Annotated in this window: 118 protein-coding genes, 1 other RNA gene and 2 pseudogenes (1 of these 121 running past the window's edge); 61 read left to right on the forward strand and 60 right to left on the reverse strand. The window is 60.2% G+C overall.

The annotated features are described in order from the left end of the window. Nucleotides 1–252 precede the first annotated feature (252 nt). On the reverse strand, nt 253–1,143 hold the full coding sequence (locus BUB78_RS11520) for a LysR family transcriptional regulator (protein WP_073198250.1): 891 nt from the start codon (nt 1,141–1,143) through the stop codon (nt 253–255). Between the two features lie 101 nt (nt 1,144–1,244). Here BUB78_RS11520 and BUB78_RS11525 point away from each other — a divergent pair, with 101 nt between their 5' ends. From BUB78_RS11525 to BUB78_RS21170, 5 genes are all read left to right on the forward strand, one after another. Next, a complete protein-coding gene (locus BUB78_RS11525) occupies nt 1,245–2,057 on the forward strand; it encodes a class I SAM-dependent methyltransferase (protein ID WP_084732843.1) in 813 nt (270 codons plus the stop codon). Continuing rightward, entirely contained in the window at nt 2,054–2,743 is a 690-nt protein-coding gene (locus BUB78_RS11530) for a DUF2306 domain-containing protein (RefSeq protein ID WP_073198252.1), read from the forward strand. The genes BUB78_RS11525 and BUB78_RS11530 overlap by 4 nt, the downstream gene beginning before the upstream one ends. A 970-nt stretch (nt 2,744–3,713) precedes the next feature. Further along, nucleotides 3,714–3,872, forward strand: a complete 159-nt coding sequence (locus tag BUB78_RS20925; protein WP_220084006.1) for a hypothetical protein — start codon at nt 3,714–3,716, stop codon at nt 3,870–3,872. A 19-nt stretch (nt 3,873–3,891) separates the two neighbouring features. Then, entirely contained in the window at nt 3,892–4,584 is a 693-nt protein-coding gene (locus BUB78_RS21165; RefSeq protein WP_245813454.1) for a phospholipase D family protein, read from the forward strand. A gap of 39 nt (nt 4,585–4,623) precedes the next feature. Continuing rightward, nucleotides 4,624–5,556, forward strand: a complete 933-nt coding sequence (locus tag BUB78_RS21170; protein ID WP_281248873.1) for a DEAD/DEAH box helicase family protein — start codon at nt 4,624–4,626, stop codon at nt 5,554–5,556. A gap of 56 nt (nt 5,557–5,612) precedes the next feature. Here the strand turns inward: BUB78_RS21170 and BUB78_RS11540 are convergent, their stop codons facing one another. After that, nucleotides 5,613–6,032: a hypothetical protein gene (locus tag BUB78_RS11540; protein WP_139279323.1), complete on the reverse strand. Its 420-nt coding sequence runs from the start codon at nt 6,030–6,032 to the stop codon at nt 5,613–5,615. Nucleotides 6,033–6,256: 224 nt separating this feature from the next. Here BUB78_RS11540 and BUB78_RS11545 point away from each other — a divergent pair, with 224 nt between their 5' ends. After that, nucleotides 6,257–7,039, forward strand: coding sequence for a relaxase/mobilization nuclease domain-containing protein (locus BUB78_RS11545; RefSeq protein WP_425442180.1), 783 nt, complete (start codon nt 6,257–6,259; stop codon nt 7,037–7,039). 61 nt (nt 7,040–7,100) lie between these two features. Here BUB78_RS11545 and BUB78_RS11555 read toward each other — a convergent pair whose 3' ends face one another. The 3 genes from BUB78_RS11555 to BUB78_RS11565 all read right to left on the reverse strand — a co-directional run bounded on the left by BUB78_RS11555 (nt 7,101) and on the right by BUB78_RS11565 (nt 9,019). After that, a complete protein-coding gene (locus tag BUB78_RS11555) occupies nt 7,101–7,331 on the reverse strand; it encodes a hypothetical protein (RefSeq protein ID WP_181444377.1) in 231 nt (76 codons plus the stop codon). Then, nucleotides 7,328–7,750 (reverse strand): plasmid mobilization relaxosome protein MobC, encoded by a 423-nt coding sequence (gene mobC / locus BUB78_RS11560; RefSeq protein WP_073198254.1) that lies wholly within the window; start codon nt 7,748–7,750, stop codon nt 7,328–7,330. The genes BUB78_RS11555 and mobC overlap by 4 nt, the downstream gene beginning before the upstream one ends. A 216-nt stretch (nt 7,751–7,966) precedes the next feature. After that, a complete protein-coding gene (locus BUB78_RS11565) occupies nt 7,967–9,019 on the reverse strand; it encodes a DMT family transporter (protein ID WP_073198255.1) in 1,053 nt (350 codons plus the stop codon). Between the two features lie 238 nt (nt 9,020–9,257). Here BUB78_RS11565 and BUB78_RS11570 point away from each other — a divergent pair, with 238 nt between their 5' ends. Then, a complete protein-coding gene (locus BUB78_RS11570) occupies nt 9,258–10,457 on the forward strand; it encodes a hydantoinase/carbamoylase family amidase (protein WP_073198354.1) in 1,200 nt (399 codons plus the stop codon). Between the two features lie 51 nt (nt 10,458–10,508). Here BUB78_RS11570 and BUB78_RS11575 read toward each other — a convergent pair whose 3' ends face one another. Then, the gene (locus BUB78_RS11575; protein ID WP_073198256.1) at nt 10,509–10,790 is read right to left on the reverse strand and encodes a DUF1330 domain-containing protein; all 282 of its coding nucleotides are present in this window, start codon (nt 10,788–10,790) and stop codon (nt 10,509–10,511) included. 97 nt (nt 10,791–10,887) lie between these two features. On the opposite strand from BUB78_RS11575, the gene BUB78_RS11580 reads away from it, so the two are divergent. Further along, nucleotides 10,888–11,760, forward strand: coding sequence for a LysR family transcriptional regulator (locus BUB78_RS11580; protein WP_073198257.1), 873 nt, complete (start codon nt 10,888–10,890; stop codon nt 11,758–11,760). 300 nt (nt 11,761–12,060) lie between these two features. Here BUB78_RS11580 and BUB78_RS11585 read toward each other — a convergent pair whose 3' ends face one another. Beyond that, nucleotides 12,061–14,040: a protein meaA gene (locus tag BUB78_RS11585; protein ID WP_073198258.1), complete on the reverse strand. Its 1,980-nt coding sequence runs from the start codon at nt 14,038–14,040 to the stop codon at nt 12,061–12,063. Between the two features lie 148 nt (nt 14,041–14,188). Between BUB78_RS11585 and BUB78_RS11590 the strand changes: the two genes are divergently transcribed. The 3 genes from BUB78_RS11590 to BUB78_RS11600 all read left to right on the forward strand — a co-directional run bounded on the left by BUB78_RS11590 (nt 14,189) and on the right by BUB78_RS11600 (nt 18,076). Next, nucleotides 14,189–15,562 carry a 1-acyl-sn-glycerol-3-phosphate acyltransferase gene (locus BUB78_RS11590; RefSeq protein ID WP_073198259.1) on the forward strand — a complete coding sequence of 458 codons (1,374 nt, stop codon included), beginning with the start codon at nt 14,189–14,191 and terminating at the stop codon, nt 15,560–15,562. A gap of 137 nt (nt 15,563–15,699) precedes the next feature. Beyond that, a complete protein-coding gene (gene ccrA / locus BUB78_RS11595; RefSeq protein ID WP_073198260.1) occupies nt 15,700–16,989 on the forward strand; it encodes a crotonyl-CoA carboxylase/reductase in 1,290 nt (429 codons plus the stop codon). A gap of 361 nt (nt 16,990–17,350) precedes the next feature. After that, nucleotides 17,351–18,076 carry a helix-turn-helix transcriptional regulator gene (locus BUB78_RS11600; protein WP_073198261.1) on the forward strand — a complete coding sequence of 242 codons (726 nt, stop codon included), beginning with the start codon at nt 17,351–17,353 and terminating at the stop codon, nt 18,074–18,076. 54 nt (nt 18,077–18,130) lie between these two features. On the opposite strand, the gene BUB78_RS11605 is transcribed toward BUB78_RS11600, so the two are convergent. Then, a complete protein-coding gene (locus tag BUB78_RS11605; protein ID WP_073198262.1) occupies nt 18,131–19,051 on the reverse strand; it encodes a manganese-dependent inorganic pyrophosphatase in 921 nt (306 codons plus the stop codon). A 257-nt stretch (nt 19,052–19,308) separates the two neighbouring features. Between BUB78_RS11605 and BUB78_RS11610 the strand changes: the two genes are divergently transcribed. From BUB78_RS11610 to BUB78_RS11625, 4 genes are all read left to right on the forward strand, one after another. Beyond that, on the forward strand, nt 19,309–19,596 hold the full coding sequence (locus BUB78_RS11610; protein ID WP_073198263.1) for a co-chaperone GroES: 288 nt from the start codon (nt 19,309–19,311) through the stop codon (nt 19,594–19,596). A 68-nt stretch (nt 19,597–19,664) separates the two neighbouring features. Next, nucleotides 19,665–21,308: a chaperonin GroEL gene (gene groL, locus BUB78_RS11615; protein ID WP_073198264.1), complete on the forward strand. Its 1,644-nt coding sequence runs from the start codon at nt 19,665–19,667 to the stop codon at nt 21,306–21,308. A 70-nt stretch (nt 21,309–21,378) separates the two neighbouring features. Then, a complete protein-coding gene (locus BUB78_RS11620) occupies nt 21,379–21,864 on the forward strand; it encodes a GNAT family N-acetyltransferase (protein ID WP_139279324.1) in 486 nt (161 codons plus the stop codon). Further along, nucleotides 21,864–22,727 carry a DMT family transporter gene (locus BUB78_RS11625; RefSeq protein ID WP_073198266.1) on the forward strand — a complete coding sequence of 288 codons (864 nt, stop codon included), beginning with the start codon at nt 21,864–21,866 and terminating at the stop codon, nt 22,725–22,727. The genes BUB78_RS11620 and BUB78_RS11625 overlap by 1 nt, the downstream gene beginning before the upstream one ends. Here the strand turns inward: BUB78_RS11625 and BUB78_RS11630 are convergent. Continuing rightward, complete coding sequence (locus BUB78_RS11630; RefSeq protein WP_073198267.1) at nt 22,711–23,211, reverse strand: GreA/GreB family elongation factor; 501 nt, start codon at nt 23,209–23,211, stop codon at nt 22,711–22,713. The two genes, BUB78_RS11625 and BUB78_RS11630, sit on opposite strands and share 17 nt — an antisense overlap. Before the next feature lie 4 nt (nt 23,212–23,215). Then, nucleotides 23,216–23,470 (reverse strand): NUDIX domain-containing protein, encoded by a 255-nt coding sequence (locus tag BUB78_RS21175; RefSeq protein ID WP_073198268.1) that lies wholly within the window; start codon nt 23,468–23,470, stop codon nt 23,216–23,218. Nucleotides 23,471–23,542: 72 nt separating this feature from the next. Here BUB78_RS21175 and BUB78_RS11640 point away from each other — a divergent pair, with 72 nt between their 5' ends. Together BUB78_RS11640 and BUB78_RS11645 are read left to right on the forward strand one after the other, a co-directional pair. Then, nucleotides 23,543–24,268 carry an esterase/lipase family protein gene (locus tag BUB78_RS11640; protein ID WP_073198355.1) on the forward strand — a complete coding sequence of 242 codons (726 nt, stop codon included), beginning with the start codon at nt 23,543–23,545 and terminating at the stop codon, nt 24,266–24,268. Beyond that, nucleotides 24,265–25,413, forward strand: a complete 1,149-nt coding sequence (locus BUB78_RS11645; RefSeq protein WP_073198269.1) for an alpha-D-ribose 1-methylphosphonate 5-triphosphate diphosphatase — start codon at nt 24,265–24,267, stop codon at nt 25,411–25,413. The genes BUB78_RS11640 and BUB78_RS11645 overlap by 4 nt, the downstream gene beginning before the upstream one ends. Nucleotides 25,414–25,479: 66 nt before the next feature. On the opposite strand, the gene BUB78_RS11650 is transcribed toward BUB78_RS11645, so the two are convergent. The 3 genes from BUB78_RS11650 to BUB78_RS11660 are packed head-to-tail and all read right to left on the reverse strand — an operon-like array spanning nt 25,480 to nt 27,299. Further along, nucleotides 25,480–26,547: a 5-(carboxyamino)imidazole ribonucleotide synthase gene (locus BUB78_RS11650; RefSeq protein WP_073198270.1), complete on the reverse strand. Its 1,068-nt coding sequence runs from the start codon at nt 26,545–26,547 to the stop codon at nt 25,480–25,482. Beyond that, entirely contained in the window at nt 26,540–27,028 is a 489-nt protein-coding gene (gene purE, locus BUB78_RS11655) for a 5-(carboxyamino)imidazole ribonucleotide mutase (protein ID WP_073198271.1), read from the reverse strand. Before purE ends, BUB78_RS11650 begins: the two co-directional genes overlap by 8 nt. Nucleotides 27,029–27,074: 46 nt before the next feature. Continuing rightward, the gene (locus BUB78_RS11660) at nt 27,075–27,299 is read right to left on the reverse strand and encodes a YdcH family protein (RefSeq protein WP_073198272.1); all 225 of its coding nucleotides are present in this window, start codon (nt 27,297–27,299) and stop codon (nt 27,075–27,077) included. Between the two features lie 159 nt (nt 27,300–27,458). Here BUB78_RS11660 and BUB78_RS11665 point away from each other — a divergent pair, with 159 nt between their 5' ends. From BUB78_RS11665 to BUB78_RS11675, 3 genes are read left to right on the forward strand one after another with little or no spacing between them, the layout of a single operon-like run. Beyond that, the gene (locus tag BUB78_RS11665) at nt 27,459–27,872 is read left to right on the forward strand and encodes an Hsp20 family protein (protein WP_073198273.1); all 414 of its coding nucleotides are present in this window, start codon (nt 27,459–27,461) and stop codon (nt 27,870–27,872) included. Between the two features lie 6 nt (nt 27,873–27,878). Continuing rightward, complete coding sequence (locus BUB78_RS11670) at nt 27,879–28,106, forward strand: DUF1150 family protein (RefSeq protein ID WP_073198274.1); 228 nt, start codon at nt 27,879–27,881, stop codon at nt 28,104–28,106. A 24-nt stretch (nt 28,107–28,130) separates the two neighbouring features. Then, on the forward strand, nt 28,131–29,015 hold the full coding sequence (locus BUB78_RS11675) for a PhzF family phenazine biosynthesis protein (protein WP_073198275.1): 885 nt from the start codon (nt 28,131–28,133) through the stop codon (nt 29,013–29,015). A gap of 61 nt (nt 29,016–29,076) precedes the next feature. Here the strand turns inward: BUB78_RS11675 and BUB78_RS11680 are convergent, their stop codons facing one another. Next, on the reverse strand, nt 29,077–30,789 hold the full coding sequence (locus BUB78_RS11680) for a bifunctional sulfate adenylyltransferase/adenylylsulfate kinase (protein ID WP_073198276.1): 1,713 nt from the start codon (nt 30,787–30,789) through the stop codon (nt 29,077–29,079). Between the two features lie 233 nt (nt 30,790–31,022). Then, nucleotides 31,023–31,967: a thioredoxin-disulfide reductase gene (trxB, locus tag BUB78_RS11685; RefSeq protein ID WP_073198277.1), complete on the reverse strand. Its 945-nt coding sequence runs from the start codon at nt 31,965–31,967 to the stop codon at nt 31,023–31,025. A 205-nt stretch (nt 31,968–32,172) separates the two neighbouring features. On the opposite strand from trxB, the gene BUB78_RS11690 reads away from it, so the two are divergent. Next, a complete protein-coding gene (locus tag BUB78_RS11690; protein ID WP_073198278.1) occupies nt 32,173–32,673 on the forward strand; it encodes an Lrp/AsnC family transcriptional regulator in 501 nt (166 codons plus the stop codon). On the opposite strand, the gene BUB78_RS11695 is transcribed toward BUB78_RS11690, so the two are convergent. The 5 genes from BUB78_RS11695 to lgt all read right to left on the reverse strand — a co-directional run bounded on the left by BUB78_RS11695 (nt 32,670) and on the right by lgt (nt 36,896). Continuing rightward, nucleotides 32,670–33,452 carry a Hint domain-containing protein gene (locus tag BUB78_RS11695; RefSeq protein WP_073198279.1) on the reverse strand — a complete coding sequence of 261 codons (783 nt, stop codon included), beginning with the start codon at nt 33,450–33,452 and terminating at the stop codon, nt 32,670–32,672. The genes BUB78_RS11690 and BUB78_RS11695 overlap by 4 nt on opposite strands. Nucleotides 33,453–33,777: 325 nt before the next feature. Further along, complete coding sequence (locus BUB78_RS20700; RefSeq protein WP_170865059.1) at nt 33,778–33,915, reverse strand: hypothetical protein; 138 nt, start codon at nt 33,913–33,915, stop codon at nt 33,778–33,780. A 277-nt stretch (nt 33,916–34,192) separates the two neighbouring features. Continuing rightward, entirely contained in the window at nt 34,193–34,948 is a 756-nt protein-coding gene (gene pgeF, locus BUB78_RS11705; RefSeq protein ID WP_073198281.1) for a peptidoglycan editing factor PgeF, read from the reverse strand. Beyond that, nucleotides 34,945–36,009 carry a class I SAM-dependent methyltransferase gene (locus BUB78_RS11710; protein WP_073198282.1) on the reverse strand — a complete coding sequence of 355 codons (1,065 nt, stop codon included), beginning with the start codon at nt 36,007–36,009 and terminating at the stop codon, nt 34,945–34,947. The genes pgeF and BUB78_RS11710 overlap by 4 nt, the downstream gene beginning before the upstream one ends. Beyond that, nucleotides 36,006–36,896, reverse strand: a complete 891-nt coding sequence (gene lgt / locus BUB78_RS11715; RefSeq protein WP_073198283.1) for a prolipoprotein diacylglyceryl transferase — start codon at nt 36,894–36,896, stop codon at nt 36,006–36,008. Before lgt ends, BUB78_RS11710 begins: the two co-directional genes overlap by 4 nt. Nucleotides 36,897–36,992: 96 nt before the next feature. On the opposite strand from lgt, the gene BUB78_RS11720 reads away from it, so the two are divergent. Beyond that, nucleotides 36,993–37,238, forward strand: coding sequence for an accessory factor UbiK family protein (locus BUB78_RS11720; protein WP_073198284.1), 246 nt, complete (start codon nt 36,993–36,995; stop codon nt 37,236–37,238). Between the two features lie 63 nt (nt 37,239–37,301). Here BUB78_RS11720 and BUB78_RS11725 read toward each other — a convergent pair whose 3' ends face one another. Then, complete coding sequence (locus BUB78_RS11725) at nt 37,302–38,084, reverse strand: HalD/BesD family halogenase (protein WP_073198285.1); 783 nt, start codon at nt 38,082–38,084, stop codon at nt 37,302–37,304. 309 nt (nt 38,085–38,393) lie between these two features. Between BUB78_RS11725 and BUB78_RS11730 the strand changes: the two genes are divergently transcribed. The 6 genes from BUB78_RS11730 (at nt 38,394) to BUB78_RS11755 (ending at nt 42,910) form a co-directional block, all read left to right on the forward strand. Continuing rightward, complete coding sequence (locus BUB78_RS11730) at nt 38,394–38,894, forward strand: type III secretion system chaperone family protein (protein WP_073198286.1); 501 nt, start codon at nt 38,394–38,396, stop codon at nt 38,892–38,894. Between the two features lie 41 nt (nt 38,895–38,935). Then, on the forward strand, nt 38,936–39,748 hold the full coding sequence (gene proC / locus BUB78_RS11735) for a pyrroline-5-carboxylate reductase (protein ID WP_073198287.1): 813 nt from the start codon (nt 38,936–38,938) through the stop codon (nt 39,746–39,748). After that, nucleotides 39,745–40,083, forward strand: coding sequence for a tRNA-binding protein (locus tag BUB78_RS11740; RefSeq protein ID WP_073198288.1), 339 nt, complete (start codon nt 39,745–39,747; stop codon nt 40,081–40,083). The genes proC and BUB78_RS11740 overlap by 4 nt, the downstream gene beginning before the upstream one ends. Next, complete coding sequence (locus BUB78_RS11745) at nt 40,080–41,036, forward strand: 2-hydroxyacid dehydrogenase (protein WP_073198289.1); 957 nt, start codon at nt 40,080–40,082, stop codon at nt 41,034–41,036. Before BUB78_RS11740 ends, BUB78_RS11745 begins: the two co-directional genes overlap by 4 nt. A 167-nt stretch (nt 41,037–41,203) precedes the next feature. After that, nucleotides 41,204–42,325 carry a beta-ketoacyl-ACP synthase III gene (locus BUB78_RS11750; protein WP_073198290.1) on the forward strand — a complete coding sequence of 374 codons (1,122 nt, stop codon included), beginning with the start codon at nt 41,204–41,206 and terminating at the stop codon, nt 42,323–42,325. 126 nt (nt 42,326–42,451) lie between these two features. Then, a complete protein-coding gene (locus BUB78_RS11755) occupies nt 42,452–42,910 on the forward strand; it encodes a phage regulatory CII family protein (protein WP_073198291.1) in 459 nt (152 codons plus the stop codon). 2 nt (nt 42,911–42,912) lie between these two features. Here the strand turns inward: BUB78_RS11755 and BUB78_RS11760 are convergent, their stop codons facing one another. The 5 genes from BUB78_RS11760 to BUB78_RS11780 form a co-directional block, all read right to left on the reverse strand. Continuing rightward, on the reverse strand, nt 42,913–43,242 hold the full coding sequence (locus tag BUB78_RS11760; RefSeq protein WP_073198292.1) for a DUF1294 domain-containing protein: 330 nt from the start codon (nt 43,240–43,242) through the stop codon (nt 42,913–42,915). Nucleotides 43,243–43,293: 51 nt separating this feature from the next. Further along, complete coding sequence (recR, locus tag BUB78_RS11765) at nt 43,294–43,887, reverse strand: recombination mediator RecR (protein ID WP_073198293.1); 594 nt, start codon at nt 43,885–43,887, stop codon at nt 43,294–43,296. Nucleotides 43,888–43,927: 40 nt separating this feature from the next. Beyond that, the gene (locus BUB78_RS11770) at nt 43,928–44,896 is read right to left on the reverse strand and encodes a hypothetical protein (RefSeq protein WP_073198294.1); all 969 of its coding nucleotides are present in this window, start codon (nt 44,894–44,896) and stop codon (nt 43,928–43,930) included. Nucleotides 44,897–44,902: 6 nt separating this feature from the next. Then, nucleotides 44,903–45,247 (reverse strand): YbaB/EbfC family nucleoid-associated protein, encoded by a 345-nt coding sequence (locus BUB78_RS11775; RefSeq protein ID WP_073198295.1) that lies wholly within the window; start codon nt 45,245–45,247, stop codon nt 44,903–44,905. Nucleotides 45,248–45,371: 124 nt separating this feature from the next. Further along, on the reverse strand, nt 45,372–47,141 hold the full coding sequence (locus BUB78_RS11780) for a DNA polymerase III subunit gamma/tau (RefSeq protein ID WP_073198356.1): 1,770 nt from the start codon (nt 47,139–47,141) through the stop codon (nt 45,372–45,374). A gap of 117 nt (nt 47,142–47,258) precedes the next feature. Here BUB78_RS11780 and ypfJ point away from each other — a divergent pair, with 117 nt between their 5' ends. From ypfJ to BUB78_RS11795, 3 genes are all read left to right on the forward strand, one after another. Beyond that, nucleotides 47,259–48,104, forward strand: coding sequence for a KPN_02809 family neutral zinc metallopeptidase (gene ypfJ / locus BUB78_RS11785; RefSeq protein WP_073198296.1), 846 nt, complete (start codon nt 47,259–47,261; stop codon nt 48,102–48,104). After that, entirely contained in the window at nt 48,101–48,583 is a 483-nt protein-coding gene (locus BUB78_RS11790; protein WP_073198297.1) for a protein-tyrosine phosphatase family protein, read from the forward strand. Before ypfJ ends, BUB78_RS11790 begins: the two co-directional genes overlap by 4 nt. 451 nt (nt 48,584–49,034) lie before the next feature. Beyond that, nucleotides 49,035–49,520: a GNAT family N-acetyltransferase gene (locus tag BUB78_RS11795; RefSeq protein ID WP_073198298.1), complete on the forward strand. Its 486-nt coding sequence runs from the start codon at nt 49,035–49,037 to the stop codon at nt 49,518–49,520. 181 nt (nt 49,521–49,701) lie between these two features. Here BUB78_RS11795 and BUB78_RS11800 read toward each other — a convergent pair. From BUB78_RS11800 to glsA, 4 genes and pseudogenes are all read right to left on the reverse strand, one after another. After that, nucleotides 49,702–49,878 (reverse strand): annotated as a pseudogene (locus BUB78_RS11800) (ATP-binding protein); the annotation flags it as partial. Continuing rightward, a pseudogene (locus BUB78_RS20365) lies at nt 49,871–49,993 on the reverse strand (helix-turn-helix domain-containing protein); the annotation flags it as partial. The pseudogenes BUB78_RS20365 and BUB78_RS11800, both read right to left, overlap by 8 nt. Before the next feature lie 57 nt (nt 49,994–50,050). After that, nucleotides 50,051–50,266 (reverse strand): BREX system Lon protease-like protein BrxL, encoded by a 216-nt coding sequence (locus tag BUB78_RS11810; protein WP_245813455.1) that lies wholly within the window; start codon nt 50,264–50,266, stop codon nt 50,051–50,053. A 33-nt stretch (nt 50,267–50,299) separates the two neighbouring features. After that, nucleotides 50,300–52,444: a glutaminase A gene (gene glsA / locus BUB78_RS11815; protein ID WP_139279325.1), complete on the reverse strand. Its 2,145-nt coding sequence runs from the start codon at nt 52,442–52,444 to the stop codon at nt 50,300–50,302. 548 nt (nt 52,445–52,992) lie between these two features. Here glsA and BUB78_RS11820 point away from each other — a divergent pair. Next, nucleotides 52,993–53,700, forward strand: coding sequence for a hypothetical protein (locus BUB78_RS11820; protein WP_073198300.1), 708 nt, complete (start codon nt 52,993–52,995; stop codon nt 53,698–53,700). Nucleotides 53,701–54,343: 643 nt separating this feature from the next. Here BUB78_RS11820 and ffs read toward each other — a convergent pair. Continuing rightward, nucleotides 54,344–54,440: signal recognition particle sRNA small type (gene ffs / locus BUB78_RS11825), an RNA gene on the reverse strand. Between the two features lie 17 nt (nt 54,441–54,457). Further along, on the reverse strand, nt 54,458–56,443 hold the full coding sequence (locus BUB78_RS11830) for a bifunctional 2',3'-cyclic-nucleotide 2'-phosphodiesterase/3'-nucleotidase (protein ID WP_073198301.1): 1,986 nt from the start codon (nt 56,441–56,443) through the stop codon (nt 54,458–54,460). A gap of 200 nt (nt 56,444–56,643) precedes the next feature. On the opposite strand from BUB78_RS11830, the gene nudC reads away from it, so the two are divergent. The 3 genes from nudC (at nt 56,644) to BUB78_RS20370 (ending at nt 58,697) form a co-directional block, all read left to right on the forward strand. Beyond that, nucleotides 56,644–57,615, forward strand: a complete 972-nt coding sequence (gene nudC, locus BUB78_RS11835) for an NAD(+) diphosphatase (protein WP_073198302.1) — start codon at nt 56,644–56,646, stop codon at nt 57,613–57,615. 46 nt (nt 57,616–57,661) lie between these two features. After that, nucleotides 57,662–58,129, forward strand: a complete 468-nt coding sequence (locus BUB78_RS11840) for an SRPBCC family protein (protein WP_073198303.1) — start codon at nt 57,662–57,664, stop codon at nt 58,127–58,129. Between the two features lie 292 nt (nt 58,130–58,421). Then, on the forward strand, nt 58,422–58,697 hold the full coding sequence (locus BUB78_RS20370) for a hypothetical protein (RefSeq protein WP_139279326.1): 276 nt from the start codon (nt 58,422–58,424) through the stop codon (nt 58,695–58,697). Between the two features lie 60 nt (nt 58,698–58,757). Here the strand turns inward: BUB78_RS20370 and BUB78_RS11850 are convergent, their stop codons facing one another. The 10 genes from BUB78_RS11850 to greA all read right to left on the reverse strand — a co-directional run bounded on the left by BUB78_RS11850 (nt 58,758) and on the right by greA (nt 68,902). Next, nucleotides 58,758–59,990, reverse strand: coding sequence for a hypothetical protein (locus tag BUB78_RS11850; protein WP_073198305.1), 1,233 nt, complete (start codon nt 59,988–59,990; stop codon nt 58,758–58,760). Nucleotides 59,991–60,161: 171 nt separating this feature from the next. Continuing rightward, nucleotides 60,162–62,531 carry an outer membrane beta-barrel protein gene (locus BUB78_RS11855; RefSeq protein WP_170865061.1) on the reverse strand — a complete coding sequence of 790 codons (2,370 nt, stop codon included), beginning with the start codon at nt 62,529–62,531 and terminating at the stop codon, nt 60,162–60,164. A gap of 828 nt (nt 62,532–63,359) precedes the next feature. Next, entirely contained in the window at nt 63,360–64,124 is a 765-nt protein-coding gene (locus tag BUB78_RS11860; protein WP_073198307.1) for a TIGR02186 family protein, read from the reverse strand. Then, nucleotides 64,121–65,029, reverse strand: coding sequence for a sulfite exporter TauE/SafE family protein (locus tag BUB78_RS11865; protein ID WP_073198308.1), 909 nt, complete (start codon nt 65,027–65,029; stop codon nt 64,121–64,123). Before BUB78_RS11865 ends, BUB78_RS11860 begins: the two co-directional genes overlap by 4 nt. A 118-nt stretch (nt 65,030–65,147) precedes the next feature. After that, nucleotides 65,148–65,549 carry a GNAT family N-acetyltransferase gene (locus BUB78_RS11870; protein ID WP_245813456.1) on the reverse strand — a complete coding sequence of 134 codons (402 nt, stop codon included), beginning with the start codon at nt 65,547–65,549 and terminating at the stop codon, nt 65,148–65,150. A 4-nt stretch (nt 65,550–65,553) separates the two neighbouring features. Then, a complete protein-coding gene (gene tsaB / locus BUB78_RS11875) occupies nt 65,554–66,150 on the reverse strand; it encodes a tRNA (adenosine(37)-N6)-threonylcarbamoyltransferase complex dimerization subunit type 1 TsaB (RefSeq protein WP_073198310.1) in 597 nt (198 codons plus the stop codon). Continuing rightward, nucleotides 66,140–66,703 carry a NifU family protein gene (locus BUB78_RS11880; RefSeq protein WP_073198311.1) on the reverse strand — a complete coding sequence of 188 codons (564 nt, stop codon included), beginning with the start codon at nt 66,701–66,703 and terminating at the stop codon, nt 66,140–66,142. Before BUB78_RS11880 ends, tsaB begins: the two co-directional genes overlap by 11 nt. Nucleotides 66,704–66,784: 81 nt before the next feature. Further along, nucleotides 66,785–67,240, reverse strand: coding sequence for a universal stress protein (locus BUB78_RS11885; protein ID WP_073198358.1), 456 nt, complete (start codon nt 67,238–67,240; stop codon nt 66,785–66,787). A 161-nt stretch (nt 67,241–67,401) separates the two neighbouring features. After that, on the reverse strand, nt 67,402–68,418 hold the full coding sequence (locus BUB78_RS11890) for a hypothetical protein (RefSeq protein WP_073198312.1): 1,017 nt from the start codon (nt 68,416–68,418) through the stop codon (nt 67,402–67,404). Nucleotides 68,419–68,431: 13 nt separating this feature from the next. Beyond that, nucleotides 68,432–68,902: a transcription elongation factor GreA gene (gene greA, locus BUB78_RS11895; RefSeq protein WP_073198313.1), complete on the reverse strand. Its 471-nt coding sequence runs from the start codon at nt 68,900–68,902 to the stop codon at nt 68,432–68,434. 276 nt (nt 68,903–69,178) lie between these two features. Between greA and BUB78_RS11900 the strand changes: the two genes are divergently transcribed. From BUB78_RS11900 to BUB78_RS11910, 3 genes are all read left to right on the forward strand, one after another. Continuing rightward, a complete protein-coding gene (locus BUB78_RS11900; protein WP_073198314.1) occupies nt 69,179–70,828 on the forward strand; it encodes an electron transfer flavoprotein-ubiquinone oxidoreductase in 1,650 nt (549 codons plus the stop codon). A gap of 111 nt (nt 70,829–70,939) precedes the next feature. Continuing rightward, on the forward strand, nt 70,940–72,652 hold the full coding sequence (locus tag BUB78_RS11905) for a tetratricopeptide repeat protein (protein WP_073198359.1): 1,713 nt from the start codon (nt 70,940–70,942) through the stop codon (nt 72,650–72,652). Then, complete coding sequence (locus BUB78_RS11910; RefSeq protein ID WP_073198315.1) at nt 72,639–73,472, forward strand: 4-(cytidine 5'-diphospho)-2-C-methyl-D-erythritol kinase; 834 nt, start codon at nt 72,639–72,641, stop codon at nt 73,470–73,472. Before BUB78_RS11905 ends, BUB78_RS11910 begins: the two co-directional genes overlap by 14 nt. On the opposite strand, the gene BUB78_RS11915 is transcribed toward BUB78_RS11910, so the two are convergent. After that, the gene (locus BUB78_RS11915) at nt 73,469–74,470 is read right to left on the reverse strand and encodes a polyprenyl synthetase family protein (protein WP_073198316.1); all 1,002 of its coding nucleotides are present in this window, start codon (nt 74,468–74,470) and stop codon (nt 73,469–73,471) included. The two genes, BUB78_RS11910 and BUB78_RS11915, sit on opposite strands and share 4 nt — an antisense overlap. A gap of 56 nt (nt 74,471–74,526) precedes the next feature. On the opposite strand from BUB78_RS11915, the gene BUB78_RS11920 reads away from it, so the two are divergent. From BUB78_RS11920 to BUB78_RS11930, 3 genes are all read left to right on the forward strand, one after another. Beyond that, on the forward strand, nt 74,527–74,742 hold the full coding sequence (locus BUB78_RS11920) for a putative signal transducing protein (RefSeq protein ID WP_073198317.1): 216 nt from the start codon (nt 74,527–74,529) through the stop codon (nt 74,740–74,742). Continuing rightward, on the forward strand, nt 74,720–75,505 hold the full coding sequence (locus BUB78_RS11925) for a tRNA1(Val) (adenine(37)-N6)-methyltransferase (protein WP_073198318.1): 786 nt from the start codon (nt 74,720–74,722) through the stop codon (nt 75,503–75,505). The genes BUB78_RS11920 and BUB78_RS11925 overlap by 23 nt, the downstream gene beginning before the upstream one ends. 114 nt (nt 75,506–75,619) lie before the next feature. Then, nucleotides 75,620–75,790, forward strand: a complete 171-nt coding sequence (locus tag BUB78_RS11930; RefSeq protein ID WP_073198319.1) for a YdcH family protein — start codon at nt 75,620–75,622, stop codon at nt 75,788–75,790. Nucleotides 75,791–75,953: 163 nt separating this feature from the next. Here the strand turns inward: BUB78_RS11930 and phbB are convergent, their stop codons facing one another. The 3 genes from phbB to BUB78_RS11945 all read right to left on the reverse strand — a co-directional run bounded on the left by phbB (nt 75,954) and on the right by BUB78_RS11945 (nt 79,018). Then, nucleotides 75,954–76,676, reverse strand: coding sequence for an acetoacetyl-CoA reductase (phbB, locus tag BUB78_RS11935; protein ID WP_073198320.1), 723 nt, complete (start codon nt 76,674–76,676; stop codon nt 75,954–75,956). Between the two features lie 190 nt (nt 76,677–76,866). Continuing rightward, entirely contained in the window at nt 76,867–78,042 is a 1,176-nt protein-coding gene (locus tag BUB78_RS11940; RefSeq protein ID WP_073198321.1) for an acetyl-CoA C-acetyltransferase, read from the reverse strand. A gap of 139 nt (nt 78,043–78,181) precedes the next feature. Beyond that, nucleotides 78,182–79,018: an EAL domain-containing protein gene (locus tag BUB78_RS11945; protein WP_073198360.1), complete on the reverse strand. Its 837-nt coding sequence runs from the start codon at nt 79,016–79,018 to the stop codon at nt 78,182–78,184. A gap of 114 nt (nt 79,019–79,132) precedes the next feature. On the opposite strand from BUB78_RS11945, the gene BUB78_RS11950 reads away from it, so the two are divergent. From BUB78_RS11950 to BUB78_RS11970, 5 genes are all read left to right on the forward strand, one after another. Next, nucleotides 79,133–79,714: a DNA-3-methyladenine glycosylase I gene (locus tag BUB78_RS11950; RefSeq protein ID WP_073198322.1), complete on the forward strand. Its 582-nt coding sequence runs from the start codon at nt 79,133–79,135 to the stop codon at nt 79,712–79,714. 108 nt (nt 79,715–79,822) lie between these two features. Further along, nucleotides 79,823–81,004, forward strand: a complete 1,182-nt coding sequence (rlmN, locus tag BUB78_RS11955) for a dual-specificity RNA methyltransferase RlmN (RefSeq protein ID WP_073198361.1) — start codon at nt 79,823–79,825, stop codon at nt 81,002–81,004. A gap of 78 nt (nt 81,005–81,082) precedes the next feature. Then, complete coding sequence (locus BUB78_RS11960; protein WP_073198323.1) at nt 81,083–82,042, forward strand: amidoligase family protein; 960 nt, start codon at nt 81,083–81,085, stop codon at nt 82,040–82,042. Beyond that, complete coding sequence (locus BUB78_RS11965; RefSeq protein ID WP_073198324.1) at nt 82,039–82,755, forward strand: gamma-glutamyl-gamma-aminobutyrate hydrolase family protein; 717 nt, start codon at nt 82,039–82,041, stop codon at nt 82,753–82,755. Before BUB78_RS11960 ends, BUB78_RS11965 begins: the two co-directional genes overlap by 4 nt. 103 nt (nt 82,756–82,858) lie before the next feature. Continuing rightward, on the forward strand, nt 82,859–83,047 hold the full coding sequence (locus BUB78_RS11970; protein ID WP_073198325.1) for a hypothetical protein: 189 nt from the start codon (nt 82,859–82,861) through the stop codon (nt 83,045–83,047). Between the two features lie 222 nt (nt 83,048–83,269). On the opposite strand, the gene rpsU is transcribed toward BUB78_RS11970, so the two are convergent. Beyond that, complete coding sequence (gene rpsU / locus BUB78_RS11975; RefSeq protein WP_073198326.1) at nt 83,270–83,476, reverse strand: 30S ribosomal protein S21; 207 nt, start codon at nt 83,474–83,476, stop codon at nt 83,270–83,272. 109 nt (nt 83,477–83,585) lie between these two features. Here rpsU and BUB78_RS11980 point away from each other — a divergent pair, with 109 nt between their 5' ends. From BUB78_RS11980 to BUB78_RS11995, 4 genes are read left to right on the forward strand one after another with little or no spacing between them, the layout of a single operon-like run. Then, nucleotides 83,586–84,275: a COQ9 family protein gene (locus BUB78_RS11980; protein WP_073198327.1), complete on the forward strand. Its 690-nt coding sequence runs from the start codon at nt 83,586–83,588 to the stop codon at nt 84,273–84,275. 20 nt (nt 84,276–84,295) lie between these two features. Continuing rightward, entirely contained in the window at nt 84,296–85,279 is a 984-nt protein-coding gene (locus BUB78_RS11985; protein WP_073198328.1) for an NAD(P)H-quinone oxidoreductase, read from the forward strand. Nucleotide 85,280: 1 nt separating this feature from the next. Next, nucleotides 85,281–86,396, forward strand: a complete 1,116-nt coding sequence (locus BUB78_RS11990; protein ID WP_073198329.1) for an exo-alpha-sialidase — start codon at nt 85,281–85,283, stop codon at nt 86,394–86,396. Beyond that, a complete protein-coding gene (locus BUB78_RS11995) occupies nt 86,393–86,917 on the forward strand; it encodes a hypothetical protein (RefSeq protein ID WP_073198330.1) in 525 nt (174 codons plus the stop codon). Before BUB78_RS11990 ends, BUB78_RS11995 begins: the two co-directional genes overlap by 4 nt. Nucleotides 86,918–86,985: 68 nt before the next feature. On the opposite strand, the gene BUB78_RS12000 is transcribed toward BUB78_RS11995, so the two are convergent. Further along, nucleotides 86,986–87,636 (reverse strand): ribonuclease T2 family protein, encoded by a 651-nt coding sequence (locus tag BUB78_RS12000; RefSeq protein WP_073198331.1) that lies wholly within the window; start codon nt 87,634–87,636, stop codon nt 86,986–86,988. A 116-nt stretch (nt 87,637–87,752) separates the two neighbouring features. Here BUB78_RS12000 and BUB78_RS12005 point away from each other — a divergent pair, with 116 nt between their 5' ends. From BUB78_RS12005 to BUB78_RS12015, 3 genes are all read left to right on the forward strand, one after another. Further along, nucleotides 87,753–88,511 (forward strand): DUF1013 domain-containing protein, encoded by a 759-nt coding sequence (locus BUB78_RS12005; protein ID WP_073198332.1) that lies wholly within the window; start codon nt 87,753–87,755, stop codon nt 88,509–88,511. Between the two features lie 262 nt (nt 88,512–88,773). Further along, nucleotides 88,774–89,958, forward strand: coding sequence for a type III PLP-dependent enzyme (locus tag BUB78_RS12010; protein WP_073198362.1), 1,185 nt, complete (start codon nt 88,774–88,776; stop codon nt 89,956–89,958). Between the two features lie 242 nt (nt 89,959–90,200). Continuing rightward, nucleotides 90,201–90,791, forward strand: coding sequence for a LysE family translocator (locus BUB78_RS12015; RefSeq protein ID WP_073198333.1), 591 nt, complete (start codon nt 90,201–90,203; stop codon nt 90,789–90,791). Nucleotides 90,792–90,869: 78 nt separating this feature from the next. Here the strand turns inward: BUB78_RS12015 and BUB78_RS12020 are convergent, their stop codons facing one another. Further along, the gene (locus tag BUB78_RS12020) at nt 90,870–92,267 is read right to left on the reverse strand and encodes an aminotransferase family protein (RefSeq protein ID WP_073198334.1); all 1,398 of its coding nucleotides are present in this window, start codon (nt 92,265–92,267) and stop codon (nt 90,870–90,872) included. A gap of 429 nt (nt 92,268–92,696) precedes the next feature. Between BUB78_RS12020 and BUB78_RS12025 the strand changes: the two genes are divergently transcribed. The 3 genes from BUB78_RS12025 (at nt 92,697) to BUB78_RS12035 (ending at nt 95,853) form a co-directional block, all read left to right on the forward strand. Beyond that, entirely contained in the window at nt 92,697–93,695 is a 999-nt protein-coding gene (locus BUB78_RS12025; RefSeq protein WP_073198363.1) for a taurine ABC transporter substrate-binding protein, read from the forward strand. A gap of 86 nt (nt 93,696–93,781) precedes the next feature. Then, nucleotides 93,782–94,591, forward strand: a complete 810-nt coding sequence (locus tag BUB78_RS12030; protein ID WP_073198335.1) for a taurine ABC transporter ATP-binding protein — start codon at nt 93,782–93,784, stop codon at nt 94,589–94,591. Further along, a complete protein-coding gene (locus BUB78_RS12035) occupies nt 94,588–95,853 on the forward strand; it encodes an ABC transporter permease (protein WP_073198336.1) in 1,266 nt (421 codons plus the stop codon). The genes BUB78_RS12030 and BUB78_RS12035 overlap by 4 nt, the downstream gene beginning before the upstream one ends. Before the next feature lie 125 nt (nt 95,854–95,978). On the opposite strand, the gene dapA is transcribed toward BUB78_RS12035, so the two are convergent. Beyond that, nucleotides 95,979–96,854, reverse strand: a complete 876-nt coding sequence (gene dapA, locus BUB78_RS12040; protein WP_073198337.1) for a 4-hydroxy-tetrahydrodipicolinate synthase — start codon at nt 96,852–96,854, stop codon at nt 95,979–95,981. A gap of 154 nt (nt 96,855–97,008) precedes the next feature. On the opposite strand from dapA, the gene BUB78_RS12045 reads away from it, so the two are divergent. Then, nucleotides 97,009–98,961: a lytic transglycosylase domain-containing protein gene (locus BUB78_RS12045; protein WP_073198338.1), complete on the forward strand. Its 1,953-nt coding sequence runs from the start codon at nt 97,009–97,011 to the stop codon at nt 98,959–98,961. Between the two features lie 18 nt (nt 98,962–98,979). On the opposite strand, the gene BUB78_RS12050 is transcribed toward BUB78_RS12045, so the two are convergent. The 5 genes from BUB78_RS12050 to mnmC2 form a co-directional block, all read right to left on the reverse strand. Then, a complete protein-coding gene (locus BUB78_RS12050; protein WP_170865062.1) occupies nt 98,980–100,119 on the reverse strand; it encodes a transporter in 1,140 nt (379 codons plus the stop codon). A 75-nt stretch (nt 100,120–100,194) separates the two neighbouring features. Next, the gene (locus BUB78_RS12055; protein WP_073198340.1) at nt 100,195–100,596 is read right to left on the reverse strand and encodes a hypothetical protein; all 402 of its coding nucleotides are present in this window, start codon (nt 100,594–100,596) and stop codon (nt 100,195–100,197) included. Between the two features lie 409 nt (nt 100,597–101,005). Then, nucleotides 101,006–101,443, reverse strand: coding sequence for a hypothetical protein (locus tag BUB78_RS12060; protein ID WP_139279327.1), 438 nt, complete (start codon nt 101,441–101,443; stop codon nt 101,006–101,008). A gap of 114 nt (nt 101,444–101,557) precedes the next feature. Continuing rightward, nucleotides 101,558–102,424 carry a DMT family transporter gene (locus tag BUB78_RS12065; protein WP_073198342.1) on the reverse strand — a complete coding sequence of 289 codons (867 nt, stop codon included), beginning with the start codon at nt 102,422–102,424 and terminating at the stop codon, nt 101,558–101,560. Then, complete coding sequence (gene mnmC2 / locus BUB78_RS12070; protein WP_073198343.1) at nt 102,421–103,098, reverse strand: tRNA (5-methylaminomethyl-2-thiouridine)(34)-methyltransferase MnmC2; 678 nt, start codon at nt 103,096–103,098, stop codon at nt 102,421–102,423. Before mnmC2 ends, BUB78_RS12065 begins: the two co-directional genes overlap by 4 nt. Nucleotides 103,099–103,161: 63 nt before the next feature. On the opposite strand from mnmC2, the gene BUB78_RS12075 reads away from it, so the two are divergent. Further along, nucleotides 103,162–104,190: an NAD(P)/FAD-dependent oxidoreductase gene (locus BUB78_RS12075; RefSeq protein WP_073198344.1), complete on the forward strand. Its 1,029-nt coding sequence runs from the start codon at nt 103,162–103,164 to the stop codon at nt 104,188–104,190. 11 nt (nt 104,191–104,201) lie between these two features. After that, on the forward strand, nt 104,202–104,606 hold the full coding sequence (locus BUB78_RS12080; protein ID WP_073198345.1) for a VOC family protein: 405 nt from the start codon (nt 104,202–104,204) through the stop codon (nt 104,604–104,606). Here the strand turns inward: BUB78_RS12080 and pqqE are convergent. The 5 genes from pqqE to pqqA are packed head-to-tail and all read right to left on the reverse strand — an operon-like array spanning nt 104,603 to nt 107,751. Then, entirely contained in the window at nt 104,603–105,697 is a 1,095-nt protein-coding gene (gene pqqE, locus BUB78_RS12085; RefSeq protein ID WP_073198364.1) for a pyrroloquinoline quinone biosynthesis protein PqqE, read from the reverse strand. The genes BUB78_RS12080 and pqqE overlap by 4 nt on opposite strands. Beyond that, a complete protein-coding gene (gene pqqD / locus BUB78_RS12090) occupies nt 105,697–105,969 on the reverse strand; it encodes a pyrroloquinoline quinone biosynthesis peptide chaperone PqqD (protein ID WP_073198346.1) in 273 nt (90 codons plus the stop codon). Before pqqD ends, pqqE begins: the two co-directional genes overlap by 1 nt. Next, entirely contained in the window at nt 105,966–106,727 is a 762-nt protein-coding gene (gene pqqC / locus BUB78_RS12095) for a pyrroloquinoline-quinone synthase PqqC (protein WP_073198347.1), read from the reverse strand. Before pqqC ends, pqqD begins: the two co-directional genes overlap by 4 nt. After that, nucleotides 106,724–107,617 carry a pyrroloquinoline quinone biosynthesis protein PqqB gene (pqqB, locus tag BUB78_RS12100; RefSeq protein ID WP_073198348.1) on the reverse strand — a complete coding sequence of 298 codons (894 nt, stop codon included), beginning with the start codon at nt 107,615–107,617 and terminating at the stop codon, nt 106,724–106,726. Before pqqB ends, pqqC begins: the two co-directional genes overlap by 4 nt. A gap of 32 nt (nt 107,618–107,649) precedes the next feature. Then, nucleotides 107,650–107,751 carry a pyrroloquinoline quinone precursor peptide PqqA gene (gene pqqA, locus BUB78_RS12105; protein ID WP_073198349.1) on the reverse strand — a complete coding sequence of 34 codons (102 nt, stop codon included), beginning with the start codon at nt 107,749–107,751 and terminating at the stop codon, nt 107,650–107,652. Nucleotides 107,752–107,954: 203 nt separating this feature from the next. Between pqqA and BUB78_RS12110 the strand changes: the two genes are divergently transcribed. Continuing rightward, nucleotides 107,955–108,158, forward strand: coding sequence for a hypothetical protein (locus BUB78_RS12110; protein ID WP_073198350.1), 204 nt, complete (start codon nt 107,955–107,957; stop codon nt 108,156–108,158). A 44-nt stretch (nt 108,159–108,202) separates the two neighbouring features. Next, nucleotides 108,203–108,713 carry the 5' portion of a hypothetical protein gene (locus BUB78_RS12115; RefSeq protein ID WP_245813458.1) on the forward strand. 146 nt of this gene lie beyond the right edge of the window, so only the first 511 of its 657 coding nucleotides appear in the window; its start codon is at nt 108,203–108,205; its stop codon lies beyond the right edge, outside the window.

The raw sequence follows: 108,713 nt of genomic DNA on the forward strand, positions 1-108,713 counted from the left end.
TGTCCGTGAAGAATATGCGGCGACGATACTTCATGATGATCACTCCATCTCTCTCAAAAGATTAAAGTGTTGCATCGACCCGTTGAAACCGCCGCCCATTCTTGACCTTCGGATCGTCCTGACACAGCATGTCGAACACATGCAGTGTGGGCGGGTTCCGGACCTTCGCTGCGCTCAGCATCAAGGTCTGCTCAGCGGGACTTTTCAGACCTTCGCTGCGTGGCGAGCGAACGGCGGCTTTCCGGCATTTAGCTACTTCGTGCTCAGACACTCTGCCAACAGGTCAAACACCAGTCGAATTCTGAGGTTTGTCTTCAATTCCCGGTGCGCGACGAGCCAAGATTCTATCTCTATAGGTTCAAAATCCGGATAGGGGTTTTCGAGCTCGGAATAGGCCGTACCAATGTCGACCGGAAGAATGCCAATGCCCAGCCCTTTACGCATCAGTTCCAATGACATGGTCACGCTTGCCGTGGAAAAGTTGAAATTAGCCACCGTCAAATTGAGACCGCGCGAGGCCATGAGCCCAAGCATACGTTCAGGATATTCAAAGCCGACAAAATGCATCTTGGAAAAATCCGAGGGATGCGAAGGGCGACCGACCGCATCAAGGTAATCTGATGATGCAAAAAGATGGCCGGTCGTGTCCCGCACGCGTCTAGCGAAAAGGTTTTCGTCCTGAGGGCGGGCGTGCCGGATCGCAATATCCGCTTCACGCCGTCGCAGGTCGCTCATTTCATTGGACGCTATGATTTCAATCTGAAGGTCTGGCGCTACCGCCTGAAGCTTTTTGAGAATGTCCGGAAGAAAAAAGGTTGCCATTCCATTCGTACAGGCAATTGCCACATGCCCAGTCACCGCTTCGGATTGCCCTGTGGCCGCGATAGAAATGCGATTTGCGGCCTCGCCCATAGTTCGGAAATGCTCCAGCAACTGTGTCCCGGCCTGGGTCAGCAACAGCGCACGTGAGGTTCTTTCGAACAATGTCACACCAAGCGTTTCTTCGAGACTTGCAACTTGTCGACTAAGTGTGGGCTGAGTGAGCCCAAGCGCGCGAGCGGCTGCTGAAAGCGATCCCTCTTCGGCGGTGGCAAGAAATGCCCGCGCCTGATTCCAGTCAAAAGCTGATCTTTTCCACTCCATGATTTGCGCATACCAGAACTTACAAAATATGCAATTTTATACTTAATCGGGGTGGGCTAGGAGGAGGCGAATACGAAACCTCCATCAAGGACTCTGGCCAAATGCACAACTATTCGCAATCGATCGCCGCTTCGATCGATCCATCAAGCCAGCAAACAATTCCTATGACCACCTACCAATTTGGCTCTTGGCGGATCGCGATCAGTCGGCAACTGAGGACCAAAGAGGACTTAACCAGCCAATACGATGCTGCTTCTCGCAGTTGGGGACGGACAGCACGGCGGTATGGGCTTGATGCAGCATACCGGCGTCTATTGGTTGCGTCCGGCGCGCAGGCCGCACTTGGATCGATCGGGTCAAAAGCAAGGGTGCTGGATTGTGGGATCGGAAGCGGAAGTCTGTCCATTGCACTGAACAGCATTCTGCCGGAGCGCCTCAATTATTGCGGCATTGATCTCTCTGGAGAGATGTTGACGATGGCTGACGCAGAGATGCGGCAGGCCGTTTTGGTGCCGGAACTGAGGCAGGCAGATATACTTTCGATACCCTATGCTGACGCGTCATTTGATTTCGTCATGGCCGCCCACGTCCTTGAACACTTGCCGGAGCCGCAGCACGCATTGAGAGAGATGGTGCGCGTTCTCAAGCCGGGCGGAATGCTCTTCGTGTGTCTAACGCGGCGATCCCATTTTGGTGCATTCATCCAAATGCGCTGGCGGACATGGGCAATCACGGAACGGCAAGGCGTCTCATGGCTGGAAGCGTGTCAGCTGAATGACATTAGCTTCCAGCCCATCCATCTGAGGTCCTGCGCGGGACAAGCCAGCACGGCATTCTGGGCGCGTCGACCCGGCGGACTGGAGCACGAGACTGAAACCACTGCTGCAACAACACATCAGGAGGTTGGCTCATGAAGGTTCTGAGCAAATCAGAATGGGCGATCCTGACCTTTATCCTTGTGTACTCGTTCATCCCGACCTTTGGAGGCTTGTTCCGCGTGCTCGAATTCGCAGGCGGACCCGCGATCGCACCCGATAACCCGCGGGCGTCAGCAACACCCTTCCCCATCGTCCTGCACATTCTGAGCAGTTTCTTGTTTTGTCTTCTCGGCGCTATTCAGTTCCTGCCAAGCATCAGGCGGCAGCATCCTGCAGCACACCGCGCGTTTGGTCGGATTGTTGCAGTGGCAGGGTGTCTTTCCGCGGGAAGTGGATTGTGGATGACTCATTTCTATAGCTTTCCGATCAGCCTCCAGGGGAACTTGCTGTATTGGGCGCGGATTATCCTTGGCTTCGCGATGATCGGCTGCATCGTTAGTTCAATTGCTGCGATCAGGTCACGAAACATCTTTCAACACAGCGCCAATATATTGCGTGCCTATGCGATCGGTCAGGGCGCGTCGACACAGACGTTCATCGGCATTGGGTGGATGATCCTTTCTGGAACAGAAGCGACGGGACCGCTACGCGACGCTATGATGGTGTCTGCTTGGGCACTCAACCTTTTGATCGCCGAGGTTTTGGTGAGGGTGCTCTTGGCACCGAAACGGACTTCGTCGCTGAAGAGTCTGAGCAATAAACCTTCAAGAGTAGGACAATGAGATGATTGGTTATGTAACGATTGGGACGAAGGATTTCGATAATACGGTGAAATTCTATGACGCCCTGTTGGTAACGATGGGGATTCACAGGCTCTGGCAGCCCGGACACATGGCGGCGTTGCCATCATCGCATTAGGTTTCGCGGTAACTGACGGTCGGTTTTTTCCCACCTATTTCGTCGCAAATCACAGAAGGTAGAATATTGGCAGCACAGGCGAGCAGTTCCGCTTAGCGGCCCTTCACCACCTGGCAGCGCGATTGCAGTTTGGGCTCTTACGTGCCGTTAGCTGCGCTCTGCACCAAGGTCCGGTAAGGGCCGGAAGCCGTAAAGGCGTTGCGAATCTCATGGAGCATAATTGCCACAGTCCATTTTCGCTTTTGTTTGCTTCCACATTGCTTCCACGGCCATCATGCAAACGCAAAAGGCCGCCTTGCGGCGGCCTTCAAGCGACTGTTTTTGTTTTGTAATATTGGTTGCGGGAGGGGGAAATGGACAAGCGCGTACCAAAAATATGATAGCAGTATCAGTCTGAACTCTGGCGATCGGACGGCCAAATCATTGTTAACAATGAGGCCCCATCATTACGAATTTTGCCGTCCATGTGTTGGACGTGACCGGTCCAAGCTGCCTAAAGCCGTACAACACATTATGATTGCTAGACTAATTCTTGTCTCGATCTTGGACGGTGTCGGACGACGCAGGAGAACGTTTGACGTACATCCCCTACTAATCCCCTACTAGTAGGGACCGCCGCGTCTAAGCATTGCCGCCTCTTCCGGGTGTTGAAAACCGGAGTCGGCTGGTCGGCACAATAGATTAGCTGTGGCTTGCCACGTTGGTTGGGGCCAGGGCCAGCAAACCCTGCAAACCGGTCAAACCCGGGCACACCCCACCCCAAGCACGGGCCGTGCTGTTGGGAGGCGTTAGGCCGCTCCCGGTCCACCCTCTCCCCCGAGCTGTCTTGCCCCCATGGGAGACGAAATCGGGGATTTGCCGCAAGGGCAGGCCGAAAAAGATTCATTGCCCAAGGCTAGAAAGACCATCCATAGTCTAAGCAACTCGCTCTACATGGTATTAGCTATTGTTTTCGCTTCCGAATTGGCTCCGTCCAAAGCCACAGAACATTGACCAGCCTAAGGCCACTCAATTGGCCGAGACCGACCTCGCGGCCGCGCCCAAGGTCGGGACCAATATCGACCGACCTGTCATTGACCTCTACCGGCCGCACATCACGTCTGGCGACTGCCTGCTCGTGACTGGCTATCAAGACTTCCTTTCTTCGCTCGCCGTCCTGATGAAAGAGGTCAAGGAGCTAAAAGACCCTGACAAAGACCCAGACATCCGCATTCGGATATCATTCGGTATCGATATGGGGAACTCTCGACGGTTGGCAAAGCCAAGACCTGTGACTGAACAAATGAAGCTCTATTGGCTGGAAAATTCCGGCCTGCAGGTCGAGGATGACGATGACCTGCTCGCTGTGCTTGCAAAGCGCGCGATCCAAACTCGCAAGATTGAGCTTCGCGTCTTTGACCCTGTGCTGGCCCAGTCCCGCCTGGGGATTAACGGGGATCGTCGGATGCATTCCAAGATTGTGAGTTCACCAATAGGCGCGGTGGCGGGCTCGGCGAACTTCTCTCGCTCAGGGCTCTACAGCAATATTGAGTATGCAGATGGGCTCGACGCTGGATCGCATGAGCTTCAGCTTGAGCGCACCAGGGCGGCTGAGCAGATTTGGGACGTTTCGACCGACTGGACTGCTGAAGCGCTCGAGATCCTCGACAAGCTGATAAAGCCCGCCACCGCTGAAGACGCCATGGCGCGCATGATCGCGGAGTAGAAGGGCTTTGAGCCCTGGCTGACCGGCGGTCGCCAAGAGATCACCGGTCACACTCTCTATGAATACCAACAGGAGCTGACTTACGAGGCCTGCTCTATCACGTACGATAACGGTATCGCCTTCGTAGAAGCGCCTACAGGCTCGGGTAAAACCGAAATCGGGTGCCATCTCGCCGAGGCCTTATCGGAAACCTTTTCTCGGGTCATTCCGCGCTCTCCTGTGCACGGAGTCGCCAGGAAGAACGCGGCTGTCATCGCGCCGCCAAAGGTCATCCCGAGCTGGGAAAAGCACTCCACGAACTCTTTGGAGGCCATACCAAACACCAGTCTTTCAAAGAAGCGCCTGCGAGGAGCTGGCGACGACAACGAGACCGGTCTGAGACTCGATCAGTTCGGCATACTCATCATCGACGAAAGCCATACGGTTACGCCCGGCTTTGAACAGGCATCCCAGATGGCTGCAGCGGTCGAGCTCGCACCACCAAGCTGGAATGTCTGCTTGTCTGCCACGCTGCTGGGCAATCGTGACGTCGACTGGCTTACCCATATGCAGGAAAAGCGCGCCTCTATCTTCATGACCCCAGACTACATCCAGGCCATGGGTGAGTTGTTCGACCGCGAAATGCAAAGTTCGCCTGATATTTTCGATCAGAAGGCACCACTTGCTGTCCTATCCGAACCGGAAACCGCTCTTTCACGACAGGCTCGCACGGAACTCTCTGAACTGATTTCGCCTTTTTTGGCGCGCCGCCAGCGCCGATGCATTGGTGAGGACGAGGATCGCTCCAAGCATGGCTACCCCAAGCTTGCCAATCACGGGCGACCAAAAACGCTGAAGCTCACGAAACCTCAGAGGGCACGCCTCGACGAAATCGTGTCACTCTGCAATGACCTCGCGCCCGGCGGGCGGGTTATGTCCCGCATAGCTGACCTAGTGAACATCGCAGCGACTGTCGGCTCCTTGCGGCCTTGAGTGAGGTCTGGACAGACGTGCGTGGTGGGTGCGGGCCGTCAGCAGGCTTCATCCTGTTAGTCTAATTTGCAATCGGTCACGGGAAATTTGTAACCAATGGCGGGAAATACCTCAGCCATTGCGTAACCATCCTCGTGTTCCTTGAAGATGGCAGAGAGCTGCCTTGTAGTGATCGTCGTCGGAGCGCCATCGCGTTGCCAGATGATGGAATAAAGTTTTGCAAAAACAGATGCGCTGCCCTCCCCGGTCACAGACAGGTCAGCTGACATGCATTCGCTTATGAGGCCGCTCCTGGTGCATTTCAGGATTTCCGGTTCGCGATGCGGCCAGTCGGACACAAAGACCAGACGTTCGGCTTGTATGGTGATACTGCCCCCACCGTTGACCTCATCGTAGGGAACCAGACACTTCCAAGTTTCAGAAAACGCAGGGCTAGCGAGCAGGGCGAGAAATGCCAGGGGCGTTATCCATTTCACGATTGGTCTCCTTGTTCGGGCGAGAGCAGATACGTGGCCCACCCCTGATGATACGGCAAAAACCTTCATATCGAAGCAGGTTTATCTCACTTGGGATAATACGTGCTGAAATGGCAGCTTCACAACTCCAGGGACACGCTCGCGGTGCAGAGCCAACCACGCTTGGCCAGACACAAGTCGCAAAATGGGGTCCAGGGCGCGCGCTAGCGTTGTGAGCTGTCCTCGTGTGGAATGCTCTACATGTTGCAGGGCGTCGCGGAAACCCGCCTGAAGGCGCTTACGTCGAAACAGAAGTGTTCGAGAAAACCGCTGACATGATCGAGAAGAAGCTCGGGCTGGAAAACCAACCGCGCGCTATCGTCTTTCACGAAAAAGATGGCAGACGCCATGCGCATGTCGTCTGGTCACGCATCGATACTGAAAAGATGCGCGCAATCAATTTGCCTCACTACAAGACGAAGTTGCGCGATGTGTCGCGAGAACTTTATTTGGAACATGATTGGGATATGCCGCGCGGGTTGCAAGATCGGCGCTTGCGCGATCCACTGAACTTCAGCCGCGAAGAATGGCAGCAAGCAAAACGTGCTGGCATCGACCCTCGCGAGATCAAGGCAGCGTTTCAGGACGCATGGAAGCACTCTGACAATCGCACCTCGTTTAAGCACGCCCTCAAAGAACGGGGCTTCTGGCTGGCCAAGGGTGATCGGCGCGATTTCGTCGCTATCGATTATCGCGGGGAGGTCTATTCACTGTCGCGCTACGCGGGGGTGAAGACGAAAGAGCTGGCAGCGCGTCTCGGAGATCACGAAAAGCTTCTGTCCGTGGTTCAGGTCAAAGAAGCAATAGCGCAAAGCATGACGCGCAAGGTCGAAGAGTTCATCAAAGAGACTGAAGCCAGCACGAAGCAACGGCTCGCCGGATCTTCCCTGAAGGGGCCGACGACAAGGGCGAGCCTTACGACAACCTCCGCTGGTCCCGCTTCAAGAACTTTGAGGCGCGCGAGATGATGCGGATCGTAGACGAGCATGTCTTCCCCTTTCTGCGCCAGATGGGTGAGGAAGGCTCTTCTTACGGCACGCACATGAAGGACGCGCGGCTCGGCTTGAGGCTCATAGAGAACAGATAGTTCTTGCAGCGTGTGCCTCTGGCGATGGCATCGGCTTCATGGAAAGCGTCCAGCAGATCGTCGCTGACAAAGCCCGAAACTTCGTGGAGCTCGACATGTTCATTGTCACGCGTTGCCAACAAGTATCGCGCAAGCTGTCCGCCATCTCCCCGTTCTTTGGCTTTCAAGATCATGGCGATGCTCCTGGCGATTTACCAAGCGCGCGCAGCAAGTCAGCCCGCAGCGCTTTGACCTCTTCACATGCCGCAACGATATCAGCCTCAGTTTCTGGCGTGACAGGCAATGAGCCCTTATTCACGGCTTTCGCCAGTTGGTTGAGGTTGTTTGACAAGCGTGAGCCGCCGAGAGCACCAAGTAATCGTCCTAACGCTTCCCCATCTTTTACGGGACTCTTGCCAGATTTCCTTCGCGGTGCCACATCATGACCAAACAGACAATCACGAATATGAGCCGATAGAGCGCTTCTCCCGCGCTCTGCATCAAGCCGTGCACGTTCCTCGAAGGTAAAGCGAATAGAGAACGGCGGCGGATACTTAGGCTTTTCAGCCTTTTGAGCCGCTATATCATTGAAATTATGATCTAAAGTGCTCATCGTCACACCTCAGACTCTTCGAGTCTAACTGTGCGAGCTGGCGTTCCCATTCCTCAAGGGAATTGAACAGTTTTATCAATTCCTCGGCCTTTAGGGAATGGAACTGGGAGTTCGAACTTTTGCCCTCCGGGCGCACCATTTTCCCCCGCTTCAAACCGTATGGATGATCTCGAATTTTTCGCGGGGCTCTGGTTCCCATTTGACACGCAGGTGCCCTCAGGCACCTTTGAAGTTGACCCGTCCTTCAAGTTCAAGAGCGTCGTCCACGTCCATCTCTTCGGCCTGCGCGGCGCGGCGTTCGGCCTTTTGGCGGCGCAGGCGGCCGAATTGCCCGATCGCGATGCCAAGCAGGATGATCGCGCCACCGGGAATAAGGCCGGGGCCGGGGTCTTCGCCCAAAAGCAGCATGGCGATCACGAGGGCGGCAACCGGGGAAAACGACGTCGCCAGCGAGATATCCCCCGAGCGCGCGTATTTCAGGCCAAGCGTCCAGGAAAACTGACCGATGATGATCACGATCACTGCGTAAACCCAGACCCATTTCCAGACGATCGAGGCGAAAATATCCTGAAAATGCAGGGCGCCGTAAAGGTACATCGCCAGAAAATAGTAGATGATTGTGCCTACCACTGTTCGGTAGATCGAGAATATACCAAGCGGAATACCGGTCAGGCCAACCCGGCTTACGATGGTTGAGGCAATAAAAGACAGGGTGGCAAAGACGGTCGCGATCTCGCCGCGGCCAAACTCGAACGACATGCCCTCACTGTTCAGCACCAGCATGACCAGCGCGCCACAGAGCGCGATCAGACCTGCACCAAAGGCCCATGGGTCAAGCTTTTCTCCAAGGATGAAAAACGCTGTGAGCAAAAACAGCGGCGGCTCTATCCGCCCGATCAGCACCACGTTGGTCACGGTCGTATAATCCAGCGCGACAAAGAAAAGCGCCGGTGTTACCGCCGAGGATAACAACGCCGACAGGGACAACACGCCCCAATCCTTGCGCGTCAGCTTGCGCAGGTTTTCCAGCGTCCAATCCTTGTAGAACATGAAACCCATCGGAATCAGCGACAGCAGCGAGCCGAGAAACAGCAGGTTGCAGAGCGTGATGGCATTGCGCCCCATGATCGGGTGCTCGCGTCCGATATCGGCCAGAAGCGAGACGATGGAATTCGCCGAGGCATAGACGATCACCGCCAGCCAGACGAGCGCCGCCCCCATGACGGCCTTTGACATGTCTCTGGTCGGCTCGGTGCTGGCTTGGCTCATGATCTCTGTCCTGATCGGGAAAAGGGTTTAGGGGTAAATTGACTTTGGGCGCGTCACAGACAAGCCAGGGGGGTCACACAATGGGTCACGATCACGTCGGCGATCTGAAACCTTTTGTCCATTGCTATGGCATAAACGGAAATTCTCCAAACGGATCATGGGGCATGATAGTTGGGAGAAGTGCTTGGCCCCGACCGGCCGCCCTTGTAGCCTTGTGCCTGGCAACAGGAGGATGCCGATGCTCAACGTCAACCCAGATAGATTTCTGGCCGACCTGCACCGCTTGCGCGAATTTGGCGCGGCGGGGGTGGGCAAGGGCGTGGTGCGCCCGGCGTTTAGCGCGCCCGATATTGCCGCGCGCGAATGGCTGGCCGAACGGATGCAGGACGCCGGGTTGGTGCCGCGGTTTGATCCGGTGGGCAACCTCTTCGGGCTTGCGGCGGGGCCATCCTTGTTGATCGGCTCGCATAGCGACAGCCAGCCCGAGGGCGGTTGGCTTGACGGCGCACTAGGCGTGATTGCCGGGCTTGAAATTGCCCGCGCCGCGCAAGAGGCGGGCGGGCCTGCGATCTCGGTGGTGTCCTTTCAGGATGAAGAGGGCCGCTTTGGCGTCACCACCGGAAGCGCGATCTGGGGCGGCGCCCTTGCGCTTGAGGTGGCGGATCAACAGACCGACGGGCAGGGCATTACCTTTGCCGAAGCTCGCGCCGCCATGGCCCATCTGGCGGGTGATTTTGTTGATCCGGGTCAATTCACCGGCTTTCTTGAGATGCATATCGAGCAGGGGCCCTGGTTGTTCGAGGCGCAAGAGGCGGTTGGCGTGGTCAGTGATATCGTCGGCATCCGCGATATGCGGATCACCTTTGAGGGCGAGCAGAACCATGCCGGCACCACGCCGATGCACCGCCGTCGCGATGCGTTTCAGGCGCTTGGCCGCTTTAACGCGCTGATCAACGACCGGTTTCGCAATGTTGTCACGCCCCAGACGGTCTGGACCATCGGGCATGTGCGCCTGCACCCGGATGCGCATTCGATTGTGCCGGGACGGGCGGTGTTCTCGATGCAATGGCGCGATGGCGACAGGGATCGTTTGCGCCGGATGGAAGAGATCATCCACAGCACCGCCGCGCAGGTGGCCAAGGAAATGGAGATGACGGTTACGTTCGGCCCGATGCTTGGGCTTGAACCGGTGGCGATGGATGCGCGGCTTCAGGCGGCGCTGCGCGAAAGCGCCGAGGCCAAGGTGCCCGGTCGCTGGCGGGCGATGCCATCGGGGGCGCTGCATGATGCGACCAATGTGGCGCGGCTCATGCCTGCGGCGATGCTGTTCGTGCCCTCGATCAACGGCATCAGCCATGCCTTTGGCGAGGATACCGATGAGGCCGGCCTTGTGGCCGGCCTCAGGGTTCTGGCGGGGGCGGCGATGCGGGCGGCCTAGACGCGCCGCTTGCCAGCCGTGACCGGCTGCCGCGCAGAAAGAGGGCTTGGCCTAGCCCAAAAGGATCGCGTCAGAGCCCCCCGCGCCCCGGCGCAGCGCGTGCACATCCGCCAGCTCTGGATCGTTGATCCAGCCAAGCGCGGACTCGCGATCCGGAAAGGACAGGATCGCCGCCATGTCCGGCAGGCTTGGCGCGCCGTCAAGGGCGCTCAGGTCCTTGCTGGCCGAAACGACGCTGCCGCCATAAAGGGCAAGCGCCGCGCCGGCCTTTTCGCGGTAGGCGGCAAGTGACTCGGGGTTGGTGATGGTCAAAGCAGCATAGGCATAAATCATTTTCGGGTCTCCGTGAGTGGTGTGAGCGCTAGATAAACGCGAATGCAGCATGCGAAAACGCGTGTATTTGCATACCACACATGCGATAATGCATGGCATGGAGCTTGACTGGGACGACATCAAAACCATCCTCGCCGTGGTCCGGGACGGCACGCTTCGCCGCGCCGCGCAAACGCTTGGCGTGAATTATACCACCGTCGCGCGCCGGATCACGCGGGCCGAAACCGCGCTTGGCCAAAAGCTGTTCGAGCGTCTGACCGAAGGCTACCGCCCGACCGAGCTTGGGCTTTTGGCGGCGCGCCACGGCGAACAGATGGAACAGCATCAGAACGCCCTGCTGCGCCAGCTACAGGGCCGGGATGAGACCCTGCGCGGCCCGCTGGTGATCACCGCGCCGCAGATTTTGCTGAACCTGCATCTGGTGCATGTCATCGACCAATTCTGCAGCCTGCACCCCGAGGTCGAGCTGTCGGTAAATGCCGCCAACGACCTTGTTGACCTTGGCCGTGGCCGCGCCGATCTTGCGGTGCGGGTCAGTGACAGCCCCGGCGATGCCCTGACCGGCCTGCGCCTGAGCGATCAGCACACGGCTGCCTTTGCCAGCCCCGAGGTCGCCCGCCGCATTGCAGAGGCCCCGGATGATCCCACCGGCTGGATCGTGTATAGCCAGACCAAGGGCGTGCCCGCCGCCGCCCTTGCCCGCAACCCGCGAGCCTTTGTGCGGGCGCGCTTTGACGACATGATCGCGATGATCGGCGCGGCGCAGGCCGGGCTTGGCGTGGTGCGCATGCCGATGTTCATCGGGCGCGGCACGCCCGACCTGGTGCAGGTGCCGGTGATGGAGCCAAGCCCCTATGCCCCGATCTGGGCGGTGGCGCATGCCGATGTCTGGCCCGGCGCCAAGGTCAGCGCGTTCCGCGCCCTTCTCAAGGCATATTTCCGCGAGCATGGCAGCGCATTTCGCGCCTGAAACATAGGCCGTGAAAGTAGGCAGTCTTTCACCTCGAGCTGCAATTTTGCGCTGCAGCGGCCTGTCTGAGGTGGCTGGGTTTCGTCAGGCAGGGGGCGGGGCGGCTTGTCTGACCTTGCGGTCAGCCGCGCGAGGCCCGCGCGTAAGGGCGGCAAGAGCCTTTTGCTGATCGGCAAGCGATTTTTCGACATGGTTCAGATGTGCACGCACCATCCCGCTGCTGTCTTGGCGCGACAGCCGCAACCCCGTCCCAAAAGGATCGAACGGACAACCTTTTGCCGGCGCAGGCCTAAGGTGGGGTTATTGCGCCGCCACCGCCTTGGGGTCGGCGAGCGTCACGATATCCATCATGATGGTGTTGAGCTCGAAATCCTTGGGGGTATAGACCCGCGCCACGCCCATTTCGCGCAGGCGCTTGGCGTCATCGTCCGGGATAATGCCGCCGACGATCACCGGCACGTGGCCAAGCCCCGCCTCGCGCATCCGCGCCATGAGGTCTTCGACAAGCGGCATGTGGCTGCCTGACAGGATCGAGAGGCCGACAACATGGGCCTCGTCCTCAAGTGCTGTGCGCACGATTTCCTCTGGCGTCAGGCGGATACCGGCATAGCCGATGTCCATACCGCAATCGCGGGCGCGAAAGGCGATCTGTTCGGCGCCGTTGGAATGGCCATCAAGCCCCGGCTTGCCGACCAGAAACTTGAGCCGCCGCCCAAGGCGGTCGCTCACCGTGTCGACGGCGGCGCGGATATCATCAAGGCCCTCGGTCATGTTCGAGGGGTTGGCCGAGACGCCGGTCGGGCCGCGATATTCGCCAAAGACGGCGCGCATCTGTGCGGCCCATTCGCCGGTGGTCACGCCGACACGGGCGCAGGCAATCGAAGGCTCCATCACGTTGCGACCCTCGGCGGCGGCGGCGCGCAGATTGGCGAGCGCCTCTTTCACGGCTGCCGCATCGCGGTTGTTACGCCAGTCGTTCAGGCGGTTGATCTGTTCGGCCTCGACCGCCGGATCGACCACCATGATGCCGCCATCCTCGGTCTGAAGCGGCGAAGGCTCTCCCTCTTGCCAGCGGTTGACGCCGACGACGATGGTTTCATTGCGCTCGATCCGGCCAAGGCGTTCGGCGTTGCTATCGACAAGGCGGGCCTTCATGTACTCGATCGCATCGACCGCGCCGCCCATGCTGTCGATATTGGCCAGCTCGTGACGCGCGCCGTCCTTGAGCGTCTCGACCTTGGCATCGACCGCCGGGTTGCCCTCAAAGAGGTCGTCGAACTCAAGAAGGTCGGTTTCATAGGCCAGGATTTGTTGCATGCGCATCGACCATTGCTGATCCCAGGGGCGCGGCAGCCCGAGCGCTTCGTTCCAAGCGGGCAATTGCACGGCGCGGGCGCGGGCCTTTTTGCTCAGGGTCACGGCCAGCATTTCAATCAGGATGCGATAGACGTTGTTTTCGGGCTGTTGCTCGGTCAGGCCGAGGCTGTTGACCTGCACGCCATAGCGAAACAGGCGAAACTTTGGATCGCTGACGCCATAGCGGGTTTCAAGGATTTCATCCCAGAGATCGACAAAGGCGCGCATCTTGCACATCTCGGTCACAAAGCGAATGCCGGCGTTCACAAAGAACGAGATCCGCCCCGCAAGCGCCGGGAAATCCTCGGGTGCGACGCGCGGTTTGAGTTCGTCAAGCACGGCGGTGGCGGTGGCCAGGGCAAAGGCCAGTTCCTGTTGCGGTGTCGCACCGGCCTCTTGCAGGTGATAGGAACAGACGTTCATCGGGTTCCATTTCGGCACGTGCTTATAGCAATATTCGGCCACATCCCCGATCATTTTGAGGCTGGGTTTCGGCGGACAGATATAGGTGCCCCGGCTCAGGTATTCCTTGATCAGGTCGTTTTGCACGGTGCCCTGAAGCGCGGTCACATCCGCGCCCTGTTCCTCGGCCACGGCGATATAAAGCGACAACAGCCAGGGCGCGGTGGCGTTGATCGTCATCGAAGTGTTCATCTGATCGAGCGGGATATCGGCAAACAGCGCGCGCATATCGCCAAGGTGGCTGACCGGCACGCCGACCTTGCCAACTTCGCCGCGCGCCAGAATGTGATCGCTGTCATAGCCGGTCTGCGTCGGCAGATCGAAAGCCACCGAAAGCCCGGTTTGCCCCTTGGCAAGGTTGGCGCGGTAAAGCGCGTTCGAGGCCGAAGCGGTGGAATGGCCCGCATAGGTCCGGATAAGCCAGGGACGATCCTTGGTCTGGTCTTTCTGCGTCTGCGACATGATGGGGCCTCTGAATCGGTTTGGGTAATTTTGTTACGTTCGGCTTCGGTTATATGCAATAAAATGCCGCTGTCAATTCGCTGCATCGCGGCATGGCTTCATTTACACAGGCATTTACGCGGGGTGCAAACCCTGCTTTGCTGCGCGGATGGGGAAAGTGGTGGAAATGCCCATTTGGGCGCTGATCTTGCTTGTTGCTTTTGCAGCAGTGACATTCGCGTCGCATTTCCTGTTTCCCTCGGTGCGCTGGTTTTTCCGTCGGCGGATGGAGCGGGTGGTGGCCAAGCTCAACACCCGGCTTGAGCGACCGATTGAGCCGTTCAAGCTTGCGCGGCGCTATGACATGATTCAGCGGCTGATCTATGATCCCGAGGTGAGCCGCGCAATTGTCGCCCATGCCAAGGCACAAGGCATCCCCGAGAACGTCGCCTTTGAACAGGCCCAGAGCTATGCCCGCGAAATCGTGCCAAGCTTTAGCGCCAGTGCCTATTTCGGCTTTGCGATCCGCGCCGCCAAATGGCTGAGCTGGTCGTTATATCGCGTCCGGTTGGGCAATTTCGATGCCGCCGCCCTGAGCGCGGTGGATAAAGAGGCGACGGTGGTCTTTGTGATGAACCACCGCAGCAACATGGATTACGTTCTGGTGACATGGCTGGCGGCGGAACGCTCGGCGCTTAGCTATGCGGTGGGCGAATGGGCGCGGGTCTGGCCGCTGAGCCGGTTGATCCGGGCGATGGGCGCCTATTTCATCCGCCGCAAATCGCGCGGTGACCTCTATCGCAGGGTTCTGGCGCGCTATGTCGGCATGGCCACCGATGGCGGCGTGACCCAGGCGATGTTCCCCGAAGGCGGGCTGAGCCTTGATGGCGCCCTCGCGCCGCCGAAACTCGGCTTGCTGAAATACCTTGTCGAAGAGCGCACGCCCGGTGTGCGGGATGTGGTGTTCGTGCCGGTCGCCCTCAATTACGACCGGGTGTTCGAGGATCGTCTTCTGGTGGCGGCAGGACAGGCCGGCGGGCGCAAGTTTCCGGCGCGCATCAGTGTGATCGGGCGGTTTATCCTCAAGCAGATCTGGCTGCGCCTGCGCGGGCGCTATCACCGGCATGGCTATGCGGCGGTCAGTTTCGGGGCGCCGCTCTCGCTCGCGGCGTTCGAACGCGATCATCCGGGGGCGGGGATCGAAGGGCTTGCAGAGCTCTTGATGGAGAGGATCGGCCAGGAGGTGCCTGTGCTGCCCGTTCCGCTTGTGGCGCGGGCGATGTTGCGGGCCAAAGCGCCTCTGAGCCTGGCCGAGCTAGAGGAAAGCGTCACCCGCATGGCGGCGGATTTGCGAAGCGCCTATCTGCACCTGCCGCGTGACGATATCGGTTATGGCGCGCGGTTTGGTCTTCAGGCGTTGACCAAGCGCGAGATGGTGCAAGAGGGCGATGGTAAGTATTCGGTGGTCGAGCATGAGCGGCCCATCGTTGAATTCTACGCGGCCTCGATCGCCCATCTTTTTCGCGACCGCAGCACGAAATAGCAGCAATTTCTGCGTTCGCTCGGTCATAAAATTACAAAAATGCGCCCTTTGGCATTGCATTGTTGCGTTCCGGCGGATATTTCAAGGGCAGAGAGGCGCGATTCTGCGTCGCGGCAATTTTGTGACAGGAGGCTATCATGGCTTTGGATACAGAACCGGGTATTGCGCCCTACGAGGCACCCGAAAAAGACCTGTACGAGGTCGGTGAAATGCCCCCCCTGGGCTATGTCCCCAAGCAGATGTACGCTTGGGCGATTCGGCGCGAGCGGCACGGCGAGCCCGACAAAAGCTTTCAGATCGAGGTGGTCGATACCCCCATTCTGGACAGCCACGAAGTGCTTGTTCTGGTGATGGCGGCAGGCGTTAACTATAACGGTGTTTGGGCCGGCCTCGGTGTTCCGATCAGCCCGTTTGACAGCCATGGTGCCGACTATCACATCGCCGGGTCCGATGCCTCGGGCATTGTCTGGGCTGTGGGGGATCGGGTCAAGAACTGGAAGGTGGGCGACGAGGTTGTCATCCACTGTAACCAGGATGATGGCGACGACGAAGAATGCAACGGCGGCGATCCGATGTTCTCGCCGAGCCAGCGGATTTGGGGCTACGAAACCCCGGATGGGTCGTTTGCCCAATTCACCAACGTTCAGGCGCAGCAATTGCTGCCGCGCCCCAGGCATCTGACATGGGAAGAAAGCGCCTGCTACACCCTGACGCTGGCCACCGCCTATCGGATGCTGTTCGGGCATCACCCGCACGAGCTTAAGCCCGGTCAAAACGTTCTGGTCTGGGGCGCCTCGGGTGGCCTTGGGTCGTTTGCCATTCAGTTGATCAATGCCGCAGGCGGCAATGCCATCGGTGTGATCTCGGACGAGGACAAGCGCGAGTTCGTGATGGATCTTGGCGCCAAGGGCGTGATCAACCGCAAGGACTTTAGCTGTTGGGGGCAATTGCCCACCGTGAACACGCCCGAATATGCCGCGTGGTTCAAGGAAGCGCGCAAGTTCGGCAAGGCGATCTGGGACATCACTGGCAAGGGCAACAACGTCGATATCGTGTTTGAACACCCCGGCGAAGCGACTTTCCCGGTGTCCAGCCTTGTGTGTAAAAAGGGCGGCATGGTGGTGATCTGCGCCGGGACCAGCGGCTTTAACTGTACGTTTGACGTGCGCTATATGTGGATGCACCAAAAGCGCCTGCAGGGCTCGCACTTTGCCCACCTCAAGCAGGCGGCATCGGCCAACAAGCTGATGATCGAGCGCCGGATTGATCCCTGCATGTCGGAAGTGTTCCCCTGGGATGAAATTCCTGCCGCGCACCTCAAGATGCTGCGCAATGAGCATAAGCCGGGCAATATGGCGGTTCTGGTTCAGGCCCCGCGCACCGGGTTGCGCACGGTCGAGGACGTGATCGAGGCCGGCCGTTCATAATCAGCCTTGGGTTTAGTGACCCGAAACCGCCCGCGAATCGCTCGATCGGTTCGCGGGCGGTCTGCGTTTGGGTGCGCTTCAATGATGTCAGATGCTTAGCAAAAGACTGCCCCGCTATTTCTGGGGAGTTGTTATTCGCGAATAACAACGATTCTTAACACGTGCTATAGTTGTGTTAACTCTTTATTAACCAGTGCTACGCGAGGCTGATAGATGCGAAACGAATGGATACTCGACGTTCTTGCCGATCTACAGACATTTGCCCATGAGAATGGGATGAGTGTTTTGGCCGAACAGCTGGATGATACACGGCTGGTGGCCGCGAGCGAGCTTGCGTTGACTGGGGAAGGACATTCCGCGAATGAACGCAACCCCGCCCGCGCGGCTGGAAACGTTATTGGAGGCTTTGGAACATGCCTCTGATCTGACGGATTTACAGAATCTGATCGAGCAATTTCGCGATCTTCTGAGCGTTGATCATATGGTGTATCACTGGGTCAGCAGTGCCGGTGAACAATATGGCTGTGGCACCTATTCCCCGATCTGGGTGCAGCGATATCTCGACCAGGACTATGTGCGCATCGATCCGGTCATTCAGGGGGGTTACAAACGGTTTCATCCGGTGGATTGGAAGCGGCTTGACTGGTCTGGCAAGGCGGCCCGCACCTTTCAGGTTGAAGCAATCGAATACGGCATCGGCAATCAGGGCTATTCAGTGCCGGTACGTGGGCCAAATGGCCAGTTTGCGCTTTTTACTGTCAGCCATAATTGCGATGATCTGACCTGGGCCACCTTCACCGAAGAGCACCGGCGCGACCTGATCCTGATCGCGCATTATTTCAACCAGAAAGCGCTTGATTTCGAGCCGGACCGAAACCCCGGCCAGGTTCAGCCCCTTTCGCCGCGCGAGGTCGACGGGCTTACCCTGTTGGCCATGGGCTATAGCCGGGCACAGGTGGCGCAGACGCTGAGCATTTCGGAGCATACCCTGCGGGTTTACGTTGAATCGGCGCGCTTCAAGCTTGGGGCGGTCAACACCATTCATGCGGTGGCCCGTGCCACCAGCCGAGGCCTGATCGTGGTCTGAGCCCACGAAAAAGGGGCGCACGCGGCGCCCCTTTTCCAAACTCTTTTATCGCCCTCAGACCTTGAGGTTGGGGATGATCTGTTTCTTGCGGCTCATGATGCCGGGCAGAACAACAGCATCGCCCGACACGGTCGCGCCAAAGGATTTCTCGGCGAGGGTTTTCACCAGATCGTTGGGCACCAAAAGCGTGGCTTCCTCGTTGAGGATGTCGACGACGAACAACAGAACCTGATCCACGCCATCTTCGGCGGCCACGGTTGTCATGGTGTTCAGCAGGCTGGCCTTGCGGTCAAGCACGGTCGCGGGGGCGGTGGTTTCAAGAACGCTGACGCGAAACTTGGTGTCACCAACAGCGTATTCTTTCGAATCCATCCGCAGCAGTTCGGCGTCGGAAAAGGCCGAGACATCGGATTTCGCGGCGAACATTTCGGCGGCATAATCGGCGATCACGATGCCAAGGTCTTTGGCAAGCGCATGCGCGATGGCCTTGTCTTCCTGCGTCGTGGTCGGCGAGCGGAATTCAAGCGTGTCACTCAGGATACAGGTCAGCATCGCGCCTTTGATAGCGGTTGGCATTTGCGCCATGTCCTTGCCGATCATCTTGTACATGATCGTCGCGGTGCAGGCCAAAGGTTCGATCCGGATGTCGATGGGGCCTTTGGTTTCGAGGCCGCCGACAAGCTTGTGATGGTCGATGATGCCACGGATATCGGCGGCGTTGATATCGGCCGGAAGCTCGGCCGGGTTGTTGGTATCCACGATCACCACCGGCGCATCGGCGGCGACGCCCTCAATGATCTGCGGCTTGTCCAGATTCCAGCGCTCCAGCATGAACAGCGCCTCTGTATTGGGTTCCCCCAAGAGGGCGGGGGCGGCGGGGATGCCCTGCACGTCGTTCAGGTACCAGGCCCAGATGATGGGCGAGCCGGTGGAATCGGTGTCGGGCGATTTATGGCCAAAAACAAGTGTTGTCATGTGGGGTCAATCCTGTGGGGCTGTCTGATTTGCGCGCCTTATAGGCGGGTGCGCCCGGTTTGTCACCTGTCAATGCTGCGCTGCGGCGTAATTTCCCTTTGGTGGGACAGGCGAAACCGCTGATTTTATGGATCAATGGTGTTGACTCCGTTTCGCGTGATCCCTAGCTATGCGTCGTTAGCACTCGGCGAGACTGAGTGCTAACGACCCCCTCGGAGGGGTCATAGGAAGAAACTTTGAGCCAAGGAGCCTCAGAGATGGCATTTAAACCGCTGCACGACCGTGTGCTTGTTCGCCGCGTTGAAAGCGAAGAAAAAACTGCTGGCGGACTGATCATCCCCGACAGCGCAAAAGAAAAGCCCAGCGAGGGTGAAGTTGTTTCCTGCGGCGAAGGCGCGCGCAAGGACAACGGCGAGCTGATCGAGATGGCTGTAAAAGCCGGCGACCGCATCCTGTTCGGCAAATGGTCGGGCACCGAAGTGACGGTTGATGGCGAAGAGCTGTTGATCATGAAAGAAAGCGACATTCTGGGTCTGATGGCATAAGGCCCGGTTTTCAAACCGCCTTATTGTCCCATCAACACTAGATTTTCAAAAAACGGGAGCACCTGAAAATGGCTGCAAAAGACGTACGTTTTTCTACAGACGCCCGCAATCGCATGCTCAAAGGCGTCAACACCCTGGCCGATGCGGTTAAGGTGACACTTGGCCCCAAAGGCCGCAATGTGGTTCTGGAAAAATCCTTTGGCGCACCGCGCATCACCAAAGACGGTGTATCGGTTGCCAAGGAAATCGAACTTGAAGACAAGTTCGAGAACATGGGCGCGCAGATGGTCAAAGAAGTGGCCAGCCGCACCAATGACGAAGCAGGCGACGGTACCACTACCGCCACTGTTCTGGCCCAGGCCATCGTCAAAGAAGGCATGAAATCGGTTGCCGCCGGCATGAACCCGATGGACCTCAAGCGCGGTATCGACATGGCGACCAACACAGTGGTTGCCGCGATCAAAGCCGCCTCGCGCCCTGTCAATGACAGCGCCGAAGTTGCCCAGGTCGGCACCATCTCGGCCAACGGCGAAGCGGAAATCGGTCGTCAGATCGCAGACGCGATGCAGAAAGTCGGCAACGAGGGTGTGATCACCGTCGAAGAGAACAAAGGCCTGGAAACAGAGACCGATGTTGTTGAAGGCATGCAGTTCGACCGCGGCTACCTGAGCCCCTATTTCGTCACCAACTCGGACAAGATGATTGCCGAGATGGAAGACTGCATGATCCTGCTGCACGAAAAGAAACTTTCGTCGCTGCAGGCCATGGTTCCGCTGCTCGAGCAGGTGATCCAGAGCCAGAAGCCGCTCTTGATCATTGCCGAGGACGTTGAAGGCGAAGCGCTTGCAACCCTCGTGGTCAACAAGCTGCGTGGCGGTCTGAAAATCGCTGCGGTCAAGGCCCCCGGCTTTGGCGATCGTCGCAAGGCAATGCTTCAGGATATCGCAATTCTGACCGGTGGTCAGGTGATCTCCGAGGATCTTGGCATGAAGCTTGAATCCGTCACCATGGACATGCTGGGTTCGGCCAAGAACATCACCATCACCAAAGACGAAACCACCATCGTCGACGGCCACGGTGAAAAAGCCGAGATCGAAGCACGGGTCACACAGATCCGTCAGCAGATCGAAGACACCACAAGCGACTACGATCGTGAAAAGCTGCAAGAGCGCGTGGCCAAACTGGCCGGTGGTGTTGCTGTTATCCGCGTTGGCGGCATGACCGAAATCGAAGTGAAAGAGCGTAAGGACCGCGTCGACGACGCCCTGAACGCCACGCGTGCGGCCGTGCAAGAAGGTATCGTTGTGGGCGGCGGTGTTGCCCTCGTTCAGGCGGCCAAGACCCTTCTGGGTCTGGAAGGCGCCAACAGCGACCAGAACGCCGGTATCATGATCGTTCGCAAAGCGCTTGAAGCGCCGCTGCGTCAGATCGCAGAGAACGCTGGTGTTGACGGTTCGGTTGTTGCGGGCAAAATCCGCGAGAGCGAAGACCTCAAGTTTGGCTATAACGCGCAGACCGACGAATATGGCGACATGTTCAAGTTCGGCGTGATCGATCCGGCCAAGGTTGTGCGCACCGCTCTGGAAGACGCAGCCTCGATCGCAGGCCTGCTGATCACCACCGAAGCGATGGTTGCCGACAAGCCCGCCAAAGAAGGCGCTGGCGCCGGTGGCGGCATGCCCGACATGGGCGGCATGGGCGGCATGATGTAATCTGCTGCACATCTGTGCTAACGCATTGGGGTCGCCTTCGGGCGGCCCCTTTTTATTGGCAGGTGGACAAGTGAAACACACACAATTCAGCCGCGAGATGCGGCGCGGGGAAGAACCGGCCGTGGCCGCCCTGTTAGAGCGCGCCTTTGGCGGGCAGGCCGAGGCGCGGCTTGTTGAAAAGCTACGCCGCGCGGGTGATATCGCGGGCGAAACCGTGCTGCCGTCTGACGATGGCATTGTTGGATATTACGCCCTTTCGGTGATGCGCAGCCCAAAGACCTGGCTTTGCCTTGCTCCGGTGGCGATTGATCCCGACTGGCAGGGCCAGGGGCATGGCCGTCGGATGATCGGCCTTTTGTCGGAATGGGCGCGCCTGAGCGGGTGTTATGTTGTCGTGCTGGGCGAACCCGGTTTTTACGAACGCGCGGGGTTTAGTGTCGCGCGCGCCGCCAAACTGACCTCGCCCTATCCGATCACGAACACGTTGCTGGCGGGGCCGGGGACGGATGTGCCAGAACAGAGCCTGATCTATCCCAAGGCGTTTGAGACCCTGTAATGCCCCTGTTTTTCCTCACGACATGGACCATGATCGCCTTTGCCGCCAATTCGGTGCTGAACCGTCTGGCCCTTGCCGGGGGCTGCATTGATGCCGCCAGTTTTGGCGCGATCCGGCTTGTGGCGGGGGCGGTGATGCTGGCGGGTTTATGTCTCGCGCTGCGCGGGCGGATTGACTTGCGCGGGCCGGGGCGTGTCGCCGGGGTGCTGGCGCTCTTGGTCTATATCTACGGGTTTTCCGGGGCGTATAACGCGCTTGATGCGGGGATCGGCGCGCTGATCCTGTTCGGCGTGGTTCAGATCACAATGTTCGCCGGCGGGCTTTGGGCGCGTGAGGCGATGCCGCCGCGCCGCTGGATCGGGGCGCTTGTGGCCTTTGGCGGGCTGGCCTGGCTGCTCTGGCCCGGTGCCGGCCCGGTGATCAGCCCGCTGCACGGGCTGTTGATGGCGCTGGCCGGGGTCGGCTGGGGAATTTATTCGCTGGCTGGTCGGCTCAACCGCGACGCCCTTCAGGCGACGGCGACGAATTTCATTCTGGCGGCGCCGGTCGGTGTGGTGCTTACCCTGCTTTGGCCGAGTGCGCCGGGCGGGGCCGAGATCGGGCGCGACGGCATCCTGCTGGCGATTGCCTCTGGCGCGCTGACCTCGGGGGTTGGCTATGCGATGTGGTATTCGATCCTGCCGCGGATCGGCGCAAGCGTGGCGGCGGTGGCGCAATTGACCGTGCCGGTGATCGCAATGGCCGGCGGCATGATCTTTCTCGCCGAGGCGCTGGACCTGCAATTCGTGATGGCGACGGCTCTGGTGCTGGGCGGTGTTGCGATCTCTGTTCTGCCGCTTGGGCGCGTCAGGCGCGATAGGTAACGCGGCGCACCTCAAGCTCGACCACGCCGGTGGGCTTGGGCCATTCCACGATATCGCCAACGCGGGCCTCGATCAGGGCACGCGCCAGCGGTGAAAAAGCCGAGATCAGCCGCTTTTCGGGGTCCGATTCATCCTCGCCGACAATGGTATAACTCGCCTGGCGCCCCTCTTCATCGGCGACGGTGACGGTGGCACCAAAGAGCACCTGATCGCAGGGCCCCTCTGGCGGGGGCACAAGGATCGCGGTGTTCAGCCGCGCCTCGACATAGCGCAGATCGCGCTCGGCCACGGCCAGCGGATGCAGGTCATCGAGAAATTCGCGCCCTTCGCGCAAACGGTTCACCTCGGCCTCAAGGCTGGCGTGGCGTGCCTTGAGCGCGGCCAGACCCTGCGGTGTGACATGGTTGGGATGCCCGCTTATCGGCAGGTCGGGCAGGCGCTCGGGCGTGCTGCCGTCATCCTCTTTGGTAAAGGCCTTGTTCATCGCGTCACCTTATTAGAACCTCAAGCGGATCATAGCCCATGCCCCGCGCAAAGGCGACATGCGCAAGGCTGTCGGGTTTGACGCGCAGGCCGGTTTCCTCAAAAACCTCGCGTTGCAGGTTGTCGGGAAGCGATGCGCCGACCTCTGCGCCGCCGCCGGGGGCGCACCACAGGTCGCTCTGTTGGCCCGGAAAGGCGTTGACCAGCAAAAGCCGCTGATCCTTGACGATCACGGCGCGGGTGGCAATGCGGATGCTCAAAGTGGTGTCTCCGGGTGGGAAAAGGGGCTGTTCAGCGGGGGTAAATATACCTATCTGAACCACATGAAACAGATGCTTTTCGTTCTTGGCCTTTGCGCCGGCCTGTTGGCCACGCCCGCACGCGCGGATTGCGTGGTGCTCTTGCATGGTCTGGCGCGGTCCGATACCTCGCTATTGGTGATGCAAGAGTCGCTGGAGGCGGCGGGCTATGACGTGTTCAGCCCCGATTATCCCTCGACCGAAGAGCGCATCGCGCAGCTTGCCGAAGAGACCCTGCCATTCGGGGTGCGGGTTTGTGGCGAGACCAAGGTACATTTCGTGACCCATTCGATGGGCGGCATCCTGTTGCGGTTCTGGCTAAAGGACAACCGCCCCGCAGATATGGGCCGCGTCGTCATGCTTGCGCCGCCCAATCACGGCAGCGAGCTTGTTGACGAATTGGGCGGGCTTGAGCTTTTTCAATGGATCAACGGCCCGGCCGGTGGGCAGCTTGAGACCGGGCCGGAGGGCCTTCCGGAACAGCTTCCGCCAGTTGATTTCGAGCTTGGGGTGATTGCCGGCACGCGCTCTCTCAACCCCTATTATTCAAGCGTGATCGAGGGGCCGGATGACGGCAAGGTGTCGGTCGCCTCGACGAAGGTCGAGGGCATGGCCGATCACCTGACCCTGCCGGTGACGCATACCTTCATGATGAACAACCCGCTTGTCATCGCGCAGGTTGAGAATTTCCTGCGCGACGGGGCGTTTGATCACGATCTGACGCTTGGCGATGTCCTTTGGGGCTGGGTCGAGGAATGAGCGCGCTTTCCCTGACATTGACCGGCGCAGAGGTGTTGCGCCCCCAAGGCCTATCCGATGAGCCGCTTGCGATACGCGATGGCGTGATCGCCGATGCGCCGGTGGGACGCGAGGTTGATCTGAGCGGTTTTCTGGTTCTGCCGGGGATTGTCGATGTGCATGGTGACGGGTTCGAGCGCCACCTTGCCCCGCGGCGCGGCGCGATGAAGGACCTTGGCGAGGGATTGACTGCCGCCGAGGCCGAGTTGGGCGCAAACGGCATTACCACCGCCACGCTGGCGCAGTTTTATAGCTGGGAAGGCGGCATGCGCGGCCCGGAGTTTGCCGAGCGTGTCTTTACCGGCATGGCGAGCCTGCGCGCACGCGTGGCAACCGACCTTCGTGCGCAGCTTCGCTTTGAGGTGGCCATGCTGGACGATTACGCGGCGGTGGCCGAAATGATCGCGCGCCATGATATCGGCTATGTGGTGTTCAACGATCACCTGCCGCATGAGGCGCTCGACAAGGGCAAGCGCCCGCCGCGTCTGCACGGTCAGGCGCTTCGGATCGGGCGCAACCCCGAGAAGCATCTTGAATTCATTCAAGGCCTGCATGCCGCCATGGGGGCGGTGCCCGCCGCGCTTGACCGGCTGAGCGCTGAGCTTGTGGCGCGCGGTGTGCGCCTTGGAAGCCATGACGACCGCCGTGCCGATCAGCGTCGTGCGGCGCGCGCGCGTGGTGTCAGGATCGCCGAGTTTCCCGAAACCCTTGAGGCCGCCGAAGAGGCACGGAACGGGGGTGATGCGGTGATCATGGGCGCGCCCAACGTCGTGCGGGGGAACTCGCATAATGGCAATGCCAGCGCGATCGAACTTGTGGCGATGGGGCTCGTGGATGCGCTTGCCTCGGATTACCACTATCCCTCGCTCAAACGGGCGGCGTTTTTGCTGGCCGATGGCGGGCTGCTTGATCTGGCCGGGGCCTGGGGGCTTGTTTCGGCGGGACCTGCGCGGATCTTGGGGCTGTCTGACCGGGGCGCGCTGCGTACAGGGCTGCGGGCCGATCTCGTGGTGCTTGAGGCGCACAGCCGCAAGGTCGCCGCGACCATGGCCGCCGGGCGCATCAGCTATATGTCGGGTGAGGCGGCGGCGCGCTTTATCGGATAGCCGCGCCGCAAGGGGCCTGCGGCGCGATGTGAGTATTTTTGGAAAGATGAAAGGCCTGTTGTCGTGTCATGTGACGATGCGGTTCACATGCCCCATCTTGCGGCCCGGTTTGACCTCGGCCTTGCCGTAAAGGTGGATCGCGGCATTGGCGGTTTTCGCCAGGTCAGGGACCCGGTCCATATCATCGCCGATCAGGTTTTCCATCACCACGTCGGCGTAGCGGGTACCGTCGCCGAGCGGCCAGCCCGCAACGGCACGGATATGTTGTTCGAACTGATCAATCGCGCAGCCCTGTTGTGTCCAATGGCCGGAATTATGCACCCGTGGGGCGATTTCATTGACGATAAGGCCTTTGTCGGTGACGAAGAGTTCGACCCCCATGACGCCGACATAGCGCAGCTTGTTGAGGATCTTGGCGGCCAGCAGCACCGCATCGGTGCGCTGCGCGCCGTTCAGTCGGGCGGGCACGGTGGTGGTGCGCAGGATGCCGCCTTCGTGGACGTTTTCGCCGGGATCAAAGCAGGCCACGTCGCCGGCCTCATTGCGGGCGGCGATCACCGAGACCTCGTGTGAAAAATCGACAAAGCCTTCGAGGATGGCGGGTTGGCCCGCCATATCGGCCAGGGCCGCTTCGGCGTCATCCGGCGTCATGATCCGAGCCTGACCCTTGCCATCATAGCCAAGGCGGCGGGTCTTGAGGATCGCAGGCAGGCCGATTTCGGCAATCGCCTCGGCCAGATCCTGGGCGTCGTCGACGGCGGCGAAGGGCGCGGTTTGCAAGCCGAGTTCGCTCAGGAAAGCCTTTTCGACAAGGCGGTCCTGGCTTACCCGCAGGGCTTTGCGCCCGGGGCGGACGGGTTTGATCTTTTCCAGAATATCGAGCGCCGAGGTCGGGATGTTCTCGAACTCATAGGTGATGACATCGACGCTTTGGGCAAAGGCGCGCAGGGCGGCCTCATCCTCGTAGGCGGCGGTGGTGACGGCATGGGCCACGTCCGCCGCAGGCGGGTTGGCGCCGGGTTCAAAGACATGACAGCGCAGACCGAGGCGCGCGGCGGCCACCGAAAGCATCCGGCCCAATTGGCCGCCGCCGAGAATGCCGATGGTCGCGCCGGTAGGAAGGGGATCAGTCATCGGTTGGTTCATCCGGAATTGAGGCCGAGAGGGCAATGCGCCAGTCATCAAGCCGGGTGGCAAGGTCGGCGTCGCCATTGGCAAGGATCGCGGCGGCCATCAGGCCGGCATTGGCCGCCCCTGCGCCGCCGATGGCCATGGTGGCCACGGGAAAGCCGCGCGGCATCTGCACGATGGAATAGAGGCTATCCACACCCGAGAGGGCCTTGGTCTGAACCGGGACACCGATCACCGGAACGCGGGTCTTGCTGGCCATCATGCCGGGCAGATGCGCGGCCCCGCCGGCGCCTGCGATGATGACCTGAAGCCCGCGCGCAGCGGCGGTTTTACCATACTCCCAGAGCCGGTCCGGCGTGCGATGCGCCGAGACGATCTTGGTCTCATAGGCAACACCCAGTTCATCGAGAATTTGAGCGGCTTCGCGCATGGTGGACCAGTCTGACTGACTTCCCATGATGATGCCGACTTTGACCTCTGTCATATCACGCCCCTTGCAATGAAGCGCGCACTATACTGATCGGCGGGCGTTACGCAATGATGTCCGGATAAAGCCGGTCTTCGATGCGGGCAATGATATCGCGCAGGTAAAGTTTCTTCTTTTTCAGGCGTTGCAGGGTCAGCGGATCGGCAATGCCATTGAGGTGCAGGGCGCGAATTGCCTCGTCCAGGTCGCGGTGTTCGCGGCGAAATTCCTCAAGCTCGACCCGCAGGACGTCTTCGGATTTCATCGACAGATCGCTGTAGGCATTCATGACTGGCGATTCCCTTGCACCGTTGAAGCCATAACATACTGAATTTGCGCCGTTTCGCAAAGCCCTTGCACGCGCGCATCACAATCCCCATATTTCGGGGGCAGGTCGCCACAACGGGGCCTGCGCAACGGACGGTCGCTTAGAGTCAAGGACGTGTCAATGACAAAGCTTACACTGGGGTCGCACCCCTACATGCTTGGGTTTGAACAGCTTGAGCGGATGTTGGAACGCAGTGCGAAATCCGGCAATGAAGGCTACCCGCCTTTCAATATCGAGCAGACCTCGAACAATTCCTATCGGATCACGCTTGCCGTGGCCGGATTTGCCGAGGATGACCTGTCGATCACGGTCGAGGATCGCCAATTGGTGATCCGGGGCCGTCAGAATGACGAGGCCGAGGCCCGGCTTTACCTGCATCGCGGCATTGCCGCGCGGCAGTTCCAGCGCTCTTTCGTGCTGGCTGATGGGGTCGAGGTGGGCGAGGCGATCATGGAAAACGGTCTGTTGCATGTCGACCTGACCCGTGCCCAACCGGAACCGGTTGTGCAGCGGATCAAGATAAACAAGGGGTAAGCCAAGATGGATACCAAATACGAATTCGACGCCAATGAGGCGCCTGCGATCGTCTATGTGCGGCCGGTCGAGGTTAAGGACCTGCCTGCGGAAATGCGCGAACAGGCGGGCGGGCTGACCACGATCTATGCGGTTCATACCGTGGATGGCGAGCGTCTGGCGCTTGTGGGCGACCGCAAGCTGGCGTTTATGCTGGCGCGTCAGAACAACATGGACCCGGTCGCGGTTCACTGACTCCCACGATAGGCAGGGCCCGCGATGACCAGCTATGAGTTTGATTGGGTCGATGCCTTTACCGATCAGCCGTTCGGCGGCAACGGCTGTGCGGTGGTGCATGATGCGGGGGCCCTGAGTGGCGAGACCTGTCAGGCCTTCGTGCGTGAAACGTCCCTTGTGGAATGCACCTTTCTGGAACCCTCCGATGTGGCCGATATCAAGGTGCGCTATTTTCTGGCGAGCCGGGAAATTCCCTTTGCCGGGCATCCGACGATTGCGACGGTCGCCTCTTTGGTGCGGCGCGGTCTGACGCGCGGCGGAGAGCTTGTGCTGGAAACCGGCGCGGGGCTTGTGCCAGTGACGATTGACGCAAGCGAGGACACTCCACGCATCACCATGACGCAAGTGGCGCCCCAATTTGGGCCTGACCTGCCGCGCGACCTTGTGGCGGCCGTGGGTGGCATTGAGCCGGACGATATCATTGCCGCGCCACAGCTTGTGTCGACCGGCCTGCCGTTTTGCATCACGGTTTTGCGCGATCACGAGGTGCTGCGCCGGGTGGCGCTTGATCACGGCGCCCTGGCGCGGTTGGCGGCGCATCTGGGGTATGATGGCATTGATATGCTAGAGCCGTTCTGGGTTACCCTGAAGGGCGCAACCGCGGCGGGAGATACGTTCTCTCGCCTTCTTATTGCGCCGCCGAGCCCGCCCGAGGATGCCTTTACCGGCTCTGCCACTGGTGCGATGGCGGCTTTCCTGTGGCGACATGGGTTGATTGACAGCTGTCGCTTCGTGGCGGAGCAGGGGCATTGGATGGACCGACCCGGACAGGCCGGTGTCGAAGTGCTTGGCCCGCCAGAGGCCATTACCGGCGTGCGGGTTTCCGGCCAGGGGCGCGTTCTGATGTCGGGGCAGGTGCATTTGTGAGCCAGTCAAAAGGGCCGCCCGAATGGGGCGGCCCTTTGGCGATCGCTGTGAGGTGGGGCAATCAGCCCGCGATAAGCCCCATCTGTTCCAGCTTGAGAATCACCTGATGGGCGCAGTTGTCGACATCCGCGCCTTCGGTTTCCACGCGCAGCTCGGGCGCCTCGGGAACATCATAGGGGTCTGAAATCCCAGTGAATTCCTTGATCTTGCCTTCGCGCGCCAGCTTGTAAAGACCCTTGCGGTCGCGGCGCTCGCACTCCTCGATGGTGGTGGCGACATGCACTTCGATGAAGGCGCCGAATTGCTCGACGTCTTCGCGCACGGCCCGGCGGGTGGCCGCATAGGGCGCGATTGGCGCACAGATCGCGATACCGCCATTCTTGGTGATTTCAGAAGCAACATAGCCGATGCGCCGAATGTTGAGATCGCGGTGTTCCTTGGAAAATCCTAGCTCGGAGCTGAGGTTTTTACGCACGATATCACCATCAAGCAATGTGACCGGGCGACCGCCCATTTCCATCAACTTGACCATAAGAGCATTGGCGATGGTCGATTTGCCCGAGCCGGAAAAGCCGGTGAAGAACACGGTGAAGCCCTGTTGCGAGCGCGGCGGGCGAGTGCGGCGCAGCTCGGTCACCACTTCGGGGAAAGAGAACCATTCGGGAATCTCAAGCCCCTCTTGCAAACGGCGGCGCAATTCAGTGCCCGAGATGTTCAGGATGGTAACGTCATCCTTGTCCGTGATCTCGTCCATCGGCTCGTATTGGGCGCGTTCCTGCACATAGACCATATATTTGAAATCGACCATCTCGACGCCGATTTCATCCTGATATTCGCGGAACAGATCCTGGGCATCGTAGGGGCCATAGAAATCCTCACCTGCCGAATTCTTGCCGGGACCGGCGTGATCGCGACCGACGATGAAATGGGTACAGCCGTGATTGGCGCGGATCAGCCCGTGCCAGACCGCCTCGCGGGGGCCGGCCATACGCATGGCAAGGTTCAAAAGGCTCATCGTCGTGGTCGAGCCCGGATATTTGTCAATCACCGCCTCGTAACAGCGCACGCGGGTAAAGTGATCGACATCGCCGGGTTTGGTCATGCCCACGACCGGGTGGATCAACAGGTTGGCCTGCGCCTCTTTTGCGGCACGAAAGGTCAGCTCCTGATGCGCGCGGTGCAGCGGGTTGCGGGTCTGAAACGCCACGACGCGACGCCAGCCCAATTTGCGGAACAGCGCGCGCAATTCGTTCGGGGTGTCGCGGCTGCCGCGGAAATCGTAGTGCACCGGTTGCTGGATGCCGGTGATCGGCCCGCCAAGATAAACCGAACCGGCCGTGTGATGCAGATAGTTCACCGCCGGGTGCGCAAGATCGTCGGCCCCAAATACCTTTTCGGCCTCGCGCGCCTTGTTCGGGGTCCAGCGGTCGGTGACCGTCATCGTGGCGAGGATCACGCCCTCCTGGTCGCGCAGGGCGATATCCTGTCCAAGCTCCAGCCCTTCGGCGAATTTCTCGCTGACATCGAGGTTGATCGGAATCGGCCAGAGCGCGCCATTCTCAAGGCGCATGTTTTCAACAACGCCGTCATAATCTGCCTCGGTCAGAAAGCCCTTGAGCGGGCTGAACCCACCGTTCATCAAGAGCTCCAGATCGCAAATCTGGCGGGCGTTCAAATCCCAGCTGATGAGGTCTGCGGCCTCGAGTTTCAGCTTTTGGGCGCTTTCGTGTGAAACATAAAGCTCTGGAATCGGGGCAAGGTTTTGGTGCTGCATGGGAACCCTCGGGCAAAATACAAAGTGAACCTGGGTTGCAGTATGCAACCGTGATTGCGCGCGGCATAGACCCGCAAATGGGCAAGTTTCAAGCTAAACCAAGGTATATTGGCGAAAAGAGGCCAAAGTGACGCCTTATTGCCGCGTTGCGGGATAAAGTTTCAGGGCCTGCCCGAGCCGCAACACAGATGTTTGGCCGCCGGTATGACCGGCGGCCAGAACCGTGCCTGTGCTCAGTCGTCCTGCTCGGCTAGAAAGCGTTCGGCGTCAAGCGCGGCCATACAGCCCATGCCGGCGCTTGTGACGGCCTGACGGTAAATATGGTCGGTCAGATCGCCAGCGGCGAAAACGCCGGGCACGCTGGTGCGGGTGCTGCCCGGTTCGACCTTGACGTAGCCGCCGTTGTGAAGCTCAAGCGTATCGGTCACAAGTTCGCTTGCGGGCGCGTGGCCGATGGCGATGAACACGCCCTTGCAGGGGATTTCGGTGATCTCGCCGGTGTCGACATGGCGCACGCGCACCCCTTCGACGCCCTTGGGGTTGTCGGTGCCGGTGACCTCGTCCAGCGTGTGATGCCAGAGGGTTTCGATCTTGGGGTTCTTGAAAAGCCGGTCCTGAAGGATTTTTTCAGCGCGCAATTCGTCGCGGCGGTGGATCAGGGTCACCTTGGAGGCGAAATTGGTCAGGAAAAGCGCTTCTTCCACGGCGGTGTTGCCGCCGCCGATCACGACAATCTCCTGGCCGCGATAAAAGAACCCGTCGCAGGTGGCACAGGCCGAAACGCCAAAGCCCTTGAACGCCTCTTCACTGGGCAGACCAAGCCACTTGGCGCGCGCGCCGGTCGACAGGATCACCGCATCGGCGGTATAGACCGTGCCGCTGTCGCCGCGCGCGGTAAAGGGGCGGGACTTGATATCAAGCTCTGTGATGATATCGCCGATGATTTCGCATCCCATGGCCTTGGCGTGGGCCTCCATCCGAAGCATCAGGTCGGGGCCCTGCACCTCGGTGTCGCCGGGCCAGTTTTCAACCTCGGTCGTGGTGGTCAGCTGGCCGCCCGGCTCGATGCCCTGGACAAGGATCGGTTCCAACATCGCGCGGCTGGCATAAACGCCGGCGGTATAGCCAGCGGGGCCAGATCCGATGATAAGGCATTTGGTGTGACGGGTTTCGGACATGGGATATCTCTTTGATGTGCGGTTGCAATTCGGTTGGCCAAAGATATAGCGGCGCCTTGCCCGGCATGTAACCCCTTGCAACCCGGCTTTGCCGTTCCATGTCCATCCGGGCGTGCTGGGGAAATGATCTTGCGCAAGTGCGAAACATTATTGCGCGTGCCCGTCGGCGTGGTATAACAATCGCGAAGTCTGAGGGGGATGTAACATGGCGGTTTCCCGTCTTGATCCGATTGATCGCAAAATACTGGCAGAGTTGCAGGCGGACGGTCGCATGACCAATGTCGAGCTGGCCAAACGCGTCGGTATTTCCGCGCCACCCTGCCTGCGCCGGGTGCGCACGCTGGAAGAATCGGGATACATTCGCGGCTATCACGCCGAGGTGGACGCCCGTGAACTTGGCTTCGAGGTTCAGGTGTTTGCCATGGTCGGTCTGCAAAGTCAGGCCGAGGCCGATCTGAGCGCGTTTGAAACCCGCTGTCGCAACTGGCCGCTTGTGCGCGAATGTCACATGCTCAACGGCGAGGTGGATTTCATCCTCAAATGCGTCGCCCCCGATCTAAGCACCTTTCAGCGCTTTTTGACCGAGGAACTGACTGCCGCCGACAACGTGGCAAGCGTCAAGACATCGCTTGTCATTCGTGTCGCCAAGGATGATCCGGGCGTGCCGTTCGATATCCTCGAGGCGCGGCTGACACAGTCGGCCTAGGCGATTTCCAATCCTTCGGGCGATGACAGCGGCAGGCGCAGATGCGCCATGGTGCCAAATTGGTGCGGCTCGCGGATGTGCGGGAACAATCCCATAAACAGCCGGAGCATATTCGGCCCAAGCGTGCGCTCGAACCCCGGCGCGGGATGAAAACTTTCGGCTTCAAGCCCGTTTGCGATGATCGTGGCATGACGGCGCAGGCAGAGGTGATAGAAACTCACCGGGCGCTGTGGGCGGATCTCGATCGCTTGAACGCCATCGGCAAGGTTGCGCGCGGGCGTCAGCACATGATCACCGCCGATATTGGCCCGCATATTGCGCGGACGGGTCAGGATACGCGCGCCGGGCCCGGCCAGAAAATCCGCCATCGGGCGACCAATTCCAAAAGCATCAGCCATGATCCGTGTCAGGATTGTCGGCTCAAACCCCTGAGCGTCATGGGCCGGGGCAAGGGTCATGGAACCGATCCACATCACCGGCATCGGCCCGTGTTCTGCGGTCACAAGCCTGGTGCCGGGGGTCAGATCCTCAATCGCTACGGGGCCGCGCGTTGTGGTGATCAACGTGCCGCGCGCAAAGGCGGAAAATGCGGATTCAAACAGAGGCAGGGCGGGGCCGACCTGTTCGTCCTGCATGATCTGACCATCATCGTCCTGCCAGGATCTGCGGTACTTGCGCATCATCATGGCCTCGCGCCCGGGGGCGGCAGCACTACGATTTGGTATGCGGGAAATGGCAGGGTTTTGCGCGGGTTGCGCGGTCCAGCGGGGAATAGTCATGTTGTGTCACCATACTTGGGTCGTCACAACCGCGTCGGCCCCCACCGACAACGACAGAAGGACAAGTTCTGTTTGCGTTATGGTAAGAATATGCCGCGCGCCGCCAATTTGGGTCAAGTTTTTGGGGATATTGTTCCGGTTCTGCGGGCAATCACAGGACTGCGCGGGTTTTGTTGCGCGTTCGGTTTCAGGTTTGCCACATTCCGGGCGAATGGCCCCCGAATCGTAGGGCGCATCACAAAAGGCCACCCACTGGAAACGGGCGGCCTTTGAGTTGTAATCAGTTACTGAGCTACTGAACTGAAGTGACGCAGACCATGACGGCCTATGCGGATTTCACGGCCGCAGGCAAAGACACAAGGCGAGCGCGCTTGGTGGTCTGCCGGATGCTGCGGTGAAAGGGCAGGGTCGGGGCCTGTTGTCTGCTGTTGTCCACGACCGATTTCAACCATCGTTTTTTCATTGATCTCTCCTCGGGTAGTCTTTTGGCGCTTGGGCGCATTGTTTCGTTATCAGCAACTATGCCCCCGGTTTGGGGCCAAGTTTTGGCAGGGATAAAGAAAACCGAAAAAACCTGAGACTTTTTCAACGGACCCTCTGGGGATGGTTTGAATTTTAATTAAGATGTTGAAGAATTGTGGAAAAAATAGATTTTATGTGGTCAATACCGAGGTGTTCTTCGGATTGTTTCCGTTAAATGCGGCGAAAATCTGCGCGCCCGCGCCTAGGTGCTGCCCCAATCAGAGCCGGATCACCGAAATCAGCCGCCCATAATCGGCCTCGCCTGCATGGGTGGTGCGGCGATAGGAATAAAACCGGTCAGGATCGCCATAGGTGCAATGACGGGTCCATTCGGCCTGTCCCACCCCGGCGCTGCGCAGCCGGTGCAAGCCATAGGCGGGCAGGTCGAATTGATAATGACCATTCAGCCCATTGGCGAAAAACCGGCTGTTCTGCGGGTCTTCGATCATGAAGGTCTCAAGAAACTCCGGGCCGACCTCATAGGCGGCCTGGCTGATCGAGGGGCCGATGACGGCGCAGATATCCTCGCGGTTGGCGCCGAGCGCCTCCATCGCGTCAATCGTGGCCTCAAGCACACCATCAAGCGCCCCGCGCCATCCGGCATGGGCGGCCCCGATGACGCCCGCGTTGGCATCGCCAAACAAAACCGGCTGGCAATCGGCGGTCAGCACCGAGAGCGCAAGCCCCGGTGTCGCCGTGACCAGGGCATCGGCGCGCGGGCTCTCGGCCATTGGGCCGGTCACGGGGAACACATCGGCGGAATGGACCTGATGCACGCCAAGCATCTTGTCGGGTGCGACCTGCATCGCCTCGGCCACGCGGGCGCGGTTGATGCTGACGATCTCGGATTGGTCCGACGATCCGGCACCACAGTTCAGCCCGGCAAAAACACCCGAAGACGCGCCGCCGCGCCGGGTAAAGAACCCGTGGCGAAAATCAGACAGGCTATCGGCGGTCAGGATTTCGAGCGTCATGTTTCAAGTCCCGGTGGCGGGCTGGCGGATTTTGGGAAAAGCCCCAGCACTTTAAAGAGCGTCCCCATTTCCGTTGCATGGGTCAAGCGCCGATGTGCCGCGATGTGATTTTCCAGCGCCTCACCCTGAAGATTGCGGGCAAGCGCCTGCGCCCGCTGGGTAATGCCGAGACGTTCCAAAAACACGCCCTGAGGCGTCAGGCGGGTATGTGCGGCGGGGACGGCGGATTTGGCCAAAGCCTCGAAATCCACATGCGCGGTCAGGTCGGCATTGCCCGGATTGGCCAGCGGATCCGTGGCGGCATGGCCCTCAAGCGCCTGAAACGTATCGCCAAGCGAACGCCAGTCGCCATAATCAATGACCAGGGCTGCGCCTCCGTGGGCGTCGATGCGCGCGCCGATCACGGCGATGCTGGCCTCTGCGGGGGCGCAGGTCTCAACCACATCGCCGGGTTTCGTATCGGCCAGCCGATGCGCAAGCTGTGGCAAAGCGGCCGGCCCGCCAAGACCGACGGCAAGCTGGCCTTCTTTCAGCCCGATCAAACGCTCGCGCCAGCCGTCGCCATCGCGCTCGAACTGGCAGATCGGCAGGGCGTCGAAGAATTCGTTCGCGACAAGGTAAAGCGGCAGAGACGGCAGGGTGTCAGCGCGCTCGTGAAAGGTAATGTCGGGCCGGGCAATCGTCTTGCTCTGGATATCGCGCAGGGTCGGCGAGGTCTCGATAAGGTGAAGCTGTGCGGCGTCGTGAAACCCCGGCACGCCCTTGGTGGCGCGCAGGATATCGGCCATCAAGGTGCCGCGCCCCGGCCCGGCCTCGGCCAGGGCAATGCGCGCGGGCGCGCCCTGATCCAGCCAGCATTGCGCAAGGCAAAGGCCGATCAGCTCGCCAAACATCTGGCTGATCTCCGGTGCGGTAATGAAATCGCCGCCCGCGCCAAACGGATCGCGGGTGGCATAATAGCCATGCTCGGGATGCATCAGGCAGGTGGCCATGTAATCGGCCAGCGTGATCGGCCCGCCCTCGCTTATCCGGGCAATCAGGTGGTCACGCAGCCTGCTCATGCAGGGCGAGACCGTTTCGCCCAGGCGACCATGGCCAAGCCAAAGGCGATCATCGGCAGCGACAGCAATTGCCCCATGCTGAGACCAAAGGCGCCCATTTGCAGCGCATAGCCCATGGGGTTGTCGGGGGTGATGAACTGCGCATCGGCCTGACGGAAGAACTCAACGATAAAGCGCGACACGCCGTAGCCGGCGAAAAACAGGCCGGTGATCCGGCCGCGTTCTTTCAGGGCACCCCGGCGATAGGCCAGAAAGACAAGCACCGCGCCAAGGATAAGCCCCTCAAGCGCCGCCTCGTAGAGTTGCGAGGGATGGCGCGCGCAAATCCCGATCACATCCGGGCAATCCTGTGCCGCTGCGCCGGGAAAGGCCACGCCCCAGGGCAGGCTGGTCGGGCGACCCCACAGCTCTGCGTTGATGAAATTGGCGATCCGGCCGAGCAAAAGGCCAATCGGCGCCACCATGCAAAGCGCATCGCCCACCGAAAGCCGGGCAAGGCCCTGGCGTTGGCAATAAAGAAGACAGGCCGTCACAACCCCCAAAAGCCCGCCGTGAAACGACATGCCCCCTTGCCAGACCTGAAGAATCTGAAGCGGGTTTTGCAGGTAATAGGCAGGTTGATAGAACAGCACGAAGCCAAGCCGCCCGCCAAGGATCACGCCAAGGATCACCCAGGTCAAAAGGTCCTCGACCTGACGCGGGGTCATCGGGGCGCTGTTCTTGGGCCAAAGATGCGGGCGCTTGACGCTGGCCACCACAAGCCGCCAGCCCAGAAGGATACCGACGATATAAGACAGCGCATACCAGCGCAGCGCGAATTCCATCCCGAAGAGGGAGAGGGTGAAAATCTCGGGCGAGATATCGGGGAAGGGGATCATGGCCTGCATATGCGTCTCTGTGCCTCTGGTCGCTGGGGGAAGTCAACCTTGTGATGCGCGCGTTTTGGCCCATATAAGGGGGGAAGTGTAACGCCGGAGAGACCCATGCAAACCCGTAACAAAGTGCTCGATGATATTTCACAACTGATGACCAACGCCATGGGCGTGGCGCAGGGTGCCAGGACCGAGGCCGAAACCGCGATGAAATCCATGATCGACCGCTGGCTTGCGGATCGCGATTTTGTCACCCGCGAAGAATTCGACGCCGTCCGCGCCATGGCGCAAAAGGCCCGTGAAGAGAACGAAGTGCTCAAGGCGCGGCTTGATGCGATGGAGGCGGCGGGCAAGTAATCGCCCTGCTCTTGGATTGCTGATCGAGACGGGAAAAGGTTGCCAACCCCGGTGAGTGTGAGACTAACTCAGACGTCCATAAAAGGTCATCCGCGCGTTTTCGGATAGCTCTACGCCGACCTCGGAATTATAGGCCAAAACCGCGAGCATCCGGGTCTTGTCGCTCTCATTGGGCGTGACACGGTGCATTGAGTTGCGTCCGCGGAACAGCACCAGAGTGCCCGGCTCCATCGTCAGAACCCTAGGTTGCAGAGTGCCTTGCAGCACAGCGTCGACACCGTCGTAATTCATCTCATTCGCATCTGCATCCCGCAGGCCTTTGACATATTCGAAACGGCTTCCTGCATCGGGCTTTTGGATCAGAAGGGTGATGGCGAAGGACGAGTTGTCAAAATGCCAGCCAAGTTCCTGACCCCGGTTGGCATAGTGAATGTTGATGGAAGACAGCGGATCAGCGTAGGGGTGCAGTTCGGTCTGGCCGGTCACGCGGGCCACGAAATCTCTGAATGTCCGGTCGTCATAAAGCGTGCGAAGCGGCGATGTCGCCGCAACCACATCGTCGCAGATGCAGCCTTTGGACGAGACAACCTTGCGGTTTGCGGGGTGATCTTCGGGATAGGCCGGATCATCCGGGGTGAGATAAACCGAGTGGCTCTGGGCGCAAAAATAGGCCTCTTCCTGCTTGGCTTTGCTTTCCGCCAAAATGGCGGCGAGGGCGGCGGGGCGAATGAAATTCTCAAGGACCAGAACGCCCTCGTCATCAAGAATGGCGTCGCATCTGGTGCCAAACCCGGCTTGGGCAAGCGGATGAGTGTCGAGGTCGATAATGTCTTCGATGCGCATCATGTTTGATCCGTGTGAAATGGGCGTTGGTGTATCATGGTCGATTTTTCCGCCAGTTTGGAGAATAAAAGCCAATGTTTGTTTGGCAGGGCGATTGTGTGCAACAGGGGGGGGCGATCCTGCTCTCCGTTGTGGCCAATTCGATTTCATCCACAACTTATTGTGGTTATCCCCAACAAATGGCTTTACAGCTTGCCCGAAAGGTCGCACCATATCTTGTATTGGCGGCGGGAATAGCCCCCGTCGATAGAGCAGGCACCTAGCGCTTGGGGTGCATCGCGATCCCCGCGCTATAGCAAATGAGGTGGCGCAATGGCCCTTTCCGAGCAGTTCTTGCAGGACGACATTCACCCGATTGATATCGTCGAACATATCGCCGAGCATCACGACTGGGATTTCGACCGGATCGGTGACGATCAGATCGCAATGGCCGTCGAGGGCCAGTGGCGCACCTATTCGATCACGCTGGCCTGGTCGGGCTATGACGAGACCCTGCGCCTTGTCTGTACCTTCGAGATGGAGCCGCCAGAGCATAAACTGCCGGTGCTCTACGAGATGCTGAACGACGTCAACGATGAGTGCTGGGCCGGGGCGTTCACCTGGTGGGGCGAGCATAAGCTGATGGTCTATCGCTATGGTCTGGTGCTGGCGGGTGGGCAGGATGCCTGCCCCGAGCAGATCGACACGATGATCAACGCCGCCGTAATGAGCGCCGAGCGCTATTACCCGGCATTCCAGCTTGCGATCTGGGGCGATAAATCCCCCAAAGATGCCATGCAGGTCGCCATTGCAGAGGCCTATGGTCGCGCGTAACACTTACCCCGCAATGTGATGAACGGAGCGGGGAAGACGCGATGAATATGGATTATGTGGCCGAAAAAGGTCTGGTTTTGCTGGGTTGTGGCAAGATGGGTGGTGCCATGCTGCAAGGCTGGCTGGCGCAGGGATTGCCGCCTGCTTCGGTGTCGGTGATTGATCCCAACCCGTCGGACTGGCTGCGCGGCACCGGGGTTGGCATCAACGGTGATCTGCCCGAAAATCCCGCCATCGTTCTGATCGCTGTCAAACCGCAAATGATGGGCGAGGCTCTTCCGGCATTGGCGGCGATGGGCAATGGCACGACGCTGTTTGTGTCGGTCGCGGCCGGTACGCCGATTGCCGCCTTCGAGGCGGCGCTGGGTGCAGAGAGCCCGATTGTGCGCGCCATGCCCAACACCCCCGCCGCCGTGGGCCGGGGCATCACTGCAATTATCGGCAACGCCCATGCAAGTGCGGCGCAGGTCGATCTGGCTGAGATGCTGTTGCGCGCCGTCGGTCAGGTCGTGCGGCTAGACACCGAAGATCAGATGGATGCGGTCACCGGCGTCTCGGGCTCTGGTCCGGCCTATGTGTTTCACATGATCGAATGCCTGGCAGCGGCCGGCGAGGCGCAGGGGCTTGCCCCGGCGCTTGCCATGCAGCTTGCACAGGCGACGGTGGCCGGGGCCGGTGCCTTGGCCGAGGCCGCCGATGAAACCCCGGCGCAATTGCGGGTCAATGTCACAAGCCCCAATGGCACCACGCAGGCCGGTCTTGCGGTGCTGATGGACGAGGAAACCGGCCTGCCGCCGCTGATGCGCAAGACGGTTGCGGCGGCGGCGGATCGCTCGCGGGAGCTTGGGCAATGACCGAGATCACGTTTGACGATTTCCTCAAGGTCGATATCCGCGTTGGCCGCGTCACCCATGCCGAGGCTTTTCCCGAGGCGCGCAGGCCCGCAATCAAGCTCTGGGTCGATTTCGGGCCCGAGATTGGTGAAAAGAAAAGCAGCGCGCAGATCACCGCGCATTATGATCCGGAAACACTTGTCGGGCGTCAGGTGATGGCGGTGGTCAACTTTCCGCCGCGCCAGATCGGCAAGTTCATGTCGGAAATCCTTGTTCTCGGCCTGTCCGATAGCATTGGCGAAATCGTTCTGATAAGCCCCGATAAAGATGTGAAAATCGGAGAGAGACTGCATTGAAACGTGTCCTTTTGACCCGGCCATTGCCGGATAGCGTGGTTGAGGCCGCGCGCACCCATTTCGAAGTCGAGTTGCGCGACGATCCCGCCCCGCTCAAGCTTGGCCAGATGCGCGGCGCATTGGCGCTTTATGACGGGGTGTTGCCGACGCTTGGCGATATGTTCTCGGCGGATGTGTTCGCCGATGCAGAGAATTCGCGCTGTAAAATTCTAGCGAATTTCGGGGTTGGGTATAACCATATCGATGCGGCTGCGGCGCGGGCGGCAGGGATCAGTGTGACCAATACGCCGGGTGCCGTGACCGATGCCACCGCCGATATCGCGATGACCCTGATCCTGATGAGCGCGCGGCGCGCGGGCGAAGGCGAGCGGATGGTGCGGGCGGGCAAATGGCCCGGCTGGAACCCGACGCAGATGCTTGGGATGCATGTCTCTGGCAAGACCGTGGGCATTATCGGTATGGGCCGGATCGGTCAGGCGATTGCGCAGCGCTGTCACTTTGGCTTTGGCATGGATGTGATCTATTACAACCGCTCGCCGAAACCGATGGAGTTTCCTTCGCGTCAGGTCGAGAGCCTTGAGGCATTGGCGGCCGAGGCCGATATCGTGGTGGTGGCCGTGCCGGGCGGCGCCGAGACTCATCATATCGTCGGCAGCTCGGTGTTCGAGGCGATGAAGCCGGGCGGGCATTTCATCAATATCGCGCGTGGCGATGTGGTGGATGAGGCCGCGCTTATCGCGGCGCTGCAGGCGGGCGGCATCGCGGGTGCGGGGCTTGACGTCTATGAAAAAGAGCCGATTGTGCCCGAGGCTCTCAAGGCGATGGAGAATGTCACGCTCTTGCCGCATCTCGGCACCGCCGCGCTTGAGGTGCGAGAGGCGATGGGCCTTATGGCGGTGGAAAACCTGCGCGCGTTCTTTGCCGGTGAAACGCCGCCCAATCTTGTAAATTAGGGCAGAGCCCCGGCCATAGACCGGCACGCCCGGTGGCTGGCCGGGGATTTGAGTATTTATGCCAAGAAGAAGGGGAGTTTCGTGCCTCTTCATCGGTGTGCCGTGGTGTCATCCTTGACGTCGGGGGATGCATGGGCTGATCTGGCGGGAACGCGGAGGAGAAAATCATGTATCAACCGGCCATAACGGGATCGGGTGTCTTTACCCCGTCCGAGGTGATCACCAATGACGAATTGGTCGTGGCCTTCAATGCCTATGCCGAGGCGTTCAATGCGCAAAATGCCGAGGCCATCGCGGCCGGCGAGGTTGAGGCAAAGGCACCATCATCGAGTGAATTCATCCTTGGGGCCTCTGGGATCGAGCAGCGCTATGTGATGGATAAATCCGGCGTGCTGGACCCGGCGGTCATGCACCCCAATTTGCGCCAACGCAGCGATGACGAGCCGGGGATCATGGCGGAAATGGCGGTTGATGCCTGTGCCAAGGCCCTTGCACAGGCCGGGCGGCGTGCGGATGAGGTTGATCTGGTGATCTGTGCCGCGAGCAACCACGAGCGGGCCTATCCTGCGATTGCGATTGAAATTCAACAGCTTCTGGGCGCGGGTGGCTTTGCCTTTGACATGAATGTCGCCTGTTCCTCGGCAACCTTCGGCATTCAGGCGGCGGCGGATATGATCCGGGCGGGATCGGTGCGCCGTGCGCTTGTGGTGAACCCTGAGATCTGTTCGGGGCATCTTGAGTGGCGCGACCGGGATTGCCATTTCATTTTCGGCGATGTGTGCACGGCCGTGTTGATCGAGCGCGCAGAAGATGCGATGGGCGCGCATTTCGTGATCCGGTCAACCCGCTGCGTCACGCAGTTTTCCAACAATATCCGCAACAATAACGGGTTTTTGCGCCGCAACCGGCCGGATGGCATGGCGGATCGGCGCGACATGCAGTTCATGCAGGAGGGCCGCAAGGTCTTCAAGGAGGTGCTGCCGATGGTCTCGGCGCATATCCTCGATCATCTTGCGAGCGACGGGGTGACGGCGGATGATCTGCGGCGGCTCTGGTTGCATCAGGCCAACAAGACGATGAATGATTTTATCGGCAAAAAGGTGCTTGGCCGGGTGGCGGAGCCGGGTGAACAGCCCAATATCCTTCAGGATTACGCCAATACCTCGTCGGCGGGATCAATCATCGCGTTCTCCAAATGTTCCGACGATCTGGCGCCGGGGGACCGGGGGCTTATCTGTTCGTTCGGGGCGGGCTATTCGGTCGGGTCGGTTTTGGTCGAGCGGGCCTGAGCCAGAGGGTTTGCCAAGGCGCAGTCGGTTTTAATTTGCAAATGACTTTCCGGGACAAAGCGATTAAGGGGAAGCATCTGTTGGGTTCCCCTGATTTTCCGGGGGTCGGAGCTGAGGAAGAAGCGTATGTCGAAGATGGGAAGTTATCTCAAGAAGCACACCGAGGCCCTGGTCAAGGATGTTGGGATTGAGGCGGCGTGCAAGCTTACCGGCAAGTCGAAGGCGACGCTGGGGCGGTATTATTCCGATCACGATGAACATGCAGACCGCTTCATGCCCGTCGATGCCGTGATGGCGCTTGAAGAGGCGGCCAGCTATCCCCATGTGACCGGCGCCCTGGCCGAGTTGCAGGGGATCGGCCTTACCTTTGACGGCAAGCGCCGCAACACCAAGGAACGCGCGAATGTGAACAGCGATGTGATCGTTCTGTCGCAGCGCTTTGCGCTTTTGATGGCTGAATATCAGCAATCCATCGAGGATGGCGTGATCACGATCAACGAGGCCAAGCGGCTTTTGCGCGAAACATCGCAGCTCCAGCAGGTGTTGATCGACATGAAGCTACACCTCGAAGAAGAGGCGATCTGAGCCTAGCCCAGGATCAGATCCGCGGCCTGCTGCGCAAGCAGCATCACCGAGGCGCGGAACTCGGGTAGAACCAGAGCGGCCAGAAACCCGACGTGCAGCACGGCAATCGCATTCAGCGAGGTGCGAAACGGCTCTTTGCGGGTTTTGTGGCGAAAGATTCCCTGTCCGGTCTTGGCCCCCAGTGATCCGCCAATCAGGCAGAGCGTCAGAAGCGTGCTTTCGGGCAGCCGCCAGCGACGCTCGATCGCACACCGCTTATCCCACCAGAACAGGCCAAGCGTCAGCACATTGAGGATCACAAGATAGGTGAGAACAAGCACGAGAGGGGTCATAAGGTAATACAGGTGTCCGTCGCTGGCCGTTGGCCGGTATGTCAGGGACTATCAGAGGCTTTTGCGCGCTGAAAGGGCCGCAGATATGGTGCCATCGTCGAGATAGTCGAGTTCGCCGCCAATGGGAACGCCCTGCGCCAAAGAGGTCAGCGCAACACGCCCATCAAGCTGGTCTGCGATATAATGCGCTGTGGTCTGGCCGTCCACCGTTGCATTGAGGGCAAGGATGACTTCTGAGATGTTTTCCGCCAATACGCGATCCACAAGCTTGGGGATGCGCAGGGTTTCGGGGCCGACCTGATCCAGCGCCGAGAGGGTGCCGCCAAGCACGTGATAGCGCCCTTTAAAGGCCTGTCCGCGCTCCATCGCCCAGAGATCGGCGACATCCTCGACCACGCAGATCTGGCCGTTGGCGCGTTTTTCCGAGGCGCATATGTCGCAGGTTTCGGCGGTGCCGATATTGCCGCAGGTGATGCATTCGCGCGCGGTGGTGGCGACAGTCTGCATCAGGTCGGCAAGTGGCGCGAGCAACAGCGCGCGCTTGCGGATCATGTGCAGCACCGCGCGCCGGGCCGAGCGGGGACCAAGCCCCGGCAGCCGGGCCATCATGTCGATCAGGGAGTCGATGTCGCGGGTGCTGCTCACGTTATGCACGGCCTTTATGGTTGGGTGCGCTGGACATAGCTCAGAGCATTTTATTCAAGATATAGTCTATTATGCTGGGGAGAAAGGACAAGAAGGTCACAATCCCCGCCGCCGAGACCGACACCTGACCGCCGGGCGGCAGGGTGCGCACGGCGCTGATCATATCGCGGGCCTCGATCAGTTTGTCCAGATCGGGCAGGGGTTTGTCCGGGTGCGGGTGATCGGCGCGGCGCGGCTGGTTTGAGCGGTCGCGGATATGTGCCTCGATCAGCGGTTCAATCTGGTTCAGCGCCTCGACCTTGACGGACATGAGCCGGTTGGACAGCGGAATGACAGGCACCGCATAGGTGGCCGCCACCAGAAACAATGAAAACAGGGAAAAGAGGATGACAACCGGATCCCTGTCATAGCCCGCCAGCACCACCGACAGGATCGCAAGCGAGGCGACCACTGCTGTCACCATCACGATCTGGCTGTTGATCCGTAAAATTGCGGGCAGCGGGGAGCGCGAAAGGTTCAGGATGCGAAGATCCATCTGTGGCAAGGCCTGCAACAGGGCGTGCCAGAATCTGAGTACGGCAAAAATACCCATGCCGGTGATCACGCTGCCGCAAAAAACAAACCCGGCCAGCCAGAGCCGCAGGTCGGGGGTGTGCCAGGGGTCAAGCATCCAGGCGCCGCCGCCGATTACGGCCCCATAACACAGCCCGAAAGGCAGCATCCATTGGTTGCCGAGGATATCGTCCACCGCGCCCTGCGGATCAGTGGCGGTCGCGGGTAAATCCCGAAACATGTCGCCAAGGCCGGGCGCAATCCGGTGGCCGAACTGATACACAACGCCCGCGTTGATCGTCACCAGAATGATCAGGACAAAATCCGCAATGTCACTGCGTATCGTCCATTCGGTATAGCCATATAGCAGGGCCGGAAAGGCCGTGGCCGCGACCGCCGCCCGCCCATAGCTGCGCCACAGGCGTGGGGGGCGAGTGATATGTGCGGCCCTGTTCATTGCACCTTAGAAAGGTAACTTCATATCTTTGGGCAGGCCCATGCCTTCGGTGAGCTTGCTCATTTCTTCCTGGGCGCGCTCGGTGGCTTTGCTCTGGGCGTCCTTGATCGCGGCAAGAATCAGGTCTTCGACCACTTCCTTATCGTCCGAATTAAAGATCGACGGGTCGATATCGAGGCCCTTGAGCTCGCCCTTGGCGGTGCAGGTTGCCTTAACAAGGCCCGCACCGGATTCGCCAGTGACCATGAGATTGTGCATCTCTTCCTGAAGCGCAGCCATCTTTTGCTGCATTTCCTGAGCGGCCTTCATCATCTTGGCCATATCGCCCATCTGGCCCAGTCCCTTGAACATAGTGTGATCTCCTATCGAGGGCCCCGTTTGTACAGCAGGGGCCGAATGTCTGGTTTCCTGATTTTAAGCATATGTGGCCGGAAATGGCGACAGGCAAGCGTTCGATGGCCTTGCGGTAAACCGCTCAATCCTCTTCAAACGGGTCCCATTCGTCTTCGACCTCGGGCAGGGCCTCGGCCTCGGCGTGGCTGGCGATATCGGCGGCCGAGCGGATGGCGGTGATTTTCGATTTGGGAAAGGCGGCAAGCACGGCCTGCATCAACGGATGATCGGTTGCTTCGGCCTTGAGCGCATCCTGCGCGGCGTTGCGTGCCTCGATGATCGTGGGCGCGGTGCCGGAATTGACCAGGATGACGGCCCAGCGGTTGCCGGTCCAGCGTTGCAGGGCGTTGCCGAGATTTTGCGCCAGGTCGCCGGGGGCGTTCGGGGTGGGGGTGAACTCGATGCGCCCAGGCTGATAGGCGGCAAGGCGCAGGTTGCTTTCGACCTCGACCAGAAGTTTGACGTCGCGATTGGCACGAATGAGATCGACGACATGCTCAAACGTCGGGAAATGCGCAAGGGCGCTTTCGACCTGCGGGGCAAGCGCCGTGGTCTGGCCCGCGCTGCCCATGGGGCCAGAGCTTTGCTGTGTCGGCGCGTGATAGGCCTGCGGCGTGGCGCCGCCACCGGTGCCTGGGGCAGTGCCACCACCACCACCGCCATTCGGGCCGGGGGCCGGGGGCGGCGGGCTGTCTTGCAGGCGGCGAATAAGGTCTTCGGGCGTTGGAAGATCGGCCACATGAGTCAGGCGGATCACCGCCATCTCGGCGGCCATCATCGAATTGGGTGCTTCGGCCACCTCATCCAGCGCCTTGAGCAGCATTTGCCACATCCGCGTCAGCACCCGCATCGGCAGGGCCTCGGCCATGGTCTGACCGCGGGCGCGCTCATCGGGGCCGATGGTGGGGTCCTGGGCGGCCTCGGGGGTGATCTTGACCACCGAAATCCAATGGGTGATCTCGGCCAGATCACGCAGAACCGCCAGCGGATCGGCGCCCTCGGCATATTGCGCCGAGAGCTCGGAGAGCGCGCTTGCGGCGTCGCCCTTCATGATCATGTCAAACAGGTCAAGCACCCGGCCACGATCGGCAAGCCCGAGCATGGCTCGCACCTGATCTGCGGTGGTTTCCCCGGCGCCGTGCGAAATCGCCTGATCCAGCAGGGATGTCGCATCGCGCGCCGAGCCTTCGGCGGCGCGGGTGATCAGCGCAAGCGCGTCGTCGGTGATCTCGGAGGCCTCGGAGGTGGCGATCCGGCGCAGAAGGGCGATCATCACCTCGGGCTCGATCCGGCGCAGATCGAACCGCTGACAGCGCGACAGAACCGTCACCGGCACCTTACGGATCTCGGTGGTGGCGAAGATGAATTTCACATGCGCGGGCGGCTCTTCGAGGGTTTTCAGCAAGGCGTTGAACGCATTGACCGACAGCATGTGAACTTCGTCGATGATGTAGATCTTGTAGCGCGCCGAGGCCGCGCGATAGTTCACCGAATCGATGATCTCACGGATATCGCCGACGCCAGTGCGGCTGGCGGCATCCATTTCCATCACGTCGACATGGCGGCCTTCCATGATGGCGGCGCAGTGTTCGCAGGTGCCGCAAGGCTCGGTCGTGGGGCCACTTTCACCATCGGCGCCGATACAGTTCATGCCCTTGGCGATGATCCGCGCGGTGGTAGTTTTGCCGGTGCCGCGAATGCCGGTCATGATAAAGGCCTGCGCGATGCGGTCGGCCATAAACGCATTTTTCAGGGTGCGCACCATCGCATCCTGACCCACGAGATCGGCAAAGGTCTCGGGCCGGTATTTACGGGCGAGAACCTGATAGCCTTTTTCGGGGGTGTCGGTCATGCGTGTGCCCTTTGGATTCGTATCAAGCGCCAACCTAAAGCGGGGCGCGGGGGGCGTCTACCTTGCATTTCCCGTGACATCGGGCAAAGCTTTGTGCGGTGTGTAACGGAGGGTGTCATGCGGTTAAAGGGTATCGGGCGAAGCCGGAATGTCGAGGACAGGCGGCGCGTGGGCGGGCGCGGCGGCAAGGCTGGACTTGGCGGTGTTGGCCTGTTGGTGGTGCTGGCAATCGGATATTTCGCGGGCATAGATGTGACGCCGTTGTTGCAGGGCACGCAGGGAGGCGCCACGCAATCAAGCGCGCCGCGTCAGCTGAGCGCCGGAGAAGAGCGCGCAGCAGAGTTTTCATCGCGGGTTCTTGCCACCACCGAGGCCGTCTGGGGCAAGGTGTTCCCCGAGCAGTTGGGCCGCGAGTATCGCCCGCCGGTGATGGTGCTTTATTCCGGTGTGACCCAAAGCCCCTGTGGCGGGGCATCCGGCGCGACGGGCCCGTTTTATTGCCCGGCGGATCGCAAGGCCTATCTCGATACTGAGTTTTTCGACACGCTGGCGCGTCAGCTTGGCGCCAAGGGCGATTTCGCGGCGGCCTATGTGATCGCTCACGAAGTGGCGCATCACGTCCAGAACGAGCTTGGCATCCTGCCCGAGGTCAACCGCCGCCGTCAGGCCGTGGGCCAGGCGGAGGCCAATGCGCTGACCGTGCGGCTTGAGCTTCAGGCGGATTGCCTTGCGGGGGTCTGGGCGCGGGCGGTGGACGGGCTGCTGGAGCCCGGCGACCTCAAGGAGGCGCTGAATGCGGCGCGGATGATCGGCGATGATCACCTGCAAAAGCGCGCCGGTCAGGTGCCCCAGCCGCATACCTTTACCCATGGCACCTCGGCGCAGCGAGCAAAGTGGTTTCAGCGCGGCTATGACAGCGGCGATCTTGCGCGCTGTGACACGTTTGGCGCGGCGCGATTGTGAGCGGTTTCGTGATCCACGCTTTGCCAGTGGCGGGCGGGATTCTCGCGCTGGCGCCATTGCCCGGTGGGGCGGGCAGTTATGACGCGGACCTTGCGCATCTGCATGACTGGCGCCCGGCGCTGGTGATTTCGATGACGACGCTGGCGGAAATGACCGCGAGCGGGGCGGCGGACCTGGGCGCAGATTTGCAAGAGAACGGCACCCGCTGGGCGCATGTTCCGGTCGAGGATTATGGCGTGCCAAACCCCGAGGTTACGGACATATGGGAGGCGGCGGCGCAGGCGGCGCTTTTGGCGCTGCAGGGCGGTGGCCGGGTCCTGATCCATTGTCGCGGTGGCTGCGGGCGCTCGGGCATGGCGGCGCTTCGGTTGATGATCGAGGCCGGCGAAGACCCCGATGCAGCCCTCAAGCGCCTGCGCGCGGTGCATCCCTGCGCGGTCGAGACGGACGAGCAGATGCTCTGGGCGCGGCAGGAATAGGCGAGGGCGAGCGTGGGTTTCACCCACCCTACACGTTGAGGCGAGCCCCGTGTTTCAAGGTGCCGCCACACGCAGAGCACCAAAGCCACGCATCTTGTCGAGCGGCCTTTGGGGTCGCAGAGGTTCAGATGACTGAGCGTGGTGTAATGCCCGGCTCCCTCAAGCAGGCGCATGCGCACCTTGCCGGGCAGGCGGGCCGCGAGGGCCTGTGCCATGGCAAGCGGCACCCACCGATCAGCTGTGCCCTGCCAGATAGCGTTGCGCTGGACTCAAAGGGAGCCTGGGCGGCCACTGGAGCCGCGCAACGGGCCCGCTGCCGCATAGGCGCGTCAAGGAGCGCAAGCGCTCTCCAGGAGTCTCTCAACGGCTCTGGCGGGCATGGGGGCACATCGGCCTGTTCGCGAGGCAAGTCGGCGAAGCTCGGAAGGTGATGCCCCCGTAAGAGAAGTGAATGATCATGTTTCGAAACGCACGCCCAGCCGATGCAGAACGCTGCTTTGAAATTGAAATATCAGCTTACGAAGGCGATGAAGCGGCGACGAAGGCCAAGATATTGAAACGGATCGAGACCTACCCCGAGGAGTTCCTTATCCTTGAAGTGGACAGCGAGATTGTCGGCTTTATCAATTGCGGATGCGCCCATGAGGTCGAGATGTCGGACGAAGACTTCAAGGAACTGATCGGCCAAGACCCTAATGCGCCGAATGTTGTTATCATGTCCGTCGTCGTGGATCCCGTGCAGCAGGGCAAAAGGCATTCAAGGGCGCTGATGGACGAGTTCGTGGGGCGAATGCGACAGATGGGCAAGGCGACGATCCATCTGATGTGCAAAGAGCATCATGTGCCGCTCTATGAGAAGTTCGGGTATCAATACTTGAGACCGTCAGCCTCCGACCATGGCGGAATGACCTGGCACGAAATGAGTATGCAACTTTGAAGCACGATGTGTCGTGCTTGGTAAAGCGGACACTCTGTCAACGGCGGAGTAAAAACCGGCCACGTGGCGGCGCAAAACCAGGCCAGTGGCGGGGTGCCAAGCGCCATGGCGCGTGCGCTCCCCAGATAGCTGGCGCGTGCCATGGCGCATTGGCCCGGAGGGCCAATTCTGTAGCGTGTGATCAGGTGGCGGCTTGGGCCTTTCGGGCGCGGCTTTGGCCGAGGCGATAGCTGTCGCCGTTCATCTCGAGAATGTTAACGTGGTGTGTCAGCCTGTCGAGGAGAGCGCCGGTCAGGCGTTCGGTGCCGAAGGTTTCGGTCCATTCGTCGAAGGGCAGATTGCTGGTGATCATTGTGGACCACCTTGCGCACCGTGTTCCGTGAAACCCGCAGTTCACGGCAGATCTGCTTGATCGACTTGCCTTGGATAAAATACGCCCGTCTGATCTTCGCAATCGTCTCCACGACCAACACCCCCAACTCGCTCCCTCAATCCTTTGAGAAAGCTTTTGAACAGAATTATCAGGGGGGTCACTCTTGGACGCCGATTACCCCAATACAGGGGTCAATTTTGCATGCTGTTCCACACACATTGTGGTCGGTATTGCCAACAAAGGCGAAACTGGCCTCGGCTCCCATTGGGCTAACCCCGCGAGAAAAGGTCTTGTTCGCCATATAGTTTTTCATAATGTCGACGAGGGCCTTATTCGCGGTCTTTTCCCGCCCGGCAAATTCATCGAAGGCCACGACATCCCAATGGATAGGCGGTTACGAGATGGATTACTGAAGGCCGCGGATTTCATCATTGGCATGTTTAAGCCGGGACGCGATATTCCCGACCATGTTGCACAGCAGTTTGATCAGAATGTTCGGATGCGTCTCGGCGGCCTTAAGCATGCCCTCTACTGGGAAAACATAGCACATTGTCGATTGCGCCGCTATAACGTCGGCCGTTCTGCGGCCACCTTCAACCAATGCAAGTTCGCCAAAAGATGCCCCCGGCCCCAGTGACGCAAGCCGCTTGTTCCTACCCTCACCCATATTGATCACGACATCTGCAAGGCCATTCGCGATAATGTAGAAGGAGGCGGCATCGTCGCCTTCCGATACAATCTTTTCACCTTCGCCGTAGCTGTAAATTCTTACCAGATTTTCCAGAACCCCGTATTCCAAATCGCTAAGGCCGCGCAGCAAGTCTAGTTTCGACATTTCATATTTTGCCGTGTCGAACTCTTCGAAATGGCCTTCTAGAACCTTATTTTCGGCAGCCTCAAGTGCGTCGTCAAGGTCGGGGAACAAAAGCAAGTTGGCAAGGTCGCGTTGCTTTTCTTTTATGCATGCACTGAACGGCAGCTCTGGCCGCATCCCCGATAGGCGTATTCTGCGCCCCTGCTTTAGAAAATCATCAAAAGCGGCCATCAAAAGGTGGGCTGCCGCATCGTCTATGTTGTGAACACGCGAGAAATCCACAATGATATCGCTAAGTTCCGAAGCCCCTTCGGTCAGCCTGCGGATGACCATCTCTGCCGACGCAAAATACAACGTACCCTGCAGTTCGTTCGCCATCACCTTAGAACCATGCGCTGTTAGGAAGGCTCTCTCGCTCAGCGACCGGATACGTTTGGAACAGATTTCACCCAATGGGTAGGACCGTCGGATCACAGTGCTAGAGTGCGCTTTTTCGCCGAAAACATGCAGGCCGAACCGGCGCGAAAGTTCCTGACAAACGGCGACGCCGCGCACGCTGTTCCCATGCTCGTCAAGCCGCGGTGACCAGACTGAGATACCCGCCTGCCCCGGGATCACGGCGATAATGCCGCCCGCTACCCCGCTTTTTGCGGGAATGCCCACTTCAAAAGCCCACTGGCCGGCGTAATCATACATGCCGCAGGTGTTCATCAGGGTCAGAATGCTTTGCACGTAATTGGGCTCAATCACCTGGACCCCAGTCTTTGGATTGACACCTAAATTGGCTAGGGTTGCCCCCATCATCGCCATATCCTGGCAGGTCACATCAATTGAGCATTGTTGGAAGTAAAGCTTCAACACCTCTTCGGGATCGTTGTCGATCATACCAGTATTGAGCATCATGTAGGCGATTGCACGGTTGCGATGCCCTGTGGCGATTTTAGAACGGTACACGCTTTCGTTCAATGTCAGCGACCGCCCGGCCAGATTGCTGAACAATGAAAGCATGTCATCCTGACTGGCTGGACCGAGAAGCAAATTCGCAACCGAGATCGCGCCCGCATTGACCATTGGATTAAAAGGTCGGTTCTTTTCCTCGTCGAGAATGATCGCGTTAAACGCTTCGCCTGTCGGCTCAACACCGACACGTTTCAGAACAGCCTCTGGCCCGCGCAGCTTCAGCGCCTGCCCATAGGTGAACGGCTTGGACATCGACTGAATTGTGAATTCGGTATCACATTCACCGGATGTGTAGATTGTCCCGTCCGCCATCGTAATACAGATACCCAGCGCTTCGGGGTCGGCCTTGCCGAGCTCTGGAATATATGTGGCGACCTCACCTTGGGCGTTTTGCAACATGCGGTGTAGCAAGTCGTCGAGGTAGCTTTGAATGGGGGAAGGAACGTGGCCATCTAGAAAGTTATGGCGCCAGTTGCTGCGCGAGTCTTCATGCATCTTATCTATTCCATACCTTCCGACAAAAAGATACTGACCGATTTGCTTTGTCCACAGCTTGCCCCTGCCACAGGTCAACGTCGCTGCCATAAATGGCGATGCATGATGCACTCGCATAAGTTTTAATCGCAAGGACGGCAAATTGGGCGCCAAATGCAGGGTGTCAGAATTGTCTTGAACCACCTTCTTGAGCGACAGCGCTTTCGATCCGAAAGCAACGGACATGCCCATCAGCCACAACCGTGGCCCCTTTTGGTTTACTGGTGAAACAGGTGATTTCACCGATGACGCCTTCGTGCGCGATCACCCCGACGGTGTGACCATTTACAAGTGTTCCTAGAAGCCATTTGCCTCTAACGACGGCAATGTCGGCTTCGATGCGTGTGTTCTCTCTGGAGTTTTAGAAACCAAACCGTACGATCTTAATGTGAAGACGTCATCCAAACTGACTTTTTTGCTTCTGTCTTGTGTAGATGCTCCAGATAGAGTTCCAGCGCGGCGTGCATGTGCTTGGTGCCTGACATTGAACGAGATTGATACTCGTCGAGGCATCCAGGCAGGTCGGCGTCGATGTTTATGCAGACAGGCCGATAAGTTCTATCATAGGTCACAGGCATGGTGAGGTGTTTCCTTTCAGGTTGGCATTTTGATGCAATAAGCATCTGATATAGACATACTTATATCGAAATCTCTCGCGTGCCTCCGCCTCTCGTAGAGTAAGTGCTGAGAGTAGAAAATTTCACCGGTGACATTTTTTGGCCTGCAGCGACCGGGTGTCGTTTTGGTTTCCAAATGCTGGCGATGCGGGTTGGTCCATGTAATAAAGCCTCATGATCAAATTTCGCGACTTGCCTGACGACCATCCTGATCTTGCATATTCGCCGTTACTTCGCGCAGCGGTGCTGACGCTGCGATATGCTGAGGACAATGGCGGTATAGGTCTAACGCAAGCCAAAGCGTTCAAGCGAACGTTCGTGAAATGGGCTGCTGAACACTTCGACTGGCCGGGCATGAGCAGCGAAGAGTTGTTCCGATATAACAAGGTCCTAAACGAGTACGACTTCCCGCCCTTAGAGTTGCTACATTTCTTACTGCTCGAACTAAAACTGGGCAGGCATTACAAGGGAGAGTTTCGTGCGACCAAACTTGGAAAGACTTTGGCGCAGCAGGAAGGGCGACTGTTCGACACGGTAATCCCATTCTATGTGCTCAATATCGACCACAGCAGCTATGGCCGGTTTGACGAGAAACCCATGGGTAACTGGGATGTTTGGTTGAACGTCCTGAACGTCGAGATGGATTCAGGCGCTACAGACCATGACTTGTATCAAGTGTTTTATGGCAATGATGCAAGTTGGCGAGAAAGGGCGGCATTTGCATCATGTGTTCTGCTGCCATTGGAATGGTCAGGATTGGTATTCAGGAAAGACACCAATCGCGATGGACAGAATGAACGGCATTACTTCAAGTCACCGCTTTGGAGATCGGTGCTGAAATTGGACACGAATGAAGCCTTGAAAGGCGCAAGGCCACATTGATCACAAAGGTCGCCAGATCCTCAGCCATACATTGTGAATATCCCTGATCTAACGTCCTCTCAAAAGCACTTGGCGTAACCTGATCGATAGAATTTGGACGAGCAATCAATTGTCCGCGTCAGACCATCATTCTTCCATGCCACTTCTGGGCAAAGATACGTCTTGATCGCCTTGGTCTTTGGTAATTATTCCTGAATCCTAAATTCATCATCCACCAAGTTTTGGAACCTTGATAGGGTCTTTTGGGGGAACAATGACCAAAGAATGTGTATGGGGCATCTTCAGGAAACTGCCTCGGTTGAACTTGGTGCCGGATAGATCGATGAAGGACATGGCGACGGGATATTCCTTCCTTCGCTTTGGAAAGTGATTGTATGGAACGGTCTGGTTTAAAATGTGATGGTAGAAATTGGACTGTTATCCACGGACAGTCTCTAGAACCTAGCTTGGGTCATAGTGTTGGTATTGGTTGGTGCCATTTCGGGACTACCAGCCGGGCGTGATAGCGCCCGTTGCGATTCACCATGTTTCTAACCCTGCCCGCCATAACGCCACCGATTGTAACCAAAGTTGTAACCTTCAAACGGGCAAACGCCCTGTATTGCAAGGGTTTTATTTGGTTTCAGAGGCTTAGAGGTAAGTGGGTGAGAGGCTGGACAACGACCCAAGCGGGGCTCGTTACGGCTGCTTCCTTCCGGACCTGACCGGGTTGGCGAGGTGCCTGCCCGCGCCAACCTCTCACCCGGTTACATAAGGATCAGATCGGGGATTCGCAAGAGACTGCGTGATCCCTCTGCTGGCTTTGTTGCGGACCAAGCCATAGACCAAGCCGTGCAAAGCCATGCTTGGTATCGCCAAGATCCTCGGCGCGCAGCGTGGCAAGCTCGCCGGGATGGGCGCGCAGGCCCGGCCCGGTGTCAAACAGGACCCGCGTGTCGGGCATGTCGGCAAACCGCCAGACGGGACGTGCCTCTGGCATGATCCTGGTCTTTGTGGCGATGAAATCGGCCAGAACGTCGCGCACCGGGCGCAAAAAGGTATGGATTAGCCCGGTTTCGGCCAGGTTGCGAAACGGACCTCCGCCATAGGCGCGATAGCTGTTGGTGGCGACGACAAATTGCGCGCTGCCAGAGACCGGCTTGCCCTCATGGCAGAGGTCGCGAATGCGGTGGGCCTTTGGGGCGACAAGCGTGCCGGCAAGGTCATAGCGCGCGGGCTGCGACAGGTCGATGGCATAGCTCAACCCGTCAATCACGTCAAAGTCGTGGCCCGGTACGGTCGTGTCCAAAAGCATCTGATCGGTTGTGCCCGGTGTGATCTGGCGAAAGCAGATCGCGGCGCGTTCAAGCCAGTCGCGCAAGTCAGCACCGCTCACAAGCACCCCGCAAAGGGTGTTCGGAAAGGGATAAAGGTCGGTAATATTGCGCAGACGAAGCGCGCCGGCCGGCATGTCGGTGTAATAGGCCGGGCCGCCGCGCCCGCCGGTCTTGAACGGGGCCGTGGCCGACAGAACCGGCAGGCCCTCATAGTCGGTTCCCAGAAGGGCTTTGGTCAGGCCGGTGCGCTGCGCTGCGTTGACAAGTTGGGTGGCGGGATCGCTGCGCACAAGCGCAAGATAGCTGTGAAGTGGGGCGGATGTCCGGCCAATCTCGCGCTCTGTCAGGGTAAGCGTATGGGCATGCGCCGATTCAAGTACGCGGCAGAACGCCGGCTCTGGCGGGATACCGGCGGCGGCGCGCACTTCGCCTTGATGGCTTGTGACCGTCCACTTGCCGTCGGCGCCCTGCGCCAGGGTCAGGTCAAGCACTCCAAGATGCGAGCCGCGAAAGCCCGGTTTGATGAAGGGCATGCCGTTCAGACGGTCATGGTGGCCCGGTTCATCGGGGGCTTTGGAGGGGTCAGGATAGATCCGGTGGCTATGCCCGCCGATCAGCGCGTCGATCCCCGGAACGCGGGCAAGGGCTTGGGCCGCATTCTCCATCATCGGGCGGTCAGGACCCTCGCCAATCCCGGTATGGGCCAGGGCAATCACCAGGTCTGCCCCGGCGGCGCGGATCACCGGCACCCAGGCGCGGGCGGCCTCAACCATGTCGCGACAGGTCAGGCGACCGGCGAGATGCGCGTGATCCCATGTCATGATCTGCGGCGGCACAAGCCCCAGAACGCCAATCCGCACTGTCCTGATCTCGCCGTCCGTGTCGCGCAAGTCGCGGCTCAGCATATGCCAGGGGCGGTACAGGGTTTCATCGGCGTCAGGGCGCGGCCCCCGGTGCAGAACGGCATTGGCACAGACCACGGGAAAGCCCGCTTCTGGCAAAGTCTTTTGCAGCCAGTCCAGCCCGAAGTTGAACTCGTGATTGCCAAGCGATGCAGCGTCATACCCAAGCTGGTTCATCGCCAAAAGTACCGGGTGCGGGCCCTGCCAGCCCTGACCGGGCTGCGGGGTGAGGTCGCTGATCGGGGTGCCCTGGAGGAAATCACCATTGTCAAACAGAACACAGGCCCCGTCATCCACCTCTGCGCGCGCCCGCGCGATCAGCGTGGCCAGCCGCGCAAGGCCATAGGGACGGTCGGGGGTGTTGGTAAAATAATCAAACGGAAGGATATGCCCGTGCACATCCGTCGTTGCCAAAACCCTAAGCGCGACGGCGGACGTAGCGTTCGGGCTTGCCTGTTGGTCTTGTTTATCCGATGTCGTCTGGGTCAAATGTACAATGCCCTCGGTCGGGGTGTGGACCACCATGCATGACAGGCAGCTTTTCCATTGCGTTCGGCAAGGTCTCGGGAAAAGCTGCCTGTCCAGTCAAGGTTGTCATAGCTGCAGGTTGGGCGCAATACACTATAGGTTGCATAATGTTTCGCTGTGGCAGTTTTCTTTCCCCAGCCCTTGTGCCGGGCCCGCAAGCGTTGTGTAGATGGCGGAACAGATTTTGAGGCGTGGCGATGCAACAGGCGGAAACGGTGACATTCGGGGGATCTGGGCTTGACCGGGCTGACGATCTGCGGGGCGACGAGGCGGCGATTGCAATCGCGCGGGCCGAGGGGCGCGCAAGTGCCGTGGTGCTGTGGCGGGGCAAGCCGCTGGTGGCGGCCGAGGCGCTGGACCGGCTGATCCGGGTGCCGGTCGACCATCCGGTTCTGGCGCGCTACAAGGTGCCGCCGATCCTGCTTGGACGCGAGGAAAACGGCGATCTGGTCTTTGCCCATGACATATCCGCCTGGGTGCCGCCGGGGCTTGAACCGGATCAGCTTGACAGTTTTCTCGATGCCTCCGAGCAGTGCCACCCGGATTTACCCGAGGGCGCGGTCTTTGCCGAATTGCGCCGGGTGATGACCCACCTTGACGCGCGCGACGCCGAATTGGCAGCGACCGCCAAGGCGGTGTTCGCCTGGCATATGAGCCATCGGTTCTGCGCGCGCTGCGGCAGTGAGAGCCGGATGATCCAGGCCGGTTGGCAACGCGCCTGCGATAGCTGCGGGGGCCAGCATTTTCCGCGCACCGATCCGGTCGTGATCATGCTGATCACGCGCGGCAACAAGGTGCTGATGGGGCGTTCGCATCCCTGGCCCGAGGGGATGTATTCGCTGCTTGCGGGCTTTATCGAGCCGGGCGAAACCATCGAGGCCGCTGTGCGCCGCGAGGTCTGGGAAGAGGCGGGCGTCAAGGTTGGGCAGGTCAGCTATCTTGCCAGTCAGCCCTGGCCGTTTCCGGCCTCGTTGATGTTTGGCTGTCGCGGTGAGGCGCTTGGCGAAGAGATCACCATCGACCCCAAGGAAATCGAGGATGCCATCTGGTGTAGCCGCGAAGAGATCATGCAGGCTTTTGCCGGTGAGCATCCCTTCATGTTGCCGGCCCGAAAAGGCGCAATTGCGCATTTTCTTTTGCAAAACTGGCTTGCCGATAGCCTGGATTGACGAAACAATACGGCGCGCAACCAGCAGAATATAAAGGGCAGAACCGATGCAGTTCAGCACCAAGGAAGACATTGAGGCGCCGATCGAGACGGTTTTTGCGGAAATCACCGATTTTCAAGCCTTCGAACGCTCTGCCCTGCGCCGCGGGGCAGAGGTGCGTCGGATTGATGACAAGGCCACGCCCGGAGTGGGCACGGCTTGGCATGTCGGGTTCATGATGCGTGGCAAACGCCGTGAAATCCAGATGCAGGTTAGCCAGTATGACCACCCCAACGGGATAACCCTGTCGTCGATGTCGCCTGCAATGGGGGGCGCCATGGTGATTGATCTTGTGGCGCTGTCGCGTGGCCGCACACGGATGTCCGTGGACCTAACGCTTGAGCCCAAGAACCTTGCCTCGCGGCTTTTGGTGCAATCGCTCAAGCTGGCGCGCGGCAATCTGACCAAGCGTTTCAAGCTGCGCGCGGCGGAGTACGCCATAGATGTGGAAGACCGCTATAAGCGAAGCGTCTGAGAGGCGCGCACACCCGGGTGCCGTCACGCCGAACAAGTATGGCGATCTCTTGACCGCATTCAGGTTCAGCTTTGGCGCAGGTTTCCCGCAGGCCGTGCGCATCACTTGAGTGACGCGCATCCTTGCCTGACGTCGCGGGCCTGCTCTGCCGCGACAAACCCGCTGGCCAACCGCTTTAGAAATCAGGGACCTTTAGGACTCTGTCTTCCAGGGACCGACCATGTCCGGCGATAAATGAGTCAGCGTTGCGGCCGCCTTTGTACTTGGGGCCTTTGCCTTTGCCGCCGCTGGCGTGATCATCTCCATCACCATGATCATCCCCGTGGTCATCAGCATCGCCGTGGTCATCACCACCAGCGTGGTCATCACCATGATCATCTTCTCCGCTATGCGGGTCTTCGGGCTTGCCACGCTGACCGCCACTGCCGCCGGCGCCACGGCCCTTTCCAGACCCATGGGTGGTGTCCGCCCCATCGGTATGCTGGCCAAGCGCGGGCATGGCCAGCGCTATTGCACAGAAGCTGGTCAGCAAAAGACGCCGGTTCATCCACTTTGCAGACATTTCTGATCTCCTTTTTAACAAAAGCATCAGGGGCGGTGATTGCACCGCCCCTGAGCAAGCCCCGCATTAGAGCGTTTCAGGCACTGCATATTCGTGGATGAACTCAATCACGGCACGAGAGTCGTCTGCCGCCTGCGTATAGGCATCCAGAGATCCGGCTGCCGAGACATCAACCGATCCAAAAACAGCATCGTAGATATCGACGTCCACCTGATCAAAAGAGCCATCAGCCTGTTCCACAAGCACGGTGGCCGTCACACCCGAATAGGTATCGGACCGGTCGTATGAGAACGATGAGTAATCAATGTCCGAATAGGTAACATCATTACCTATGGTCGTTGTATTGATTCCAAGGAAGGCATCAATATAGGCAATCTCATCAGAGGTGAATACCCCGGTCTTGTCGGTCGCAGCGGCCAGGAATGCAGCCGATGCATCAAGATCAGCCTGAGTATACTTGCCATCGACGAGGAAGTCATAATCGGTGCCGGCCAGATCATCTGGGGTGAGATCAGGAATGCTGCCTGTTGTCAGCAAAGATACGTAGATTGCCAGGTTTTCCAGCGGCGAGTCGATGGTCTTGTCTTCGCCATCCACTGTCAGCACAAGACGGCCCGAAGCGTCGGTTGATATAGCCGTGGCGCTGGACAGTATCGTGATAACTTCATCTGCCCGGTTATCAAGCACCGACGTCGGTGCGCGCCCAACGTTCAGGCGACCGAGTTCAACCTCGACTGTAAGAGTTTCATCAACCGGATGACCTTCTTCGTCGAGCTCAATCGGGTTGCCATCCGCATCCAGCGGCTGCACGTATCCGTCAGCGGTCAGGATGGGGACGCCGTTGGAATCACGGTCGATGATCCACAGATCGCCGAACAGATCCCCCTTCTTCGAGCCCGAGGTTGCCGGCTGGCCACCGCCAGCGCCATCCTTGCCTCCGGGCTCGCCGGCCCATTCCGGACGATCCGAATCGTCGTCGCCTTCATCGGCGGCATCTGCCGAGTGTCCTGAGTCCGCAGAGCCACCACGACCGGTTACCGGGTCATCCATACCGGTGATATCCTTGAATATCCCGCCAAGACCCTTGCCCTGACCGCCTTGCCCCATCTGGCCACCCTGACCATGACCGCCACCGGCACCTTTACCGCCCTGACCGCCTTGCATCTGCTTGCCTTGACCCGAACCCTGTTCGGCAAAGGCCATACCAGAGCCCATGGGCGTGGCCGCCAAGGCGACGATGGCGCACCCGGCAGCCAGCGTATATTTCAGCGAGCGCTTGAAGTGAAAAAATTGTGTCATGGATCTCTCCCGTTTGCGGTTTCCTCAAAAGACAGGAGACGAGAACTGCTCAAATCTCTGCCTTTGGGTGATCAGATCACAAAAAACATATTCACAAATTGATATGGATTAATTTGAGCAAAAAAAACTTCCGGCAAAACCTGCCGGAAGTCATGTTTTGGGGCCAGCGGGTCAGAACTTGCGTGTCAAGCCAACCCGGAACAGTTGTTCAGAGGTATCGAACTGATCAACACCGGCAACATAGTTGACGGAATGCGATTCGTAGTCGGTATGCGTGTAGTCGAATCGGACGTTGGTTTTCTTTCCGATTTCGAATTCAACGCCACCGCCAAGCCGGATGCCATTGAGATTGTCATTTTGATCAACCGAGACGCCGCCGAACTGGTACTCTGTATTAAACTTGGAGCGGACAACTCCGGCGCGGCCATAAAGCAGAACCGAGTCGTTGACCACATAACCCAGACGGAGTCCTGCGCCGATCGTGCCGAGCTTTTTCGCCGAATAGATACGCCCTTGCGGGCTGCGTTCAATATTCCAGTCTGCTGTGGACAGTTCAAATTCGGCTTCGCCACCGACATAGAAATTGTTGATCTGATGCCCGTATCCGGCCACCAGACCACCGGTAAAGCCCTGCCCTGCGCGGGTGGCGTCAAGAGTGAAGGCCACTCCGGATCCTGACACACGCGGCCCGACATTGTCGCTTTGCAACGATCCGTGCCCAAGCTGCACGCCGGCGTAAAGGCCAGAGAAATCGGTCGGCTCAATCTCTGGTGTCGCGCGGTTCGTGCCGCCGAGTGCATAGACAAGCCCGAGCCGGGCCACGCTTTCGACGTTCGCGAAATTGTCGTCGTCTCCGCCGCCAAGGGGCGATCCGATATCGTAGTCTTCATAGGCGCGAACCTGATATTCCATACGTGCCGAAACCCTGCGACCAAGCGGAACTTCGGTGCCAACGCCGAGCAGAAATCCGAGCTTTCGGTCACTTGTCGAAACAAGCGGATTTGTACCCTGTTGATAGGTGCTGTCAAATTCGGTCGAGACAAGCCCGAAGCGTCCGTAAATCAGGCTGTCATTTTTTGTGCGCACGCCGGTCAGAGCGCTCACACCAAAGGAATTGCCGCGTTTGGCCGAGAAATCCCGGTTGGCCAGATGAGTCCAGCCAGATTCGCCAAAGTCCACTTCGGCCTCGGCCCCAAGAACCAGGTTGCCGAAATCGGTCCGGTAACCGGCAAACACGCCGCCAGTCAGATCATGATCGCCAAAATCAGCGGTCAGATTGCCGCCACCGCCACGCGGACCGTCCACCTTGGTATGCAGGGCGCTATCGCTCACCTGCGCCCCGACATAGAACCCAGAGCCACTTGCCTTGGCCAGATCGACGCTTCCTGCGTCATAGCGCGGGTCAAGACTCATGCCAAAACTGAGGGTCAGGCGGTGTTCATCATATTCGACACCGGCGACATCCGATTGCCGTTGCAGAAAATCGTAATCCGTATCCAGATAAACGCGGGAATTCAGGTAACGGCGCAGCGAAATACCCGTCTCGGTCAGGATATCGGTGCGCGCCGCCCCCTGGTAATCGTTTTGCGTCAAGAAGAAATAGCCCGCAACCGACATGTTGGGGGCCACGCTGTGGCGCAGCCGTAGCCCTGCCGACGTCGAAACATAGCCCGACGCGCCGGCCAAAGTCGTTTCCTCGATGCTCCGCTCTACAATCCCGGTCAATTGGGTCTTCGCGCTAAGCGGCCAGGTCAGGTCGGCACCAAGATCAACCGTGGTCGTCGTGCCAAACCGCGGGTCATCATAATTCTGCGACATAACGCCGACAAGGACCTCGCCGCGCATCTCGCCCACAGTGCCCGTATACCCGACAGCCGCCTGAAAGCCATCCGAACTGCGTTGAAAGCCAAGGCCACCATTGTCGATTTTCTCGTCGTACTCGCGTTTGTCATAGATACCCTGAACGAAGACCTCGCCATTTGTGGTTTTGGCGACGCCCAACCGGCCGCCGATTTCGGTCTGAAGCCGATCTCGGTCGTCGTTGTCGACATTTACAAAAGTCACGCCGTCAAATGCCCGAACATCATCGTAATCGAGATCTCGCACGTTCACGCCCAGCCGGAAACTTTTGTCGTTGATCTTGCCGCCGATTCCGAAAAACCCACTGGCATCGTGCAACTCAGTCGGCTTTACGCCATCGACATCATCAGGCGAATTCCGGTTCTCGTGCTCCCAGGCAAAATCCAACCCACCAAAGGCAAAAACGCTGTCATTTATGCGATAGCGCGCCTGCGCACCTAAAAAATAGTCATTGAAATCTTCGCTGGAATAATCGGCGAACCGGCCGAATTCGGCGCTCGCGTCCAGATTCAACCTGAAATCCTGGCGTCTCAGCGCAAGGCTGATCCAGGGTTCGATGACGGTTATGAAATCTGAACGCCGATCATTGGCGGTCAGGAATACATTATCCGTGAACTGTTCGCTGACCGATACTCCGGCATCGAATTCCAGCGAATTGGCCCCCTGTGTTGAAAGAACCACCGAATCACCACCGTCGGCAACGGCTGCCTGAGAAAAGAGAAAAGTGGCTGCCCCGCAAAGAAATGAGCCGTATATCTTTGATTTCATTTTCAGTTTTTAACCTCGTTCGCTTTTTTTCTTGGTCCAAGCCAGCGTTTAACATCTCAATGAACATGTCAAATTGATCTGGGTTAAGTTGGTCACCATTCGCCAGCAGTGTGACAAATAGCTGACGTACCGGCAGGGCTATTTGCCACTGCCGTGCACTGCCGGACTCGCGCTTTCAGCACGACCGGTTGCGCGCGCGCAACGAACCGCCACGCAGCGATAGCACCGGATGAACCGGCGCCGGATGCACGCCGGGCCGACTGGCCGGCTCGCAAACCATCGGAACGTTCAATGCGACCCTGGCCTTGACCTCTGGCTAATGCCGCTTCCGCTCTCGCATCTCTGATCCCGGTCGCGCTGACTGTCAGCGCATTACAGAAGGTGAAGGTGAAGTGGTGGCCATGAAATTGGAACGCCTGCACTTCGCTAAGCCTGAATCTTGCTACAAGATCATCACCAGTCTTGCATCAATTGAGACCACAGCGGCCCTTCAGCCAGTTCTCAGTCTATTAAAGGTACTGGATCAAGAAAACCGACGCGTCGGGCATCAGTAGGGGGCAGCTGCGCAAACGATGGCTTCGTTCTCATACTCAGGCTAAGAATTGCGATCACATTTGTTCGATTCGAGATCCCGGCATTCTTACGCCGTGGTTTCCGGTACATAAGGGGCGCTTCAAAACACAGGCCAGGTCATGCGCCACTCAAACGCTTTGCTGGGCCTTCCTTCGTCAGTGCGCAACCCTATCCGCGGCGTAGCGCCTGGAATGCGGCCGAGGCCATCCAGCCGGCGGCGATGGCGATGGCGAGCGACAAGAAGCCGTACATCATCGGCTGTTCGCGCGACAGGGTAAAAAGCCAGCGTTCAAGGCCCACCTTGCGCACATCAATCGTGGTGTTCAACTCTGACACCACCCGACCTTCGCGAGTCAGGAAAATACGCGTCTTATAGGCGCCTTCGGTCAGGTTTGCCGGCAGGCTGATTGAGGTGCGGAACAGGGTTTGCTCATCAAGCGCCACAGCGCCTTCGCGCGTCTGATAGGCGTCCTTGTCGCGCCGGATACGGATCAGGGCATCGGTAAAGCGCTCGGCATCCTCGGCCATGGTGGCGGCCCCGACCGAACGGATCGCGCGCCCGATCGACACCCGGTGGCGCAGGTCTTCGGTGTTGCTTAGAACCATGTCCAGCGGGCCGGTGGTGGCCACCGCATAAAAGCTGGGTGCGGCGTCAAGCTCGACCTTCTCGGTGTTGACCCAGATGCCAAACCGTCGGTCCTTGCGCCGCACGGTCACCGGCACAGAGGGCCCGGCGACGGTGATGATCACGTCAAGCGGCGCCTCGGGAATAGCCGTTTCGCGTTTGACGGCGCCAAAGATCAGGATATCCGAGCCTTCAAACGTGGCCGTTATCGCAACCTTGTCGCTTGAAAGCCCAAGCACCACATCTTCTGCCTGCGCAGGCAGGGCCAAAAGGCAAAGGGCAAGGATATGGCGGAAGATGAGTTTCATCCATCCATGCCGAGCGAATAAAGTTCTGATGGCATCAAAAGCAGATCAAGCGCCAGTTTGAAGCAGACCGCGAGGACCATGATCGCCAGCAGGATGCGAAGCTGTTCAGCCTTCAGCTTGAGCCCGATGATCGTGCCGAACTGTGCGCCGATGACACCGCCAATCAACAGCAAGAGCGCCAGCGGGATATCCACGGTATAGTTCGTCGTTGCGTGCAGCATGGTCGAAAACGCCGTCACGAAGATGATCTGGAACAGCGATGTGCCAATCACCACCTTGGTCGGCATGCCAAGGATATAGATCATCGCGGGCACCATGATGAACCCGCCGCCGACACCCATGATAGCGGCCAGAATGCCGACGGCCAACCCGACGGCAAGCGGCGGAAGCACGCTGAGATACAGGCCCGACGTCCTAAACCGCATCTTGAAGGGCAGCGCATGCACCCAGTTGTGTTTCTTGCGTTTGGGGGCCTTGCCCTTGCGGGTATTGCGGATCGCGTTCACGCTTTCGACAAACATCATCGCGCCGATGACGCCCAGAAACAGGACATAGCAAAGCTTGACCAGAAGATCGACCTGACCGAGCGACTTGAGATAGTTGAAGATGAACACGCCCAGTCCAGCGCCAATCAGGCCGCCGATCAACAGGACCGTTCCCATCCTGAGATCGACGGTCCTACGCTTTAGATGCGCCAGCACAGCGGAAAAAGAAGAGGCGACAATCTGGTTCGTGCCGGTCGCGACAGCCACGGCCGGGGGGATGCCGATAAAGAACAAAAGCGGCGTGATCAGAAACCCTCCGCCAACCCCGAACATGCCCGACAGGATGCCCACAATGCCGCCCAGGCCCAAAAGCAGGAAAGCATTCACCGAAACCTCGGCTATGGGGAGGTAGATTTGCATGGCAATTCCTAGCCCCATGTCGCTTTGCATTGCAAGGGCGGCGGTATGTGCGGGGCACGCAGGTCTGATGTTTTTCTTAAACTGGACTTATTTATTGGGCATTTTAGGGCCAGACGGGTCAGGGAATGGATTTTTGCAGGATAAGCGCGTCAACCGGCCCGCTATCCCTGCGCGCGTAATACCCTTTGCGACGCGCGGTCTGACCATACCCAGCTTTGTCATAAAGCGCGCGCGCCTCGGCATTGTCCGCAGCGACCTCCAGAAAGGCGGTGCGCGCGCCACGTGCCTGCGCGCTCGCTTCAAAGGCGGCAAGACAGGCGCGGGCAAGACCCTTGCGGCGATGATCGGGATCGGTGGCCAGCGTCAAAAGCTCGGCCTCGTCCGCAATGGCGCGGCCAAGGGCAAAAGCACGCGCATCGCCCAGGGCGAAAACCAGCGGGCTCTGCAGCAGGTCGGCGATCTCTTGCGCGGACCAGCCGCGCGACGTGTCGGCAAAGGCGCGCGCGTGGGTCCGGGCCATGTCCTCAGGCGTCATCGGCAAGGATAACCGGCGGCAGATCGCGCGCGGGCGCGGCATCGGCGGGGCGGATATAGAGCGGCGCAGGCGCGGGGCCATCGGCGGATGAGGCCGCCGCCAGCCGCGCGATGGTCTGCGCCAAAAGCGCAGGCTTGGGCGGCAGGGCGGGGATAAGCCCGCTGTCTTCTGTCTCGGCGAGGGGCAAAAGGCGGGGGGCGCCGCCGGGCGCGCGAACATAGGCCTGATCGCGCGGCGCGGGCACCACCGCAAGGCAGGTCGGGCCGTTCAGGCGGTCAATCACGTCAAAGGAGCTGATGCCAATTGCCGGGATATCAAGAGCAAGCGCCAGACCGCGCGCGGCGGCGACGGAAATGCGGATGCCGGTGAAATTGCCGGGGCCAATGCCGACGCCAAGGCGGGCAAGATCGCCCCAGGCCACGCCAGCTTCGCCTAGTACCTCTTGCAAAAGCGGTATCAGGCGTTCGGCCTGACCGCGGCCCATCTCCTCGGAGCGACTGGCAAGAATGGTGTCGCCGGACAGCAAAGCGGCCGCGCAATGCGCGGCCGATGTGTCAAATCCCAGAACCAGCGTGTCAGACACCAACGGGGCGAACCTCGGTCACTTCGGGGATGTAGTGGCGCAACAGGTTCTCGATGCCCATTTTCAGGGTGATCGTCGAGGAGGGGCACCCGGCGCAAGCGCCCTGCATGTGCAGATAGACAACGCCGCGATCAAAGCCGTGGAACGTGATATCGCCGCCATCCTGCGCCACGGCGGGGCGCACGCGGGTATCCAGAAGCTCTTTGATCTGACCGACGATTTCGGAATCCTCGCCGCTATGCTCGGCATGGCCCGAAGCGGTTGTCGCATCGCCCGCCATCACCGACTGACCCGATTGGTAGTGCTCCATGATCGCGCCAAGGATGGCGGGTTTGATATGGTCCCACTCGGTGGCCTCGGTCTTGGTCACGGTTACGAAATCGTTGCCGAAGAACACGCCCGATACGCCCGCGACCTTGAAGATACGCTCGGCCAGCGGCGATTTCTCGGCCCCCTCAGGCGTCGGAAAATCGGCGGTTCCGGTTTCAAGCACCGTCTGACCGGGCAAAAACTTGAGCGTGGCGGGGTTGGGCGTAGATTCGGTCTGGATGAACATGGCGGCACCTTTCGTGTGTGACCTTGATATGAGTGTCGGGGCGCAATCTGTCAAGGTTTGGAACGGTTCTAAACTGTTGCCTCAGGTGATCGCTTCAAGCCGTTCCTTCGACAGATCGCCCGGCACGATGGTGATCGGAATGGGCAAAGACCCTGCGGTTTTGGTGAGCTGCGTCACCAGCGGGCCAGGGCCTTTTTTGCCGGTCGCCGCGCCAAGCACCAGAACGCCAACGTCCGGGTCGGCCTGAACCTGCGCGATGATTTCATCGGCCGGCTCGCCCTCGCGGATCACAAGTTCTGGGTCGACACCCTGCTTGTCGCGCATCCATTTGGCAAAGACCTGGAAATGCGCCTCGATGCGCTCGCGCTGTTCTTCGCGCATGATGTCACCGACGCCGATCCAATGGTTGAACTCCTCGGGCGGAATCACCGCCAGAATTTCAACGCCGGCCTGGGTATGGGCCGCGCGCATGGCGGCAAACCGCATGGCGTTCAGACATTCGCGGCTGTCATCCAGCACCACGAGAAACTTGCGCATCTTCAAATTCTCCCAATTGCGCATCATCATGACGCTAATTCTGCAACGGAGCAAGAAGCGTTTCACGCGCTCTATTTTGTGAGGTCGGCGGTCATTGTCTGACGGGGGGCGGCTGGGGAAAAGAGGCCCGCCGCGGACAGCGGGCGTGACCTCTTGCGGAGCTAGTCGAAGGTGCCCGCGACCCGGCCCAGCAGCATAAAGGCCCGTGCGGTGCGGGTCTCTGACAGCTCTGAAATCTCGCTGTCGCTGGCCGTATCGGCGAATTGAGAGAACATCCGGTCAAACAGCCGCAAAAAGTGATGCGCCGCATCGCGAAAGATCGTATCCTGCTTCATCCGCGCCGCCGTCAGGGCCAGCGACGAGCGATCCCGCACACCGCCAAGCGCGGCCACCGTGCGCCCGCGCTCACCCGCCGCAAAGCGCCGCCAGATTTCGGGGCGCGCCATGTCGGGGCGAAGATCATCCATGTAAATCCCGTCGTGCGACATCAGCGTCAGGATATCCTGCGCCGCGCGAATTAGCTGGGCGGTGGGGCGATCCTTGAGCGCGCGGCGCAATGCGGCAAAGCCTGCCTTGTCCTCTGGGTTTTCGGGGAAATTCAGGGCGCGGATGAAATCCGGTCGCTCAAGCGGCGGTTGCATATCCTCGGCCGGGGTGCCAAGCGGAAGCGCAACCTGATCATCGCCGCTGGCCTCGGTGCTTGGCGGTGCGATCATGCGGCGCGGCTCTGGCTGTCCGACGCGGGTGCTTGAAAAGGTCGTCAGCGCGGTTTCGGTCTTGCGCTGTGCGGCGGCGATTTCATCGAGCTTCTGGTTGACCGAGGTGTCCATGACAAAACCGCCGGCCTGATTCTGGCTGACATAGGCCTGTCGGATGGCATCAATCGCGGCCTGCAACCGCTGGCTTTCGTCGCGCATCACCCGGCTGGCGCGGGCCGCCGTGGCCCCGACCCAGATCATTGCCACGGGCATAAAGACCGCGATCAGGATAATCACGAATTGCAGCGCACTTCCGCCCGCCTCTTCGCGCGGCGTCAGGACCAGGAAAAACAGCGCCGTGCCCAACAACCACAGCAGCGACAGGACCACGGCCACCATTTCGATGGTCGTGATCTGGTCGGATTTGCCTTGGGTAAAGCCGCCCTTGGTGCCGGACGGCGGAATATTGCGAGGAGGCATGTGATTTGGTCCGTCAGATAAAGGCGACCTTTAACACTTCGTAAGCGCGATCACCACCGGGCGTGCGCACTTCGACACTATCGCCCTCTTCTTTGCCGATCAGGGCGCGGGCAATCGGCGATTTTATGTTCAAAAGCCCTTTTTCGATACTGGCCTCATGCTCGCCAACGATCTGATAGGTCTTTTCCTCTTCGGTATCCTCATCGACCAGGGTGACGGTCGCACCAAACTTGATGGTGCCTGACAACTTGGCCGGGTCGATCACCTCGGCAAGGCTAAGGATGCCCTCAAGCTCCTTGATGCGCCCCTCGATGAAGGACTGCTTTTCCTTGGCCGAGTGATATTCGGCGTTTTCCGACAGGTCGCCATGTTCACGCGCCTCTGCGATGGCGCGGATGATCGCGGGCCGCTCAACGGACTTGAGCTGTTTCAGCTCGACCTCAAGCGCGGCATGGCCGCCGGCCGTCATCGGGATCTTTTCCATTACACTCGTCCATTGTTAAAGCGGGGCCGCGCAAAGCAGGCCCCGTCAGGTAAGTCGTCGTACTTGACGCCAGATTGCCCGAAGCCTCGGCCCGATTGCAATAGGTTATAGGAATTCACGGCGTTTTCGCGCCGTAAAACGTGACAAATTGCCGTTTTCCTGTCGGTTTAACGTCGTGTTTCAATTGACGGTGAAGGCGCGGGCACGATAGTCACGCAGCAACTTTATTGCGCGCAAGGCCGAGGCCCGTCGCGCACCGCAAAGAGGATAAGGTCAATGACGGATGTGACGCGCGAAGCGATGGAATATGATGTTGTGATCGTGGGGGCCGGGCCTGCGGGGCTTTCGGCTGCGATCCGGCTCAAGCAGCTTGATCCCGATTGCGCGGTTGTTGTGCTTGAAAAGGGCTCTGAGGTCGGGGCGCATATCCTGTCGGGGGCGGTGCTTGATCCGGTGGGTCTTGACGCGCTTATCCCCGATTGGAAGGCCAGGGGCGCGCCGCTCAACACGCCGGTGAAAGAGGACAACTTTTACATGCTCGGGGAGGCCGGCAAGATCCGGGTGCCGAATTTCCCGATGCCGCCGCTGATGAACAACCACGGCAATTACATCGTCTCGATGGCCAATGTCTGTCGCTGGATGGCCGAGCAGGCCGAAGAGCTTGGCGTTGAAATCTTTCCGGGCATGTCCTGCTCGGAACTGGTCTATGACGAGGCTGGCGGCGTCAAGGGCGTGGTGGCCGGTGAGTTCGGCAAGAACCCCGATGGCACCGAAGGCCCGAATTACGAGCCGGGCATGGAATTGCACGGCAAATACGTCTTCCTCTCTGAGGGCGTGCGCGGCAGCCTCGCCAAGGAAGTGATTGCCAAATACGACCTGTCACAGGGCAAAGAGCCGCAGAAATTCGGCCTTGGCATGAAGGAAATCTGGGAAATCGACCCAGACAAGCACCGCGAGGGGACAGTCACCCACACCATGGGCTGGCCGCTTGGCAAGAACGCCGGTGGCGGGTCGTTCATCTATCACCTTGAGAACAATCAGGTTTATGTCGGCTTCGTGGTGCATCTGAACTACAGGAACCCGCATCTTTTCCCTTACATGGAATTCCAGCGATTCAAGCATCACCCGATGGTCGCCGACCTTTTGAAGGGCGGCAAACGCGTGGCTTACGGTGCGCGCGCGATTTCCGAGGGCGGGTTCCAGTCGATGCCGAAAATGGTCGCGCCGGGCGTGGCGCTTCTGGGCTGTTCGGTGGGCATGGTCAACGTGCCGCGCATCAAGGGCAACCACAACGCGATGCTTTCGGGCAAGGCCGCGGCCGAGGCCGCCCATGCCGCGCTTGCTGCCGGTCGCGCCAGTGACGAGTTATCCGATTACGAGGCCGAGGTGCGCGGTGGCGCCATCGGCAAGGACCTCAAAAGGGTGCGCAACGTCAAGCCGCTCTGGTCGAAATACGGCCTGCTGACCTCGCTTGGTCTCGGCGGGTTCGACATGTGGACCAACACCTTTGGTTTTTCGGTTCTGGGCACGCTCGGGCATGGCAAGACCGACGCCGCCGCGACCGAAGCAGCCGCCAAGCACAAGCCGATTGAGTACCCCAAACCCGACGGCAAGCTGAGCTTTGACCGCCTCACCAACGTGGCGTTTTCCTTTACCAACCACGAAGAAAGCCAGCCTGCGCATCTCCAGCTCAAGGACGCCTCTGTGCCGATCGGCGTGAACCTGCCGACCTATGACGAACCGGCACAGCGCTATTGCCCGGCGGGCGTCTACGAAGTGGTGCGCGAAGAGGGCAAAGACCCGCGCTTTGTCATCAACTTCCAGAATTGCGTGCACTGTAAAACCTGCGATATCAAGGACCCGAGCCAGAATATCAACTGGGCCACCCCGCAGGGCGGTGACGGGCCGAACTATCCCAATATGTAACCATCGCGTGAATATCAGGCGGCGGCGCGGCAAATGGCCCGCGCCGCATTGCCTTGGGGGGGCGGGCATATTACCTTTGATCTGAATTCAGATGATAAAGGGCGGCTTCGCGTGAAAATCAAATCTCTCTCGGTCCTCGCAATCGTTGCTGCTTTGCAGGTCACCACGCCTTCGATTTTGGCCTCCGAGCCAAGCGGTGCCTATCTGGCCGCGCGCCAGGCCCGTTATCAGGGCGATTTTGCCGCCGCCGCGCAATATTACGCTCAGGTTCTGACCAAGGACCCGTCAAACCCGGCCATTCTGGAAAATGCAACCCTCGCCTATCTGGCGCTTGGTCAGCTGGATCGCGCCGTGGCGATTGCCCGCAAGATCGAAGGCGACGGGCTTCGCAGTCAGATCGCGCAGATGGCGCTTGTGGCCGATGAAACCCGCAAGGGTGAATACGACGCGATTTTGACCCGCGTTCAGAGTGATCGCGGCGTCGGCGCGCTTGCCGATGGGTTGATTGCGGCCTGGGCCGATCTTGGCAAGGGCGATATGACCGCCGCGCTCGAACGCTTTGACGCGGTGGCCGAAGAACGCGGGCTGCGCAGCTTTGCGATCTATCACAAGGCGCTTGCGCTGGCCTCGGTTGGTGATTTTGAAGGCGCCGACAAGGTTTTCTCCGGCGAGGCCGACGGCCCGATGCAACGCACCCGCCGTGGTGTCATCGCCTGGGCGCAGGTGCTAAGCCAGCTTGACGCCCAGGATCGCGCCGTCGCCGTGATCGACGACACCTTTGGCACCGACCTTGACCCCGAAATCGACCAGCTTCGCGCCAATCTGGAGGCCGGTAATCGTGTGCCGTTCGGTCTGATCACCAATGCTGGCGATGGCATTGCCGAGGTGTTCTATTCGCTTGGCCGCGCCTTGATGCAGGAAGCCAATGACGAATATATCCTGCTCTATTCCCGGATTGCCGAGGCGATCAAGCCCGATCACATCGACGCGGTGATCATGAGCGCCGAACTTCTGGAACAGATGGACCGGCATGATCTTGCGATCGAGGCCTTCAAGAAGGTGCCGCGCGACCACCCGTCGTTTCATGCCGCCGAATTGGGACGCAGCGATGTGTTGCGCCGCGCAGGCCGGACAGATGCCGCCATTGAGGTGCTGGAGCAGCTTGCGCAGACCTATCCCGACCTTCCCACCGTACATGTGGCGACCGGTGATCTTTACCGTGAGCTCGAGAATTTCTCGGCCGCTGTGGCCGCCTATGACAAGGCGCTGGCACTTTATGCCGAGCGCGACACCGATCAGTGGTTCGTGCATTATGCCCGCGCCATAAGCCACGAGCGGCTCGACAATTGGGACAAGGCCGAGGCCGATTTTCGCCGCGCGCTTGAGCTCAATCCCGGTCATCCGCAGGTGCTGAACTATCTCGGCTATTCGATGGTGGAAAAGCATATCAACCTCGACGAGGCACTTGATATGATCGAACGCGCGGTCGCCGCCCAACCTGACAGTGGCTATATCGTCGATTCGCTTGGCTGGGTTCTCTATCGCATGGGCCGCTATGACGAGGCGATCGTGCATATGGAACGCGCCGCCGAGTTGATGGCGGTGGATCCGGTGGTCAATGACCATTTGGGCGATGTACTCTGGGCTGTGGATCGTAAGGTCGAGGCGCGGTTTCAATGGCGCCGCGCCCTGTCTCTCCATGACAGCGCGCCCTCCGATGATGTGAACGCAGAGCGCATTCGCGCCAAGCTTGAGGTCGGGCTGGACAAGGTTCTCGCCGATGAAGGCGCGCCGCCCCTCAAACTCGTGAATGACGGTGGTTGAGGGGTTCGCGCCGGCCAAGATCAATCTGACACTTCACGTGACAGGGCGCCGGGGCGATGGCTATCACCTGTTGGATTCGCTTGTTGTTTTTGCCGATTTTGGTGACAGGATCACCGTTCGCCCGGCCACGGCGACCCGTCTGACGGTGACCGGGCCAATGGCGCCGGGGGTGCCAGTGGATGCCGGAAATCTTGTTGTGAAAGCCGCCGCTTTGATCGGTGTCACGGCCGACATCACCCTTGAAAAGCACCTGCCTGCGGCCGCCGGCATTGGCGGTGGGTCAAGCGACGGGGCCGCGACCCTGCGTGCCTTGGCCGAAATGGCGGGCGTGACGGTGCCGCGCGATGTGCTGTCGCTTGGGGCGGATGTGCCGGTTTGTCTTGCAGGCGGCGCGGCGCGGATGCGCGGTATTGGCGAGGATGTGACCCCGGTTGCCGGGGTGCCACCGCTTTACGCGGTTCTGGTCAATCCGGGCGTGGCTTTGGCGACGCCTGCGGTCTTTGCCGGGCTGACAACGCGCGACAATCCGGCGATGCCCAACCCTTTGCCGACCTGGCCAGACGCCGCGGCCTTCGTGTCGTGGCTGGGCCCGCAGCGCAACGATTTGCAGGCCCCCGCTATTGCCGCAGAGCCGGTCATCGCAGAGGTGCTTGAGACCTTGCTTGATACGCCTGGATGCCAGTTGGCGCGCATGTCGGGGTCGGGGGCCACCTGCTTTGGCCTCTATGACAGCGCCGAATGCGCCTCTGCCGCCGCTGGACGGCTGGCGCAGGATCGCCCCGGCTGGTGGGTGATGGCAACCCGGCTAAACGCCGCTTAGTTGACCCGAGCCACCACGTAATCTGCCAGATCAAGCAGCATCTGGCGCACCGGATGCTCGGGCAGGGCAGCGAGTGCGGTTTTGGAGCGTGCCGCCCATTCCAGCGCCTCTTGCCGTGTCTGATCAAGCGCGCCATGCGTGTTCAGCAACCCTATCGCATGCTCAAGATCACCGTCGCGCTGATCGCCCTTTTCGATCACTCGCTTCCAGAATGCGCGCTCTTCGGTGTCGGCGGCGGCAATAGCCTTGATCACCGGCAGGGTCAGCTTGCGTTCGCGAAAATCATCGCCAACGTTCTTGCCCGTGGCCTTGGCGTCGCCCTGATAATCCAACAGATCATCAACGATCTGAAACGCAATCCCAAGGGCATCGCCATACTCAAACAGCGCCTTGATCTGATTCTCGGGGGCATCGGCAATCACCCCGCCCACTTCGGTGGCCGCAGAAAACAGAGCGGCGGTCTTGCCGCGCACCACTTGCAGGTAAATATCCTCGGTCGTGGCAAGGTCGCGCGCCGCCGTCAGTTGCAGCACCTCGCCCTCGGCAATCGTCGCCGAGGCATTGGCAAGGATATCCAGCACCCGAAGCGAGCCGGGTTCGACCATCAATTGAAACGCGCGCGCGAACAGATAATCGCCGACAAGGACGCTTGATTTGTTATCCCAAAGCAGGTTGGCGGTGGGCCGCCCGCGCCGCTGTGCGCTTTCATCCACCACATCGTCATGCAAAAGCGTGGCGGTGTGAATGAACTCGACCGTGGCGGCCAGGTGAACGTCATACTCGCCGTCATAGCCACACAGATCCGCCGCCGCGAGCGTCAGCATCGGGCGCAGACGCTTGCCGCCCGCCTCGACCAGATGCGCGGTAACCTGCGGAATGCGCGGCGCATGCCGCGAGGCCATGCGCGCCCGAATCAGAGTATTGACCGCCTCCATCTTGCTCGCAAGATGTGCGGCCAGTTGTTCGTGCGGCTTGGTGGCGGCGTGATCCAATCCCATAACACTCCTGTCAACACCACTCGACAAATCGCCTTTGGTGTCCTTATGTCGGTCCCATGAAACAGCTTTTACGCACCAATGATCTGACGTCCATCGCTTTTGCACAGGCCTTGCTTCAGGGGGAGGGTATAGACTGCTTTGAAATAGACGTAAATATGAGCAGCCTTGAGGGATCAATCGGGATTTTTCCGCGTCGCCTTATGGTGGCGGATGGCGATTACAAAGCGGCGCGCGTGGCGCTTCTTGATAATGGGTTCGACCTTGAGGCGTGACGGCTTTGACGCGACCGAGCTAAGCCATGACGCCTTTCTTGGGGGGCGTCTTGTGATTGCCCAACCCAAAGTCGGCTATCGCGCCGGGGTCGATCCGGTTCTTCTTGCCGCCAGCGTGCCTGCGCGCGCGGGCGAGCGGGTGCTTGATCTGGGGTGTGGCGGGGGTGTTGCGGGGCTGTGCCTTGCGGCGCGGGTGCCGGGCCTTCGTCTGGCCGGGCTAGAGGTGCAACCGGTCTATGCCAACCTTGCGCGGCGCAATGCAAAGGCAAATGATATCGCGCTTGATGTGGTCACGGGCGATTTGTCAAACATGCCCGACGCCCTGCGCCAGCAGCAATTTGACCATGTCATCGCCAACCCGCCCTATTTTGACCGCCGCCAGAGCACCGCCGCGCGCGACGCGGGCCGCGAACGGGCCATGGGCGAGGACCTTTCGCTTGGCGATTGGGTAAGCGCGGCGGCGCGGCGGGTGGCGCAAAAGGGCTGCGTCACCTTTATCCAGCGCGCCGAACGGTTGCCTGATCTTATGGCCGCCGCCGCGATGCATTTGGGAAGTCTTGAGGTCTTGCCGCTGATTCCCCGGCGCGGTCGTGCGGCGCGGCTCGTTCTGTTGCGTGGGCGAAAAGGCGGGCGGGCCGGTTTTCGCCTGCACGATGGCTGGCTCTTGCATGAGGGCCCCGAGCACGTGCAGGGCGGCGAAAAATATACCGATCTCACCGATCAGGTGCTGCGAAATGCGGCGGCCTTGTCTTTCCCGGCCTGATTTATCGACAATTCTATCGGAAAATATCCGCTTATGCTGCGCCCGCAGCGTGACAGATTTGTAAAACTGTGGTGGACTGGTGGTGTTGACTTTAAACCGAAGAGGAGACGGCCCATGAGCTTGAGTTCACACATCGAGGAACTGAAGAAAAAACATATCATGCTCTCGGAACAGGTGGAGGTGGCACAACGCGCCCCGGGCACCAGCACTTTGGAAATTGCTGAACTCAAGAAACAAAAACTGCGCTTGAAGGAAGAGATCGAAAGGCTCTCGGTTTCGGCCTGATCCCCTTGCAGTAGCATCGCCTATCACGCCCTGCGGGCCTTGACGGCTGGCAGGGACGGTCACAATCAAGGCGATGACGGCACGAAGATTCACTCTTACGGAAAAGGGCCGGTCACATGGACCGGCCCTTTGTTATTTTTAGCTGTGCAAATTGCACTGCGCATTATGAGAAGAACTGTGCGCCGTTGGCCGAAATGGTTGAGCCATTGATAAAGCTGGCATCCTCGGACGCAAGGAAGGTCACGCAGCGGGCGATTTCCTCGGGTTCGCCAAGGCGACCGGCCGGGATCTGTGCGATGATCGATTCGCGCACTTTCTCGGGTACGGCCATGACCATTTCGGTCGCGATATAGCCGGGGCAAACGGCGTTGGCGGTGATGCCGGCGCGCGCGCCTTCTTGTGCGAGGCTGCGCACGATGCCGATGTCGCCGGCCTTGGTTGCGGCATAGTTCACTTGCGCGAACTGACCCTTTTGGCCATTGACCGAGCTGATGACGATGACGCGACCGAATTTACGCTCGCGCATGCCGCTCCAGACCGGGTGAACCGTGTTGAAAACACCGGTCAGGTTGGTGTCGATTACCTGATGCCACTGATCGGGCGTCATCTTGTGGAACGGGGCATCGCGGGTGATGCCGGCATTGGCGACAACGATGTCGATGGGGCCGATTTCGGCCTCGACACGTGCGATGCCGGCGGCGCTTTCGTCATAGTCGGCGACGTTCCATTTGTAGGTTTTGATGCCGGTTTCGGCGGTGAAGGCGGCGGCGGCCTCATCATTGCCGGCATAGGTTGCGGCGACGTTGTGTCCTTCGGCTTTCAGGGCTTTCGAGATGGCCGCGCCGATTCCGCGTGTTCCCCCGGTGACGAGTGCAGTTCTTGCCATGGTGTCCTCCAATCTGGCTTAGGTGTTGGTAACTTGGTTACTATTGTGTGTCTGGATGCGCAACATTATTGCGCGGTAAAAGTCCCGGCAGGCGATCAACTCTGTAAAGAAAAATGCCTTTGGCCTTTGAAAAAGGGGCGCCGTTTCGGGCGCCCCGTTCACTGCGAATCGCAGAGTGGCCCGACTAGGTTCAGGGGCGCTCGACGCAGAGCGCGACACCCATGCCACCACCGATGCAAAGCGTGGCAAGGCCGCGCTTGGCGCCGCGACGCTTCATTTCGAACAGCAGAGTGTTCAGAACCCGGCAGCCCGAGGCACCAATCGGATGGCCGATCGCAATCGCGCCACCATTCACGTTAACGATCTCCGGATCCCAGCCCATCTCTTTGTTGACGGCACAGGCCTGTGCGGCAAAGGCTTCGTTGGCTTCGACAAGGTCGAGATCCTTAACCGACCAGCCGGCTTTTTCGAGCGCTTTATGGCTGGCGTGGATCGGGCCCGCACCCATGATCGAGGGGTCAAGACCGGCGGTGGCATAGGATGCGATGCGCGCCAGCGGATCAATCCCGCGGCGCTCGGCTTCATCGGCACTCATCAACAGGGTGGCGGCGGCCCCGTCATTCAGGCCGCTGGCATTGGCGGCTGTCACGCTGCCGTCCTTGGTGAAGGCCGGGCGCAGTTTTTGCATGGCTTCCATGGTCGCGCCGTGGCGGATGTATTCGTCTTTATCGACGATGATGTCGCCCTTGCGGGTCTTGACGGTAAAGGCCATGACCTCGTCGTCAAACCTGCCGGCTTTCTGCGCGGCTTCGGCCTTGTTCTGGCTGGCGACGGCGAACTCATCCTGCATGTCGCGGGTGATCTGCCATTTGTCAGCAACGTTTTCGGCGGTCTGACCCATGTGATAGTTGTTGAACGCATCCCAGAGACCATCGCGGATCATCGTGTCGATATATTTCATATCACCCATTTTGTGCCCTGCGCGCAGGTTGGCGGCATGGGGGCTGAGGGTCATGTTTTCCTGGCCGCCGGCACAGACGATGGCGGCATCGCCAAGCTGAATATGCTGGGCCCCGAGGGCCACGGCGCGAAGACCCGAGCCACAGACCTGGTTGATGCTCCAGGCAGAGCTTTCAATCGGCAGGCCGGCATTGATATGCGCCTGGCGGGCGGGGTTTTGCCCCTGCGCCGCAGTCAGAACCTGGCCGAGAATGGTTTCGGAAACTTCGGATTTGTCGATCCCGGCGCGGGCGACAACCTCTTCTAGAACGGCGGCACCCAGATCATGTGCGGGTGTGTTGGCGAATGCGCCGCCGAATGATCCGACAGCTGTACGGGCTGCGGATGCGATTACTACGTTGGTCATGTGTGTCCTCCACCAGGAAATGCCAGCGCAGAGGGGCGCGCGGGATGCCTACACTAGGTGTGGAGCCCGAAGCCGTCTCTGCCTTTACGTGGCGTCATATAGTATATGCCGCATTGCGGCAACGGACGGAGTGTCACATTCAAGCGCTGGCCTGGTCAAGAGCACTATCAAGCCAGGGCGGCCTTATCGTCGGGGCACCAAAGTAATATCCCTGAAGACAGTCGATCCCAAGCTCTGTCAGATAGGCGGCGTCGGCGGGCTTTTCGACGCTCTCGGCGACGGTGACCATATCGAATTGCTGACCAACACTGGTCAGGGCGGCGGTCAGCACCTGATTATCGGTGTCATTGGCGATATCGCGAATGAACTGTCCGTCGATCTTGAGGATGTCAAAGTAGAAATCCTTGAGATAGCGAAACGAGGTATATCCCGCGCCGAAATCATCAAGCGCAAAGCTGATTCCCTTGCGCTGCAATTCATTCATGAAGCCAATCACCAGTTCAGGCACAAGCATCGCCGAACTTTCGGTAATCTCAAGAATAAGCCGCTCGGCAATTGTCGGGTCTTCGCCAAGACCACGTTTGAGAGTGCGCATCCAGCGGGTATAGCCGATCGAGCGGGCAGACATATTGATCGCCAGCCGCAAATCAGGATATTCTGTTAGCGTCTTCAGACCCTTTTCCAGCGCCAGACAGTCAACGATTCGGCCGGTTTCGGTTGTTTCTATCTCGTTTATGAATTCCCGCGCAGGAATGACCCGACCGGTGTCATCCAGAACCCGAATCAACCCCTCGTAAAAGGCCGGTTTGTCTTGCCTGCCCGCAGGCACGACCGCCTGATAGGCCAACATGACCTGTTTATGCTGCACTGCCTGATTGACCATATCTATGACCGACCGATCCCGCGCCGTGATGGCATAGGCGAGCGGGTTGTCATGCCCGGCCGGAACGTCTGCCCATTTATTTTTCTGCCCCATGCGTATCTCCGAAATGGCGTGCTTCACAAGTTGCGCCATTTCCGTTAAGCAAGGCTTAAAGTTTTGATTTTAAACATATTTGCTTGAGTTCGGGAAAAAGGGGGCATGGGCGCAATGGAAAGATGCGGTTGGGTTGGAATGGATGCGCTTTATGAGGCCTATCACGATACCGATTGGGGTGTGCCCGAATATGACAGTCGCGCGCTCTGGGAAAAGCTTATCCTCGACGGGTTTCAGGCGGGGCTGAGCTGGATCACCATCCTGCGCAAGCGAGAGAATTTTCGCGCGGCCTTTCAAGGGTTTGACCCGAATATCATTGCCACATGGGGCGAGGAGGACGTGCTGCGCCTGTTGGCTGATCCGGGCATCATCCGTCACCGGGGCAAGATCGAGGCGGCGATTGGAAATGCCCGCGTCTGGCAACAGATCGAGGCCGAGGGCGGGTTCGACAGTTACCTCTGGGATTATGTCGGTGGCGCCCCCATTCAGAACCAGTGGCAGAGCCTGTCAGAGGTCCCGACGCAGACCGATCTTTCCGTAAAAATTTCCAAAGATTTGAAGAAACGGGGGTTCAAATTCTGCGGACCAACCATCGTCTATGCCTTCATGCAGGCGGTTGGCATGGTCAATGATCACCTTGTCACCTGCCCCTGTCATGTGCCGGTTGCAAGGCTTGGACAATCAAAGCGCCCCTGATCTGCGCGCGAGACACGGCGGGTATGCGCCCGATGCCCCGGAAAGGTGTGTAATTCCCGCGCGAATCCTATATGTGGATGCATCCATACCCTAACCGCGCGAATGACCATGACCCAGACTGCCCCAATCACGCAGGACGTGCTGACAATCCCCCGCAAAATGCCCGAGGGGCCGATGAACCTTGTCGGCCTGACCCGAGAGCAGATGCGCGAGGTGCTGATCGCGCATGGAACGCCGGAAAAACAGGCCAAGATGCGGGTCGGCCAGATCTGGCAGTGGATTTACGGCTGGGGCGTGCGTGATTTCGCCGAAATGACCAACCTGTCCAAGGCCTTTCGCGCCGAGCTTGCCGAGAGTTTCGTGATCGCCATCCCCGAGGTCGTCAGCAAACAGGTCAGCGAAGACGGCACCCGCAAATACCTTGTGCGCATCAATGGCGGTCACGAGGTCGAAGTCGTCTATATCCCCGAAGAATCGCGCGGCACCCTGTGCATTTCCTCCCAGGTTGGCTGTACCCTGACCTGTTCGTTCTGCCACACCGGCACGCAAAAGCTGGTGCGCAACCTGACGGCCGGGGAAATCATCGGCCAGGTGATGATGGCGCGCGACGATCTGAATGAATGGCCCGAACCGGGCGCGCCCAAGGATGAAACCCGGCTTTTGTCCAACATCGTTCTGATGGGTATGGGCGAGCCGCTTTATAATTTTGAAAACGTCCGCGACGCGATGAAGATCGCGATGGACCCGGAAGGGATTCAGCTCTCGCGGCGTCGCATTACCCTGTCGACCTCAGGCGTTGTGCCGGAAATTGCGCGCACGGCGCAGGAAATCGGCTGTCAGCTGGCGATTTCCTTTCACGCCACCACCGACGAGGTGCGCGACCGTCTTGTGCCGATCAACAAGAAATGGAACCTTGAGGCGTTGCTTGAGGCCCTGCGCAGCTATCCCAAGGTCAGCAACTCCGAGCGCATTACCTTTGAATATGTGATGCTGAAGGGCGTCAATGACAGCGACGCGGATGCGCACCGCCTTATCCGCCTGATCGAGGGCATTCCGGCCAAGATCAACCTTATTCCGTTCAACGAATGGCCCGGCGCCCCCTATGAGCGCTCAAGCAACAACCGGATTCGCGCCTTTGCCGACATCATCTACAACGCCGGCTACGCAAGCCCGATCCGCACCCCCCGCGGCGAGGATATCATGGCCGCCTGCGGCCAGCTCAAATCAGCCACCGAACGTGCCCGAAAATCCCGGCGCGAGATCGAGGCCGATGCCGGGCTTGGCGGCTAGGCCGACGCAAGGTCAGGGTCGATACCCGGTGGTTGCCCTGTTAGGCTGCTCTCTCGATTTGTGAAAGGCAACCATACCATGCCCGAGTTTACCCCTCTGCCGCAGCCCCTTAACGCCAAGGGCAATCCCCGCCTTGTCGGTGTCGAGATCGAGCTTGGCGGCTTGGATGAAGCCCGCGTCGCACGCATTTGCGCCGATACGCTTGGCGGGACGGCCAAACAGGGCGACGGCCCGTTCTGGACAATCACAGACAGCGAAATCGGCGATGTCGAAATTTACCTCGACGTCTTCCTGCGCAATGCCCAGCAAAGCAAGCTGCGCGATCTGGCACTTGATATCGGCCGCGAGGTGATCCCGGTTGAAATCGTGACCGAGCCTTTGGATCACGCAGGCCTGTGTCGGCTTGATGACCTGCGCGCCGCCCTGCGCGCGGCGGGCGGATTGGGAAGCGGTGCCGGCTGGTTCTTTGGCTTCGGCCTGCACCTCAACATCGAAATCGCAAGTGCTGCTGACGCCGATATCGTGCATCCGCTTCTGGCCTATGCCCTGATCGAGGATTGGATTCGCACCGCCAACCCGATTGACGATGCGCGCCGTGTTCTGCCCTTTACCGATCCTTACCCGACCGACTTTGTGCGCGCGCTTATCGCCGCCGGGCCGGGCGCCAGCCGCGATCAGGTGACTGGCATTTACCTTGAACACACCCCAAGCCGAAATCGCGGCCTCGATATGCTGCCAATCTTTGCGCACTTCGATCCCGGCCGGATCGCGGCGGCGATTTCCGACAAGACATCGGCGCGCCCGACCTTTCACTTTCGCCTGCCCGATTGCCGCATAGACGAGGCCGACTGGTCCATTGCCGATGAATGGAACCGCTGGCTTTTGGTCGAGCGCGTGGCGCAGGACGCCGACTTGCTGGCAGAGCTGTCCAGGGCCTGGGACGATGATCACGGGGTTCTGACCCTGAGCCGCAAAAGCTGGGCGGCGCGCTGTGGCTCGATTCTCAAGGCGGCGGGGCTTGACGGTATTTCTGCATGAGCAAACGCAAACCCCTGATCGGCGTGACCACCTCGCGGCGCTCCGGCTGGCGGATCTATCCGCTGATCGCGCTCAATGTCTGGCTGGCGGGCGGGCGCTCAATCCGTTGGGTGGCCGGGCGCGACGCCGATATCGACGCGGTGGACGGGATCATCATCGGTGGTGGCGATGACATCTCGCCCGACCTTTACGGCGGGCGGATTGTCACCACGGCGCGGCTTGACCCGGACCGCGATGCGCTGGAGCGCGGCATGGTTCTGGCGGCGTTCGAGCGCAACAAGCCGGTGCTTGGCATTTGTCGCGGCAGTCAGATGCTCAACATCGCGCTTGGCGGTTCTTTGCATCAGGATGCCTATGCCACCTATACCGCCAGCGATCAGATCCGCACCATCCTGCCGCGAAAAACAGTGTGCATAGAGCCGGGCACGCGGCTTGCCGGGCTGGCGGGCACGGCCCCGATGAAGGTGAATGCGCTGCACACTCAGGCGGTGGATCGTCTGGGGCAGGGGCTGAAGGTCGCCGCGCATGACACCGGGGGCATGATCCAGGCGATCGAGCGCGTGTCAGAACCTTTCGCCATCGGCGTTCAGTGGCATCCCGAACACCTTTTCTATGCGCACCGCCAGATGGGGATTTTCCGCGCCCTCGTGGCCGCCGCCGCTGCGCGCCGTGACGTCACCCCGCAATTGCCCGAGGTTGATGCGAACATGTAAGTGGTCCAAACAATACCCCGAACCTGCCACATTTCAGAACAATTCACGCCACAAGCGTAAACTATCCCTGCCTAAATGGTTAATTGTAATGAGGCAGGAAACGATGGAACGTCAAGCAACAGAAACCCCCGCAAAAATCCGCGACATGGTCATGCGTGAGCGTCATCTGGCAGTATCAGAGCGGGAATGGAAACACCGGCTTCGCGGCTATGGCTATGCAATCCGCGACACTGCCGAGGGGCGCTTTGTCACCTCTTTGCTGCGCGGCGCGCCGATCTGCCAGCTGACCTGAGGTCTGCCAAATCCGGCTGGTTTCTTCTTGCTCTAAATATCCCGGGGGAGTCGCGCCGTGCGCGACGGGGGCCGCGCCCCCAATGACGGTGGCCCAAAAACGACAAACCCCCGAAGCATAGGCTCGGGGGTCGTCAAAAGCTTCACGCATCTGGTCCGAAAACCGGTCTTCTTTTTTCGGGATGCGAAAACCCCGTGTCGGCAAAAACTGCCTGAGCGGTCCTTAGACCATCCCTTCGCGCTGTGCTTTCTTACGCGCCAGCTTGCGGGAACGACGAATCGCTTCAGCTTTCTCGCGCGCTTTTTTCTCGGACGGTTTTTCGAAATGTTGCTTGAGCTTCATTTCGCGAAAAACGCCTTCGCGCTGCAGCTTTTTCTTCAGGGCACGAAGCGCCTGATCGACATTGTTGTCGCGAACACTAACCTGCATGTGGTGTCACCACCTTCCTAAGTTAAAGTTGCAATAGATTGCAGGAAGGCGCCGTATAGCAAAGCACCCCAAATTTGTCTAGTGTGCGCAGAGCGAAGAGGAAAAGCCGATGCATGACCCCGATTTGATCACCCGATTGCTCGATGCCGCCAAGATGCACGTGCCGTTTGACGGCTGGAGCGAGGCGACCCTGAAGGCCGCTGCAAGTGACGCGGATATTGATCCCGGACTGGTCGCGGCGATCTGTCCGCGCGGCGCGGTTGATCTTGCCTTGGCCTATCACGAGGCGGGCGATCAGGCCATGCTTGCGCGTCTTGAGGTGGCTGATCTGGGCGACATGCGGTTTCGTGACCGCATCGCCTTTGCGGTCCGCGCCCGGCTAGAGGCGGTCGAGGACAAAGAGCTTGTCCGCCGGGGCGTGACCCTGTTTTCCCTGCCGGTTTATGCCGCCGACGGTGCCCGCGCCATCTGGCAGACCTGTGACCGGATCTGGCTGGCGCTTGGCGATACCTCGGATGACGTGAACTGGTACACCAAGCGCGCGACGCTCTCGGGGGTTTACGGCGCGACGGTGCTTTATTGGCTGGGCGACGACAGCGAAGATCATGCCCGTACATGGGAATTTCTGGATCGCCGGATCGAGGATGTCATGCAGATCGAGAAATTCAAGGCACAGGCGCGCGACAATCGTCTGATGTCAGGGCTGATGGCGGGGCCGGTTGGCTTTTTGACCCGGATTCGCGCGCCGCAGGGTGGCGCGAGCCCCGGCATGCCGGGGCGCTGGAACGGCCCGACCTGAGAACATAAGGAATCAAGGACATGAGCACGACGATGCAGGCCGTTGAAATCACCCGCGCAGGCGGCCCCGAGGTTTTGGTGCCAGCCACCCGCCCGCGCCCCGACCCGCGCGCCGGTGAGGTGGTGATCAAGCTGGCCTATGCCGGGGTGAACCGGCCCGATGCCCTGCAACGTGCCGGGCTTTATGCGCCGCCCGCCACCGCAAGCGATCTGCCCGGTCTTGAGGGCGCAGGCGAGGTTGTCGCGCTCGGCGCAGGGGTGAGCGGGATTGCCCTTGGCGATCAGGTTTGCGCGCTGTTGCCCGGCGGCGGCTACGCCGAATATGTCGCCACGCCTGCCGCGCATTGCCTGCCGGTGCCGTCCGGCATGGGCCTGAAAGAGGCGGCGTGCCTTCCCGAGACCTATTTCACCGTCTGGTCGAACGTGTTTGAGCGCGGCGCCCTCCAGGCGGGCGAGCGGTTCCTGGTGCATGGCGGGTCAAGCGGCATCGGCACCACCGCGATCCAGCTTGCGCGTGAATTCGGCGCGCGGGTGTTTGCCACCGCAGGGTCGGACGAAAAATGCCGGGTCTGCGAAGATCTGGGTGCAGAGCGGGCGATCAACTATCGCCGCGATGATTTCGTTGATGTGATCCGCGCCGAGGGCGGGGCCGATCTTATCCTCGACATGGTCGGCGGCGATTACCTGCCGCGCAACGTCAAGGCCCTAGCCGATGACGGACGTCTTGTGCAGATCGCGTTCTTGCAGGGGCCGAAGGTCGAGCTGAACTTTGCCCCGCTGATGATGCGCCGCCTGACAATCACCGGAAGCACCCTGCGCCCGCAGAGCGATCTGGCCAAGGCACGGATCGCCGAGGCCCTTTTGGCGAACGTCTGGCCGCTGCTTGAGGCAGGCAAGATCGCGCCGGTGATGGATTCCGAATTTGCGCTTGCCGATGCCTCCAAGGCGCATGCCCGGATGGAAACCAGCGGCCATATCGGCAAGATCGTCCTGAAGGTCGGCTAGGGTGACGCCGCTGGTCTTGTCGATCCTTGCACTGGCGGGCCTGAGCCTCTGCCTGAGCCTCTGGGCGATCCGGCGCGATGTGCCGCTCAACTGGCGGTTTGCCCTGCCAGAGGCCTTGCCCAAGGGGGGCGCGCCACGCTTTGAAACGCTGTTGGATTACACCGCGCCAGAGGGGCAGGCCCACGCGCCCGCGATTGTGCAGGAGAGCGGCGGCTTTTCGGTGATCTGGTTCCAGGGCTCTGCCGAAGCACAGCCGGATGTCGATATCTTCGCCAGCCATATAACGCGTGATGGCGACGCATGGCAGGCCTCAGCCCCCGAACGCCACCTGACCCGAGGCGCGCTTGCGGACGCGTTCGAGCCGCGCCAATTGGTGGTGACCCTTGGCAATACCATTCAAAATGACGCCGCCCCCGGTCATCTCTACACAACCGCCGTATCGGTCGGGGGCTGGGCCATGGCCGCAATCGCAGAGGTCGCGATGGGCGCGCGCGGGCCTGTCAGGGCCAGCAAGCTTAACCTTTCGCCAATCCTCAACCGCTCGTTTCTGGTGAAATCGCCAATGCTGGCCTACGGCGATGGCAGTCACGCCTTGCCGGCCTATTTCGAAATGGGCCCGACCTATGGCGCGCTTGTGCGCTTTGATCCGCGAGGACGGGTTCGCGATCAGCGCCGCATGTCCGGCACCGGGGTGAAACCGATTCAGCCGATGATCGTGCCGCTTGACGCGACCCGAGCGCTTGCCTTTCTGCGTGATTTTGACCGCAGCGGAACGCTCTGGCTAAGCCGAACGAGCGATGGCGGCCAAAGCTGGTCGCGCGCCGAGGCGCTTGACATGGCCAACCCAAGCGCGCCGGTCGCGGCCCTTGCCCTTGGCGACGGGCGCATATTGATGGCGATGAATGACGATGCGGATCACCCAGATGATCTTCGGCTCGCGCTGAGCAGGGATGAGGGCGCAACCTGGCAGGAGGTGTACCGCTTCACCGGCGAGGGCGCATTGCGCTATCCGATGCTGCGCCGGGTGGGCGATGACATCGCGCTGGCCTATTCCACCGGAGGCAAGCGCGGCATCCGCGTCCATCTGTTCAACGGCCTCTGGCTGGCGGCGCAATGAGAGCGGCGGCAGACTGGATTGCGCTTGCCCTTGTGATGGCTTGGGTTGGCTTTGCAGTGGCGGGTCCGGTTGGCGCGGGGGCAATTGCCCTTGCGGTGCTCTTGCTGCGCGGTTGGGTGCCGGTGTCGACGCTGATGGCGCTTTTGGCGCCCTTGGGGGTGATGTTGCCCGCGCTGGCCCTGCGCCAGATGGCGGCGGGCATGGGCGTTGCGGTGATCCCCTTTGGCAGCTTAGAGCTGGTGGTGTTTTTGCTGGCCTACCTTGTCTTTCTGGCTTCGGCCATGGGGGTGGTGCCGGTCGGTCTTTACCGGTTTGGCTATGCGCCCGTGCCGGTGGCGGTGATGGTGCTGGCGGCCTGTGGATACGGCGCGCTGAGTGGACAGGTGTTCTTGCCGATCGTTGCGGTGATGGGGCAGGCGCTTTGGGTCATGGGCTGGGGCAGCAGCAACTGGTTTGATCACGTGCTGCATGCTGTTCTGGTGCCGGTGACGATCGTGGTTTTGATCCTGCGGATGGTCTGAGCGAGGTTAGGCCCGGAATTTGAGTATTTTTGGAACGATGAAAGCCAGGGTGGGATGGTGCCGAGCCGTTACCGGATAGGATCAAACAGCGCGTCTTTCATACGGCAGTCGCGGACCACATCGCGCCCGCAGGGCACCGGGGTGAGATCTTTTGAGAGGCAGAGCCGCGCCTCTTGAATGCGGCCCTCGCGGCAGGTGATGGTCAGCATATCGGGCTCCAGCCCCGGATTGGCCTTGAGGAAGGCCTCTTCGATCACCGAGGCGGGCAGTTTTACTGGTTTCGAGAGTTTGCGAAAGACCGGCGGGCGGATGACGCTTTCATAGGCCTGGCGCGCCAGGGCATAGTAATCCGGCCCCGAAAGCCCGGTGCAGGCGCCGTGTTTTTTCCACTGATACCAGGCCAAACCGGGGGTGCCCATGATATCGGCCATGGCGTCTGTCATCTGGCGCGACGGCGGGCGCGCGGCGGTTTGGCAATGGGCGGGAAAGCCGCGATGATGCTGCGGCCAGAGCCCGTGAAGCACCCAGCCATGATCGGTGGTCTCCTCGCATTGCGGTGAGCGGCGCGCGTCGCCCTTGAGCTCGCACCATGTCGGCGACCAGCTCAGCGAGAGAACGTAATAGTCGAACTCTCCGGCGCGGTTCGATTGCGCCAGGGCGGGCGCGCTGAGCAGGCTCAAGACGACAAGCAGAAACACCGGCATTCTTTGGACTTTCATTTTGCTTCAGACACTACTATATACTCGGCAAGTTCCCCGACAATGGAAACCCGTTCCGGCCAGACCGGAACCGCCCCTCCAGGCGACGGGAAAGATATGCGTTAAGGAGACCCGAGATGTCTAAACCAATCATGGCCAAGGCCACCGCCGTCTGGCTGGTGGATAACACGACGCTGAATTTCAAGCAGATCGCGGATTTCTGCGGGCTGCACGAGCTTGAAGTGCAGGGCATTGCCGATGGCGATGTGGCCGCGGGCGTCAAGGGGTTTGACCCGGTCGCCAACAATCAGCTGACCGAGGAAGAGATTGAAGCCGGGCAGAAAAACCCGCTGCACAAGCTCAAGCTCAAGTTCAACGCCGCCGCACAGGGCGAGGAAAAGCGCCGTGGCCCGCGCTATACTCCGCTGTCCAAGCGCCAGGACCGTCCGGCGTCGATTCTCTGGCTGGTCAAGTTCCACCCCGAGCTGGCCGACAGCCAGATTTCGCGCCTTGTCGGCACCACCAAGCCGACCATTCAGGCGATTCGCGAGCGGACCCACTGGAATATCGCCAATATTCAGCCGATCGACCCGGTGGCGCTTGGGCTTTGCAAGCAATCCGAGCTTGATGCCGCCGTGCAAAAGGCGAGCGCCAAGAAGGCCCGCGAAGGTGCCGCGATGAGCGATGATGAGCGTCGCAAGTTGCTCAGCACCGAGCAGAGCCTTGGCATGGAGTCAGAGCCCAAGATCCCGACCGCGATCGAGGGTCTGGAATCGTTCACGCTTGGCCAGGACTACCAGCCGGAAGAGCGCGAAAAGAAATACGATGCCGAAAGCCTATTCAACCTGCCCGATGCGTCAGATGATGACGACGAGGACGAGGACGAAAGCCGCTAAGCCGACAGGCATCGGTGACGATACCAGGAAACCCGGGCCGGAAGGCTCGGGTTTTTTTATCGATTTTACCGCTGCACCGAAAAAAAATCGCGCGTGTCCGAAAAAATGTTGTATTGACTCAATCACGGCCCTAAGTGCGATTTGCAGACGCCAACGCACGCGCCTCTGGCCGGTGGCCCCGCCATCCGTGTTTACGTAGCGACGGTAACGTCTCCCGTTATGAACTGGTCGGGTGAAAGCCCGGGTCTGATAGGAGATGACCATGAACGCTTACGTGAACCCCCTTGCGGGCGGCGACGCCGTATTTGCAGCCTTCGATACCTCTTCCGTGATCGTCGATTACATCCGACGCACCACTTTTGATCACCCGACGCTGGTGGTTCACCGTGACACTGTCGCGCGTCAGTATCGTGCGCTCAAGGCCGGTCTTGGCTGCGCCGACATTCACTATGCGGTCAAGGCAAACCCGACCCGCGAGATCATCGAACTTCTGATCGCCGAAGGCAGCCACTTTGATGCGGCCTCGCGCGGCGAGATCGAGCTTTGCCTGAGCCTTGGCGCGCATCCCGAGCACATCTCGTTCGGCAATACCGTGAAACGCGCAAGCGACATTGCCTTTGCCCACGGCGCAGGGATCACCCTGTTTGCGGCCGATAGCGACATGGAGCTTGAAAAGATCGCAACCCACGCGCCCGGCGCGGAGGTTTACATTCGTCTTCTGGTGGGTGCGACCGGCGCCGACTGGCCGCTGAGCCGCAAGTTTGGCTGTGCGCCGGAAATGGCGGGCGACCTGATGGGCCGTGCCCGCGAGCTTGGGCTGAGGCCGGTTGGCCTGTCGTTTCATGTCGGAAGCCAGACCCGGCGCGCCGAAATGTGGCGCGAGACGCTGGATCAGGTCGCAGGCGTTTGGGCCGAGGCCCGCGCAACCGGCTTTGACCTTGACATGATCAATATCGGCGGCGGGTTCCCGGCGTTTTACGGCGAAGAGATCGAAGCCCCGCAGGCCTATGCCGCGCAGGTCATGGCGATGGTAGAGCCGCGCTTTCCCGGTGCCACCCGCGTGATGGCAGAACCGGGTCGCGGCATGGTCGCCGAGGCCGGCATGATCGCCGCCGAGGTGCTTTTGGTGAGCCGCAAATCCGAGGATGATATCTGTCGCTGGGTGTATCTCGATATCGGTAAATTCTCGGGCCTGGCCGAAACCATGGACGAGGCGATCCGCTATCAGTTTCTGACAGAGCGCGAGCATGAGGCGACCGGCCCCTGCATTCTGGCGGGTCCGTCCTGTGACAGTGCCGATGTGCTCTACGAAAAGCGCCCGGTGGCGATGCCGCTTGGGCTTCAGTCCGGCGACAGGATCATCATCCGCAATTGCGGCGCCTATACGTCGAGCTATTCCTCGGTTGGCTTCAACGGTTTTCCGCCGCTTGAGGTCGTGGTGATCTAGAGCATGTTGCTCAAAAGTGGGAACCGGTTTTGAGCGTCGACAACATGCGAAATCAATAGGTGGAGCATGTCGCGTGAATTTTGAGTGAACGCGACATGCTCCAAGGCGACCCTCGCCGCGCTCTTGCGTGTGCGTCTCGGTTTTGGCGGCCCGGGTGGCAACATCCGGGCTTTGCTTTGCGCAGGAAACGGGTCGCGTGGCGGGTCAATTACGGCAACTCTTGTCGGCAAAGGAGTGCTGTCATGGGGTCTGCGATGTCTGCCTTGCTGATCTTTTTGTTGCCGCTGGCCTATAGTCCGGGGCCGGGAAACATGATCTTTGCCGCCATGGGCGCGCGCTTTGGTCTGGCGGCGACATGGCCTGCGAGTTTTGGCTATCACCTTGCGACATGGGCGGTGACTCTGGCGATCGGTCTTGGCTTTGGGGCCGCAACCCAAGCCGCGCCCGGCGTGGCAAAGGGGCTTCTGGTCATCGGCGCAGGCTATGTCATGTGGCTTGCGCTCGGGCTCTGGCGCGCCGGAGCGATGCGGGATGGCGATGTAAGGGCCGCGCGGCCGATAGGGTTTGGTGGCGGCATGGTGCTTTTGCTGTTCAACCCCAAGGCCTATGTGATCATCGCGCTGATGTTCACCCAGTTCAGCGCGGTCCCCGGCCTTGGCGTGCTGGGGATTGCGACGGTGTTTACCCTCAACAACATGCTCGCCTTTGCCCTCTGGGCCGCGCTTGGCAGGCGGCTTGCGCGGCTCTGGTCGCGCCCCGATCAGGCGGCTTTGCTGAACCGGGGGCTGGCGGCGATGCTTGGCGGGGTGGCGATCTGGATGGCGGTCGCCTGATGGCGTCCGCGGGACATGAAAAAACCCCGGCACATGTTGCAGTGCCGGGGGTGATCCGTAAATGAAAGTGCGTCTTGCCTAGCCGAACACGCGGGTCAGCGCCGCGTCGGTCGCCGAGACGATGTGATTGATATCGTCCTTGGTCGCGATCAGCGCGGGCGAATAGCACAGCGTGTTGTTGAAGCCGGGAACAGAGCGGTTGGTCGCCCCGATGATCACGCCCTGCGCCATGCAGTCGGCCACCACCGCCTGAACCTGTTTCTCGGGGGTCGGCTCTTTGCTGGTGCGGTCACTGACTAGTTCGGCACCAAGGAACAGCCCCTTGCCACGCACCTGGCCGATCACCGCATGCTTGTCTTGAAGCGCGCGCAGCTGGTCGAGCATATACTCGCCCATCGCCACGGTGTTGCCCAACAGGTCCTCTTCCTCAATGATCGACAGGTTTTCGAGCGCCGCCGCCGGGCCGGCCGTACAGCCGCCAAAGGTCGAGATATCGCGGAAATAGCTCATCGGATCGCCGGATTCGTCGCGGAACATCTCGAACACCCGCTCGGAGGTCACGCAGCACGCGATGGCGGCATAGCCAGAGGCAACGCCCTTGGCCATGGTCACGAAATCGGGCTCGATGCCGTAATGCTGATAGCCGAACCACGTGCCGGTGCGCCCGACGCCACAGACGACCTCGTCGATGTGCAGCAGGATATCGTATTTGCGACAGATTTCCTGAACGCGGGGCCAGTAGCCCTTGGGCGGAACGATCACGCCGCCACCGGCGGTTACCGGCTCGAGGCAAAGCGCGCCTACGGTATCGGGGCCCTCGGCAAGGATGACCTCTTCGATCGCATTGGCGGCGGCGATGCCGTATTCCTCGCCCTCCAGATCCCATTGCGCGCGGTACTCAAGGCAATGCGGGACGCGCACGAAACCGGGGGTATAGGGGCCGTATTCGGCGTTGCGCTCGTCCTGGCCGCCGGCCGAAAGACAGGCGATGGTGGTGCCGTGATAATCACGCTCGCGATAGAGGATCTTGTGCTTTTTGCCGCCATGGCGCTTGTGCGCGATCTGGCGCACCATCTTGAACGCCTTCTCGTTCGCCTCGGAGCCCGAGTTGGTGTAATACACCCGCGTCAGACCCGGCATTTTCGCAATCAGCCGCTCGGAAAACTGTGCGCCGGGGATTGAGCCGGCAGAGCCCGCGAAATAGGGCAGCTTGATCAGCTGATCGCGTACCGCATTGGCGATCCGCTCGCGGCCATAGCCGACATTGACCGTCCAGACCCCGCCCGAAACGGCATCAAGGTGCTCTTTGCCCTTTTGATCCCAGACCCGCATGCCGCGGCCCTCGACGATGATGCGCGGATCGCCCTTGGGGGCCTCGCCGGTCCAGGCGGCGTGTTGGATGAGGTGGTGCCAGACATGGGCGCGGTCGGCCTCGACCACGCGAGAGATATCATTATCAAGAATTTTGCCGTCCATCGTGATGCTCCATCGGGTTGAGGCCCGGCGCAACGCGCGGGCCTGTGATCGTTGTCCATTTTATTCTGGGAATATATCAGCCGTGAAATGCGCCATGCGAATAGGGCCAGATGAGGGCAATATTTAAGGCCAAATATCCGATGTGAACGCGGAATAAACGAGTAATGTATTGATAAGTAATGATTTTGATCCGAAGGTGGGGGGAAGGTGCCAGCTTTGATGCTATTCGAAAACCTCTTTTCTGAAATGCTGAAATGATCTTAGTTCTGCTATTATTGCGTTGATTGGTTCTGTTGGATCGGGTTCACTCTTTGGCGGTGCCAGAGGCAAAGTGTACCGATCTGATCAAGGGACCGACGCATCCAAACCCGCCGAAAAGTGCGGTATCAGGTATAAAAAAAGTAACGTAACCAACGGGAGATGAACGATATGAAATTGAAATCAAAGCTGATGACGGCCGTGGCCGGTGCTGCGTTTGCGGTAACTGCCGGTGCTGCGACAGCACAGGAAATCACCGTGGCGTATTTCCTCGAATGGCCGATGCCGTTCCAATACGCCAAGGAAAAGGGCACCTATGACGAAGAGATGGGCGTAAAGGTCAACTGGCGTGCCTTTGACACCGGCACCGCGATGAGCGCAGCCATGGCCAGCGGCGATGTGCACCTTTCGGTCAGCCAGGGCGTGCCGCCCTTCGTTGTGGCCGCAAGTGCCGGTCAGGACCTTCAGGTTCTCGACGTGGCCGTGTCTTATGCCGACAACGACAACTGTGTCGTCGCCGAGGCGCTTGAGATCGACAAGACCAACGCAGGCGAGCTTGCCGGCAAGAAAGTGGCCGTGCCGCTTGGCACCGCCGCGCATTACGGTTTCCTCAAGCAGATGAGCCACTTCGGCGTTGATATCGCAAGCATGGACGTGGTCAACATGGCCCCGCCCGAGGGTGCCGCTGCCATCGCGCAGGGCGCGGTTGACATGTTCTGTGGCTGGGGCGGAAGCCTGCGTCGTGCCAAAGAGCACGGCAATGTCCTTTTGACTGGTGCCGAAAAAGAAGCGCTTGGCATTCTGGTCTTTGACGTGACCAGTGCCCCGGCTGGCTTTGTTGCTGAAAACCCCGATCTGGTGGCCAAGTTCCTCAAGGTGACGGCAGATGCAAACGCGATGTGGGCCGATGCGGCCAACCGCGACGAGATGCTGCCGGTGATTGCCAAGGACAGCGGCATGGATGTCGAGGCCACAGCCTCGACCATCGACACCTTCGTGTTCCCCACCGTGGAAGAGCAGCTTACGGCCAAATGGCTGGGCGGCGGCGCACAGGAGTTCATGAAAGGCGTGGCCGATGTCTTTGTCGAAGCCAATAGCATCGACGCCGCTCTTGAGACCTATGACAGCAACGTCAACACCGGTCCGCTGGCTGCTGCCAACGGCATGTAAGCCACGAGCGACGTGACAGACAGGGGCCCGTCCGTGCCGCGGGCGGGCCTCTGCGCAATCAATTCCAACGAAAACAGGGGGTGGGGATGTCTACACTTTCCATCGAAAATATCTCGATGCGGTTCGACCTGCCGAACGGTACGCACGTGCAGGCCCTGCAGGATGTCTCGCTTGAACTCAAGACAGGCGAATTGATGAGTGTGCTTGGCCCGTCGGGCTGTGGCAAAACCACGCTTTTGAATATTCTGGCCGGGTTTCTGGCCCCGACCGAGGGTCAGATCACGCTGAACGATCACCGCGTCACCGGCCCGGACGCAGAGCGCGGCATGGTGTTTCAGCAAGGCGCGCTGTTTGAATGGATGAGCGTGCGCGAAAACGTAAGCTTTGGCCCCCGCATGAAGGGACAGCGCGAGGCGGAATTCGGCGGCAATGTCGATCACCTGCTCGAGGTAGTCGGCCTCAAGGATTTCAAGGAAAAGGCGGTTTACGAACTGTCCGGCGGCATGCAACAGCGCGTGGCGCTTGCGCGCTGTCTCGCCAATGACCCGGATGTGATCCTGATGGACGAACCGCTTGGCGCGCTTGACGCGCTGACCCGCGAAAAGATGCAGGGGCTGGTTCTGAAGCTCTGGAAAGAGACCGGCAAGACGATCGTGCTTATCACCCACTCGGTGGAGGAGGCCCTTTTGTTGGGCGAACGTTTGCTGGTGATGGCGCCGCGACCGGGCCGCATTCACAAGGAATACCGCCTTCCCTTTGCTGAAATGGGGGTCGGGCAAGACCTGCGCGAAGTGAAGAAACACCCCGACTTTGGCGCAAAGCGCGAAGAAATCCTGTCGATGATCTGGGATATGGAAGAAGAGATCATGGGCCGCACCGAGGAGGCAGAGGCATGACCATTCTGATCATCTATGTTGCTATTTTCGTGGGTGCCTTTTTCGCCGTGCGCAAGGGCGTCAGCAAGTTCCGTCAGATGAACGATTACACCTCGCTCAAGACGGTGACCTTTGGCGATGAAAGCGCCGTGCGTCCGGATCGTTGGGCCAGCGTGATCTCGGTTGTGACGATCTTTCTGCTCTGGGGCGCCTTCACCGGAAGCAAATGGGTGCCAATCCACGCGCCGGGGCCGTTCATCGGTGACACCGAATTTGTCTATACGATTGAGGGCCCCGACGGCACCCGCGATGACGCCACGGTTTACGCCCGCGTCTTCAAGGTTGGCGAAGAGGTGACCGATCGCGAGATCGAGCCGGGCGATGGCATTGCCAAGAATGACGTCATCACCGTCGGCGCCTGGCGCTCGTCGCTTTTGCTGATGGACAAGAACGATGAGGTGACCCGCAAGGAGGGCGCCAAAGTCGTGGCGATTGACGGCCAGCCTGTTGGTCCCGGTGACACCGCCAAGGTCGCCAACGGCACGGTTGTGATCACCGCCAAGGGCTCGCTGAACTTCGCGCCCTCAAAAGGCATGCAGATGGAGCCGATCTGGCTTCCGCCGCCGGAATCGGTGGTCTCACGGGTCGCCGAGATTTCTGAGCAGGGCTATCAGAACTTTACCCTTTTCGAGCATCTCTACTGGTCGCTGTTCCGGGTGATCGTCGGCTTTGCGCTTGGCGCATTGGTGGGGATTCCGCTTGGCTATGCCATGGGGCTGAGTGACTGGTTCCGCGGCTGGTTCGATCCGATTGTCGAATTCATGCGCCCGGTGCCGCCGCTTGCCCTGATCCCGCTGGTGATCATCTGGGCGGGAATCGGCGAAAGCGGTAAGATCATCCTGCTGTTCCTGGCGGCGCTCTGGATCATGACCATTTCGGCGCGCGCGGGCGTGTCCGGCGTGGCGATTTCCAAGGTGCATGCGGCCTATTCCCTCGGGGCGAGCAAGTGGCAGCTGATGCGCTATGTGATCGTGCCCAACAGCCTGCCCGAGATATTCACCGGCGCGCGCGTCGCGATGGGGGTCTGTTGGGGTACGGTTGTGGCCGCCGAACTTGTTGCGGCCGAAAAAGGCGCGGGCATGATGATCATGGTCGCCAGCCGCTTTCAGCTTACCGATATCGTGATCATGGGGATCATCCTGATCGGGATCATCGGCTATGGCATCGACATTCTGATGCGCAAGGCTGAAAACTGGCTTGTGCCGTGGAAAGGCCGGGTCTGATCCGGCAGGGGTCAAAGGGTGCGCTGCCCCCGTCGCCGCAAGCGGCGACTCCCCCGGAGTAGTTTTGCCAAGAAGAATGGGATGAAGCAGGGAAAACCTTGCTTCATCCTTTTGCGTTTTGGCGCCTAGTTGAGCAGACCGGCGTGATGCAAACCGGCATCGACAAGCGCTTTTGTCGGCTCGGTCAGCGGGGTCAGCGGCAGGCGGACCTCATCACTGCACAGGCCAAGGCGGGACATGGCGTATTTGACGCCGACAAGCCCCGGTTCGGTAAAGATCGCGCGGTGCAGCGGCATCAGGCGGTCTTGCAGGTCAAGCGCGGTGGCATAGTCGCCGGCAAGCGTTGCCGCTTGGACCTGGGCCACGAGTTTGGGGGCGACATTGGCGGTGACCGAGATCACGCCTTGCCCGCCCTGGGCGTTAAAGCCATGCGCGGTGCCGTCTTCGCCGGAAATCTGGGCGAAATCCTTGCCGCAGGTGATCCGTTGCGCGCAGACGCGGGCCAGATCGCCGGTTGCATCCTTGACGCCGACAATGCGCGGCAGTTTCGCCAGCTGGCCCATGGTATCGGGCGTCATGTCAACGGCCGAGCGGCCGGGAATATTGTAGATCACGATCGGCAGGTCGCAGCAGTCATGCAGCGCGGTGAAATGGGCGATAAGCCCGGCCTGCGTGGGTTTGTTATAATAGGGCGTCACCACCAGCGCCGCATCGGCGCCGACCGACAGGGCGTGCTGCATCAGGCGCATCGATTCGCGTGTGTTGTTGGACCCGGCCCCGGCGATCACCGGAATGCGGCCAGCGGCGGCCTTGACCACCTCGGCGATGACGGTTTCATGCTCGGCATGGCTCAGGGTCGGGCTTTCGCCGGTGGTGCCAACCGGCACCAGGCCGTTGCTGCCTTCAGCGACATGCCAGTCGACGAGTTTCTTGAGCGTATCCAGATCCAGCTCGCCGTTCTTGAACGGCGTGACCAAGGCAGGAAAAGATCCTTTGAACATGACACGCTCCTTTCGTCTTTACGTGATGGCGGGCGGCGCCCGGTGTGATCAGGGTCGCCTGAGCGGTTCGGCGCGCATGGTCCGGTGGTTGTGAATGGACGCGGGCGCGCGTGACGCATAGGCTGGCGCTGTCTATCCTTCGCAATGGCGGGAAATGCAAGAGATGTTGCGCGTTTGCACCCTCGTTCTGGGGTTTCTTGGGTCGGTTTTGACGGCGCATGCCGCCGATTTGCCACGCATTGCCCCGCGCCCTCTGGCCAGTGCGCTTGAGGCGATGCAGGGCGGTCGCTGGGAGGCGGCGGCGCAATTGGCGCTGCGCGACGGGACTGCGGCGGGCGATCTTGTTGAATGGTATCGCCTGCGCGCAGGGCTTGGGGATCCGACCGGGGTCTTGGCGTTTCTGCGGCGAAACGGCCATTGGCCGGGGGTGGATTATCTGCGCCGTCAGAGCGAAGAGACCATGGCCGATGCGGCGTTTGGCGATGTGCTGGCGTTTTATGACGGTTACACACCGCAGACCGGCACCGGCGTTCTGAGCTTGGCCCGGGCGCTTTTTGCGCGCGACCGGCCGGGCGAGGCCGAGGCCGGTGTCGTTCTCGGCTGGTGCACGCTTGACCTGTCATCCGAGGAGCATAACGATTTTCTGGCCGAGTATGGCGCACTTTTGACACCGCACCATGCAGCGCGTCTTGAGATGGCGCTTTGGCGCGGGTTGCGCGATGTGGCGGATATGCTCCCCCTGGTCAGCGAGGCCGAACGCCGCCTGGCCGAGTTGCGCGCGAAGGTTGAGAAAGAGGGCGGCGAGGGGCTGAGCGAGGCGCAGGAGCGCCACCCCGGCATCGCCTATGAGCTTTTCAACAGACATCTGAAAAACGATCCCGATAAGGCCATCGAGGTGATTCTGCGCCAGAGCCGGATCAAGGGCGGTTTAGGCGAGCCAGAGCGGTGGGCCAGTTGGCGGCGCGCGCTGGCCCGCCAAAAGATGCGCGATGGCGAGGCAAAGCTGGCCTATGATCTGGCGTCGGTGCATCAACTGGTCGAGGGGGCAAATTACGCCGATCTCGAATGGTTGTCGGGCTATCTTGCCCTGCGCTATTTAAAGGCGCCGGGCCTTGCGCTTGATCACTTTCAGCGGTTCCGCGCGGCGGTTGCTACGCCGATTTCCCTTGGCCGAGCGGGCTATTGGATCGGGCGCGCGCAAGAGGCGCTTGGCGATCCGCAGGCGGCGCAGGTGGCTTATGGCGAAGGGGCCGACTATCAGACCAGTTTTTACGGGTTGCTGGCGGCCGAAAAGGCGAGCCTGCCGGTTGATCCGATGTTGGCAGGACAGGAAATGTTCCCGCCCTGGCGCGCGGCGGATTTTGCAAAAACCGACCTTCAGGAGATTGGCACGCTGGCGCTTGCGATGGGGGATCTCGGGCTTGCCCGTCGGTTTTTCATGCACCTCTCAGAGGCGCAGGATCGCACCGGGCTTGGCCAGATGGGCCAGATGCTGGCCGATCTGAAGCAGCCGCATTTGCAGGTGATGCTTGGCAAGGCGGCCGCAGAGCGCGGGATCGTGATCGAGGGCCCCTATTATGCGCTGCATCCGGTCGCCGGGATGCCGCTTGCGGTTCCGACCGAAATGGCGCTTGCGATTGCCCGGCGCGAAAGCGAGTTCAACCATCTGGTGGTCAGCGGCGCCGGGGCGCAGGGGCTGATGCAGGTGATGCCGGGCACCGCGCGCGATGTGGCGCGTGATCTCGGGATTGAACATGAGCGTGACAAGGTGCTGGCCGATTGGGCCTATAATGCCCGGCTCGGTGCGACCTATCTGGCGCAGTTGGGCGCGCGGTTTGACGGCAATGTGGTGTTGGTCGCAGCGGGGTATAACGCCGGGCCGGCGCGGGCGGCGCAATGGGTCGAAGAGTTCGGCGATCCGCGCGACGCCAAGGGCGATGTGATCATCGACTGGATCGAACACATCCCGTTTCGCGAAACCCGAAATTACGTGATGCGCGTGTCGGAAAGCCTTCCGGCCTATCGCGCGCGCCTTGGCAAAGAGCCGTTGCCGCTGCCGTTTACGCAGGAGTTGCGCGGTAAAAGTGTCGCCCCCCTTGGCGATTAGGCCAAAGGGGGCATGATCTTAGAACGGTTTTCGCCAGGCAACTGCCAGTGACCAATCGGCCTTGGACTGAACCCCGTTGAGGTTCTGATAGACCGGCAGGCCAAGCTCGACCCCCAGCAATTGCCCCTTGAGAAGCCCGCGTCGCGGCGTGAGATCGGCACCGGCGTAAAGCGTGATATAGTCGCCGCCATAATTGCGCGGATCGGCCCCAAGCGACGGTCCGGCAATGTTGATGTCACGGCCCTTGATCCGCCCGGCATGGCGATACTCGGCGCGTCCCGAATAGCTTATCCAAGGGGCGGCGCGATAGCTAAGCCAGCCGGTCAGGGCGGCCTCGTGCCCAAAACGATAGCCCTCGTCATTCTCGCCCAAACGCACGATGCCGCGCACCTGCCCGCCCCAGTTCAGCGCACGCTTGCCGGTCTCATAGGTCAGGCTTGGGTGAAGGTCATAGGTGCCCGATCCAAGCTGCATCGAATAGGCAAGCCGCCGGGTGGGGCGGGTGTTCATCGGCGAGAGCATCTGGCCGGTTTTCGTGATCGACCCGGTCGGCAGGCTAAGCCCAAGCCCAACGCGCGCGCTGCCTTTGGGGGTCTTTTTAAACGCCAGCAAGGCACCGAGCCGGATATCGCCAAGCCCGTTGGATGTGCTGGTATTGTCGCCCAGAACCGTGGTGCCCGCAGGCCCTGCATAGGTGCGCATGGTCATGGATTTTTCCACATAGGGCAGCATCCCCATCAGTGTCAGGCGATGGCTTGGCGCATACATCGCGCCGAGCATATGCATGTCCATGCTCATGCTGACCGGGGCCACGCGGATGGTGGGCGGCTGGCCGGGCAGGGCGGCAAAGACGTTGGGCACGGTGGTGACGAGCGTGTTGGCATCCATGTCGTTGGTGCCTTCGCGAATGCCCGACATCTCCATCGTGCCATAGCGATAGGTCAGCACCAGCTTGCCCTTGGGCAGCTGGTGACGCCCCGGCACGCCGATCGGGCCATGGCGGTGCATCTTCTGGTGTTTCTTGGTGTGAGACATGCCGCCCGTTGTCGGCTGCTCCATCGTCATTCCGTCGCTCTCAGGTATCATGGTCTGGGCATTGGCCGTCGGCGCCAAAAGCCCGGCGCATACAAGTGCCGCGCCAACTGTTCGGTTGATCATCATTGTATCTTTCAGATCGGACACGCCCTTGGGCGGCCCGTTATTTCGGTCTTGGAACGTGAAAATGTCAGGTCTTCAGGACCGAAGGCGCGGCGGTGCGCGCGAGCGATAGGGGCCTTGGCCATCCGCATTGGCCCAAAGCGAGGCCATTGGTGCGATGCGGGTGGTGGTGGCCACACGGGTAGGCGGGGTGATCGGCTGATCTGGGGTCAGCAGGGCGGCGGTGATGCCAAAGGTCGGGCATGGATCGTGCTGGGCTTCGCCATCATCCGCTGTGCCCTCCAGGGGCAGGCTCTGGCTTCCGATAGGGATATAGATGATCTCGGCGCCGGTACAGATCGCCATCATGCCGGAAGCGGGGGCGCCGCCCGCCATCACCATCGGCAAGGCCGCCACGCGCAGCGCCAGAAGGCAGGCGATCAGGATCGCGGCAAGGCCACGGAAAGCTGATCTGATCTGTGAAAGGGTGCGCCGCATGTCTGCCCTGAAGGTGTTTTGCAGCGGTTATATTCGAGATTACGAATTTGTGAAGCGCGCCCGGGCCGATTGGCCCGTTTTGACGCAGGGCCGGGCGCGCAGGCTGGACTGCGCGCAGGGAAACCTGAGTCATATGAGATAACTCGTATTTAATATCTAGGCGTGGCTCATCAAAAGCCGGACTGAATCGCAGGTGAAGAAGTCTGGCCGCATTGGGGCTGGCATGGCCGACATGGCCCTGTTCACCGGTTCCGAAGCACCCACCGGCCCCGACAAAGGGGGCGGAAAAGCGATTTGGCTGAACAGGTAGCTATGCGGCAGGCGCTCATGCGCCGGATGCCCCGCTGGAGAGGCACCGATGTCGTAAATTCGACAGAGCGCACGGGCAGGACCAATCGGCAAATGCCAGCTATCCCAGGGCCAACCCAGGGGGCGCGCGCGGGCTGTACGCGGCAGGCAACGCGCCTGCCGCGACCCGAAAATCGTCACTTTTTACGTGTGTCCGTGAGTAGACAAGGTCAGTGGCATCCGGTTCGGCTCCACAATCGGGCAACACCCCGGCAGCCGTGAAAAACGGGCAGGGCGTGTAAAGCTGGTGTTTGTCGTGTTTGGCCGATGGGGTCGGCCCATCGCCCATGTGCAGCGCATGCGCTGTGATCTTGGCTTGTGCGGCCCGGGCTGCCAGCTCGTGCTGGCACTCAAGCCTAGGGGCGGCTGCGACGCGCAGGGCAAGCAACACGACAAGAAGCGCCGGGACCATGCCCAGGGCCTCTATTGCCTTGATGATTCTGCCGATTTTCATCGCCACCAATTCCCCGACCCAAATAAAACAGGCCGATTGTTCCAAAATCCGTCGCGGACCCGAGTAATGAAAGAGGGCTGCTTGTGGTCGAGGGTAACCCGGCAGGGGCCATGCAGGCCTGTGGCGGATCGTCGCGGCCTCTTGTCGTGACGCAAAGAGCTATGCGGCGCGACGCTGGCGCCAGAGCGTGAACAACCCCGCCCCCACGATCAGGGCGCCACCAAGCGCCACGTTCAGGCGGATCGTTTCGGAAAAGATCAGAATGCCGATGGTGCTTGCGAACAAGAGCTGCAGATAGGCAAAAGGCTGGACCGCGCTCGCCTCGGCGACCTCGTAGCATTTGATCAGCGTCCAGTGCCCCGCAGCCCCGGTGATGCAAAGCGCCCCCATCCAGACCCAGTCAGAGCCAATCATCGGCTCCCAGAACGACATGCCGACGGCGGTCATCGCCGCGGAGCCGACCGTGCCGGTCCAGAAAAAGCTTGTCGCGGCGGTATCGCGGCGCGCCACGTAGCGCGTCAAAAGACCGTAAAGCGCAAACATCAACGCGGCGATCAGCGGCACGATGGCTTGCGGTTTGAACACGCCAAAGCCGGGCTCCAAGATGATGATCACCCCGACAAAGCCAACCGCGATCGCGACCCACCGTCGCCAGCCCACCTTTTCACCCAGAACCGGCCCCGAGAGCGCGGCAATCAACAGCGGATAACAGGCAAAGACCGCGTGGCTTTCGACAAGGCCCAAGAGGGTGAAGCCAAGGATCATCACGCAGATTTCCGTCACCAGAAGCAGCGAGCGAAACGCCTGCATCACCGGCTGGCTCGTGGCGGCGGCGGCGCGCAGACCACCGGCCTTGCGGCTGGCGATGGTCATCACGAAGGCGGCAAAAAACCAATAGCGGATCATCACCACCATCAGCACGTTGTATTCGCTGGCAAGATGGCGCGAAATGCCGTCCTGCACCGCGAAGATGAACGTCGTGGTGATCATCAGCCAGATACCCAGCCGGGTGTTTTGCGCGTTCATGTCGTGCCCTTCATGGCGGTGGTCATATGGCGCTTGCGGCCAAAGCCTGGCTGACGGGTAACGATAAATCCGGCCGCTGCAAGCCCCCGGCGCACAAAACCTGCGGCGGTATAGGTGGCGGCTGTTCCCCCGGCCTTTGTGTGGCGCGCGACCTCGGCCAAAAGGTCATCTTGCCACAACTCCGGGTTTTTGGCCGGGGAAAACCCGTCGAGGAACCAGGCATCGGCGCGCGCCGACCATGCGCCAAGGGTCTGGCGCGCATCGCCCTCGATCAGGGTAAATGTCAGGTCTGGCAAGGTGATCACCTGTGCCCCGCCCTGCCAATGGGGGGAAAGCTCTGCGGCGATATCCGACAGTTCGGGAAAGGCCGATTGCGCGCGCCGCATCTGTTCGGGGCTCATCGGATAGGCCTCGAATGTGGTGAAATGCAGCCGCCCGTTGACCTTGGCCGCGCGCCAGGCCGCGAGGCTTGCCAAAAGGTTCAGCCCGGTGCCAAAGCCAAGCTCGGCAATGTGGAACCCGTCACAAAACCGCGCCGGAAGGTCGTTGCCCGCCAAAAACACATGCCGCGTTTCAGCCAGCCCGTTTTCAAGGCTGAAGTAAGGGTCGTCGAACCGGGCAGAGACGGGAATATCGCCGTCACGCCAGAGGACATCGGCCTGCTGGCCCTGCATGCTGTGATCCTTTAAGGCGGGGTTAGGGTGACGTGACCATGCAGGGGGACAGGCGTTTTGGCAATGGCCGATGTAACGGTGATGGGGGCGGGGATTTTCGGCCTTTCGGTGGCCTGGACCTGCGCGCAGCGCGGCGCGCATGTGCGGGTGATTGACCCGAACGGCCCCGGCGCCGGGGCCTCGGGGGGCATCATCGGGGCGCTCGCGCCACATGTGCCGGAGAAGTGGAATGAGAAGAAAGCGTTTCAATTCGAAAGCCTGATCATGGCCGAGCGATTTTGGGCCAGCGTCGCCGAGGCCTCTGGCCTATCGCCGGGATATGCCCGCCTCGGCCGGTTGCAACCGGTTGCGGATGAGGCCGCTTTGACGCTGGCGCGTGCGCGGGCGGAAAATGCGCGCACGCTCTGGCAGGGCAAGGCGATATGGCGCGTGGTTGCCGCCGACATAGGCTGGGCACCGCTGAGCCCCAGCGGATATCTGATTGAGGATACGCTAAGTGCCCGCCTGCATCCGCGCCGCGCCTGCATCGCGCTTGCGGCGGCGATCCATGCGAAGGGGGGCGAGATGGTGACCTCGGGCACAGCCGAGGGCCGGGTGATCTGGGCCACTGGCGTTGCGGGGTTGCACGAGTTGAGCCGCGCCCACACCCGCAGCGTCGGCAGTGGCGTCAAGGGACAGGGCGCGCTTTTGGCCTATGACGCCGCCCACCTGCCGCAGCTTTTCGCCGACATGCTTCATATCATTCCGCATGAGGACGGCACCACCGCGATCGGATCAACCACCGAGAACACCTATGACGACCCCAACAGCACCGATGCGCAGCTTGACGCGGTGATCGCGCGGGCGCGCGCGGCGGTGCCGACCCTGGCCGATGCGCCGGTTCTGGCGCGATGGGCCGGCATTCGCCCCCGAAGCCGCAGCCGCGGCCCGATCCTTGGGGCGCACCCTCTGCGCGCCGGTGAATTCATTGCCAACGGCGGATTCAAGATCGGCTTTGGCATGGCCCCCAAGGTTGCAGAGGTGATGGCCGACCTGATCCTTGACGGGGTGGATGCTATCCCCGAGGGGTTCCGCCCCGACGCCTCGTATTGAAAGGATATGCCATGCACCCCACGCTGACGGCGCTGGATCATCTGGTTTTGACCGTGGCCGATTTTGATGCGAGCATTGCCTTTTATCGCGATGCTCTGGGCATGAAGGCAGAGGCCTTTACACCCGCTGACGGCACGGCCCGATGGGCGCTCAAGTTCGGTGCGCAAAAGATAAATTTGCATCTGGCAGGGGCCGAGTTTGAGCCCAAGGCGCGCTGCGCCACGCCCGGATCGGCGGATTTGTGTTTCCTGAGCGATGTGGCGATTGCCGATTGGCAGGCCCATTTCGCGCAGTGTGGCATCGCGGTCGAGGAAGGCCCGGTGCGGCGCACAGGCGCGACCGGCCCGATCCTGTCGCTTTACCTGCGCGACCCTGATGGCAACCTGATCGAGGTGTCGAACCGGATGCCGGGTTAACCCGGCGTCTTGTCCATCACCCGCCATGTCATCTCGGCCTCGTCCTGAGCGGAGAAATCGGCGGCCAGATCGCGGGTCTTGGCGTGATCGGGGGATTTGACACAGACCGGATCGGTTGCCGTGGGATCACCGGCAATCGCCATCGCCTGACAGCGGCAACCGCCGAAATCAATCGTCTTGCGCTCGCAGGAGCGGCAGGGTTCCTGCATCCAGTCGGTGCCGCGATAGGCGTTGAACGCGCTGCCGTTCTGCCAGATATCGGCAAGCGGGCGGTCGCGCACATTGTCAAACTCAAGGGTCTTGATCGTCTGCGCCGCATGGCACGGCAGCACAAGCCCGTCAGGCGCGACATTGATGCCGGTGCTGGCCCATCCGCCCATGCAGGGCTTGGGGTAATCGGCGTGATAATCGGCGGGCACATAGTCGATCACCAGTGTGCCCTTAAGCCGCGCGCGGGCCTCGGCGACGGTGCGATTGGCCTCTGTCGCCTGCTCGCGGGTGGGCATAAGGGCGCCACGGTTCTGCATTGCCCAGCCGTGGAACTGCACGGTTGCCACCTCGATCCGGCGTGCGCCCATCTCTTGTGCCATTTCAATCGCGCGGCCAAGCTGATGCATATTGCCCCGGTGCATCACGAAATTCAGCGTCAGCGGAAAGCCGATCTCGCCGATCCATTTGGCCACGGTCATCTTGCGGTCATAGCCGCCCCTATAGCCGCCGATCCGGTCGGCCATCGCCGCATCGGTGCCCTGAAGCGAAAGCTGCACGTGATCAAGGCCCGCCTCGTCCAATTCGGCCAGGCGCTTTTCGGTCAGGCCGATGCCAGAGGTGATCAGGTTGGTGTAAAGCCCCGCCTCGCGCGCCGCGCGCACAAGATCGGTGAGGTCACGGCGCGAGGCCGGCTCGCCCCCCGAGAGGTGCAATTGCAACACGCCCATGGCGGCGGCCTGTTCAAACACCGAGCGCCAGTCGTCTGTCGAAAGCTCGCTCTCGCGCGCCGTCAACTCGACCGGGTTGGAGCAATAGGGACAGGACAAAGGACAGCGATGGGTCAGTTCCGCCAGCATCGCAATGGGGGGCTGAACCTGCATCATGTCACCTCTAGAAAGCGGCGATTGGCCAGCTCTTGCAAAAATTCCGTGCTGTCGCGGGTCACGTCTTCGAGCGGCGCCTCAAATGTCGCCGAAAGGTCGGCGGCGATGGCCGCAAGCGTGGTTTTCCCGTCAACCCGGCTCAGGATGGCGTGGCCGATGGGATCAAGCCGGATCGCGCGCTCGGGGGCCAAAAGAACCCAGTTGTCGCGCACGGCATCAAAGTGAAGCCGCACGCCACGCGGCAAAAAGGGTGTGCCCTCGGGGGTCATGCCGCACCCTTTGCCAACAGGCCCTCGCCGGTTTGCCATGCACCGGGGGGGATGCGCGCGGGATCGACATAGGCCGAATAAAGCGCATCAAGCTGTGACCAGAGCACATCGGTTTTGAACACCAGGGCGGCGGCGGCAGCATCCTGTTTTTCGCCCGTATCGGCGTGATCGAGCACCCATTTCAGCCCAAAAGCCACATCCTTGGGGGCCTCTTTCAGGCGGTTGCGGAAATAGGCGAGGCTGCTGTCATCGGCAAAGGCGTAGTTAGCCAGCAGCCCCTCGATCCGCTCGGCGTGGATTTTCGGCGCGAAAAGCTCGGTCAGCGAGGCCGCGACCGCCTCGAGCAGGGGTTTGTCGCGCACGAAATGCACATAGGCATCGACCGCGAATTTGGTGGCAGGCAACACCCCATCGGTGCTTGCGACATAGTCGGGGTCAAGCCCGACCGCCTGCGCAAGGCGAAGCCAGCGGCGAATCCCGCCTTCATTCTCGGCGGTGCCATCATGGTCCTCGATCCGCGAGCGCCAGATTCGGCGCAGGGCGGGGTCCTCGACCCGGCTCAGAAAGGCGGCATCCTTCATCGGGATGCGCGCTTGGTAATAATAGCGGTTGATCACCCAGGCGCGCACCTGATCGGGGGTACAGCCACCGGAATGCAAAAGGTGATGAAACGGGTGCCGGTCGTGATAGCGCTCGGCGCCGATCTGGCGCAGGCGGGCCTCGAATTCGGCCGGGGTGGCGGTTTTGGTGGCGGTCATAACGTCAGCTCCATTCCGTCCTGCCCAATGGTCCAGCCGGCGGCCTCGGCCTCGGCCCGTTCGGCCGCATCGGGGCGGAACACCGGGTTGGAATTGTTCATATGCACAAAGACCTTGCGCCCGATCCCAAGGTCGCGCAGCGCGGCGATAGAGCCCTCTGGCCCACTCATCGAGATATGGCCCATGCGCTTGCCGGTCTTCTGGCTCAGCCCCATCTCAAGCATCTCTTCGTCGCGCCAGAGCGTGCCGTCGAAAAACACCATATCGGCGCCCTTCAAACGATCCGCCAACCGCTTGGTCACGGCGGCGCAGCCGGGGATATAGTAGATATCGCGGCCCTCGGCATGGATGTGGACACCGGTGGTCTGTTCTCCCTCAAGATCGGTTTTGACCTCGGCCCCTTCCATGTAAAGCGGCACCTTGCCGGGCACCGAAAACAGGGTCGCGGTGAGGCCGGGCAAAAGCGTGGTTTCCTTGTCCAGCGCGATTGTGACGCGCGGCACGCGGGCCGGATCGACCGCGTTGAGCAACGGATTGGCGGCCAGAACATCGTGGATTTCGCCGGTGGCATGCAGGGCAAAGGGCTGTTGTTCGCGCAGCGACAAAAGCCCCGCAACGTGGTCGATATCACCATTGGTCAAAAGCACGGCTGCGATCGGGGATTTGCGAAGGCCCGTCGGATGCAGCGCCGGATTATCGGCGATTTGGCTGCGGATATCCGGCGAGGCGTTCAAAACGACCCAACGCTCGCCATCAATGCTGATAGCGAGCGAGGATTGTGTAGATGACGGGATTTTACCCGCGCGGGCCAGATTGCAATTGTCGCAACCGCAATTCCATTGCGGAAGCCCGCCCCCGGCCGCAGCACCAAGTATCAAAGCTTTGAACACCTGCTACCTCGCTGCGCCCGAGATTGAATTATTTAGAATAGGACGCCGCCGCCGTCGCGTTCTTCGGCCGGGCCGTACATGTTGATTTCCATGCCGCAGTTCAACTCACGCAGAACAGGTTTACTCCATGCCATGATCAATCCTCCCTTGGGTTCGTGGCTAGACCCTTGAATTAGATATTTGCAACCTCGACTTGTCAACGCTTCTGACGGGATCACTCCTACGACTTTAGTGCAGGGCGCGGGCGAGGGGCTTGTGTCGTGTCCATGTCATGGGCGAAGCTGTGCCAGGAGTAGGGGTGATCGCCCGCATCACGGATGGTTTGCGAGGGACTGGCATGATCGAGCTTTTGTTTATCGTCTGCCTTCGGGCGCAACCCGAAATCTGCGAAGATCGGGCGTTTCAATATACCGACCGGTCCACGCGCGGCTGTATGGCCGAGGCGATTCCACAGCTAAGCCTTTGGGCCAAAGATCACCCGCGCTGGCGGATTTCGCGTTGGTCCTGCCAGCCGCTTGGTGGCGCAAGATCACGGGCCTGAAGGGCCGGAAAAGGATGAAAATGAAGCATAAAAAGGCGAGACGCATGAAACGACTGGGGCTGGTACTGGCCACGATCTCTGCAATGGCACTCGGGTTTTCGGGGGGTGTTCACGCCGCGAGCGAGACGGAAGGCTATGACCTTATCTTTCGCACAAGCACACTGGACGCGTTCGCGCCCGGCGATCATCTGCGCTATGAGGCCGAGATGACAAACGAGGCCGCCGCGCCGCAAGAACCGCAGCTTCTCGACCTTGTGATCGAAGACGGCGACAAGGCCCGCCTGAGCCGCGATATCGACGGCAAGCACCAGTCGCTGGCGGTTTTTGATGCCAGTGTCGGCAACCCTATGGCGATGTTCTTTCTCGAACGCCTGGTCCGCGATCTGGCGGCGGCGACCGGCGGGAGCAAGTTTTACATTCGCAACCGGATCAAGGAATCACTGCTTGCGCCCGAAGCAATCACCTCCGATCAAATCACCTATGACGCGGCAGAGCAGCCCGCGAAACGCGTCACCCTGGCGCCCTTTGTGGCCGATCAGAACCGTGCGCGGCTTG

Source organism: Roseovarius marisflavi, from assembly GCF_900142625.1.
GTDB lineage: Bacteria > Pseudomonadota > Alphaproteobacteria > Rhodobacterales > Rhodobacteraceae > Roseovarius > Roseovarius marisflavi.

What these genes read in the sequence shown, in the direction of transcription:
- BUB78_RS11520 (WP_073198250.1), bottom strand. Translation starts at nt 1,143, where the DNA reads ATGGAGTGGAAAAGATCAGCTTTTGACTGGAATCAGGCGCGGGCATTT.
- BUB78_RS11525 (WP_084732843.1), top strand. Translation starts at nt 1,245, where the DNA reads ATGCACAACTATTCGCAATCGATCGCCGCTTCGATCGATCCATCAAGC.
- BUB78_RS11530 (WP_073198252.1), top strand. Translation starts at nt 2,054, where the DNA reads ATGAAGGTTCTGAGCAAATCAGAATGGGCGATCCTGACCTTTATCCTT.
- BUB78_RS20925 (WP_220084006.1), top strand. Translation starts at nt 3,714, where the DNA reads ATGGGAGACGAAATCGGGGATTTGCCGCAAGGGCAGGCCGAAAAAGAT.
- BUB78_RS11555 (WP_181444377.1), bottom strand. Translation starts at nt 7,331, where the DNA reads ATGATCTTGAAAGCCAAAGAACGGGGAGATGGCGGACAGCTTGCGCGA.
- mobC (WP_073198254.1), bottom strand. Translation starts at nt 7,750, where the DNA reads ATGAGCACTTTAGATCATAATTTCAATGATATAGCGGCTCAAAAGGCT.
- BUB78_RS11565 (WP_073198255.1), bottom strand. Translation starts at nt 9,019, where the DNA reads ATGAGCCAAGCCAGCACCGAGCCGACCAGAGACATGTCAAAGGCCGTC.
- BUB78_RS11570 (WP_073198354.1), top strand. Translation starts at nt 9,258, where the DNA reads ATGCTCAACGTCAACCCAGATAGATTTCTGGCCGACCTGCACCGCTTG.
- BUB78_RS11575 (WP_073198256.1), bottom strand. Translation starts at nt 10,790, where the DNA reads ATGATTTATGCCTATGCTGCTTTGACCATCACCAACCCCGAGTCACTT.
- BUB78_RS11580 (WP_073198257.1), top strand. Translation starts at nt 10,888, where the DNA reads ATGGAGCTTGACTGGGACGACATCAAAACCATCCTCGCCGTGGTCCGG.
- BUB78_RS11585 (WP_073198258.1), bottom strand. Translation starts at nt 14,040, where the DNA reads ATGTCGCAGACGCAGAAAGACCAGACCAAGGATCGTCCCTGGCTTATC.
- BUB78_RS11590 (WP_073198259.1), top strand. Translation starts at nt 14,189, where the DNA reads ATGGGGAAAGTGGTGGAAATGCCCATTTGGGCGCTGATCTTGCTTGTT.
- ccrA (WP_073198260.1), top strand. Translation starts at nt 15,700, where the DNA reads ATGGCTTTGGATACAGAACCGGGTATTGCGCCCTACGAGGCACCCGAA.
- BUB78_RS11600 (WP_073198261.1), top strand. Translation starts at nt 17,351, where the DNA reads ATGAACGCAACCCCGCCCGCGCGGCTGGAAACGTTATTGGAGGCTTTG.
- BUB78_RS11605 (WP_073198262.1), bottom strand. Translation starts at nt 19,051, where the DNA reads ATGACAACACTTGTTTTTGGCCATAAATCGCCCGACACCGATTCCACC.
- BUB78_RS11610 (WP_073198263.1), top strand. Translation starts at nt 19,309, where the DNA reads ATGGCATTTAAACCGCTGCACGACCGTGTGCTTGTTCGCCGCGTTGAA.
- groL (WP_073198264.1), top strand. Translation starts at nt 19,665, where the DNA reads ATGGCTGCAAAAGACGTACGTTTTTCTACAGACGCCCGCAATCGCATG.
- BUB78_RS11625 (WP_073198266.1), top strand. Translation starts at nt 21,864, where the DNA reads ATGCCCCTGTTTTTCCTCACGACATGGACCATGATCGCCTTTGCCGCC.
- BUB78_RS11630 (WP_073198267.1), bottom strand. Translation starts at nt 23,211, where the DNA reads ATGAACAAGGCCTTTACCAAAGAGGATGACGGCAGCACGCCCGAGCGC.
- BUB78_RS11640 (WP_073198355.1), top strand. Translation starts at nt 23,543, where the DNA reads ATGCTTTTCGTTCTTGGCCTTTGCGCCGGCCTGTTGGCCACGCCCGCA.
- BUB78_RS11645 (WP_073198269.1), top strand. Translation starts at nt 24,265, where the DNA reads ATGAGCGCGCTTTCCCTGACATTGACCGGCGCAGAGGTGTTGCGCCCC.
- BUB78_RS11650 (WP_073198270.1), bottom strand. Translation starts at nt 26,547, where the DNA reads ATGACTGATCCCCTTCCTACCGGCGCGACCATCGGCATTCTCGGCGGC.
- purE (WP_073198271.1), bottom strand. Translation starts at nt 27,028, where the DNA reads ATGACAGAGGTCAAAGTCGGCATCATCATGGGAAGTCAGTCAGACTGG.
- BUB78_RS11660 (WP_073198272.1), bottom strand. Translation starts at nt 27,299, where the DNA reads ATGAATGCCTACAGCGATCTGTCGATGAAATCCGAAGACGTCCTGCGG.
- BUB78_RS11665 (WP_073198273.1), top strand. Translation starts at nt 27,459, where the DNA reads ATGACAAAGCTTACACTGGGGTCGCACCCCTACATGCTTGGGTTTGAA.
- BUB78_RS11670 (WP_073198274.1), top strand. Translation starts at nt 27,879, where the DNA reads ATGGATACCAAATACGAATTCGACGCCAATGAGGCGCCTGCGATCGTC.
- BUB78_RS11675 (WP_073198275.1), top strand. Translation starts at nt 28,131, where the DNA reads ATGACCAGCTATGAGTTTGATTGGGTCGATGCCTTTACCGATCAGCCG.
- BUB78_RS11680 (WP_073198276.1), bottom strand. Translation starts at nt 30,789, where the DNA reads ATGCAGCACCAAAACCTTGCCCCGATTCCAGAGCTTTATGTTTCACAC.
- trxB (WP_073198277.1), bottom strand. Translation starts at nt 31,967, where the DNA reads ATGTCCGAAACCCGTCACACCAAATGCCTTATCATCGGATCTGGCCCC.
- BUB78_RS11690 (WP_073198278.1), top strand. Translation starts at nt 32,173, where the DNA reads ATGGCGGTTTCCCGTCTTGATCCGATTGATCGCAAAATACTGGCAGAG.
- BUB78_RS11695 (WP_073198279.1), bottom strand. Translation starts at nt 33,452, where the DNA reads ATGACTATTCCCCGCTGGACCGCGCAACCCGCGCAAAACCCTGCCATT.
- BUB78_RS20700 (WP_170865059.1), bottom strand. Translation starts at nt 33,915, where the DNA reads ATGAAAAAACGATGGTTGAAATCGGTCGTGGACAACAGCAGACAACAG.
- pgeF (WP_073198281.1), bottom strand. Translation starts at nt 34,948, where the DNA reads ATGACGCTCGAAATCCTGACCGCCGATAGCCTGTCTGATTTTCGCCAC.
- BUB78_RS11710 (WP_073198282.1), bottom strand. Translation starts at nt 36,009, where the DNA reads ATGAGCAGGCTGCGTGACCACCTGATTGCCCGGATAAGCGAGGGCGGG.
- lgt (WP_073198283.1), bottom strand. Translation starts at nt 36,896, where the DNA reads ATGCAGGCCATGATCCCCTTCCCCGATATCTCGCCCGAGATTTTCACC.
- BUB78_RS11720 (WP_073198284.1), top strand. Translation starts at nt 36,993, where the DNA reads ATGCAAACCCGTAACAAAGTGCTCGATGATATTTCACAACTGATGACC.
- BUB78_RS11725 (WP_073198285.1), bottom strand. Translation starts at nt 38,084, where the DNA reads ATGATGCGCATCGAAGACATTATCGACCTCGACACTCATCCGCTTGCC.
- BUB78_RS11730 (WP_073198286.1), top strand. Translation starts at nt 38,394, where the DNA reads ATGGCCCTTTCCGAGCAGTTCTTGCAGGACGACATTCACCCGATTGAT.
- proC (WP_073198287.1), top strand. Translation starts at nt 38,936, where the DNA reads ATGAATATGGATTATGTGGCCGAAAAAGGTCTGGTTTTGCTGGGTTGT.
- BUB78_RS11740 (WP_073198288.1), top strand. Translation starts at nt 39,745, where the DNA reads ATGACCGAGATCACGTTTGACGATTTCCTCAAGGTCGATATCCGCGTT.
- BUB78_RS11750 (WP_073198290.1), top strand. Translation starts at nt 41,204, where the DNA reads ATGTATCAACCGGCCATAACGGGATCGGGTGTCTTTACCCCGTCCGAG.
- BUB78_RS11755 (WP_073198291.1), top strand. Translation starts at nt 42,452, where the DNA reads ATGTCGAAGATGGGAAGTTATCTCAAGAAGCACACCGAGGCCCTGGTC.
- BUB78_RS11760 (WP_073198292.1), bottom strand. Translation starts at nt 43,242, where the DNA reads ATGACCCCTCTCGTGCTTGTTCTCACCTATCTTGTGATCCTCAATGTG.
- BUB78_RS11770 (WP_073198294.1), bottom strand. Translation starts at nt 44,896, where the DNA reads ATGAACAGGGCCGCACATATCACTCGCCCCCCACGCCTGTGGCGCAGC.
- BUB78_RS11775 (WP_073198295.1), bottom strand. Translation starts at nt 45,247, where the DNA reads ATGTTCAAGGGACTGGGCCAGATGGGCGATATGGCCAAGATGATGAAG.
- BUB78_RS11780 (WP_073198356.1), bottom strand. Translation starts at nt 47,141, where the DNA reads ATGACCGACACCCCCGAAAAAGGCTATCAGGTTCTCGCCCGTAAATAC.
- ypfJ (WP_073198296.1), top strand. Translation starts at nt 47,259, where the DNA reads ATGCGGTTAAAGGGTATCGGGCGAAGCCGGAATGTCGAGGACAGGCGG.
- BUB78_RS11795 (WP_073198298.1), top strand. Translation starts at nt 49,035, where the DNA reads ATGATCATGTTTCGAAACGCACGCCCAGCCGATGCAGAACGCTGCTTT.
- BUB78_RS11820 (WP_073198300.1), top strand. Translation starts at nt 52,993, where the DNA reads ATGATCAAATTTCGCGACTTGCCTGACGACCATCCTGATCTTGCATAT.
- BUB78_RS11830 (WP_073198301.1), bottom strand. Translation starts at nt 56,443, where the DNA reads ATGGTGGTCCACACCCCGACCGAGGGCATTGTACATTTGACCCAGACG.
- nudC (WP_073198302.1), top strand. Translation starts at nt 56,644, where the DNA reads ATGCAACAGGCGGAAACGGTGACATTCGGGGGATCTGGGCTTGACCGG.
- BUB78_RS11840 (WP_073198303.1), top strand. Translation starts at nt 57,662, where the DNA reads ATGCAGTTCAGCACCAAGGAAGACATTGAGGCGCCGATCGAGACGGTT.
- BUB78_RS11850 (WP_073198305.1), bottom strand. Translation starts at nt 59,990, where the DNA reads ATGACACAATTTTTTCACTTCAAGCGCTCGCTGAAATATACGCTGGCT.
- BUB78_RS11860 (WP_073198307.1), bottom strand. Translation starts at nt 64,124, where the DNA reads ATGAAACTCATCTTCCGCCATATCCTTGCCCTTTGCCTTTTGGCCCTG.
- BUB78_RS11865 (WP_073198308.1), bottom strand. Translation starts at nt 65,029, where the DNA reads ATGCAAATCTACCTCCCCATAGCCGAGGTTTCGGTGAATGCTTTCCTG.
- BUB78_RS11870 (WP_245813456.1), bottom strand. Translation starts at nt 65,549, where the DNA reads ATGGCCCGGACCCACGCGCGCGCCTTTGCCGACACGTCGCGCGGCTGG.
- BUB78_RS11880 (WP_073198311.1), bottom strand. Translation starts at nt 66,703, where the DNA reads ATGTTCATCCAGACCGAATCTACGCCCAACCCCGCCACGCTCAAGTTT.
- BUB78_RS11885 (WP_073198358.1), bottom strand. Translation starts at nt 67,240, where the DNA reads ATGCGCAAGTTTCTCGTGGTGCTGGATGACAGCCGCGAATGTCTGAAC.
- BUB78_RS11890 (WP_073198312.1), bottom strand. Translation starts at nt 68,418, where the DNA reads ATGCCTCCTCGCAATATTCCGCCGTCCGGCACCAAGGGCGGCTTTACC.
- greA (WP_073198313.1), bottom strand. Translation starts at nt 68,902, where the DNA reads ATGGAAAAGATCCCGATGACGGCCGGCGGCCATGCCGCGCTTGAGGTC.
- BUB78_RS11900 (WP_073198314.1), top strand. Translation starts at nt 69,179, where the DNA reads ATGACGGATGTGACGCGCGAAGCGATGGAATATGATGTTGTGATCGTG.
- BUB78_RS11910 (WP_073198315.1), top strand. Translation starts at nt 72,639, where the DNA reads ATGACGGTGGTTGAGGGGTTCGCGCCGGCCAAGATCAATCTGACACTT.
- BUB78_RS11915 (WP_073198316.1), bottom strand. Translation starts at nt 74,470, where the DNA reads ATGGGATTGGATCACGCCGCCACCAAGCCGCACGAACAACTGGCCGCA.
- BUB78_RS11920 (WP_073198317.1), top strand. Translation starts at nt 74,527, where the DNA reads ATGAAACAGCTTTTACGCACCAATGATCTGACGTCCATCGCTTTTGCA.
- BUB78_RS11925 (WP_073198318.1), top strand. Translation starts at nt 74,720, where the DNA reads ATGGGTTCGACCTTGAGGCGTGACGGCTTTGACGCGACCGAGCTAAGC.
- BUB78_RS11930 (WP_073198319.1), top strand. Translation starts at nt 75,620, where the DNA reads ATGAGCTTGAGTTCACACATCGAGGAACTGAAGAAAAAACATATCATG.
- phbB (WP_073198320.1), bottom strand. Translation starts at nt 76,676, where the DNA reads ATGGCAAGAACTGCACTCGTCACCGGGGGAACACGCGGAATCGGCGCG.
- BUB78_RS11940 (WP_073198321.1), bottom strand. Translation starts at nt 78,042, where the DNA reads ATGACCAACGTAGTAATCGCATCCGCAGCCCGTACAGCTGTCGGATCA.
- BUB78_RS11945 (WP_073198360.1), bottom strand. Translation starts at nt 79,018, where the DNA reads ATGGGGCAGAAAAATAAATGGGCAGACGTTCCGGCCGGGCATGACAAC.
- BUB78_RS11950 (WP_073198322.1), top strand. Translation starts at nt 79,133, where the DNA reads ATGGAAAGATGCGGTTGGGTTGGAATGGATGCGCTTTATGAGGCCTAT.
- rlmN (WP_073198361.1), top strand. Translation starts at nt 79,823, where the DNA reads ATGACCCAGACTGCCCCAATCACGCAGGACGTGCTGACAATCCCCCGC.
- BUB78_RS11960 (WP_073198323.1), top strand. Translation starts at nt 81,083, where the DNA reads ATGCCCGAGTTTACCCCTCTGCCGCAGCCCCTTAACGCCAAGGGCAAT.
- BUB78_RS11965 (WP_073198324.1), top strand. Translation starts at nt 82,039, where the DNA reads ATGAGCAAACGCAAACCCCTGATCGGCGTGACCACCTCGCGGCGCTCC.
- BUB78_RS11970 (WP_073198325.1), top strand. Translation starts at nt 82,859, where the DNA reads ATGGAACGTCAAGCAACAGAAACCCCCGCAAAAATCCGCGACATGGTC.
- rpsU (WP_073198326.1), bottom strand. Translation starts at nt 83,476, where the DNA reads ATGCAGGTTAGTGTTCGCGACAACAATGTCGATCAGGCGCTTCGTGCC.
- BUB78_RS11980 (WP_073198327.1), top strand. Translation starts at nt 83,586, where the DNA reads ATGCATGACCCCGATTTGATCACCCGATTGCTCGATGCCGCCAAGATG.
- BUB78_RS11985 (WP_073198328.1), top strand. Translation starts at nt 84,296, where the DNA reads ATGAGCACGACGATGCAGGCCGTTGAAATCACCCGCGCAGGCGGCCCC.
- BUB78_RS11995 (WP_073198330.1), top strand. Translation starts at nt 86,393, where the DNA reads ATGAGAGCGGCGGCAGACTGGATTGCGCTTGCCCTTGTGATGGCTTGG.
- BUB78_RS12000 (WP_073198331.1), bottom strand. Translation starts at nt 87,636, where the DNA reads ATGAAAGTCCAAAGAATGCCGGTGTTTCTGCTTGTCGTCTTGAGCCTG.
- BUB78_RS12005 (WP_073198332.1), top strand. Translation starts at nt 87,753, where the DNA reads ATGTCTAAACCAATCATGGCCAAGGCCACCGCCGTCTGGCTGGTGGAT.
- BUB78_RS12010 (WP_073198362.1), top strand. Translation starts at nt 88,774, where the DNA reads ATGAACGCTTACGTGAACCCCCTTGCGGGCGGCGACGCCGTATTTGCA.
- BUB78_RS12015 (WP_073198333.1), top strand. Translation starts at nt 90,201, where the DNA reads ATGGGGTCTGCGATGTCTGCCTTGCTGATCTTTTTGTTGCCGCTGGCC.
- BUB78_RS12020 (WP_073198334.1), bottom strand. Translation starts at nt 92,267, where the DNA reads ATGGACGGCAAAATTCTTGATAATGATATCTCTCGCGTGGTCGAGGCC.
- BUB78_RS12025 (WP_073198363.1), top strand. Translation starts at nt 92,697, where the DNA reads ATGAAATTGAAATCAAAGCTGATGACGGCCGTGGCCGGTGCTGCGTTT.
- BUB78_RS12030 (WP_073198335.1), top strand. Translation starts at nt 93,782, where the DNA reads ATGTCTACACTTTCCATCGAAAATATCTCGATGCGGTTCGACCTGCCG.
- BUB78_RS12035 (WP_073198336.1), top strand. Translation starts at nt 94,588, where the DNA reads ATGACCATTCTGATCATCTATGTTGCTATTTTCGTGGGTGCCTTTTTC.
- dapA (WP_073198337.1), bottom strand. Translation starts at nt 96,854, where the DNA reads ATGTTCAAAGGATCTTTTCCTGCCTTGGTCACGCCGTTCAAGAACGGC.
- BUB78_RS12045 (WP_073198338.1), top strand. Translation starts at nt 97,009, where the DNA reads ATGCAAGAGATGTTGCGCGTTTGCACCCTCGTTCTGGGGTTTCTTGGG.
- BUB78_RS12050 (WP_170865062.1), bottom strand. Translation starts at nt 100,119, where the DNA reads ATGATCAACCGAACAGTTGGCGCGGCACTTGTATGCGCCGGGCTTTTG.
- BUB78_RS12055 (WP_073198340.1), bottom strand. Translation starts at nt 100,596, where the DNA reads ATGCGGCGCACCCTTTCACAGATCAGATCAGCTTTCCGTGGCCTTGCC.
- BUB78_RS12065 (WP_073198342.1), bottom strand. Translation starts at nt 102,424, where the DNA reads ATGAACGCGCAAAACACCCGGCTGGGTATCTGGCTGATGATCACCACG.
- mnmC2 (WP_073198343.1), bottom strand. Translation starts at nt 103,098, where the DNA reads ATGCAGGGCCAGCAGGCCGATGTCCTCTGGCGTGACGGCGATATTCCC.
- BUB78_RS12075 (WP_073198344.1), top strand. Translation starts at nt 103,162, where the DNA reads ATGGCCGATGTAACGGTGATGGGGGCGGGGATTTTCGGCCTTTCGGTG.
- BUB78_RS12080 (WP_073198345.1), top strand. Translation starts at nt 104,202, where the DNA reads ATGCACCCCACGCTGACGGCGCTGGATCATCTGGTTTTGACCGTGGCC.
- pqqE (WP_073198364.1), bottom strand. Translation starts at nt 105,697, where the DNA reads ATGCAGGTTCAGCCCCCCATTGCGATGCTGGCGGAACTGACCCATCGC.
- pqqD (WP_073198346.1), bottom strand. Translation starts at nt 105,969, where the DNA reads ATGACCCCCGAGGGCACACCCTTTTTGCCGCGTGGCGTGCGGCTTCAC.
- pqqC (WP_073198347.1), bottom strand. Translation starts at nt 106,727, where the DNA reads ATGACCGCCACCAAAACCGCCACCCCGGCCGAATTCGAGGCCCGCCTG.
- pqqA (WP_073198349.1), bottom strand. Translation starts at nt 107,751, where the DNA reads ATGGCATGGAGTAAACCTGTTCTGCGTGAGTTGAACTGCGGCATGGAA.
- BUB78_RS12110 (WP_073198350.1), top strand. Translation starts at nt 107,955, where the DNA reads ATGATCGAGCTTTTGTTTATCGTCTGCCTTCGGGCGCAACCCGAAATC.